The following is a 113506-nucleotide window of genomic DNA, read 5'->3' on the forward strand; positions in this document are numbered from 1 at the left end:
CCTCGCGAGGGGGTGGGAGAGTAGGACGCCGCCGGACACCCATTCACGAAAGGCCCACCCCACACCGGGGTGGGCCTTTCGCATACCCCCGAACACCCACGCGGCAGCCCGAGGATCTCCCACACCCTGACGGCCACGGGGTCTGACGGTCCGCCTCGCGGCGTGCCTACCGCGCCTCGACGGACCGGACGATGCCCGCTCCCGCGCCGACGGTGTTTCCGTGTCGGCCCTGGCGTGGGCCGGCGGCCTGCCCCGATGGTCGGGCGCCGGCGGCGGCGGCACCTTGAAGACCACCGACCCCACTACTCCGTGTCCGTCGCGTCCGCGCCTCACTGACCGCCTGCACGGCGCGCGGCGGCATCCGGGACGAGGTCTGCTGGTCGGGTCCGTGGCGGGTGAGGGTGTGGCGTGGTGGCATGGGATCGCGGGGAAGACCGCGCGGTGCGCGGGGATCGACAGGGCACGCGATCGCGCCTGGGCGGGTGCCCGAGGGGGTGCCGTGTCCGTGCCTGCCGTCACATCCGGTGAGGGCCGTGCACTCGCTCTTCGAGCAGCGTGGCGTGGGAGAATACCGGTCGTGTCGGCGTCGGAAAGGAAGATCGTGAGCGATTCAGAGCGGGACGGAAACAGGGGCGGTGCGGGGGGTCGCGCATCGTCGTCCCGTGACGGCTCACGCGATCGAGCTCGCGACGGTGGTCGCGGCTCGTCCTCGTCGTCAGGGGCGTCGGGCCGTGGCGATCGCCCGCAGCGCGCGGGTGGTCCGGGCGCGCGCCAGGGCGGGGCACGGCCGGCGGGTGGTGGCTCCTCCCGCGACGGGCAGGGGGCGCCCGGCGGTCGTGGACGCGAGTACCGGGAGAACCGCGCGGGTGGTGCGGAGCGCCGGGGGCGTGCCGACGGCCCCTCGCGCGGCGACCGGGAGCGCACCGGACGGCGGCCGGAGGACGGCCGTGGGTCGGGCGACGCCCGGGGCTCGCGCGACCGCCGTGACGGCGGTGCGCGGGAGTGGCGCGACGACCGCCCCGGCCGGGGCCGCGACCAGAGCCGCGACGGCTACGGCCGACGGGAGGACCGCGGCGGGACCGCGAACCGTACGGACAGGCGAGACTCTCGGGACCGGGACACCGCCCGCGAGGAGCGTCCCCGGACGGCGCGTCGGCCGGGCGGGCACGACGCTCGCGGTGCCGGTGAGGACCGGGCGCGCCAGGGGCGTCGGCCCGATGAGCGCGAGGCTCGCGACGCGCGTGGCTCGGGCGAGCGCACCGGACGCCGTTCGGACTCGGGGTACGGCCGCACCCGCGACACCCGCGACGACCGCCCTCGCGGCCCGCGTCGCGACCGTGACGACGACCGTCGCCCCGCGCGCGGGGACCGGGACGGCAGCGGACGTCCGGACTACCGCTCCGGCGGACGACCGGACGGTGGAGGGCGCGGCCGCTCGGACGGCCAGGGGCGCGCGGCGGGTCCGGGACGACCCGCACGGCCCGCGGCGGGTGCGGAGCGGCGCCCCCGCGTCGTGGAGCCGGAGATCGCCGACGACGCGTCGATGGGTCAGCTCAGCCGCGACGTCCGCGGCCGCCTGCGCGGGCTGACCAAGGAGAACGCCGAGCGCATCGGCCTGCACCTCGTGATGGCGGGGCGGCTCCTCGAGGTCGACCCCGAGCGCGCGTACGAGCACACGCAGGCAGCGGTGCGTCGCGGCGGCCGGGTGGACGTCGTCCGGGAGGCTGCGGGCATCGCGGCGTACCGGACCGGACGCTTCGCCGAGGCGCTGCGGGAACTTCGCACGGTGCGACGTCTCAACGGCTCCTCCGAGCACCTGCCGCTGATGGCGGACGCGGAGCGTGGCCTCGGGCGCCCCGAGCGCGCGCTCGCCCTCGCCTCGAGCGAGGAGGCGCGCACGCTCGACGCCGAAGGGCGCACCGAGCTCGCCATCGTCGCGAGCGGAGCACGCAGCGACCTCGGGGAGCACGACGCCGCGCTCGCCGTGCTCGACCGGATCCCCGCTGCCGAGCGGCGCGGCGACCTCGGGCTCCGGGTGCTCCAGGCCCGCGCGGCGGCTCTGGAAGCGGCCGGCCGCGAGGAGGAGGCGGCACGGCTCTTGGCGGGGGTCGACCCGGCCGAGCTCGCGCGCGCCTCCGGCGTGCCGGAGCAGTCCGACGACGTCGTCGTCTACGACACGTACGACGAGGATGCCGTCGACGCGGACGACGCGGACGACGCGGACGACGCGGTTGCCGTCGGTGTGGACGACGACGGCGAGAGGGCTGAGGCCGAGGACGCTGCGGGGTCCGACGTCGCCGGGTCCGACACCGACCGGACGGAGCAGGCGAAGGAGCCCGGGACGGACGCGGGCCAGGCATGACGGCGTCCCTGTCGGGCAGCACGGGGCCCCTCGCAGCGGCGCACGACCTGGCCCTGGTCGACCTCGACGGTGTCGCCTACAAGGGTCACCTGCCCATCCCGCACGCAGCCGAGAGCCTGACGGCGGCACGGGCCGCAGGGCTGCGGCTGGTCTTCGTGACGAACAACGCGTCGCGCGAGCCCGAGGAGGTGGCAGGCCAGCTCACCGGGCTGGACATCCCGACCGACGCGGACGAGGTCATGACGGCGGCCCAGGCGTGCGCGGCGCTGCTGCGCACGCGACTGGAGCCCGGCGCCCGCGTGCTCGTCGTCGGCGGGGCGGGTCTGAGGACGGCGGTCGCCGGAGCGGGCCTGACGGTCGTCGACTCCGCCGACGACGCCCCCGACGCCGTCGCCCAGGGCTACGCGACAGGTCTGGCCTGGAGCGACCTCGCCGAGGCGGCCTATGCGGTCGCCGGCGGTGCCTGGCACGTGGCGAGCAACCTCGACCTGTCGCTCCCGACGGCGCGGGGCTTCGCTCCCGGCAACGGGGCGCTCGTCGGGGCGGTCGTGGCCGCCACCGGGGTCGAGCCGGACAGCGCGGGCAAGCCGTCACCCACGATGTACCGCCTGGCGGTCGACCGGGCGGGCGCGGAACGCCCGCTGGTGATCGGGGACCGCCTCGACACCGACCTCGCGGGTGCCCGCGCCGGCGGCATTCCCGGCCTGCACGTGCTGACGGGTGTGTCCACGGCGCGCGACGCCGTGCTCGCGGAGCCCGGCCTGCGCCCGGACTTCGTCGGCGCCGACCTGCGCGCCCTGCTCGAGCCGCACCCCCTCCCGGAGCGATCCACCGACGGCTGGTGGACGTGCGAGGGCCGCGCGGCACGGGTGGTGGACGGGGCGTTGGAGCTCGATCGTCGGGGCCCGCAGGGGATCGACGTCGTCCGCGCGGCCTGCGCTGCCGCGTGGGACGCCGCGGACCGAGGCGCCCCGGCGGCGGCGTCGACCGTTCCGGAGCTGCGCGCCTGACCGCGCGGTCGCGGGGACCGGGGCACGCCCCGCCGTCGTGCCGCCGCCCGGTGGGCACGGCGGCGGAGGACATCTCGGGAACGGTCGCGACGGACCTGGTCGCGGGCTGTGCGTCGTGCGCTCGACGCCCGCGCCAGCAGGTAGCGTGGACCCGGACCTCGGACTGCGGCACAGCCCGCGCGACCAGCCGCCCCTCGGACCGACGGTCCGCGCGCACCCGCCCGGGTGCCGGCGACGAGACCACGACCGTGAGCGGCAGGGAGGGACCATGACGCAGGATCAGCCGACGACCGGAGCCGTGCCCGCCGACCCGACGGCCGACCGCGCCACCGCACCCGCTGCCGAAGGTCCCGCCGCGGCCCGGCCGACACCTCGGCCTCCCCGCGCCCCCGGCGCCGATACCGGCCCGCGGACCGGTGTCGACGAGCTCGAGGGCCTGGACGACCTCCCCGTCGCCGAGCACGTGGAGCGGTTCGCCGCGGTGCACGATGCGCTGCGCGCACGGCTCGACGGCGCACCGGACGCCGGGCAGGACGACGGCCCGGCGGCAGGGCCACGGCGTTGACGGCGGTGGCACGCACGGACGTCCGGATGGACGCGGAGCTCGTCCGCCGCGGCCTGGCCCGGTCGCGCCGGCAGGCGGTCGAGCTGATCGACGCGGGCCGGGTACGGCTGGGCGACCGCGTGGTCACGAAACCCTCCGCGCCCGTGCCCGACGGCGCGTCCGTCACGGTGCTCCCGGACCCCGAGGACCAGGCGTACGCGTCGCGCGCCGGCGGCAAGCTGGCCGGGGCGCTCGACGCGCTCGCGGACGACCCCGCCGGGCAGGAGCTGCTCCGGGCGGTCGACGGCGGATGGTGCCTGGACGTCGGCGCGTCGACCGGCGGTTTCACGGACGTGCTGCTGCGCCGGGGCGCGCGGCACGTGGTGGCCCTCGACGTCGGGCACGACCAGCTCGTGCCGTCGCTGCGGGCCGACCCCCGGGTCACGGTCGTCGAGGGGTTCAACCTGCGCGACCTCACGCCGTCCGATCTGGAGCGCGCCCCCGACGTCGTGGTGGGCGACCTGTCCTTCATCTCCCTCACGCTCGTGCTGGGCCCGCTCGCCGCCGTGCTCTCCCCGGAGGGGCACGCCCTGCTGCTGGTCAAGCCGCAGTTCGAGGTCGGCCGCGAGCGGCTCGGCAGCGGTGGCGTCGTCCGCGACCCGGCCCTGCACGCCGAGGCGGTGCTCGCCGTCGTGCGGGCCGCGGCGGGTCACGGCCTGCGCGCGTGCGCGGTGGTGCCGAGCCCGCTGCCGGGGCCCAGCGGCAACCGCGAGTACTTCTGCTGGTTCCGCCCCGACGGCCAGGCCGCGGCGGCGGCCGCCGACACGGCCGAGCACGCCGTGGCGGCCGCCGTCGCCTGGCAGCCGGGCGCCCCCGACGCGCCGTCGTCCGTCCCGCCCGTCCTGCCCATCGGAGGAGCACAGTGAGCCGCCGAGTCCTCATCGTCACCCACGGGGGCCGCCCGGAGGCCGTGGCGGCGCTGTCCGAGGCCGTGCGCGAGCTCACCGAGGCGGGCTTCGAGGTCGCCCTGCACGACGACGACCTAGCCGAGTCGTTCGGCGACCACATGGCCGCGGCGCGCGCCCGGGAGGGCGTCACGGACTCCGAGGCCGTCATGGTGCTCGGCGGCGACGGCACCATCCTGCGTGCCGCCGAGCTGACGCACGGCACCGGGGTCCCGCTCCTGGGGGTCAACCTGGGGCACGTCGGCTTCCTCGCCGAGAGCGAGCGCGACGACCTGCGCCACGCGGTGCGGCGGCTGGCCGCCCGCGACTACGAGGTCGAGGAGCGCGCCGTCGTCGACGTCGCCGTGCACCTGCCGGGGGAGGAGACCCCCCGGACCGGGTGGGCGCTCAACGAGGCGACCGTGGAGAAGGCGCGGCGCGAGCGCATGGTCGAGGTCGGCATCGCCGTCGACGGTCGCCCGCTCTCGTCGTTCGGCTGCGACGGCGTGGTGATGTCCACGGCGACCGGCTCGACGGCGCACGCGTTCTCGGCGGGCGGTCCGGTGATGTGGCCTGAGGTGGACGGCGTGCTGCTGGTCCCGCTGTCGGCGCACGCGCTGTTCGCGCGCCCCCTGGTGATCGGCCCCCGCTCGACGTACACGGTCAAGGTGCTCGAGCGCAGCCCGGTCCCGGCGGTGCTGACCTGCGACGGCCGGCGGCGCATCGACCTGCCGGTCGGGTCGTGGGTGGAGGTGCGGCGGGGCGCGCTGCCGCTGCGGTTCGCGCGGCTCTCGCCCGCGCCGTTCACCGACCGGCTGGTGTCCAAGTTCTCGCTGCCGGTCGTCGGATGGCGCGAGCTGGCGGCCCAGCGCCCGGACCATCGGGCGCCGGCGCCCGGGCCGGGCGACGACGAGAAGCTCGACGAGCACGACAAGGAGGCGTGAGGTGCTCGAGGAGATCGCGATCGAGAACCTGGGCGTGATCCGCGCCGCCCGGGTGCCCCTGGCCGACGGGCTGACCGTCATCACGGGCGAGACGGGCGCGGGCAAGACGATGGTGCTCACCGGGCTGGGCCTGCTCATGGGCGGCAAGGCCGACCCCGCCGCCGTCCGACCCGGCGCGGACGGCGCCGTCGTCGAGGGACGGCTCCGCGTCGCCGCGCACCCGGGCGTCGCCGCGCGGGTCGACGAGGCGGGCGGCGAGGTCGACGACGACGGGACCGTCGTGGTGCTCCGCACGGTCGCGGCGGCAGGCCGCTCCCGCGCCCACCTCGGCGGGCGTGGCGTGCCGCAGGCCGTGCTCGCCGAGATCGCGGACGAGCTCGTGACCGTGCACGGCCAGGCCGACCAGCTGCGGCTGCGCACGGCGGCCAAGCAGCGCGAGGCGCTGGACACCTTCGCCGGCCCCGACCACCAGGACGACCTCGACACCTACCGGGCGGCGTGGTCCGAGCGTGCCGGGCTCCTGGCGGAGATCGACGACCTCACCGCGCGGGCCGCCGAGCGCGCCCGGGAGGCGGAGCTGCTGCGGCTCGGCCTGGCCGAGGTGGAGCGCGTGGACCCGCAGCCGGGGGAGGACGCCGAGCTGACCGCACTCGTGGGGCGGCTGGGCAACGCGGAGCAGCTGCGCGTCGCGGCCCAGGAGGCGCACGACGCCGTCGCCGGCGACGACGTGGAGACGGCCGGCAGCGCGGTGGAGGCGGTCGAGCGGGCGCGGCGGGCGCTGGAGGCCGCGGCCCCGGACGACCCGACGCTCGGTGGCCACGCGACCCGGATCGCCGAGGCGGGGTACCTCCTCGCCGACGTCGCGACCGAGCTGTCGTCGTACGTGAACGACCTGCAGGCGGACCCGGCGGGCCTCGAGACCGCGCACGCGCGGCTCGCCGCGCTCACGACGCTCACCCGGAGCTACGGCGAGACCATCGACGACGTGCTGCGGTGGGCGAGCGACGCCGGGCTGCGCCTGCTCGACCTCGACGACGGCGGCGAGCGGCTCGCCGGGATGCGCGAGCGCACGGCCGAGCTGGACGCCGAGCTCGCCGGCGCGGCGGAGCGGCTGACGACGGGCCGCCGCAAGGCCGCGGAGGCGCTCTCGGACGCGGTGACGCAGGAGCTGTCCGGGCTGGCCATGAAGGGTGCGCGGCTCGTCGTCGACGTCGCGCCCGCCGACGAGCCCGGGCCCTGGGGCGCCGACCAGGTCGCGTTCCTGCTCGAGCCGCACCCCGGTGCGCCCGCCCGCCCGCTGGGCAAGGGCGCGTCCGGCGGCGAGCTGTCCCGGGTGATGCTGGCCGTCGAGGTGGCGCTCGCCACCGCACGCGTGGAGGCGGGTGCGGGATCGGGGCGGGCCACGACGCCCCTGCCGACGTTCGTCTTCGACGAGGTCGACGCCGGCGTCGGCGGTCGCGCGGCGGTCGAGGTGGGGCGGCGCCTGGCGGTGCTCGCGCGCAGCACGCAGGTCGTCGTCGTGACGCACCTCGCCCAGGTGGCCGCGTTCGCGGACTCGCACCTGGTGGTGACGAAGTCCACCCCCGAGGGCGGCGGGGCCGCGGCGGACGACGGCGCCGACCCGGAGGCGGGCATCACGGTGACGGGCGTGCGCGAGGTCACGGACGACGCCCGGGTCCGCGAGCTGGCGCGGATGCTTTCGGGGCAGGAGGAGTCCGCGACCGCCCGTCAGCACGCGGTCGAGCTCCTGGAGTCCTCCACCGTGGGACGATAGGGGCGATGAGAATGATCCTGCGCAAGTCCGAGCGTGCGCCCGACGCCGGCGACGAGAACACCGACGTGACAGGGCCGGCCCGGGTCGGATCGCGGACCAAGGACCTCACGAAGCGTCTGCACGCCGGTGACGTGGCCGTCATCGACCACGTGGACATCGACCGGGTCGCGGCGGACGCGCTGGTGGCGGTCAGCCCGGCGGCGGTGCTCAACGCCGCCCGCTCGACGTCGGGCCGGTACCCGAACGCGGGGCCGGGCATCCTCGTCGACGCCGGCATCACCCTGGTCGACGACCTGGGCCCCGCCGTGATGGCGCTGCCCGAGGGCGCCGCGGTGCGGATCGACGGCGGCACCGTGGTCGTCGACGGCACCACCGTGGCGGAGGGCGTGCGCCAGTCCCCGGAGACCGTCGCGGCCGACATGGTCGCGGCGCGCGAGGGGCTGTCGGAGGAGATCGAGAACTTCGCCGAGAACACGATGACGTACCTGCGTCGCGAGCGGGACCTCCTGCTCGACGGCGTCGGCGTGCCGGACGTGCGGACGAAGTTCGACGGCCGGCACGTGCTGATCGTCGTGCGCGGCTACCACTATCGCGAGGACCTGGCGATGCTGCGGTCCTACATCACGGAGAACCGGCCGGTGCTGGTCGGTGTCGACGGCGGTGCCGACGCGATCATCGACGCGGGCTGGAAGCCGGACATGATCGTCGGCGACATGGACTCGGTGTCCGACCGTGCGCTGTCGTCGGGGGCGGAGATCGTGGTGCACGCGTACCGCGACGGCAACTCGCCCGGGCTGGACCGCGTGCAGGCGCTCGGCGTCGAGCCCGTGGTGTTCCCCGCGACGGGGACCAGCGAGGACATCGCCATGCTCCTCGCCGACGACAAGGGGGCCGAGCTGATCGTCGCGGTCGGCACGCACGCGACGCTGGTCGAGTTCCTCGACAAGGGGCGGGCGGGCATGGCCAGCACCTTCCTCACCCGGCTGCGCGTGGGCGGCAAGCTCGTCGACGCCAAGGGTGTGTCCCGGCTGTACCGCACCCGGATCTCGAACCTGCAGCTCACGCTGCTGTCCCTGGCGGGCGTGGCCGCCGTCGTCGCGGCGCTGTGGTCCACCGCCGCGGGGCAGACGCTCTTCGGGCTGATCGGTGCCCGGATCGACGACCTCGTCTCCTGGGTGGGTAGCCTCTTCGGCGGGTGACGCTGCTGCGCGCCCCCCTGGCATCCCGCCCGACCTGACCCGACCGCCCCGACCTGACCGCCCCGACCTGACAAGGAACCTCTGCCGACCGTGATCGACTTCAGGTATCACCTCGTCTCGCTGATCTCCGTCTTCCTCGCCCTCGCGGTGGGCATCATCCTGGGTGCCGGCCCGCTCCAGGGCACGCTCGGGGACCAGCTCACCGAGCAGGTGGACGCGCTGCGCACCGAGCGCAACACGCTGCGCGAGGAGCTCGGGCAGGCGCAGACCACGGCGCAGGACCAGCGGCGCTTCATCGAGACCGCAGGCGACCAGCTGGTCGCCGGGTCGCTCGCGGGGATGAACGTCGCCGTCGTCGAGGTGGACGAGGTGAGCGACGCGAGCCGGAAGGCCGTGCTGGACCAGCTGGAGGCGGCGGACGGCACGGTCGTCGCGCAGGAGCGGCTGGCCGCGTCGTGGACGTCGGCCGACGAGCTGACCATGCGGGAGACGGTCGCGGACGGGCTGCGCGAGAAGCTGCCCGCCGAGGCGGTCGAGGGAGTGATCGACGAGGACTCCGGCCCGGCCGAGCTGCTCGCGGCGTCCCTCACCGTGGCGCTCACCGACGCCGCTCCGGCGGGCGCGGGCCCGTCCTCGTTCAGCGAGGCCGCCCTCGAGCAGCAGCACCTCCTGGAGCAGGTGGGCCTCGTGGAGCAGGTGGCCGAGCCGAGCGCGCCGGCGGACGCGATCCTGCTGCTGTCGGGCGGCGCCACGGTGGCCGACGAGGAGGAGCAGACGCAGGACGCCGACCCGGAGCAGACGGGGATGGGCGCGCTCGCCGCGCTCGCGGGGACGTCCGCGGAGATCGCGGGGACCTCGGTGGTCGCCGGGCCGACGACGCAGGACGGGGACCTGATCGCCACGATCCGCGCCGACGACCGGCTCAGGGATCTGGTGAGCACGGTCAGCGGGGTGGAGCAGACGACGGGGCAGATCGTCGTGCCGCTCGCGATCGCGGCCCAGGACGCCGGCGCCGTCGACCAGTACGGCTTCGAGGAGGGCGCGTCCGTCCTCCCGCCGGTGGTCGAGCAGGGTGAGACGCAGGGGAACGGCTGATGGCGGGCGGTACCGGCATCGGCGCGCTGCTGCGCGGCGCGGCGGTCGCGGCGGCGGGCACGGCGCTCGCCCGGCGCGCGCTCGACACCGACCCGCCCGGCGGCGCCGCGCGCTGGACCCGCACCAACCACCGCGGGGAACCGGTGAGCATGCTCGAGGGCCCGGCCGTCGCGGCCGGGCTCGTCGCGGGGACCCTCGCGGCGGGCGGCGGACGGGCGCGGACCGGGGCCGCGCTCGCGACCGCCGGTGCGGCCGCGTTCGGGCTCGTCGACGACCTCGCCGAGGACACCAGCACCCGCGTCAAGGGCCTCCGCGGCCACCTGGGCGCGCTCGCCGAGGGGCGCCTCACGACGGGCGGGCTCAAGGTGCTCGGCATCGGCGCGACGGCGCTCGCCGGCGCGGCGGTCGGCACCCGTCGTCGCCCCGGCGGGAGCGCGGCAGGTCACCTGCTGGACGTCGCGGTGAACGGCGCCCTGGTGGCCGGGACGGCCAACCTGCTCAACCTCCTCGACCTGCGTCCCGGCCGGGCGCTCAAGGCGTCCGCGGCCCTGAGCCTGCCCGTGGCGGGCGGCGCGGCCGGCGCGGGGACCGGCGTCGTCCTCGGGGCGGCCGCCGTCGCGGCGCCGGGTGACCTCGCCGAGCGCGACATGCTCGGCGACGGCGGCGCGAACGCGCTCGGCGCGCTGGTCGGTGCGCAGTGGGCGTTCGGCGCCCCGCGCGGGGTGCGCCTCGCTGCGCTGGCGTCGATCGTCGGGCTCACCCTCGCGTCCGAGCGCGTGAGCTTCTCCGCGGTCATCCAGCGCACGCCGTGGCTGCGCAGCGCCGACGGCTGGGGCCGTCGTCCCGCGGCGGACCCCACCACGACGCCCGCGGCGGCGACGCAGGACGCCCCGACGGAGGAGTGACGGCATGACGTCGCGCCCGGGCGGGCTGCGGGCGGCGACCCAGACGCTCGCCGGCGCCGCCGTCATGATCACCGTCGTGACGGTGGCGAGCCGGCTGGTCGGGTTCGCCCGGTCGTTGGTGCTGTCGTGGGCGGTGGGCACCGAAGGCGTCGGCCCGGCGTACAGCGCGGCCAACCTGCTGCCGAACGTGCTGTTCGAGGTCGCCGCGGGCGGCGCCCTCGCGGGCGCCGTCGTGCCGCTGCTCGCCGGGCCGATCGCGCGGCGCTCCGCACGGGAGACCTCCGGGGTGGCCTCGGCGCTGCTCGGGTGGACCCTCGCGGTCCTCGTGCCGCTCGGCGCCCTGCTCGCGATCCTGGCCGGGCCGATCGCGGCGCTGCTCATGGCGGCCAAGCACCCCGAGCTCGTCGACGTCACCGCCACGTTCGTGCGGACGTTCGCGCTCCAGGTGCCCCTGTACGGGCTCGCGGTGGTGCTCGGCGGCATCCTGCAGGCCCACAAGCGGTTCTTCTGGCAGGCGTTCGCCCCGCTGCTGTCCAGCGTCGCCGTCATCGTCGTGTACCTCGTGTTCGTCTCGATGGCGGGCGGGAACCGGGACGACATCGAGGCGATCTCCACCTCCGCGATCGGCTGGCTGGGCTGGGGCACGACGGCGGGCGTCGCCGTGCTCGCGCTGCCCCTCGTGCTGCCGGTGCGGCGGACGGGGACGCGGCTGCGCCCGACGCTGCGGTTTCCGGGCGGCGAGGGCACCCGCGCCCGCAACCTCGCGCTGGCGGGCGTCGGCGCCCTCGTGGCGCAGCAGCTGTCCGTGCTCGCCGTGATGGGCGCGGCCCTGCAGTTCGGGCCGTCGCAGACCTTCCCCACGTACACGTTCGCCCAGCAGGTGTACCTGCTGCCGTACGCCGTGCTGGCGTTCCCGCTGGCGACGAGCGCGTTCCCGCGGCTCGCCGAGCACGTGGCGCACGGTCGCCACGACCGGTTCCGGGGGCTGCTCGCCACGACCACCCGCACGCTGCTCGTGGTGTCCGGGCTGGGCGTGGGCGCGCTGGTCGCCGCGTCGCAGGCCGTGGAGGCGGTGTTCGCGCGCATCGCGAGCGGGTCGGTCGCGGGGCTCGGCGACGCCGTCGCGTGGATGGCGCCGGGGATCGTCGGGTTCGCGCTGATCCTGCACCTGTCGCGGGCGCTGTACGCGATCGACCACCAACGGGTGGCGGTGGTCGTCACGGCGGCCGGGTGGCTGGTCGTGGCCGTGGCGGCGTTCGCGCTGCCCGCCGCGACGGGCGTCCGGGACCAGGCGGGGGTGCTCGCCCAGCTCGGGCTGGCCACGGCGGTGGGCATGACCGTCGCCGGGGCGGGCCTGCTCGCGGCCGTGGGCCGGTACGCCGGGCGCGAGGCGCTGCGGGGCGTCCCGCGGACCCTCGTCGTGCTCGTCGTCGCGACCGGGCTCGGGGCGTGGGCGGGGTCGCTGGTGTCGGGCGCGCTGCTCCCGGCGGACGCCGCGATCCTCCCGGCGCTGGGCGTCGGGGTGCTCGCCGCCGTGGTCGGGGGCGTCGTCGTCGTGGGCGGCTTCCTCCTGGCCGACCGGTCCGCCGTGACGGGGATCGTGCGGCGCCGCGGCCCCGCGCCGTCGGACGAGCCGGCCGAACCGGCCGACCGACCCGCGGAGTGACCAGACACACCGCGGGGCCCGCGTGCCGCCGTCCGACCCGCTGTTAGGATGGAGTTCCGTGGCCGACACCGCGAACAGACTCCAGCCCCGCTCCTCCAGCCGTACGGGTGCCACGCACCAGACGCGGCACATCTTCGTGACGGGCGGTGTGGCCTCGTCTCTCGGCAAGGGACTCACCGCCTCCTCGCTCGGGCGCCTGCTGCGCTCGCGGGGCCTGCGGGTCACGATGCAGAAGCTCGACCCGTACCTCAACGTGGACCCGGGCACGATGAACCCGTTCCAGCACGGCGAGGTCTTCGTCACCGAGGACGGCGCCGAGACCGACCTCGACATCGGTCACTACGAGCGGTTCCTCGACGTGGAGCTGCCGGCCTCCTCGAACGTCACCACCGGTCAGGTCTACTCCCGCGTGATCGCCAAGGAGCGCCGCGGCGAGTACCTCGGCGACACGGTCCAGGTGATCCCGCACATCACGGACGAGATCAAGTCGCGCATGCGTGACCAGGCGGGCCCCGACGTCGACGTGATCATCACCGAGATCGGCGGCACCGTCGGCGACATCGAGTCCCAGCCGTTCCTCGAGGCCGCGCGCCAGGTGCGGCACGAGCTCGGCCGTGACGACTGCTTCTTCCTGCACGTCTCGCTCGTGCCGTACATCGGCCCGTCGGGCGAGCTGAAGACCAAGCCGACCCAGCACTCGGTGGCCGCCCTGCGCTCCATCGGCATCCAGCCCGACGCGATCGTGCTGCGGGCCGACCGCGTGGTCCCGGAGTCGATCAAGCGCAAGATCGCGCTCATGTGCGACGTCGACAACGAGGCCGTCGTCAACGCGGTCGACGCGCCGAGCATCTACGACATCCCGCGCGTGCTGCACGCCGAGGGCCTGGACGCCTACGTCGTGCGCCGCCTCGACCTGCCCTTCCACGACGTCGACTGGGACGGCTGGAGCCAGCTCCTGGAGCGCGTGCACGAGCCGGAGCACAACGTCGAGATCGCGCTCGTCGGCAAGTACATCGACCTTCCCGACGCGTACCTGTCGGTGACCGAGGCGCTGCGCGCCGGCGGCTTCGACAACGACGCGAAGGTGGGCGTCCGGTGGGTGGCCGCCGACGACTGCCAGACCCCCGAGGGCGCGCAGGAGGCGCTGGAGGGCGTCGACGCGGTGCTGGTGCCCGGCGGGTTCGGCGTGCGCGGCATCGACGGCAAGGTCGGTGCCCTGCGCTGGGCGCGCGAGAACCTCGTGCCGACGCTGGGCATCTGCCTGGGCCTGCAGTCGATGGTCATCGAGTACGCGCGCAACGTGCTCGGTCTCGAGGACGCCTCGTCGACCGAGTTCGACCCGAACAGCACGCACCCCGTCATCGCGACGATGGCCGAGCAGCTGGCGATCGTGGGCGGCGACGGCGACCTGGGCGGCACCATGCGCCTCGGGGCGTACGACGCCCACCTCGGAGCGGGTTCGGTCGTCGCCAAGGCGTACGGCAGCGAGCGGGTGTCGGAGCGCCACCGCCACCGGTACGAGGTCAACAACGCGTACCGCGCCCAGCTCGAGGAGGCCGGCCTGGTGTTCTCGGGCACGTCCCCCGACGCGCAGCTCGTGGAGTTCGTGGAGCTGCCCGCAGACGTGCACCCGTACTACGTGAGCACCCAGGCGCACCCGGAGTTCAAGTCGCGCCCGACCCGCTCGCACCCGCTCTTCTCCGGGCTGGTCGCGGCGGCGCTCGAGCGCCAGGGCGCGTGACGGCGCCCGACGGCGCACCGGGGGCCGGCCCGTCCGTCGTGGACGAGCCTTTCCCGCGGCCGGTGCTGCGGCACGAGGTGCTGCAGCACGGCCGCATCGTCGACCTGGTGCGCGACGACGTCGACCTCGGCGCCGCGGGCACGGTGACCCGGGAGTACGTGGTGCACCCGGGCGCGGTCGCGGTCGTCGCGCTCGACGACGCCGACCGGGTCCTGCTGCTGCGGCAGTACCGTCACCCGGTGCGGGCGCGGATGTGGGAGGTCCCGGCCGGGCTCCTCGACGTCGACGGCGAGCCCCCGGCGGAGGCGGCCGCCCGCGAGCTCGCGGAGGAGACCGACACCACCGCGGTGCGGTGGCACGTGCTCGCCGACTTCGCGTCGTCGCCCGGCAGCAGCGACGAGGCGGTGCGCGTCTTCCTCGCCCGCGGCCTCGGCCGGGTGCCCGACGCCGACCGGCACACGCGCACGGGCGAGGAGTCCGAGATCGAGCTCCGGTGGGTGCCGCTGGACGAGGCGGTCGCCCGGGTGCTCGACGGCAGCCTGCACAACCCGTCGGCCGTCGTGGGCGTCCTCGCCGCGGCGACGAGCCGTGCGGGCGGGTGGGCGTCGCTGCGGCCGGCGGACGCCCCCTGGCCCTCGCGGCGGGGCGCCTGAGCGGCCGGTAGGCTCCACAGGCGTGCGTGACGCCCTCGACCCCGATCCCGCTCCCGACGACCCGTCGGCGGGCGCGCCCGGGGTGCGGGTCCTCGGCCCGGTCCGGGTCGCGGGTCCGGACGGAGCCGAGCGCGCTCCCCGCGGGGCACGTGCCGCGGCGCTGGTCGCGCTCCTCGCCCTCGCCGGGCACCGGGGCGTCTCCTCCGGCGTCCTCGTCGACCGGCTGTGGCAGGAGTCGCTTCCCGGCGACCCGCGGGCCGCGCTCCAGAACCTCGTCTCGCGGCTGCGTGCGGTCGCCGGCCGCGGTGTCGTGCGCGCGACCGAGACCGGCTACGCCCTGGGCGTCACCTCCGACCTGGACCGGGTGCGCGACGGGCTGACCCGGGCGCGCCGCGAGGTCGTCTCGGGAGACCCGGCGGTCGCCCAGGCGACCGCGGAGGACGCCCTGCGCCTGTGGGCCGGCACGCCCGGCGGCGACCTCGAGGGCGGCGAGTTCGCCGACGTCGCGCGCGAGCTGGCGACCGTCGCGCAGCGCTGGCGCGACGAGCTCCGTCTGGTGCGTCGTGACGCGGCCGAGGCCGCGGGCCAGCACGCCGTCGTCGCCGAGGCCGCCGGGGCGGACGTCGCCGCGGACCCCATGGACGAGGACGCCGCCCGCGCGCTCATGGGGGCCCTGGGCGGGCTCGGCCGGCCGGCGGAGGCGCTGCGCGTCTTCACCCGCCTGCGGTCGGTCCTGGTGCGCGAGCTGGGCAGCGAGCCCGGCCCCGCCACCGTCGCGCTCTACGAACGCCTCGCCGCCGACGTCGCCGGGGACGGCACGCCGGCGGTGCCGTCCCCAGCCCCGTCCACGGCCGTGCCGACCGGCGCGGGGGGAGCGGCCGCGGCGCCCGCCCGTGCGCCCGCCGGGACGGCCCGCGGCCTCCGGCGCTACCCGACGCCCCTGCTGGGACGCGAGGCCGACGTCGCCGCCGTCCGTGACGCCCTCGGGGCGGCGCGGCTCGTCACGGTCCTGGGGCCGGGCGGGCTGGGCAAGACGCGGCTCGCGCAGGAGGTGGCGCGCCGCGCGGTCGACGACACGGGCCTCGTGGTCGTCGTCGAGCTGGTCGGCGTGCGCTCCGACGACGACGTCGTCCTGGCGCTCGCCGACGCGCTGGGCGTGGCGCCCGGCTCGAGCACCCTGCGCCTGGCCGACCGGCTCCAGGCCGGCGACCTGGCGAGCCAGGTCGCCGCGCGGCTGCGCGACGCCGACGCGCTCGTCGTCCTGGACAACTGCGAGCACGTCGTGGAGGGGGCCGCCCGGTGGGCCGGCACGCTGCTGGACGTCTCGTCGCGGCTGCGGGTGCTGGCCACCAGCCGGACGCCGCTGCTGCTGGAGGAGGAGTCGACGTACGCGCCCGCGCCGCTCGGTGCCGACCCGGACGGCGAGGACGGCGGCCCCGCGGTGCGGCTGTTCGTCGAGCGGGCCCGCGCGGTGCGCCCTGACGCGCTGCTGGACCGCGCGGCGGTCGCGCGCCTGTGCGACCGCCTGGACGGCCTTCCGCTGGCCATCGAGCTGGCGGCCGCGCGCGTGCGGACCCTCAGCGTCGCCGAGGTCGAGGCGCGGCTCGACGAGCGGTTCGCCCTGCTCCGGGTGCGCGACCGCTCGGTGCCCGACCGGCACCGCACGCTCGAAGCCGTGCTCGACTGGAGCTGGAACCTGCTCACGGCCGGGCAGCAGGCGCTGTGGCGGCGTGCCGCGACGCTCCCCGACGGCTTCTCCGCGGAGGCGGCGCGCGCCCTGCTGCCCGGCGTGCCCGGGTGGCAGGTGGACGACGACGTCACGGCGCTGGAGCTGCAGTCGCTGGTGCGCGTCGAGGAGGCCGACGGCGCCACCCGGTACCGGATGGTCGAGACCGTGCGGGAGTTCGGGCTGCTGCGGCTCGCCGCGGCGGGGGAGGAGGCGGCCGCCGACGCGGCCGTGCTCGCGTGGTCGCTGACGGTGTCCCGGCGGTGCGCCTCCCGGATGCTGAGCCCGCGCCAGCGCGACGCCGTCGCGGAGCTCGGCCGGGAGCAGGAGAACCTGCTGTTCGCGGTGCGGCGCGCGATGGAGCTGGGCCGGCCCGACGCCGTGGTGCACGGCTTCGTCGGCCTGCTCGGCACCTGGGCCGTGCGCGGCGCGGAGGAGCGCGTCATCGGTCTGGTGCCCGGGGTGCTGCACTCCCTCGAGGGGTGGGCGGTGCCCGAGGAGCATGCGGACGCCACGGCGATCGCGCTCGAGGCGATCGCGGCGGCGTCGGTCTTCGGCGTCCCCGGCGAGGCGGCGCGCCCGCTGGCGCGCCTGCGGCGGTTGCTGCGTACGAGCGGGTCGGTGGGGTCGCGCACGCGAGAGCTCGCGGACCTCGTCCTGGCCAGGACCCCCGAGGACGTGCAGGTCGTGCTCACCCGGCTCCAGGGGTCGGACGACGGGTACACCGCCCTGCTGGGGCACATGTTCGAGGCGCAGCAGCGGGAGAACGACGGCGAGATCGCGCGGGCCGTCGAGCTCGCGCGGGCGGCGCACGACGTCGCGCGCGGGATCGACGACGCCGCGGCGTCGGCCATGACGGCGATGGTCCTCGCGTCGTTCCTCGCGGAACGGGGCGAGTCGGCCGAGGCGGTCCGCTGGGTCGCCGCCGCGAAGCAGGGCGTGATCGCGATCGGGGCGGAGGAGATGCAGTGGCAGGTCCGCTGGATCGAGCTCGGCGCCGCGCTCACCCTCGGTGATCTCGGCACGGCCGAGGCCGTCGTCGCGTCGATGGTCCCCACCGTCGAGGGCGCGCACGGCGGGCGGGAGGCCCAGGCCCGCGGCGTCGTCGAGCTCGGTCGCGGCGAGCTGGCGTGGGCACGCGGCGACCGCACGTCGGCGCTCGCGCACCTCGCGCGGTCGCTGGAGACGTTCGGCGCGGGACAGCCGGAGGGGGACGCCGCGCCGTGGTTCCTCCTGCTGGCGTCGGCCACCCTGGTCCGGCGGGTGCAGGCGGGGGCCGACGAGGCCGGCCTCGCGCGCCGGATCGTCGGCGTGGGTCGGAAGGTGCGCGGCGGTGGGCGCGGCTTCGTCGACCGGCCCGTGCTGGCGACGTCGTCGGTCGGCGTCGCGTACTGGGCCTGCCTCGTCCCCGCGGGGTCGGGCGACCTGGACCCCGGGCGGGTGACGGAGGGCGTCGAGCTGCTGACGATCGCCGGCCTGCTGGGGGCGCGTCAGGACCTGCCCGCCCTGCGGCTCGACGCGCTGCGCGCGGAGGTGGTCGACGCCCTTGCCGCGCACGGCGCGGACGTCGTGCGCGCGGGGGAGCGGCGGGCCGAGGCCCTCGACCGCGGCGACCTGGTGGCGCGCGCGGACGAGCTCCTGGTCCGCCTCGTGGGGGAGGCGGACCAGGAGCTCGGGCACCACGGGCCGGATCAGGCCTTCTTCATGTAGCTCCGCACGGCGAGCGGGGCGAACACCGCCACGACGACCGCGCAGCTCAGCAGCGCGATGCCGACCTGGCCGGTCACGCTGCCGGTGCTGGCGAGGTCACGCACCGCCGTCACCAGGTGCGACACGGGGTTGACGTTGACGAAGCCCTGCAGCCAGCCGGGCATCGTGTCCACCGGGACGAACGCGTTGGACAGGAACGTCAGCGGGAAGAGCACCAGGAACGAGATGCCCTGGACGGACGACGCGGAGCGGCCGATGACGCCGAAGAAGGCGAAGATCCAGCTCAGGGACCACGCGCAGACGATGACCAGCAGGCCTGCGAGCAGCACGCCGCCGACGCCACCGCCCGGTCGCCAGCCCATCACGAGGCCCATGACGATGGTCAGCGTCGTGGCGATGAGGTAGCGGACGAGGTCCGCGACCAGGGCACCGGCGAGCGGGGCGATGCGGGCGATGGGCAAGGACTTGAACCGGTCGAACACGCCCTTGTCCATGTCCTCGCGCAGCTGGGTGCCGGTGACGGCGGAGGCCGTGATGACGGTCTGCACGAGGATGCCGGGGATGATGACGGGCAGGTAGGCCGCGATGCTGCCGGAGATCGCCCCGCCGAAGATGTACGTGAACATCAGGGTGAAGATGATCGGCTGCACCGTGACGTCGATGAGCTGCTCGGGCGTGCGGCGGATCTTGATGAGGCCGCGGCGCGCCATGGCGAGGGAGTCGGACACGGCCTGACCGACGGTGACGCGGTTGCGCAGGGTGCGGTCGGCGCCGGGGACGATGCGTCCGCCGCGGACCTGCGCCGGCGCGGTGGTGAGGGTGGTCATGCGGAGATCTCCTCGAGCTCGGGGGAGCCGGCGGCGGCGCTCGCGGACCGGTCCGTCGCGGACTGGTCGGTGGCGTCGTGGCCGGTCAGGGTCAGGAACACCTCGTCGAGGGTCGGCTTGTCCATCGACAGGCCGTCGAGGTCGATGCCGGCGCCGCGCAGGCGGACCAGCAGGTCGGTCACGCGGGCAGGGTCGGCGACGGGCACGGTGAGGCGTCGGGCCTCGGGGGAGACCGTCGCCGCGACGCCGAGCACCTCCTGCACCGCCACCTGGGCGGCGGGGGCGTCGTCGGGGCGCACGAGGGCGAGCTGGAGGGACTGCTGCCCGACCGACGACTTGAGCTCGTCGGCGGTGCCCTCGGCGACCACGCGGCCGCGGTCGATCACGGCGATGCGGTCGGCGAGCTGGTCCGCCTCGTCGAGGTACTGCGTGGTGAGCAGCACGGTCGAGCCCGTCGCGACGAGGCGGCGGATGGTGTCCCACATCTGGGCGCGGGTGCGCGGGTCGAGGCCCGTGGTGGGCTCGTCCAGGAAGAGCAGCGGGGGCTGCGCGATGAGGCTCGCGGCCAGGTCGAGGCGGCGCCGCATGCCGCCGGAGAAGTTCTTCAGCGGGCGCGCGGCGGCGTCGGTGAGGCTGAACTCCTCGAGCAGGTCGCGGGTGCGTCGCGTCGCGGCGGAGCCCTTGAGCCCGTTGAGCCGGCAGAACAGCAGGAGGTTCTCGGTGGCGCTGAGCGTCTCGTCGACGGACGCGTACTGCCCCGTGACGCCGATGAGCTGTCGCACGACGAACGGCTCGCGCGACACGTCGTGGCCGAAGACGGACGCCCGGCCGGCGTCGGGCCGCAGGAGCGTCGCGAGCATGCGGATCGTGGTGGTCTTCCCGGCGCCGTTCGGGCCGAGGACCCCGTAGACCGTGCCGGTGGCGACCTCGAGGTCGACCCCGTCCACGGCGCGGTTGTCGCCGAAGGTCTTGACGAGGCCCTCGGCCTCGATCGCGGTGGTGGTCATGGCACCACCGTGCGGGGTGCCGCTCCCAGCGTGCTGTCACGGCGCTGTCACGCGCTCGCACGCCTGCCGTCGGCGACCTACGGCACCTGCCAGGGCAGCGCGGCCACCCGGCGCCGGATCTCCTCCACGGGCCTCGTCGCGTCCGGGAGGTCCACCCCGTCGACCGAGGCGACGGCGACGATGCCGATCGAGTTGACGAGGAACGCCCCCGCGAAGCGGCCCAGGTCGTCGACGTGCACGGCGGCGGTCCGGGACGGCGTCGTCTCCTCGACCAGGGCGAGTCCGGTGCCGCGCAGGTGCGGGGCGTCGGGCCAGGTCACCTCGCCCGCCGGCCCGAGGAGGCCGACGTTGGCGATCGTCGACTCCGCGACGGCGCCGTCCGGGCCGACGAGCAGCGCGTCGTCGTAGCCCTCGCGCCCCACCTGCCGCGCCCACTGGGCCTGCGCGAAGCCGCCCAGGTGCTTGAGGTGCGCGAACGGGCGCAGGTACGGCACGGAGCGCAGGCGCTGGGGAAGGGTGGGCGGACGGCGGGGGCCGGCCACCTGCACGGCGACGTGGTCCGGGTCGCGCAGCACGACCCGCACGGAGGCGTCGGCCCGCCCCGCGAGCGCGTGCCGCACGAGGCGGCGGACCCGGTCGCCGTCGAGCCCCTGCCCGAAGATCTCGCGGTGCGCGGCGTCGAGCCGCGCGAGGTGGTGGCTCAGTCCCTGCACGCCGCCGCCGCGCACCTGCATGGCGGTGAAGTGGCCGTCGGTGGACACGACCTGCTCGGCCGTCGCGGGGCGGCCGTCGACCTCGATGTGCACGGCGCCACGGTAGCGCGGCGGCCCGGGGACGCCGGGCGTCAGGACCGGGTGCGCAGCCGCAGGACGGCGTTCGCTGTGGCCCAGGCGAGGCAGCCGGCGCCCACGAGGTGGAAGCCGACGAGCAGCTCGGGCAGGCCGGTGAAGTACTGCACGTAGCCGATGAGACCCTGCGCCAGGGTGACGGCGAGCAGCAGCCACGCGCCCTTGCGGGCCGCGGCGACGCGCGGGCCGGCGGCCGCGCGGTGCAGCAGCACCAGCAGCACGACGAGCGTGACGAGGAACAGCCACACGGACTCGGAGTGCGCCCGGGTCATGGTCAGCGGGTCGAGCGCCAGCCGGTACCCGACCGTGTCGTCGCCCGAGTGCGGACCGGAGCCCGTGACGAGCACGCCCAGCGTGACGACCGGGATGAGCAGCAGGCCGAGCAGGGAGCCGACCGTCGCGACGCCGCGGCCCGCGACGCGCTGCGGGGGGCCGTCGCCCTCGCCGTGCCGGTGCAGCAGGTACGCGCTGAACCACACGAGCGCCACGGAGACGCCGAAGTGCAGGGAGACCCAGCCCGGGTGCAGGTGCAGCAGCACCACGATGCCCCCGATGACCGCCTGGGTGAGCACGCCCGCCAGGGGCACGATGCCGAGGGCGCGGTAGGACTCCGACCGGCGGCGGTCCGTCCAGACCAGGAGCAGCACCATGACGCCGATGACGCTCAGCACGCCGGTCATGGTCCGGTTGCCGAACTCGACGAACGAGTGGATCGAGGACGCCTCGTGGAACACGGGGGTGAAGTGCCCCGGCTCGCACATGGGCCAGGTGGAGCAGCCGAGCCCGGAGTCGGTGAGACGCACCGCGCCGCCCGTGCCGATGACGAGGATCTGCCCGATGACGTTCGCCAGCAGCACGCCGCGGGTCCAGGGGCGGAACCGGGCGAGGCGGTCGGGGCGGTCGGTCCGGTCGGGCGTGGCGCCCGCGCCCGCCTCGGGGGCGGGCGCGGCGGGGCTCGGCGAGGTCACGGGTCCACGCTATCCCTCGGTCCGGGCCCCTCGGGCGGCGACGGCCGCCCCGCGATGTGACGTTGGCCCGGTCGGGTCAGCGTCCGGTCACTGCCACCGGAAGAAGCGGGCCGCGGCCCACCCGAGCAGCGCGGTCCAGGCGGCGAGCACCACGAGGGCGAGCGCGGGGACGCCGGTGCCGAGCAGGGCGCCGCGCATCGCCTCGCCGAGCGCCCCCGAGGGCAGGAACGTCGCGAGGTGCTCGAGCGCGCCGGGGAGCTGCTCCGGCGGCACGAGCAGCCCGCCGCCCACGACGAGGAGGACGAGGACGAGGTTGGCGAGCGCCAGCACGCCCTCCGCGCGCAGCGTGCCGGCCAGCAGGAGCGCCAGCGCGGTGAAGCACGCCGTACCGAGCAGCCCGACGCCCACGGCCGCCAGGATCCCGCCCGCCGCGGGCTGCCAGCCCAGCGCGAGCGCGACCGCGCCGATCACCACGACCTGCACCACCTCGACCGCCAGGACGCCGAGCAGCTTGCCGGCGAGGAGCCCGCCGCGGCCGAGGGGCGTCGTCGCCAGCAGCCGCAGCACGCCGTTACGACGGTCGAACGCGGTGGCGATGGCCTGCGAGGTGAACGTCGTCGAGACGCAGGCGAGCGCGAGGACGCCCGGCGTCACGAAGTCGATGCGGGCCAGGCCGCCGGTGTCGATCTCGACGACGCTGGTCCGCGTCAGGCCGAGGAGCACCATGACCGGGAGCACGATCGTGACGAGCAGCTGCTCCCCGTTGCGCAGCACGGCCCGGGTCTCGAAGCCTGCCTGCGAGAGCACGCGCCGCCAGGCGGGAGCCGCGACGGCGGGGGCAGGGCCGGTGGTGGTGGTCATCGCAGGTGCCGTCCCGTCAGGTCGAGGAAGACGTCCTCGAGCGTGCGCCGGCCCACGGTGAGCCGGCTCGCGAGGACGTCGTGGTCGGCGAGCCACGCGGTGAGGGCGGCCAGGGTGCGCGGCCCGACGGGACCGGCGACGACGTACGAGCCGGGCTGCGGCTCGGTCACCGCCCAGGGCCCCCGCTCGCCGACCGAGCCGGACGACGAGCCGGACGACGAGCCGGACGACGGGTCGAGCGTGGCGTCGAGGGCGCCCACGACGGCGGCCGGGTCCAGCCCCGCGACGGCGTCGAACCGGAGCGTGCGGTCGTCCTGCGCGTCGGGGGAGAGGAGCTCGGGCACGCTGCCGCTCGCGATGACGCGGCCGTGGTCGACGACGTGCACGCGGTCGGCGAGGTCCTCGGCCTCGTCCATGAGGTGCGTCGTGAGGACGACGGCGGTGCCCTCGTCGCGCAGCTCCCGTACGAGGTCCCAGACGGCGTGCCGGCTCTGGGGGTCCATGCCCGCGCTCGGCTCGTCGAGGAAGACCACCTCGGGCCGTCCGACGACCGCCGCCGCGAGGGACAGCCGCTGGCGCTGACCGCCGGACAGCCGACGCACCGTGGTCCGGGCGAACGAGCCGAGGCCGAGGCGCTCGCCGAGCTCTCCGAGGTCCCGCGGCGCCGCGTACATGGAGGCGACGTGGCGCAGGACCTCGCCGGCGCGGGCGCCGGTGGGCAGGCCGCCGTCCTGGAGCATGACGCCGACGCGGGGGCGCAGCGCGCGCGCGTCGGCCACCGGGTCGAGGCCGAGCACGCGCACGGAGCCGCCGTCGGGGGAGCGCAGCCCCTCGCAGCACTCGACGGTCGTGGTCTTGCCCGCGCCGTTCGGGCCGAGCACGGCCGTGACCGCTCCGGCGTCGGCGACGAGGTCCAGGCCTGCGACGACGTCGCGCCCGTCGTAGCGTTTGACCAGGCCCCGCACGCGGACGGCGGCCCCGGCGACGGGGTCGACGGAACCGGCGCGCAGGTCCTCGGCAGAGTGCGCGGACGGCGTGACGCCGTCCGCGCCCGATGGCGCGATCGAGGTGGGCACCGGAAGATTCTACGGACGTCGCCCGGCCGGGTGGCGCACGCTCGTACGACTCGAGGAGCAGGACGGACATGACCTTCTACGCGTTCACGCCGCCCCAGGACGTCGCCGCGCTGGCGCGGCGGCTCTGGTACTGGCCGGTGGTGCGGGGCGTGCTCGCGCTGCTGTTCGGCCTGCTGGCGATCTTCCTGCCGGACAAGACACCGACGGTGCTGGTCCAGGTCTTCGGGGTGTTCGTGCTGGTCGACGGCCTGGTGAGCATCGTGGACGGGATCCGCCGGCGCGGGACGTCCGCGGGCTCGGTCAACACGGGCATCGGGATCGTGGCGCTGGTCTTCGGCGCGCTCCTGCTGCTCCTGCCCAAGGTGTTCCTCGGCGTCGTGCTGATCCTCGTGGCCATCTGGGCCCTGATCTTCGGCCTCCTGCAGCTCTTCGTCGTGCCGGCCATGCGGCGGCGCGGCGGGGCGTCGTGGGTGTGGAACCTGCTCGCCGGCCTGCTGCTGGTGGCGCTCGCGGTGGTGTGCTTCGCCAACCCGCCGAAGGCGATCGTGGGCCTGTCGATCGTGATCGGTGTGTTCGCGGTGGTCATCGGGATCGTGATGGTCGCCCTCGGGATCAAGCTGCGCCAGCTCGGCCGGCAGGGGCCCGGCGGGGGCGCGGGCGGCCGCCCGGGCGAGGTCATCGAGGGGCACATCGTCACCGACGAGTGACGTTCGCGACACCGGGGCTCCTGGGGACCCCGGTGAGGCTTGCCTTGCTTGACATCCTGGATTACGCAACAAGGATGTTCCCTATATCGACGTCGTTCCCGGTGGTCGAGGTCTGCAGTGGGAGACCCGCCCCCGGGTGGTCCACGAGCCGGATGGGGGGATGAGCGCATGCCGACGAGCACGACCGCCCGCACGCCCGCGCGCCGTGCCCCCGTCGCCCCGGTGATCCTTGACGGCGTCCCCGAGACCGACGGCACCACCCGCCGTCGCGTCCTGGAGCTCGTCGCCGGCGAGGGCCCCGTGACGGCGGGAGAGCTCGCCGACCGTCTCGGCCTCACCTCGGCCGCCGTCCGCCGCCACCTCGCCTGTCTCGAGGAGGACGGCACGATCGCGGTGCACGCCGGACCGTCGTCGGGCCGCAGGGGCCGCCCCGCCCGCCGCTACGTCGTCAGCGCGCGCGGCCAGTCCGACCTCGCCGGCGGGTACTCCGAGCTCGCGGCGCAGGTCATGCGCTACCTGCGCGAGATTGGGGGCACGGACGCGGTCGCGCAGTTCGCCGCCGACCGGTACGACGCCGTCGTCGCGCGGTACGCGCCCCGCCTCACGGCCACCGACCCGCAGGAGCGTGCGGCCCAGCTCGCCGACCTGCTCTCGGCCGACGGCTACGCCGCCTCGGTCCGCCCGGTGAGCGGCCCGCTGCTGCCCACCGTCCAGCTGTGCCAGGGCCACTGCCCGGTGCAGCACGTCGCCGAGGAGTTCGGTGAGCTGTGCGAGGCCGAGGCCCGTGCGTTCTCGGAGCTGCTCGGCACGCACGTCCAGCGACTGGCCACGATCGCGGGCGGCGCGCACGCGTGCGTCACGAACGTGCCGATCGTCTCCACACCGACGTCCCCCCAGAACCTCCCCACCCCGGCCCACCGCACCCGCGGCACGCAGGAAGGAACACGATGAGCGCTCCCACCCAGGACGCCGCCCAGGCGGCTTTGGCACAGGGCACCGAGAAGCGGTCCGATGACGAGATCATCGACTCGATCGGCGCGTACCAGTTCGGCTGGCGCGACAGCGACGCCGCCGGCGAGGCCGCCACGCGCGGTCTGAACGAGGACGTCGTCAAGAACATCTCGGCGCTGAAGGACGAGCCCGAGTGGATGGCGAAGTTCCGTCTCAAGGCGCTGCGGCTGTTCGGGAAGAAGCCGATGCCCAACTGGGGCGCCGACCTCACGGGGATCGACTTCGACCGGATCAAGTACTTCGTGCGCTCCACGGAGAAGCAGGCCGCCAGCTGGGAGGACCTGCCCGAGGACATCAAGGAGACCTACGACAAGCTCGGCATCCCCGAGGCGGAGAAGCAGCGCCTCGTGGCCGGCGTCGCCGCGCAGTACGAGTCCGAGGTCGTCTACCACCAGATCAACGAGGAGCTCGAGAAGCAGGGTGTCATCTTCCTCGACACCGATACCGCGCTGCGCGAGCACCCCGAGCTGTTCCAGGAGTACTTCGGCACCGTCATCCCGGCGGGCGACAACAAGTTCGCCGCGCTGAACTCTGCCGTGTGGTCGGGCGGCTCGTTCGTCTACGTGCCGCCGGGCGTGCACGTCGAGATCCCGCTGCAGGCCTACTTCCGCATCAACACGGAGAACATGGGCCAGTTCGAGCGGACGCTGATCATCGCGGACGAGGGCTCCTACGTACACTACGTCGAGGGCTGCACCGCGCCGATCTACTCGAGCGACTCGCTGCACTCCGCGGTCGTCGAGATCGTCGTGAAGAAGAACGCCCGCGTCCGGTACACGACCATCCAGAACTGGTCGAACAACGTGTACAACCTGGTGACCAAGCGCGCCACGGCCGCCGAGGGCGCCACCATGGAGTGGGTCGACGGCAACATCGGCTCCAAGGTGACCATGAAGTACCCGGCGATCTACCTGCTGGGCGAGCACGCCCGCGGCGAGACCCTGTCGATCGCCTTCGCGGGCGAGGGCCAGCACCAGGACGCCGGCTGCAAGATGGTGCACGCGGCGCCCCGCACGTCGTCGTCGATCGTGTCGAAGTCCGTCGCCCGTGGCGGCGGCCGCACGTCGTACCGCGGCCTGGTGCAGGTGCTCGAGGGTGCCAAGCACTCCGCGTCGACCGTGCTGTGCGACGCGCTGCTCGTCGACCAGATCTCCCGGTCCGACACCTACCCGTACGTCGACGTCCGCGAGGACGACGTGTCCATGGGGCACGAGGCGACGGTCTCGCGGGTGAGCGAGGACCAGCTGTTCTACCTCATGTCCCGAGGCATGGAGGAGACCGAGGCGATGGCCATGATCGTGCGCGGGTTCGTCGAGCCCATCGCGCGCGAGCTGCCCATGGAGTACGCGCTCGAGCTCAACCGCCTCATCGAGCTGCAGATGGAAGGGTCCGTCGGCTGATGGCCATCACTACCGATCACTCCCGCGCCGTGGCCGACGGCGCCCACTCCCACGGGGTCGTCCCGGCGGGCTCGCGCGCCGAGCGCAAGACGTCGTTCGACCTCGCCGACATCCCCGTGCCCACCGGGCGCGAGGAGGAGTGGCGGTTCTCGCCGGTCGCGCGGCTCCAGCCGCTGTTCGGCGACGACCTCGGCGCCGGCGGCGTCCTCACGGGCGTCGTCGAGACGCCGGAGGCCAAGGTCGAGATCGTCGGCAAGGACGACCCGCGCCTGGGCACGGCCGGCAAGCCGGGCGACCGTACCGCCGTCACCGCGTGGAACGCCGCGACCGAGGCGACCGTCATCACCCTGCCCGCGGAGGCCGTCGCCACCGACGTCACCTCCGTGCGGGTCGAGGGCGCGACCAAGGACGCGACCGCGCAGCACCTGCTGGTGCACGCGGAGCACCACGCCGAGGGCGTCGTCGTCATCGACCACCGCGGCGAGGCCGTCCTCAACCAGACGGTCGAGATCGTCGTGGACGAGGGCGCTCACCTCACCGTCGTCAGCGTGCAGGACTGGGCCGACGGCGCCGTGCACGCCTCGAGCCACCGTGCCCGCATCGGCCGCGACGCGAAGCTCAAGCACGTCGTCGTCACGTTCGGCGGCGACGTCGTGCGCATCACGCCCGACGCAACGTTCACCGGCGAGGGCGGCGAGGTCGAGATGGTCGGCCTGTACTTCGCCGACGCCGAGCAGCACCAGGAGCACCGCCTCTTCGTGGACCACGCCGTGCCGCGCTGCAAGTCGCGCGTCACCTACAAGGGCGCCCTCCAGGGCGCCGGCGCCCACGTGGTGTGGGTCGGGGACGTGCTGATCCAGGCCGAGGCCGAGGGCACCGACACGTACGAGCTCAACCGCAACCTGGTCCTCACCGACGGCGCCCGCGCCGACTCGGTGCCCAACCTGGAGATCGAGACCGGCGAGATCGAGGGCGCGGGGCACGCGTCGGCGACCGGCCGGTTCGACGACGAGCAGCTCTTCTACCTCATGGCCCGTGGCATCCCCGAGGTCGACGCCCGTCGCCTCGTGGTGCGCGGCTTCTTCGCGGAGCTGATCGACCAGATCGGCGTCCCGTCGGTCGAGGAGCGCCTGCTCGCGTCGATCGAGGCCGAGCTGGAGAAGTCGATGAGCGCCATCACCGGCGTCGCGGCGACGCCGGCGACGGGCGAGTGACGTCCCGATGACCTCCCAGCTGGCCTGCATGGCCGACGACCTCGCCCCCGAGGAGGCCATGCTCGTGGAGCTCGACGGCGCGGACGGGGCCCCGGTCCCGGTCGCCGTCGTCCGCGACGCCGACGGCGACTGGCACGCTCTCTCCGACATCTGCTCGCACGGACAGGTCTCCCTGTCCGACGGGGAGGTCGAGGGCTGCCTGGTCGAGTGCTGGCTGCACGGCTCGCAGTTCGACCTGCGCACCGGCAAGCCGGTCCAGCTCCCCGCGACGCAGCCCGTGCCGGTGTATCCGGTGACCGTGGACGGCGACCGCATCCTCGTGGACGTCGACGAGCGGCTCGCCGTCGCGTCCTGACCTGCCTCAGACTTTCGCAACACAGACCTGGAGACACGAAGCATGCCCACCCTGGAGATCCGCGACCTGCACGTCAGCGTCGAGACCAAGGAAGGCGCCAAGCCGATCCTGCGCGGCGTCGACCTCACCATCAACTCGGGCGAGACGCACGCCATCATGGGGCCGAACGGCTCCGGCAAGTCGACCCTCGCCTCCGCCCTCGCCGGCCACCCGAAGTACACGGTGACCTCGGGCACGGTCACGCTCGACGGCGAGGACCTCCTCGCGATGACCGTCGACGAGCGCGCCCGCGCCGGCCTGTTCCTCGCCATGCAGTACCCGGTCGAGGTGCCGGGCGTGTCGGTGGCGAACTTCCTGCGCACCGCCAAGACCGCCATCGACGGCGAGGCGCCCGCCCTGCGCACGTGGGGCAAGGAGGTCAAGGGTGCGATGGAGAACCTCCGCATCGACTCGACCTTCGCCGAGCGCTCCGTCAACGAGGGCTTCTCCGGCGGTGAGAAGAAGCGCCACGAGATCCTGCAGATGGAGCTCTTCAAGCCGCACTTCGCGATCCTCGACGAGACCGACTCCGGCCTCGACGTCGACGCGCTGCGCGTCGTGTCGGAGGGCGTGAACCGCGCCAAGTCGAACACCGACGTCGGCGTCCTGCTCATCACGCACTACACGCGCATCCTGCGCTACATCAAGCCGGACTTCGTGCACGTCTTCGTCGACGGCAAGATCGCCGAGGAGGGCGGCCCCGAGCTCGCGGAGCAGCTCGAGGAGAACGGCTACGACAAGTACGTCGGCACCGGCGCGACGATGGCCTGACCTCCTCGTCGAGAGGATTCGACCAGGAGCCGTCACCAGGAGGACAGCATGACCACCACCGACACCGTGCGCCCGTCGCTCACCGCGGCGGAGCTCGCCGCCGTGCGCGCGGACTTCCCGCTGCTCGGGCGCACGGTGCGGGGTGGCCGGCCGCTCGTCTACCTGGACTCCGCCGCGACGTCGCAGAAGCCGAACGTCGTGCTCGAGGCCGAGGTCGACTTCTACGAGCAGCGCAACGCGGCCGTGCACCGGGGCGCGCACCAGCTCGCGGAGGAGGCGACCGAGGCGTTCGAGGACGCCCGGTCGGCCGTCGCCGCCTTTGTCGGTGCGGACACCGACGAGATCGTCTGGGCGTCCGGCGCGACGGCGGCGCTCAACCTCGTCGCCTACGCGTTCTCGAACGCGACGGCCGGGCGCGGGGGCGCCGCCGCCGAGCGGTTCCGGCTCGCCCCGGGCGACGAGATCGTCGTCACCGAGGCGGAGCACCACGCCAACCTCGTGCCGTGGCAGGAGCTGTGCGCCCGCACGGGCGCCGTCCTGCGCTGGTTCGGGGTCGACGACGACGGGCGGATCGACCTGTCCGACGTCGCGAGCGTGATCACCGGGCGCACCCGTGTGGTGGCGTTCGGCCACGTGTCGAACGTGACCGGCGCGATCGCCCCCGTGGCCGAGCTGGTCGCCGCCGCCAAGAAGGTCGGGGCGCTCACGGTGCTCGACGCGTGCCAGTCCGTGCCGCACCTGCCCGTGGACCTGCACGCCCTGGACGTGGACCTCGCGGCGTTCAGCGCGCACAAGATGCTCGGCCCCACCGGCGTCGGTGCGCTGTACGGGCGCCGGGAGCTGCTCGAGGCCATGCCCCCGGTGACCACCGGCGGGTCGATGGTCGAGGTCGTCACCATGGCCGAGACCACCTACGCCCCGCCGCCGCAGCGGTTCGAGGCGGGCACGCAGATGGTCGCCCAGGCCGTCGGCATGGGCGTGGCCGCGCAGTGGCTGGACGAGCTCGGCATGGACCGTGTCGCCGAGCACGAGCGCGAGCTCGCGGCCGAGCTGGTGCGCATCGGCGAGATCCCGGGCGTGCGGATCGTCGGGCCGGCCGACGCGCGCGACCGTCTCGCCGTCGTGTCGTTCGTCGTCGACAGCGTGCACGCGCACGACGTCGGGCAGGTGCTCGACGACAAGGGCATCGCCGTCCGCGTCGGGCACCACTGCGCGCAGCCGCTGCACCGCCGGTTCGGTGTGGCCGCGACGGCGCGCGCGTCGGCCTCCGTGTACACCACGGCCGAGGAGATCGCCGCGTTCCGGGAAGCATTGGCGGGCGTGCGCGCGTTCTTCGGTGTGGACTGACGTAGGCGGAGAGGACAGCAGTGAGCTCGCTCGAGCAGATGTACCAGCAGGTGATCCTGGACCACGCGAAGCGCCCGCACGGGCGGGGTCTCGTGGACGCGCCCGCCGACCACCGGTCGGGGCAGTCGCACCAGGTGAACCCGACCTGCGGCGACGAGATCACGCTGCGCGTGGACGTCGACGGCTCCACAGTGTCGGGCGTGTCCTGGGAGGGACAGGGCTGCTCCATCTCGCAGGCGTCCGCCTCCGTGATGACCGAGCTCGTCACCGGGCACGACCTGGCCGACGTCGCGCGCCTGGACGCCGTCTTCCACGACCTCATGGCCTCGCGGGGCAAGGGCCTGGACGACGAGGACGCGCTGGACGCCCTCGGCGACGCGAGCGCGTTCACCGGCGTCTCGCAGTACCCCGCCCGCATCAAGTGCGCGCTGCTCGGCTGGGCAGCGCTCAAGGATTCGCTGGCGCGCAGCGGCGCGCTGGGCTGAAGCCGACCTGAACCTGAGAGGACACGATGACCGAGAACACGACCGACGCGGCCGCCCCGCCCGTCGCCGAGCCGGCCGCGGCCCCCACGCCCACCACGGCGGCGGACGTCGAGGAGGCCCTGCGCGACGTCATCGACCCCGAGCTGGGCATCAACGTGGTCGACCTGGGGCTCGTCTACGGCATCCAGGTGGACCAGAACAACATGTCCACGATCGACATGACGCTCACGTCGGCGGCCTGCCCGCTCACGGACGTCATCGAGGACCAGGCCGGCACCGCGCTCGAGGGGCTGGTCGACGGCTTCCGCATCAACTGGGTCTGGATGCCGCCGTGGGGACCGGAGAAGATCACCGACGAGGGCCGCGAGCAGCTGCGGATGCTGGGCTTCAACGTCTGAGAGACAGTCGGCGACGTCGGATCGAAGGTCTCGTCTCTCTCGGGGCGAGGCCTTCGTCGTCCTCCCGGGGTCACGACATCGGCTCGACCGGTCGTGACGGGCGGCACCGCGGGCCGCGCTCGCCCGGGGTCAGACGGTGAAGCCGGCGGGGAAGGGGTCCGTCGGGTCGAGCACGAACCGCGCCGAGCCGGTCACCCACGCCCGGCCGGTGATGGCGGGCACGATCGCCGGGTAGCCGGCGACGGTCGTCTCCTCGACGACGCGGCCGGTGAACTCGGTGCCGATGAACGACTCGTTGACGAAGGCCTGGCCGCGCTGGAGCCGCCCGCGGGCGTGGTGCACGGCCATCAGGGCGCTCGTCCCGGTGCCGCCGGGGGACCGGTCGAGCCAGCCGGGGTGGTTGATCAGCGCGTGGCGGGCGCGCGCCGCGTCGGATCCCGGAGCCAGGAACACGGTGTGCTCGCAGCCGGAGTAGCCCGTCTCCGGGTGCACGGGCCGGGCCTGGTCGTTCACGGCGGCCATGACGGCGCGACCGGCGACGATCAGCTCGTCGACGCGGTCCCGCGCGAACGGGATGCCGAGCGACTCGGCGTCGACGAAGGCGTAGTAGTTGCCTCCGAACGCGATGTCGCACAGGACCTCGCCGTACCCCGGGACGTCGAGACGCCGGTCGAGCTCGTGGGCGTACGACGGCACGTTGACGATCGTGACGTCCTCGGCACGTCCGTCGCGCACCCGCACCTCGGCGGTGATCAGACCGATGGGGGCGTCCAGCCGGATCGTCGTGACAGGTTCGACGACGGGCACCATCCCGGTCTCGACGAGCACGGTCGCCACGGCGATCGTCCCCGCCCCGCACATCGGCAGCACTCCCGTGACCTCGATGAACAGCACGCCCCAGTCCGCGTCGGGGCGGGTGGGCGGCTGCAGGACCGCCCCGGACATCCAGCCGTGGCCGCGTGGTTCGCACATCAGGTAGGTGCGCAGCTCGTCCGAGTTCTCGATGAACCACCGACGCCGCTCGGCCATGTCAGCGCCCGGGAACGCCTCGACCCCACCGGTGACCACGCGCACCGGGAGACCCTCGGTGTGCGCCTCGACGGTCTCGATCGTCCGGTCGGTCCTCATCGTGCCCACTCCTCGAGCTCGTCACGTACCGCCGCGGGCAGCCGCACGGTGGCGGGCTCGGGCTTGCGTCGACCGAAGTCGGCGCCGTGCTCCGCCGCGAGCCGGCGGTGGTGCGCCTCGGCGCGCTCCACGAAACCAGGATCGAAGGCGGACGGGTCGAGCAGCAGGAGGAAGAGCCCGACCGCCGGCGAGACGCTGCCGCGGTCGAACGGCGCCGCATCGACGGAGAACGCGCCACCCGAGAGCGTCGCGAGCATCTCGACCATGACGGCGACGTTCGCGCCCTTGACCCCGCCGAACGGCAGGAGTGCGCCGGCCAGCGCGGCGGAGGCGTCGTCGGTCGGCGCGCCGTCCGGCCCGAGGGCCCACCCGGCGGGGATCGGGTCGCCGCGCTCGGCGGCCTGTCGCACCGAGACCCAGGCGGTCTCGCTCGCCGCCTGGTCGAACGCCCGAGGCCCGTCGGGGTGCGGCAGCGCGAACGCCAGCGGGTTGGTGCCCGTGATCGGCACGTGGGAGCCGTAGGCCGCCAGCAGCGCCGGCGAGTTCGTGGCGGCGAGGGCGACGAATCCCGCTCGCGCCGCCGCCAACGCGTAGTGGGCGAGCTCGCCCGTCGGGAAGCAGTTCCGGATGCTCAGGGCGGCGACACCGGCCTCGCGTGCCCCGTCGAGCACCGTGGGGAGCGCGCGGGCGAACGCGACCTGGGCCGCGCCGCGATCGGCGTCGGCCACGACGATCGACGTACGCCGCCGCTCGACCACGGGGCTCGGATCGCCGTGGAGGCGGCCGTCCGAGATCGCGCGGAGGAAGTCCAACAGGTGCGCGACGCCGACGGCCGGCCTGCCGCGGAACTCGGCGGCGACGACCGCCTCGGCGAGCGCACGCGCCGTGTCGGACGAACCACCCGCCCCGCGGACGGCCCTCTCGCACAGGTCGACGAGCGCGTCCCGCTCGATGCTCCGGTCAGCTGCGGCGGCCGTCGCGGATGCCGCGACAGGGATTTCGTCGTGATTCATACGCGGCCCACCGTATCCGGCACCGCGGCCTCACTGCGCCACGGTGCGCCATTTCAGCGCAGCACGAACCCGGGGGTCAGCGTGTCGTCCGGGTCGACCTCGAACACGGACGTGGCGACGTGGTGCGCGGTGCCGGTGACGACCGGGACGACGGCGTCGCGGCCCTCGTCGGTCACGCGCTCCAGGACCCGGGCGCGGAACCGGGTGCCGACGATCGAGTCGTGGACGAGCACCTGTCCGTCGCCCAGCCGTCCCGTGGCGGCGAGGACGGCGACCCGCGCCGCCGTGCCGGACCCGCAGGGGGAGCGGTCGACCTGGCCGTCGGCGAAGATCGTCACGTTCCGCTGGTGCGGGCCCCCGTCGGGCGACGTGCCGAGGTCGTCGACGACGATGGTCCCGTACAGGCCGCTCAGCCGCGGGTCGGTCGGGTGCTCGAGGCGGGCGTCGCCCGCGAGGGCGGCCTTGACCTCGCGGCCGAGGGCGATGAGCTCGCCCAGGTTCTCGGGCGTCACCGTGAGGCCGGCGCTCGCGGCGTCGACGCACGCGTACAGCGCGCCGCCCCAGGCGAGATCGGCGCGGATCTCGCCGCGGCTCGTCGTCACCGGCACCCCGGCGTCGACCAGCGCGCTCGGCACGTTCACGAAGTCGACCTCGCGCACCCGGCCGTCGTCACCGGTGCGCACGCGGGCGGTCACCCGCCCGGACGGCACGTCGATCACCACGTCGGTGACCCCGGACGGGTCGGCGGGCACCAGGCCGGAGCGCACGGCCCATGCCCCGAGCGCGATCGTGCCGTGACCGCACGCGGTGGAGAACCCGTCCTTGTGCCAGAACAGGACGCCGAGGTGCGCGCCGTCGTCGTCCGGCGGGGTGACGAAGCCTCCGTACATGTCGGCGTGACCGCGCGGCTCGAAGCACAGCAGGCGGCGCAGGCCGTCGACGTCCGGGTCGTCGATCGCACGCTCACGACGCTCGGCGACGGTCGCGCCGGGGATCGGTACGGGAGGCGCCGGCACGATGCGGAACGGCTCGCCCGCCGTGTGGTAGTCGATCGTCCGCACCGGCCCCAAGATCCGAGGCCGTCCGTCGGTGGCGGCGGCACCGCTCTGGTCGGTCATGCGCGCGACCCTACGGCAACCCGACGACGCGGGGCTCCCCGTCGAGACCGTGCGCGAACCTTCAGGTCAGAGCATGCGAGAGTGCTCGCCTCCGGAGGCGGCCGCGAGCGCGAGCCAGGTGTCGACGACGGTGTCGGGGTTGAGGGACACGGACCCGATGCCGCGCTCGACGAGCCACTGGGCGAAGTCGGCGTGGTCGGACGGCCCCTGCCCGCAGATGCCGATGTACTTGCCGTGGCGGCGGCAGGCGTCGATGGCGAGCCCGAGGAGTTTCCGGACGGCGGCGTCGCGCTCGTCGAACGTGTGGGCGACGAGCGCGGAGTCACGGTCGAGGCCGAGCGTGAGCTGGGTCAGGTCGTTGGACCCGATGGAGAAGCCGTCGACGTGCTCGAGGAACTCGTCGGCGAGCAGGGCGTTGGACGGCACCTCGCACATCATGACGACCTGGAGGTCGTTCTCGCCGCGCCGCAGCCCGTTCTCGGCGAGGAGGGCGACGACCCCCTCCGCCTCGTCGAGGGTGCGCACGAACGGGATCATGACCCGCACGTTGGTGAGCCCCATGTCGTCGCGCACGCGGCGCAGCGCCTCGCACTCCATGTCGAAGCACTCGCGGAAGTCGGGGGAGAGGTACCGGGACGCGCCCCGGTAGCCGATCATCGGGTTCTCCTCGTCGGGCTCGTACAGCGTGCCGCCGAGGAGGTTGGCGTACTCGTTCGACTTGAAGTCGCTGAGCCGCACGATGACGGGCTCGGGCGCGAAGGCGGCGGCGATCGTGGACACCCCCTCGGCGACGCGCTGCACGAAGTACTCGCGCGGGGTGGGGTACCCGGCGACGCGGTTCGCGACCTCGTCCCGCAGCTCGGCGGGCAGGTCGTCCGCGTCGAGGAGGGCGCGGGGGTGGATGCCGATCTGCCGGTTGATGATGAACTCGAGACGGGCCAGCCCGACGCCGTGGTTCGGCAGCCGGGCGAAGGAGAACGCCTGGTCGGGCGTGCCGACGTTCATCATGATCTTCACGGGCGGCTCGGGCATCCGGTCGAGCTCGGTCGCCTCGTCGTCGAACGCCAGCAGCCCGGCGTAGACGCGTCCCTCGTCGCCCTCCGCGCAGGAGACGGTCACCTCGTGCCCGTCGGGCAGGTCGTGCGTGGCGGAGCCGGTGCCCACGACGGCCGGGATGCCGAGCTCGCGCGCGATGATCGCGGCGTGGCAGGTGCGCCCGCCGCGGTTCGTCACGATCGCCGCGGCGCGCTTCATGATGGGTTCCCAGTCCGGGTCGGTCATGTCCGCGACGAGCACGTCGCCGGGGGCGAAGTCGTGCATCTGGTCGACCGAGGACAGCACCCGGACGCGGCCGGCGCCGATCTTCTGCCCGATGGCGCGCCCCTCGAGCAGGACCGTGCCCTGCTCGCGCAGCGTGAACCGGCGCATGACGTTCCCCGAGTCGCGCGAGACCACGGTCTCGGGGCGGGCCTGCAGGACGTAGAGCCTGCCGTCCACCCCGTCCTTGCCCCACTCGATGTCCATCGGGCGGCCGTAGTGCTCCTCGATGACGAGGGCGATGCGGCCCAGCTCGGTCACCTCGGCGTCGGTGAGGGAGAAGCGCGCGCGCTCGGCGGGGTCGACGTCGGCGAACACCGTGCTGCCGCCGACGTGCCGGCCGGCGGCGTAGCGCATGGCGACCGCCTTCTCGCCGACGGACCGCTTGAGGACCGCCGGCCGGCCGGCGCGCAGCGCGGGCTTGTAGAGGTAGAACTCGTCCGGGTTGACCGCGCCCTGCACCACGGCCTCCCCGAGCCCGTACGAGCTGGTGACGAAGACCGCCTGGTCGAACCCCGACTCGGTGTCGACCGTGAACATGACGCCGGAGGCGCCGACGTCCGAGCGCACCATCCGCTGCACCCCGGCCGAGAGCGCGACGTCGTGCTGGTCGAACCCGTGGTGCGCGCGGTAGGCGATGGCACGGTCGTTGTACAGGGAGGCGAAGACGGAACGCACGGCGTGGAGCACGTTGTCGATGCCCCCGATGTTGAGGAAGGTCTCCTGCTGCCCGGCGAACGACGCGTCGGGCAGGTCCTCGGCGGTGGCGCTCGAGCGCACCGCCCACGTCACCTGCTCCGGTTCGGGGTCCTCGGCGACCAGCCTCGCGAACGCCGCGCGGAGGTCCGCCTCGACGTCGGCCGGGAACGGCTGCGCCTCGACCCAGCCCCGCACGGCGGACCCCACCCGCGCGAGGGCGGTGACGTCGTCCGTGTCCAGGCCCTCGACGGCGGCGCGGATGCGTCCGGCGAGGTCGTCGTGCTCGAGGAACCGGCGGTAGGCCTCGGCCGTCGTGGCGAACCCGCGCGGCACGCGGACGTCGGCCGCCGCGAGCCGGGACACCATCTCCCCGAGGGAGGCGTTCTTGCCGCCTACCCGGGCCAGGTCGTCCATGCCGATCTCGTCGAACCAGAGGATATGGGCCATCGTCGGTCCCTTCGTGGGTGCGGATCGTGGGTGCGGATCGTGGGTGCGGGTCGTGGGTGCGGATCGTGCGGTGCCGTCAGCCGCGCAGCTTCATGGTCTGGAGGATGACGGCGGACATCTCCTCGACGCTCTTGGTGGAGGAGTTGAGGAACGGGACGCGCGTGCGGCGGTAGAGGTCCTCGGCCTGGCGCAGCTCGAGCCGGCACTGGCCGAGGCTCGCGTACCGCGAGTGCGGGCGGCGCTCGTGGCGCACCTGGCTCAGGCGCAGGGGCGTCGTGGTGAGGCCGAAGCACCGCGCGGCGTACGGGGCGACGGCGGGTGGCAGGCCGTCGGCCGGGAAGTCGTCCTCGGTGAGGGGGTAGTTCGCGACGAGCAGCCCGTGCTGCAGCGCGAGGTACATCGTGGTGGGGGTCTTGCCGCAGCGCGAGGGCGCGATGATCACGACGTCGGCGAGGTCGAGCGCGCGCCGGCTCTGCCCGTCGTCGTGCTCGATGGCGTACTCGACCGCGCGCATGCGGGCGAAGTACCGCTCCAGGTCGCCGACGCCGTGGGACGGGACGAGCTGTTCGCTGGACGTCGTGCCCAGGGCCTGCTCGAGCTCCACGAGATGCCCGCCGAGGAGGTCGATCAGGACACCCCGCGACCGGTCGAGCTCCTCGCGGACCGCCGGCGCCCGCACGGTGGTGAAGACGATCGGGGCCAGCCCGTCCGCCGCGGACCGGTCGATCTCGGCGGTGAGGTCGCGCGCGGCGCGGTCGGTGTCGACGAACGGCACGGTGTGGCGGCGGAACGTGATGGCAGGGAAGTTGACGAGGAGGGCGCTGCCCAGCGTCTCGGCCGTGATGCCCGTGCCGTCGGAGACGAAGTAGACCGCCCGTTCGCGCGGCGGCGGCGTGCCGGCGTCGTCGCCGGACGTCGCCCGGAGTGCTGTCATCCGCCGTCACCTCCGAGGTCCAGGATCTCGTCGTTCGAGCCGCCCGGCCCGCCGAGCGTGACGGGCGTCGTGCTGCGCACCCTACGCCCACCATGTGAATGACGGTTAACTTCTGGCGCGCCGGTGCGTGTCCCCGGCTCGGACGACGGATCGTGGAGCGTGACGCGAGCCCGCCCGACGGCGTCAGGGGGTGCGCGCTCCGGTGCGCGGCGCCGGACCGGTGCTCTCGCGCACCACGAGGCGCACGGGCACGGTCTCGTGCGTGCCGCTGAGGTCGACGTCGTCGCGCACCTGGCGCAGCAGCAGGTCGACGAGGCTGCTGCCGATGCGGGCGAAGTCCTGCTCCACGGTGGTGAGCGGCGGCCACAGGTGCTCGGCGAGGGTGATGCCGTCGAAGCCGACGACGGACACGTCGTCCGGCACGCGGCGCCCGGCCTCGTGCAGGGCGTGCAGCATGCCGGCGGCGGTCTCGTCGTTGGCGCAGAACACGGCGGTGACGTCCGGGTCGGCGGCGAGCTCGCGGCCGACGGCGTACCCGGTCCGCGCGGTCCAGTCGCCGTGCAGGGGCTCGGGGACGGTCCGGTCGGCCGCCTCGAGCGTGGCGCGCCAGGCGTCGGTGCGGCTGCGGGCGGGAAGCGAGTCGTCCGGGCCCGCGACGTGGTGCACGGTGCGGTGGCCCAGGTCCAGCAGGTGCTGCACGGCGAGACGGGCGCCCTCGGTCTGGTCGGCGCGCACGGCGGGGTGCGTCCCCACGAAGCGCGAGTCGGAGACGACGACGGGCAGCTGCGCCGGCAGGGCGAGCGTGTCCGGGGTCGCGGACTCGGCGCGCACGATGACGAGCCCGTCGATCGCCTGGTGGGAGAGGCGCGTGACGGCCGCGGAGACGTCGTCGGGGGAGGGGCTCTCGACGTCGACGATCGTGACGGTGTAGCCCTCCGCGCGGGCGGCCTCGACGACGGCCTCGACGGTGCGCGACTCGCCCGTACGGGCCAGCCGGTGGGCGATGACCCCGAGGGTGCGGAAGCTGCCGTACCGCAGCGCGCGGGCGGCGGTGTTGGGGGCGTAGCCCAGCTCGGCCATCGCGGCGAGCACGCGCTCGCGCGTCGCGGGCCTGACGTTGTCGAGCCCCATCGAGACGCGGGAGACGGTCTGAGAGGAGACGCCCGCGAGCGCCGCGACCTCGGCCATCGAGGGGGCCGTCCGGGGGCGTCCGCGCCCTCGGGACCGCACGCCGGGCGCGCCGTTCGTCTCCACCATCGCCGCCTCTCGTGCCGCCTCTCGTGACTCCGCCGGCGTCCGAGGGCTTGACATCCCTGGCGCCTCGCGACACTCTAGTCCGGCCATGATGTTTACGTAAACATTTGGCCCGCCCGTCCTCCTGGGAGTTGCTTCGTGACCGCTGACGCTCCGGCATCCTCGCCGCCCGCCCGCACCGCTGTGCCCGTCGTGCGCCGCAGTCGTCGGCGCTGGACGGGATGGATGTTCGTGGGCCCGTTCATGGTCGTGTTCGTGCTGGTGTTCCTGGCGCCGATCGCCTACTCGCTCTACCTGTCGGTGTTCCGCACGCAGATGGTGGGCGGCACCACGTTCGTCGGGCTCGAGAACTACGCGCAGGCGCTCGCCGACCCGCAGTTCTGGGCGGGGCTGGGACGCGTCAGCCTGTTCCTCGTGGTGCAGGTGCCGATCATGCTCGGCATCGCGCTGCTGGTCGCCCTCGCGATCGACAGCGGCCGCCTGTACGGCAAGAGCTTCTTCCGCATCTCGATCTTCATGCCCTACGCGGTGCCGGCCGTCGTCGCGGCCCTCATGTGGGGCTTCATGTACGGCACGCGGTTCGGCCTGGTGGGCAACCTCAACGACGCCTTCGGCATCAGCCTGCCGAACCCCCTGTCGCCGGACCTCGTCCTGGCCTCGATCGGCAACATCGTGACCTGGGAGTTCGTCGGCTACAACATGCTGATCTTCTACTCCGCGCTGCGCGTGGTGCCGCACTCGCTGTACGAGGCGGCGGAGATCGACGGCGCCGGCCAGTGGCGCGTCATCAGCGCCATCAAGCTGCCCGCCATCCGCGGCGCGCTCGTCATCGCCACGATCTTCTCGATCATCGGCAGCTTCCAGCTGTTCAACGAGCCCAGCATCCTGCAGTCGCTCGCCCCGAACGCCATCACGACGTCGTACACGCCCAACCTGTACGCCTACTCGCTGTCGTTCTCCGGCCAGCAGTACAACTACTCCGCGACCGTGGCCATCATCATGGGCCTGATCACCATGGTGATCGCCTACGTGGTGCAGCTGCGCGGCATGCGCAAGGAGCCGTGACCCGTGTCGACGCTGACCGCCCCCGCCCGTCCCGCCCCGCGGCTGCGCACCCCGCGCCACCACTCGGTGGCCCGGCCGCGCCGCAGCCCGCTGCTCACGGTGCTCACCGCCGTCGTGCTCGTGTACTCGCTGGTGCCGCTCGCCTGGCTGCTCATCAACGCGACCAAGACGCAGGAGGACCTGTTCTCCTCGTTCGGCCTCTGGTTCGGCGACTCGTTCTCGCTGTGGGACAACATCGTCACCACGCTCACCTACGACGACGGCGTCTTCGTGCGGTGGTTCGGCAACACCGTGCTGTACGTGGTGGTGGGCGCCGGCGGCGCGACGTTCCTCGCCATCCTGGGCGGCTACGCCCTCGCGAAGTTCGACTTCCCGGGCAAGCGCGGGGTGTTCGCCCTCGTCATCGGCGCCGTCGCGGTGCCGGGCACGGCGCTCGCCGTCCCGACGTTCCTCATGTTCAGCCAGCTGGGCCTGACGAACACGCCGTGGGCCGTGATCATCCCGTCCCTGATCTCGCCGTTCGGGCTGTACCTCATGTGGACCTTCGCGGCGGAGGCCATACCGGGCGAGCTGCTCGAGGCGGCCAGGATCGACGGGGCGGGCGAGTTCCGCACCTTCTTCCGCGTGAGCCTGCCGCTGCTCGCGCCCGGGATCGTCACGGTGCTGCTGTTCACGATGGTCGCCACCTGGAACAACTACTTCCTGCCGCTGATCATGCTGCGCGACTCGTCCTGGTACCCCCTGACGCTCGGGCTCAACGCCTGGAACGCGCAGGCCGCCACCGCCGGCGGCGAGGCGATCTTCAACCTGGTCATCACCGGCGCCCTGCTGACGATCCTGCCGCTGGTCGCCGCCTTCCTGCTGCTGCAGCGCTACTGGCAGTCCGGCCTGGCCGCCGGGTCCGTCAAGGAATGACCCCCGTACCTCCCCGCGTATCCCCGTCTGACGATGAAGTGAGGACCCCATGAACGCACGATCCCGCCACCTGGCGCGCGGTACCGCCCTCGCCGGCGTGCTCGCCCTCGGCCTGGCCGCCTGCGGCTCCGGAGACGACGCCGGCTCGGGCGGCGGCGAGGCCGCGCCCGTCGACACCGCCGCCGTCCTCGAGAAGGGCGGCGAGATCACCGTCTGGGCGTGGGAGCCCACGCTGGAGCAGGTCGTGACGGACTTCGAGAAGACGTACCCGAACGTCACGGTGAACCTCGAGAACGTCGGGACGGGCAACGACCAGTACACGGCCCTGCAGAACGCGATCTCGGCCGGCGACGGGGTGCCCGACGTCGCCCAGGTCGAGTACTACGCCGTGCCGCAGTTCGCCATCTCCGAGGCGCTGACGAACCTCGGCCCGCTCGGCGCGGACGAGCTGGACGGCACGTTCAGCACCGGCCCGTGGAACTCCGTGCACAGCGGCGACGGCGTCTACGGCCTGCCCATGGACTCCGGCCCCATGGCCCTCTTCTACAACGAGGAGGTCTTCGCCAAGTACGGCGTCGACGTGCCGACCACGTGGGACGAGTACCTCGAGGCCGCCCGGACCATCCACGAGAAGGACCCGAAGGCCTACATCGCCAACGACATCGGCGACGCCGGCTTCACCACCAGCATGATCTGGCAGGCGGGCGGCCACCCGTACCAGGTGGACGGCACGGACGTGACGATCGACTTCGCCGGCGACGAGGGCACCCAGAAGTTCGCCGAGGTGTGGCAGCAGCTGATCGACGAGGACCTGCTGGCCCCCGTCGGCTCGTGGAGCGACGAGTGGTACCAGGGCCTCGGCAACGGCACCATCGCCACCCTGACCATCGGCGCGTGGATGCCCGCCAACCTCGAGTCCGGCGTCCCGCAGGGCGAGGGCAAGTGGCGCGTCGCCGAGATGCCGCAGTGGGAGGCCGGGCAGCACGCCACGTCGGAGAACGGCGGCTCGTCGCTGACCGTCCCAGCCGCGAGCGAGAACGCCGAGCTCGCCTACGCCTTCGTCGACTACGCCACGAACGGCGACGGCGTGCAGGCCCGCCTCGACGGCGGCGCGTTCCCCGCCACCACGGCCGACCTCGAGTCGGACGAGTTCCGCGGCGCCGAGTCCGAGTACTTCGGCGGCCAGAAGATCAACGAGGTGCTCGCCGACTCCGCCGCGAACGTCGTGGAGGGCTGGCAGTACCTGCCGTTCCAGGTCTACGCGAACTCCATCTTCAACGACACGGTGGGCCAGGCGTACGTCTCCGGCACCCCGCTGACGGACGGCCTGGCGACGTGGCAGGAGCAGTCCGCCACGTACGGCAACGGCCAGGGCTTCACCGTCAACAAGTAGTCCCGGCGAGCGTTCCTGCGGTCGGGCTCCCGGGCCCCGGAGGCCTGACCGCAGGGACACCCGTGCCCGACCTTCGCCCCGCAGACCCGGAGAGGTGCCCCGCCCCATGCCCACGTTCGAGATCGGCGAGCGGGACTTCCTGCTCGACGGCCGCCCCTTCCAGGTGATCAGCGGGGCGCTGCACTACTTCCGCGTGCACCCCGACCGGTGGGCCGACCGGATCCGCAAGGCGCGGCTGATGGGGCTGAACACGATCGAGACGTACGTGCCGTGGAACTTCCACGCGCCGGAGCCGGGCGGGTTCGACCTCACCGGCCGGCGCGACCTGGGCCGGTTCCTGGACCTGGTCGCGGCGGAGGGGCTGCACGCGATCGTGCGCCCCGGGCCGTACATCTGCGCGGAGTGGGACGGCGGCGGGCTGCCGGCGTGGCTCTTCGCGGACGGGGGCACGGGGGTGCGCCGGCACGACCCGGCGTTCCTGGACGCGATCGGCACCTACTACGCGCACCTGCTGCCGCTGGTGGCCGAGCGGCAGGTGACGCGCGGCGGCCCGGTGCTCCTGGTGCAGGTGGAGAACGAGTACGGCGCCTACCCGGGCGTGCCCGTCGACGAGCGCGCGCGCTACCTGCGCGCGCTCGTCGACCTCACGCGGGCCCAGGGGATCGACGTGCCGCTGTTCACGTGCGACCAGGCCGACGACGAGCACCTCTCGCTCGGCGGCCTGCCGGAGCTGCACAAGACGGCGAACTTCGGCTCTCGGTCCCTCGAGCGCCTCGCCGTGCTGCGTCGTCACCAGCCCACCGGGCCGCTGATGTGCACGGAGTTCTGGGACGGCTGGTTCGACTCGTGGGGTCTGGAGCACCACGTCACCGCCCCGGAGACCACGGCGGCCGACCTGGACGACCTGCTCGGCGCGGGCGCGTCGGTCAACCTCTACATGTTCCACGGCGGCACCAACCTGGGCCTGACCAACGGGGCCAACGACAAGGGCACGTACCTGCCCATCACCACGTCGTACGACTACGACGCGCCGCTGTCCGAGCACGGCGCGCCCACCGCGAAGTTCCACGCCCTGCGCGCGGTGATCGCCAAGCACGCTCCGGTGCCCGACGAGGTGCCCGTCGAGCCGGCGCCGGCGCCGGCGCTCGACGTCGTCCTCGACCGGAGCGCGGCGCTCGACGCCGTGCTGGACCTGGTGTCCGGGCCGAGGTCGCGGACGTCGTCCGCCCAGCCGCCGACGATGGACGACCTGCGTCAGTGGTCCGGGTTCGTGCTGTACGGCACGCGGGTCACGGCCGAGGACGCGGTCCTCGTGGTGGACGAGGTGCGCGACCGGGCGCTCGTGGCGCTCGACGGCGACCCGGTCGGCGTGCTCGACCGCACCACCCACGCCTGGTCGCTGCCGCTGCCGCGCCGGGCGGGCACGCTGACCCTGCTCGTCGAGGACCGCGGCCGCGTCAACTACGGCCCCCGGATCGGCGAGCCCAAGGGGATCGTCGGGACGGTGCGCACCGCCACCCGCGCCCTCACCGACTGGGAGGCCGTGCCCCTGCGTCTCGACGACGCCCCGGCGCTCCTGGCCGACGCCGAGTGGGCGACGGCGGGCGGCGCCGACGCACCGGTCGGCGGGCCGTCGTTCCACCGCGGCGCGTTCGACTCCGTCGCGGGCGCCGACCACTTCCTGCGCCTGGACGGCTGGACGCGGGGGCTCGCCTGGGTCAACGGCGAGCTGCTCGGGCGGTACTCGAGCCAGGGCCCCACGGGCACGCTCGCCGTGCCGGGGCCGCTGGTGCGCGCCACCGGCAACGAGCTGCTGCTGCTGGAGCTGCACGGCGCGGCCGCACCGCGCGCCAGGTTCGTCGCCGCCCCCGACCTCGGCCCGACGGAGGCCTGACGGCGTCGCCGGGAGCGGGGGCCCGACCCCTGGCTCGTGCCCGCCAGGGGCGGGCATCACCTCGTGACCGCGGTCGTCGCGGCCGGGAACCGGCCCACCACGTCGAGGCCCGCCCCCACACCCCGACCCGCGCGGAGCGACGGCGACGTGGACCACTGACGCGACGGCGCCGGCGCGCGGTCGGCGTGGTCCTTTGGCATCGTGGTCGACGTGACGGGTGCAGGAGGGGCGGACGGCCGGCAGGACCGCCCGCGCGTGCTCGTCGTGGAGGACGACCCGGACGCCGCCGCGTACGTGCGCACCGTCCTGACGCGACTCGGCGGGATGGACGTCGCGGTCGCCGGCGACGGCGACACCGCGCTCGAGCGCCTGGACGAGCACCCCGAGCTGCTCGTCACCGACGTCGAGCTGCCGGGCCTGTCCGGCCTGGAGCTGATCCACGAGGCCCGCGAGCGCGTGCCGGGGATCCCCGTGATCGTCATGACCGCGCACGCCAGCGTCGAGTACGCCGTCGAGGCGCTGCGCGAGAGCGCCGACGAGTTCCTGGTCAAGCCGCTGGACTCCGCGCGGCTCGTCGAGCGGGCGCACGCCCTCGTGGACGCCGCGCGCCGGCGGGCGAGGCCCACCGACCGGGTGCTCGCCGTGGGCGCGCACCCCGACGACGTCGAGATCGGGGTGGGGGCGACTCTCGCGTCCCACCGGTCCGCCGGCGACGAGGTCACGGTCCTGGTCCTGTCGGGCGGTGCTGTGGGCGGTGTGGCCGCCGACCGGCGGCTGGAGGCGGCCGCCGCGACCGCCGAGATCGGGGCGGGGCTCGTCGTGCGCGACCTCGAGGACACCCGGATCGACCTGGCGACGGCGATCACCGCGATCGAGGAGGTGATCGCCGAGGTGCGGCCGACGATCGTCTACACGCACTCGGCGAACGACCGTCACCAGGACCACCGCACCGTGCACCGTGCCGTGGACGTGGCGGCGCGGCGCGTCTCCACCGTCGCCTGCTACCAGAGCCCGTCGGCGACCATCGAGTTCCGGCCCACGCGGTTCGTGCCCGTCGACGGGTTCGTCGAGACGAAGCTGCGCATGCTCGCGGCGTTCGTGTCGCAGTCCCACCGGGACTACATGCAGCCGGACCTGGTCCGGGCCACCGCGCGCTACTGGTCGCGGTACGGCGGAGGCGAGTACGTGGAGCCGCTCGAGATGCTGCGCGCCAGCCAGCTGCTCGGTCGACGACAGTCCGCGGGCGCGAACGAGGACGAGGACGAGGAGCACGGCGCCGCCGTCCCGGCGTCCCGCTCCGAGGGACGAGGGGGAGCCTGATGACGAGGGTGCTCGTGACGGGGGCCGGGGGACCGGCGGGGGTGGCGGTGATCCGTTCGCTGCTCGCGCGCGGGGACGTCGAGGTCTATGCCGCGGACATGGACCGCTGGGCCAGCGGCATCTACCTCGTGCCGGACGGGCGCCGCCGGCTGGTGCCCCCGGGGCTGGCGGACGACTTCGTCGAGCGCGTCGCGCTCCTGTGCGCCGAGGACGGCATCGAGGTGCTGTTCCCGACCGTCGACGTCGAGCTGCCTCGCCTGGCCGCCGCGCGCGACCGGCTCGCGCGGGCGGGCACCACGCTCGCGTCGCCGAGCCTCGCGACGCTCGAGACGGCCCTGGACAAGCTGGCGCTCGCCCGCGCCTGCGCGGGCCACGTCCGCGTGCCGCGCACCGAGCTGCTCGGGGAGTCCGGAGCGGACCAGGGCTGGGACTTCCCCGTGATCGTCAAGCCGCGCCGCGGTGCCGGTTCCCGCGGGGTGCGCCTCGTGACCGACCAGGCCGAGCTGGAGGCCGTGCGCGGCACCGAGGACCTGCTGGTCCAGGAGCTCCTGCCCGGCGACGAGTACTCCGTGGACGTGCTCGCCGACGCGTCCGGGCACGTGGTGGCGGCGGTCCCGAGGGCCCGCCTGCGCGTCGACTCGGGGGTGTCCGTCGCCGGCGTGACCCTGCACGACGACGCCCTCGTCGCGACCGCCGCCGAGGTGGCGCGGGTCATCGGCCTCACCACCGTGGCCAACGTCCAGCTCAAGCGGGACCGCGACGGCGTGCCGGCCCTGCTCGAGGTGAACCCCCGGTTCCCGGGTGCGATGCCGCTCACGATCGCCGCCGGGGTGGACATGCCGTCCCTCACGCTCGACGCGGTGCTGGGGCGGGAGGTCCCGCGGCACGTCGACTTCCGGGAGCTGGCCAACGTGCGCTTCCTCGAGGACCGCTTCCTCCCGGTGGGAGAGATCCTGCCCGAGCCCCGCGTCGGCCGGGCCGACGACGGGGCGCCCTCGTGACCACCCCCGCGGGCGCCCCCGCCCCCACCGGCCTCGACCTGGGCGGCGACCACCACGTGCACTCGACGTTCTCCGACGACGCGGTGAGCACGCTGGCGGAGAACCTGGACGCCGCCCGGGACCGTGGGCTGACGGTCGTGCGGATGGTGGAGCACGTGCGCCGCGGCGCGACGCACGTGCCCGACTTCCTGCGGGCGGCCGAGGCGCTCGACCCGCCGGAGGGGCTGACGGTCCTCACCGGTGTCGAGGCCAAGCTCCTCGACACCACCGGCTCCGTCGACGCGCCCCCGGAGGTGCTGGCCGCCGTCGGCGCGCCGCGGGGGCCGGGGCGCGTGCTGCTGGCCGACCACCAGCTGCCCGCCCCCGACGGGCCGTGGAGCCCGCGGGTGGCCCGGGAGCGCCTCGCGGCCGGCCTCCCGGCTGCGGACGCCGTGGGCTTCCTCGTCACGGCCTACGCCCGTGCGCTCGCCGCGAGCGGCCCGGCGCAGCTCGCCCACCCGTTCTCGATCCTGCCCAAGATCGGGCTGGCCGAGGACGAGGTCACGGTCGAGCACCTGGACGCCCTGGCGGACGCGCTGCGCGCCGCGGGCGGCGTCGTCGAGGTCAACGAGAAGTGGCGGTGCCCGGGCGCGCGGGTCGCCGGCGCCCTGCGGGCCGCGGGGGTCGACCTCGTCGCGTCGACGGACGCGCACGACGCCCGCGACGTCGGGCGCTACCGCTGGTTGGGCGGTGACGCATGACCCTCGAGCTCAGCGACGACCCGGTGACGAGGATCGTGACGATCGTCTGCATGGTCCTCGTCGTGTGCGGCGTGGTCCCCGTGGCGGCCGGCGTCTACCAGTACCTGCTGTTGCCGTTCCACGCCGTGAAGAACCACTGGAAGCGATCGGGACCGTACCTGCCGCGCGTGGTGGTCGTGGTCCCGGCGTGGAACGAGGGCGCCGTGCTCGCCGCCTCGCTCGAGCGCCTGATGCGGCTGGAGTACCCGCCCGACCGGCTGCGGGTGTTCGTCGTCGACGACGCGAGCACCGACGAGACCCCGGACGTCGCGCGGGCGATGGCCGAGGCCTACCCCGGCCGCATCGAGCACCTGCGGCGCGAACAGGGCGGGCAGGGCAAGGCGCACACCCTCAACCACGGGATCCGCGCGGCGCTCGCGGACGACTGGATGCAGGCCCTGCTCATCATGGACGCCGACGTCGTCTACCGGCCGGACTCCCTGCGGCGGATGACCCGCCACCTCGCGGACCCCGAGGTGGGTGCCGTCACGGGCTACATCACCGAGGGCAGCCAGCGGCCCGGGCCGGTGGCGCGGTTCATCGGCTACGAGTACGTCACCGCGCAGGCCGCCGCCCGCCGCGCCCAGAACGTGCTGGGCGTGCTCGCCTGCCTGGCCGGGGGCGCGCAGCTGCACTCGCGGGCCAACCTCGAGGACCTCGGCGGCGAGATCGACACGACGACGCTCGCGGAGGACACCTTCACCACCTTCCGCACGCAGCTGGCCGGGCGTCGCGTCGTCTTCGACCCGACGGCGATCGTGCGCGCCGAGGAGCCGGAGTCGGTCCGCGCCCTGTGGAAGCAACGCGTGCGCTGGGCGCGGGGGAACGTGCAGATCACGTCGCGGTTCCGCCGGGTGTGGTTCCGCCCGTCGCGCCGGCACCGCCTGGGGTCGCTGTCGTTCGGGCTCATCTGGTTCTCGGTCTACCTGCTGCCGGTCGCGGCCACGGCCGCGTCGGTCGGGCTGGTCGTGCTGCACGCGATCGACCAGGTGTCCGCGATCGCGGTCTTCCGGACGCTGTGGTGGGTGGCCGTGGTCGCCTACGTGTACGTCACCGTGCTCACGGTGCTCGTGGACCCGCGCACCGCGCGACGCACCTGGTTCGAGGCGCTCACCTTCCCCGGCATCGGGTCGCTGGTCGTCATGGTGGCCGCCTGGTACCCGGGGCTGTGGGACCAGCGCCTGCCGTCGCTGTTCGGGCTCGAGGTGTCCCCCACGGGGCGGTCGGTGCTCCTGTACCTCCTGTACGCGTGGCCGCTGGTGGCGATGCTGCTGGCGTGGCTCGTGCGGGCGGTGGACGGCGTGACGCGGCTGCACTGGCTCGCGAACCTGCTGCTGTACGTGGTCGGGTTCGGCCCGCTGCTGTGCGCGATCACCCTCGACGCGTACGTCAAGGAGGCCCGCGGGGCGTCGACGGCCTGGGACAAGACGATCAAGACAGGGAAGGTCGTGGGATGAGCACCTCGCCCGACGAGCGGCCGGCCGGCACGGCCGCGGAGCCCCGCACCCGCCGGGAGCGCCAGGAGTGGTGGGCGACGCTCGCCCCGGACGCGCTCGAGGACGAGACCCGGACGAACCGACGCCGGGAGCGCTGGCTCTTCCTGTCCGCGGGCGTGGCCCTCGCGGCGACCCTGGTCGTTCTGGCGCTGCACGCGGGGCCCCTGTTCTCGTGAGCGTCGACGCGCCGCTGGGACGGTTCGCCCCCGTGCGCGCGGCGTGGGCGCGGATCGACACCGTGCTCAAGCGCCAGGTCGTCTTCGGGGTCCTGTATGCCGTGTCGCTGGCGCTGGTCCCGCTCGCGGGGGTGCCCGTCGCGTCGGGCTGGTTCATCGTCGCGGGCGCCCTCGTGGAGCTGCTCGTGCTCGCCGCGGCCGCGTTCGCCCCGTGGCACCGGTGGCCGCCGGCGGCGCAGGACGTGCTCCCGATCGTCAGCGCGCTCGCGATCGTGCTCCTGGAGCGCGGCACGTCGTTCACGGCGATCTACTTCACGTCGCTCGTCCTCCTCCCGGTCGTGTCGCTGGCCTGGAACGGGGGGTGGCGGGGGATCGTGCTGGCGACGATCACGGCCTCCGCGGTGGTCGCGGCCCCGCGCCTGTGGCACGGCCACGTGGTGGACCAGCAGAGCTCGATCGTGCGAGCCGTCCTGATCCCGCTCATCAGCCTCGCCCTCGCGTCCTTCGTCGCGGCCGCGGCACAGAGCCAGCGCAGCCGGAACGCGCGGCTGCAGGAGCTGACCGGCCAGCTGCGCACGTCGCGCGACCTCATGGCCGGGCTGGTCGACGCCGCCACGGAGCAGGCGATCGTGGCCACGGACGTCCAGGGCCGGATCGAGGTGTTCAACCAGGGCGCCGAGCGACTCACCGGCTGGGCGGCCGGTGAGGCGGTGGGGCACTCGATCCTGGAGCTGCGCCTGCCCACGGAGCTCGACGTGGCTGCCGCGGAGGCCGGGCTGCGGCCGATGCCGGACGAGGACCCGGCGTCGGTGCGCCTGCAGGGCCTGCTCGGCGCCGCGATGGACGGCGGGGTCCAGGTGCGCGACTGGACGCTGCTGCGGCGCGGGGAGAGCGCCGGGACGGTGCGGGTCACCGTCACCCGCCGCCTGCCGCAGCCGTCCGTGCGCCACACCGGGTACCTCTTCGTCTCGACCGACATCACGGAGCAGCTCGAGGCGGAACGGGCCAAGGACCAGTTCCTCGGCTACGTGAGCCACGAGCTGCGCACCCCGATCAGCTCGCTCCTCGGCTACCTGGAGCTTCTGGGCCTCGACGACGGGAACCTCACCGACGAGCAGCGCGACTATCTCGCGGTCGTGGAGCGCAACGCGCGGCGCCTGCTGCGACTGGTGGAGGACCTGCTGCTCACGGCGCAGGTGGACGCCGGACGGTTCACGGTGGCGCCCGAGCCGACCGACCTGCGCACGATCACGGCCGGCGCCCTGCGTACCGCCGCGCCACAGGCCCGGGCCGCCGGCGTCGACCTCGTCGACGGGACCGAGGCCGAGGTGCCCTTGGACGGCGACGCCACCCGGCTCGGGCAGATGGTCGACAACCTGGTGTCGAACGCGCTGAAGTTCACGCCGCGCGGCGGGACGGTCACGGTCCGCGCCGCCCCCGGGACGGACGAGGACGGCGGACCGGCCGCAGTCCTGACCGTCCAGGACACGGGCGTCGGCATCCCCGGCGACGAGGTGCGGCGCCTCACCGACCGGTTCTTCCGCGCGTCCACCGCGACCGAGCGACGCATCCCCGGCGTCGGGCTGGGGCTGTCCATCTCGAAGGCGATCATCGACGCCCACGGCGGCACGCTGACGATCGCCAGCGTGGTGGGGGAAGGCACGACGTTCACCGTGCGCCTGCCCGGGTCGGCGTGAGGGGAGGGCGAGACCGCCGGCTGACGGGCGTCGACGCCGAGGAGCGCCCCGTCAGAGCGTGCGGGCGGACAGGGTGTCGCAGTCGGTGAGGGTGCCGCCCTCGTAACCGACGGTGAACCACCGCACCCGCTGCTCGGAGGTGCCGTGGGTGAAGCCCTCCGGGCTGACCTGGCCGGTGGCCTGCTGCTGGATGCGGTCGTCGCCGACGGCCGCGGCGGCGTCGAGAGCCTGCCGCAGCTCGGCGGGGGAGATCGGGTCGAGGAACGTCACCCCCGTGTCGGGGTCGACCTCCGTCGCCGCGGAGCCCGCCCACATGCCCGCGAGGCAGTCGGCCATGAGCTCGATCCGCACGGAGTCGGACTCGGGCCCGCTGCCGCGGCGGTCGGCGGCGTCCATGGCGCCGGTGAGCTGCTCGACGTGATGTCCCACCTCGTGCGCCACGACGTACTCCTCGGCGAGCGGCCCGCCCTCGGCGCCGAACTGGGAGCTCAGCTGGTCGAAGAACGAGACGTCGACGTACACGGTCTGGTCGGGCGGGCAGTAGAACGGCCCTGTCGCGCTGGTCGCGGAGCCGCACCCCGTCGTCGTCGACCCGGAGAAGCTCTCCACCGGGGGCAGCGCGTACTCCACCCCGGCCTGCTGCGGCAGCACGCGGTCCCAGTAGGCGTCGAGCGACTGCACCGTGGCGGACAGCCGGCACTCGCGATCGGTGTTCGCCTGCTCGGCGGTGCAGCCCTCGACGTACTGCTCCTGTCCGTCCCCCGCGGGCGCCCCGGCGTCCTGGACGGCGCCGCCCAGCGCGCCGGTGAGCTGGCCCAGGTCGCCGCCGCCGAGGAACACGGCCAGCAGCGCGACGACGATGGCGCCGATGCCGCCGCCGACGACCGCGCCGCGCCGTCCGCCCGCGCCCTTGCGGACCCGGCCGCCCTCGAACTCGCCGCCCTCGTTGAAGGTCACGAGCACCACGCTAGGCCCCAGCCGGAGCGATCGCGCGGGAAATGGGGAGCGCCGACGGGTGCCCGCTCCGTAGGCTCCGGCCATGCCCGCGACGATGCCCGCGACGATGCCCACGACGAGGCCCACGACGATGCCCACGAGAACGACCGGTACGGTGCTCGCCCTCGGCGGGGGCGGGTTCTCGATGTCGGACGACGGCTCCTCGGCGATCGACGACCACCTGCTCGACCTCACCGGCAAGGACACGCCGAAGGTGTGCTTCGTGCCGACCGCGAGCGGGGACGACAACGGGTACGCGCACCGCTTCGAGGAGGCGTTCGCCGGGCGGGCCCGGACGTCCGTGCTCTCGCTCTTCTGCCACGAGCCGTGGGGCTACGCCGACCCGGAGCTGCTGCTCGAGCAGGACGTCGTCTACGTGGGCGGCGGCTCGACGGCGAACCTGCTGGTCGTCTGGCGGCGGCACGGCCTGCCCGACCTGCTCGCCCGCGCCGCGGCGCAGGGGACGGTCCTCGCCGGCATCAGCGCCGGGATGAACTGCTGGTTCGAGTCCTCCTCGACCGACTCCTTCGGCCCCCTCGCACCCCTGGACGACGGCCTGGGTTTCGTCCCGGGCAGCGCGTGCCCGCACTACCTGGGCGAGGAGGACCGCCGCGACGCCTACCTGGGCTGGGTGGCGTCCGGGGCGCTCCCGGGCGGCTACGCGGTGGACGAGTACGCGGCCCTGCGCTTCGTCGACGGCGTGCCCGTCGACGCGGTGAGCGAGCGCCCGGACCGCCCCGTCCTGCGCGTCGAGCGCGACGGCGACGGCGTCCGGGAGGTCCCGCTCGACGTGCGCCGGCTCCCCGGCACCTGACGGCGGGGCGGTGCCGGGTCAGTACTCCGTCGGCGTCTCGACCGACTGCCAGTGCCACGGCTCGGGCAGCCGGCCGTCGGGCTCGGCCCAGCCCGGGTGGGTCCAGCCGTGCTCCTCGGCGTGCTCCTTGAGCCAGGCGTAGCGCGCGCTGTCGAACCCCTCGGGGCCCATGGCGATGTCGACGGCGGTGCCCAGGCCGTGGTTCGAGCACCCGGGCGGCGCGGCCAGCGGGTTGGGGTCGTCGGGGTTGTACACCGCGACCTGCTGGTCGTAGCTGCGGTAGGCGGAGTTCACCGTGAGGTGCTGACCGAACTCGGCCCGGTAGGCGGCGTCGAGCGCCACCAGCCCGTCCAGGACGTCCGCGCGCACCGAGTGCTGCGGCGCCCACGGGATCGGCGCGAGCCGCTTCGCCGAGATCTTCCCGGCCTCCGGGAACCACACCTGGTCCGGCTCGGGGCACACGACGGCGTCCTGCGCGGTCAGCAGGTCCACGGTCGTGCCCGCCAGGTCGTCGCGGAGCGCGGACAGGTCCGCCGCGGCGGACTCGAGGTCGGCGAGCGACGCCGTGGCGAGCCGGTCGTCCTGGGTCTCGGAGGTCAGCTCGTCGGCGGTCCCGAGGGCGTCGCGCGACGTGGCGCGCAGCGTCTCGCCGGCGTCCTTCCCGTCCTCGGCGAGCTCGTCGGTCGCGGCCAGCACGCGACCCGCGCGGCGCGCCACCGGGGCGAGCGCGTCGCGGGACTCGACGGCCTGCGCGCGGGCGAACGCGAGCCGTGCGGCCTGCACGGCCGCCACGTCGTCGTCGAGCCGCGCGCCGAGCGCCGGGGCGTCGCCGGGCAGCCGGTCGAGGACCGGCGTCGCGTCGATCAGCGCGCGGGCGTCGACGATCGTCGCGGCGAGGTCCTCGCGGACGTCGGGGTCGGTCACCTTGTCGGCGGAGCCGTCGAGCGCGTCCTGCGCGACGACGAGCCGCGCGGACAGGTCCTGGGTCTCGGAGCGCAGCACCCAGGCGAGGGCCCCGCCCGCCGCGGCGAGCGCGACGACGAGCCCGACGGGCACCACGCGCGACGCGCGCAGCCGCCGGGGCCCGCCCGCGGCGCGCACGTGCCGCAGCGAGAGGTCCACCCCGCGCGACCGGGGGCGGACCAGGGCGAGCAGCGCCGCGCCCACCACGGCCCCGGCGGCGTACCAGGCCAGGTCGGCAGGCGTGAACGCCGTGCCGAGCGCATACCGCGCGAGCGGGAAGCGCGCGACCACCTGGGCCGGGACGTCGGTCAGCCAGGCGGCCTCGATCCCGGCGCACACGACGAGCCCGACGACGCCGGCCACGACCGGGCGGGTGCGCGGGGCGACGAACGCCACGAGGAGCACCACGAGCGTCGCGAAGAGGGCGTCCCCGAGCGGCCCGCCGACCGCGGGAGCGAGCAGGGTGCGGCCGCCGAGGCCGGCGAGGACCACGACGACGGCGAGGCCGGCGGTCGCCGGGCGGGGGGCGCGTGTCACGCGGGGAACCTTATCGACAGCGGGGTGCGGCCGGACCCCCTGTGACCTAAGTCGTCGTCGGACGGGGCGCCGAGCACTAGACTCGACGCAGAACCCCGCCCGCTTTTCGAAGGACACCCCTGCCTTGATCACCGCCCACGGCGTCGAGCTGCGCTTCGGCGCCCGTACCCTCCTGCACGAGGCGACGTTCCGCATCGCCCCGGGCGACCGCATCGGGCTCGTCGGCCGCAACGGCGCGGGCAAGACGACGCTCACCAAGACGCTCGCGGGCGAGACGCTGCCCGCGGCAGGGCAGATCACGCGGGGTACCGACATCGGGTACCTGCCGCAGGACCCGCGCACGGGAGACCTCGACGTCATCGCGATGGACCGGGTGCTCAGCGCGCGCGGGCTGGACCGCATCGTCACGCAGATGCGCGAGACCGAGGGCCTGATGGCCTCGGCCGACGCCGACACGCAGGCCGCCGCCCTGGAGCGGTACCCGAAGCTCGAGGCGCGCTTCCTCGCCGCCGGCGGGTACGCCGCGGAGTCCGAGGCGCACCGCATCACCAGCAACCTGGGCCTCGACGACCGCGTGCTCGCCCAGCCCCTCCACACGCTGTCCGGCGGCCAGCGCCGTCGCATCGAGCTCGCGCGGATCCTCTTCTCCGGCGTCGACACGCTGCTGCTCGACGAGCCGACGAACCACCTGGACGCCGACTCGATCGTCTGGTTGCGCGACTACCTCAAGTCGTACAACGGCGGGTTCGTCGTGATCAGCCACGACGTCGACCTGCTGCGCGCCACCGTCAACAAGGTGTTCCACCTGGACGCGAACCGCGGCGAGCTCGACCAGTACAACCTGGGCTGGGACGCGTACCTGGAGCAGCGCGAGCAGGACGAGCGCCGCCGCCGGCGCGAGCGGGCGAACGCGGAGAAGAAGGCCGGCGTGCTGCTGGCCCAGGCCGACAAGATGCGTGCCAAGGCCACGAAGGCCACGGCCGCGCAGAACATGATGAAGCGCGCGGAGCGGATGCTCTCCGGGTTGGAGGGGGAGCGGCGCGCGGACAAGGTCGCGCACCTGCGCTTCCCGAAGCCCGCCCCCTGCGGTCGCACGCCGCTCACCGCCGAGGAGCTGTCGAAGAGCTACGGCTCGCAGGAGGTCTTCGCGGGCGTCGACCTCGCGATCGACCGCGGGTCCCGCGTGGTCATCCTCGGCCTCAACGGCGCGGGCAAGACGACGCTGCTGCGCATCCTCGGCGGCGTCGAGGAGCCCGACACGGGCCGCGTCGTGCCGGGGCACGGCCTGAAGATCGGCTACTACGCCCAGGAGCACGACACCCTGGACATGGACGCCACCGTCGTGGAGAACCTGCGGCACTCGGCCCCGGACCTCACCGACACCCAGGTGCGCTCCGTGCTCGGGTCGTTCCTCTTCAGCGGGGACGACGCGGAGAAGCCGGCGAACGTGCTGTCCGGCGGCGAGAAGACGCGCCTCGCGCTCGCCACGCTCGTCGTCTCCAGCGCGAACGTGCTGCTGCTCGACGAGCCGACGAACAACCTCGACCCGGCGTCGCGCGCCGAGATCCTCGGGGCGCTCGACACCTACGAGGGCGCCGTCGTGATGGTCACCCACGACGACGGCGCCGTCGACGCGCTCAACCCGGAGCGGGTGCTGCTGCTGCCGGACGGCGACGAGGACCTGTGGTCCGCGGACTACGCCGAGCTGGTGTCGCTGGCCTGAGGCCGCTCAGCGGCGTCCAGCAGCGCGTCCTCGTAGTCCTCGTCCACCCGCGGCCGCCGGGCGCGCTGCGGACGCACGGCGGCGCCCGGCCGGCCGGTCCCGTCCAGCGGGTCCGGGCCCTCGCCCGCCGCGAGGAGGTCGCCCGCCGTGACGTGCACCGGCCGGGTCTCGCGCCGCCACAGCACGACGTAGCCGCCCAGCGCGCCGAGCGCGAAGATGCACCACTGCACGGTGTAGCTGAGGTGGGAGCCGGGATCGGTGTCCGGCTCGGGGAGCGCGCCCGGCGTCGTCGCGGCCGCCGGGTCCTCGGAGCGCAGCTGCCCGTACCCGCCCACGGTGGCGCCGTCGGCCCACGCGGCGCCGTCCGCGCCCGCGGCGAGCACCTGGTCGGTGTGGATGGCCTGCACCTGGCCCGCGGGGGTGCCGCGGTCCGAGGCGGGCTCGTCGGGCCGCATCGTCATCGTCACCTCGACCTCGCCGGCCGGCGGGTCGGGCACGGAGGACGGCGCGCTCGCGTCCTCGCCCAGCGGCACGAACCCCCGGTCGACGACGATGACGACGGGCTCCCCGTCCGCCCCGGTGGTCTCGAGCGGCACCAGCACGTGGAAGCCGGGCTGGCCGCCGACGGGCCGGTTGCGCAGCAGCACCGTGTCCTCGGGGCGGTAGGTGCCGGTGGCCACCGCGGGTCGCCACTCGTCGTCCGGGTCGAGGACGGCGCCGGGCTCGGGCAGCACGTCGGCGAGGGGGACGGGCGCCGCCGCGTAGTTGGACTGCACCAGGTCGATCTGCGCCTCGCGCCAGGTGTAGCGGTGCCACTGCCACACGGCGGCCAGCACGCACACGGCGGCCAGGAGCACGGCACCCAGGCCGAGGGTGATCCACTGCCGGCGGGTGCGGGGGGCCGCCGGCGCATCGGGGGAGCGGTGGTCGCCCGGCGCCAGGGGGCTGCCGGTCGAGGGGTGGTCGGTCGTCACGCGCGATCGAGCTCCGCGACGGGGACGGTCTGCTTCCAGAACGAGCGTGCGCCGAGGAACTGCTCGAGGTGCTCGCGGTGGTCGTCGCACGCGAGCCACACCTTGCGGCGCTCCGGGGTGTGCAGCCGCGGGTTGTTCCACAGCAGGCCCCACGCGGCCTCGGCGCGGCAGCCCTTGGCGGAGCACACCAGCTCGCCCGCCACCGGGTCGGCGTTCGTCCCGAGCAGGTCCATCAGCGAGTTCCTCCTGAGTTCTCGTCCGTCGGGTCCACGTCCGTCGGGTCCACGTCCGTCGGGTCCACGTCCGTGGGGTTCTCGTCCGTCGGCTCGTCGTCCTGGTGCTCCACGACGCGGTGCGGGCCGTCGAAGGTCTCCGGCCCGGAGGTCTCCCGGCGGCGCGGCGCGGTGCCGTCCTGGGCGGACGTGGTGAGCTCGGCGGGCGCGACGTCGACCATCGGCGACGTGTCGTAGGTGACGCGGTCGCGGCCGGCGTTGGCGAAGAGCACGGCCGAGTAGGGCAGGACGACGGCGGCGGCCACCAGCACCAGGCGGATCCAGAGGACGTCCACGAGCACGGCGCCGACGAAGCACACGATCCGGATTCCCATCTGGATGAGGTAGCGCCGCGTGCGGCGCGCCTGGTCCTCCTCCAGCGGCTCGGGGGCGCTGGTGATCGAGGGGACCTCGGGCACCTGGTCCGCACCGTGGCGGCGGCCTCCGGAGGGGCGCGGACCGGGGGAGGTCGCGCGGGCGTTGCTCACCCGGCCAGTCTAAGGCGGCACGCGCAGGCCCAGGGACCCGACGGGACAGCACCTCGCCTTGTAGGGATCCGACAAAGCGCCGCGAGGACGTGTGACGCGCCGCGACCCTGCGGGGCCGCCCGGTCGGGGTAGCGTCACCAGGGCGTCGGCCGTGCCCGACCGCCCGCAGCACCGTCCCGACGACGTCGAGCATCCTGTCGACCGGCATGCCGAGCAGCATGACGCCGACACCGGTGCCGACGCACCGCCCCCGACCGCCGAGGAGAACCGTGACCGACGCCCCCGCCCCCCAGCCCGCCGCACCCACCGGCCGGGTCGTCGTCGTGACCGGCGCGGCGCGCGGCATCGGCCGCACCATCGCCGAGCGCTTCGTCGCCGCGGGCGACACGGTCGCCACGCTCTACCGTGGCGGTGACCTGCCGGCCGGGGTGCACGGCTACGTCGCCGACGTCACCGACAGCACGGCCGTGGACGCCGCGTTCTCGAGCATCGAGTCCGACCTCGGCCCCGTCGTGGTGCTCGTCGCCAACGCCGGCGTGACCCGCGACCAGCTCCTCATGCGCATGAGCGACGAGGAGTTCGAGACGGTGCTCGACGTCAACCTGACCGGCACGTTCCGCTGCGTGCGCCGCGCGTCCAAGGGCATGATCCGGGCGCGCAAGGGCCGCATCGTGCTCGTCGGCTCGGTCGTGGGCCTCTACGGCGGGCCCGGCCAGGTCAACTACTCGTCGTCCAAGGCGGCCCTCGTCGGCATGGCCCGGTCGATCACCCGGGAGCTCGGCGGCCGCGGCATCACCGCGAACGTCGTGGCGCCGGGCTTCGTCGAGACCGACATGACGGCGGCCCTGCCCGAGGCCACCCAGAAGCAGTACAAGGCGTCCATCCCCGCGGGCCGCTTCGCCTCGACCGACGAGGTCGCCGGCGTCGTCGAGTTCCTCGCGTCCGACGCCGCGGCGTACGTCTCCGGCGCCGTCGTCCCGGTCGACGGCGGCCTCGGCATGGGTCACTGACCGGCCCCGCCCCGCACCCCTCGCTTCCTCACCCCCGCACAACCGGAAGGTCATCATGGCTCTGCTCGACGGCAAGAAGCTCCTCGTCACCGGCGTCCTCACGGACAGCTCCATCGCGTTCCACGCCGCCCGCCTCGCCCAGGAGGAGGGCGCCGAGGTGGTGCTCACCTCGTTCGGCCGCCAGATGAAGCTCACGCAGGCGTTCGCGAAGCGGCTGCCGGTCACGGCGCCGGTGGTGGAGCTGGACGTCACCAGCGACGAGGACCTCGCGGCGCTCCCCGAGCGCGTCAAGGAGCACGTGGACGGCCTCGACGGCGTCGTGCACTCGATCGGCTTCGCGCCGCAGTCCGTCATGGGCGGCAACTTCCTGGGTGCCGAGTGGGGCGACGTCGCGACGGCCCTCCAGGTCTCCACGTTCTCGTACAAGTCGCTCATCGAGGCGGCCCGCCCGCTGATGTCCGGCGGCGCCTACGTCGGCCTCACGTTCGACGCGACGTTCGCCTGGCCGGTGTACGACTGGATGGGCGTCGCGAAGGCCGGTCTGGAGTCCGCCAACCGCTACCTGGCCCGTGACCTCGGGCCGCACGGCATCCGGTGTAACCTCGTCTCCGCCGGGCCCATCCGCACCACGGCCGCGAAGTCCATCCCGGGGTTCGCGACCATGGAGGACGCCTGGCCGCAGCGGGCCCCGCTGGGGTGGGACCAGACGACGGCGGAGCCGGCTGCGCGCGCCGTCGTGGCACTTCTCTCGGACTGGTTCCCCGCCACGACGGGGGAGATCGTCCACGTCGACGGCGGTGTGCACGCGATGGGTCAGTGACGGGTCGGGGCCCGGAGCGGCCCCCGGAACGACCTGTGAGACGGAGCCCATGAGAGCGGTAACGCAGGCCGAGGGCGAGGCGCCGACCTGGCGCCTCGTGCTGTTGCGCCATGCCAAGGCGGAGCCCGGCAAGGGCGTGATCCCCGACGACCGCCGCCCGCTGGCGCTGAACGGGCGCAAGCAGGCGAGCCGTGTCGGCATGGCGCTGACCGCCGCGGGGCTGCGCCCGCAGGTCGCGCTGGTGTCCTCCGCGCTGCGCACCCGGCAGACCTGGGACCTGGCCTCCTCGCACCTCGACGGCGCCGCCGACGCCTCGCTCGAGGTGCGCGACGAGCTCTACGAGGCGAGCGTGCGCGACGTCCTCGGCCTCCTGCGGGAGGTCGAGGCGTCGGCGCGCACGGTGCTCGTCGTCGGGCACGAGCCGACCATGGCGGCGACGGCGGCCTACCTCGCGGGCGACGGCTCGGACGCCGCGGCCGTCGCGCAGGTGCGCGTGGGCGTCCCGACCGCCACCTACGCGGTGCTGGAGTCGGCCGAGCCGTGGGCCGAGTGGGGCCGCGACGGCGCCCGCCTGGTGCACGTCGGCCGCCCGTCCTGAACGTCCGCCCGGGGCGTCAGACCGCGCCCAGCACCTCGTCGACGGTCGTGACCTCCACGAGCGGCGCGTAGAGCCGCATCGCGTCGAGCGCCCGCTCGTGATCGGCGGCGCTCGCCCCGGCGCAGGCGTCGGCCACCACGCGCACCCGCCGACCGGCGTCGGCCGCGGGCAGCACCGTCGACAGCACGCAGCAGTCGGTGGAGACGCCGGCCACCACCAGCTCGGAGGCGTGCCCCGCTGCCGCGTCGAGCTCGGGCCCCCACTTGCCGAACGTCGTCGCCGTGACGACGGGCGCTCCCGCGGGGTCCAGGCCGTCCGCGAATCCGTACAGGGCGTCGTCGGGCGGCACGAGGGCGAACGGCCACTGCGCGAAGTACTCCCGCCAGGCCCCCTGCGGTGCGCGGGGCGCCACGTAGCGCGTCCACACGGTGCGCCCGGCGAACGCGGGCAGCAGGCGACGCAGGGCGTCGGCGGCGGCGTCGAAGCCGGGGGAGGCCCACGGGCTGCCCGGTCGGCCGAAGACCACCTGCATGTCGACGACGACGAGGGCGGCGCCGCCGTCGCCGGGGGTCGGGGCGCTCATGCCGCCTCCTGCCGGCGCACGGCCCGCGCCGAGAGCACGAACGTGCCGAGCAGCCCGAGCGCGAGGGCGACCAGCACGCCGAGGTTGGCGCCCGCCCACTCCCCGTCCCGCCCGCCGAGGCCCAGCGGCCCCAGCAGGTAGCCCTGCCACGACAACCAGCCCGCGTAGGTGTTGGTGACGAGCCCCCAGCCGATCGCGGTGCCGGCCACGACGAGCAGCACGGCGGACCAGCGCACGCTGCCGTACCGCCCGCGGCGGTCGCCCAGCTCGTCGTCCGCGTAGTCCCGCCGCCGCAGCGCGATGTCGGCGAGCAGGACGCCGCACCAGGCGGCGATCGGCACGCCGAGCGTGATGAGGAAGCCCTGGAACGGGCCGAAGAAGTCGTCGGCGACGAAGACGACGTAGATCGCGCCGAGCACCATGAGGACGCCGTCGATCGCGGCGGCCACCCAGCGCGGCGCCGGCAGCCCCAGCGACAGCAGCGCGAGGCCGGAGGAGTAGATGTCGAGGGCCGCGCCGCCGATCAGCCCGGCCAGCGCCACGACCATGAAGGGGATCAGGAACCACTCCGGCAGCAGCACGGCCAGCGCGCCGATCGGGTCGGTGCCGATCGCGTCGGCGAGGGCGGGGTCCGACCCGGCCAGCAGGAGCCCGGCGACCAGGAGCAGGACGGGCGGCAGGGACGCGCCGAACGTCGTCCAGCCGACGACGCCCCGCCCGGACGCGGTGCGCGGCAGGTAGCGCGAGTAGTCGGCGGCCATGTTCACCCAGCCGAGGCCGAACCCGGTCATCATGAAGACGAGCCCGCCGATCACCTGGGGCGCCTTCCCCGGCGGGATCGCGGCGACCGTCGCCCAGTCGACGTGGCCCGCGACGAGCACCACGTACACCACGGTGAGCACCGCCGTCAGCACGGTGATCACCTGCTGCAGCCGCATGACGAGCTGGAACCCGAAGATCCCGGCGGCCACCACGACCAGCGCCACGACGGCGAGCGTCACGACCTGCGTCACGGTGCCGCCGCCCCACCCGAGGGTGCCGAGCACGGTGGCGGTGGCGAGCGTCGCGAGGGCGACGAGCACCGTCTCCCAGCCCACGGTGAGGATCCAGGACAGCAGCGACGGCAGCCGGTTGCCGTCCACGCCGAACGCCGCCCGGCTCAGCACCATCGTGGGCGCCGAGCCGCGCCGTCCTGCGAGCGAGATGAACCCGCAGGCCAGGAACGACGCCACGATGCCGACCGCACCCACGACCACGGCCTGCCAGAAGGACACGCCGAAGGCCAGCAGGTACGCGCCGTAGCCGAGGCCCAGCACGGACACGTTGGCCGCGAACCACGGCCAGAACAGGTCCCGGGGTCGCCCGTGCCGTTCGGACTCGTCGATGGTGTTGAGCGCGTTGGTCTCGACCGTCGTCGCCATGGCACCGATCCTGGCCCCTGCCAGGCGGTTCGCGCTACGGCTGCCGGTTCAGGGCTGCCGGTTCAGGGCTGCGCGGTGCCGGGCCCGCGGCCCGCGGCGGCGTCCACCGCGTCGATGACGCCGAGCACGTCGTCGAGCCGGGGTCCGTCCACGCTGAACGGCGCCTGCGCGCGCACCAGCGGCTTCGCGGCGAAGGCGATGCCGATGCCCGCGGCGTCGATCATGTCGAGGTCGTTGGCGCCGTCCCCGACGGCGACGGTGTCGACCATCTCGAGCCCGCACTCGGCGGCCCAGCGGCGCAGCGTGGCGGCCTTGTCGGCACGGTCGACGACCGGCCCGACGGTGCGGCCGGTGAGCACGCCGTCGGCCACCTCGAGGCGGTTGGCGCGCCAGCGGGCGATGCCGAGCGCGTCGGCGATCGGGCCGAGGATCTCGGCGAAGCCGCCCGAGACGAGGCCGAACTCCCAGCCGCGCCGGTGCACCTCGCTCACGAGGTCGGCGGCGCCGGGGGTCAGGACGACGGCCTCGCGCACCGCGGTGAGCGCCTCGACGGGGACGCCGCGCAGCGTGGCGACCCGCTCGCGCAGCGAGCCGGCGAAGTCGAGCTCGCCACGCATCGCGCGCTCGGTCACCTCGGCGACCTGGGCGCGGGTGCCGGCGTGGTCGGCGAGCAGCTCGATCACCTCGGCGGTGATGAACGTGGAGTCGACGTCGGTGACGACGAGCCGACGGCGGGGGGCCCCGGCGCCGCCGTTCTCGGTGCTGCGAGGGGCGGGGGCGGTTCGAGCGGGATCAAGCAACGACGGTGCCCTTCGGGACGACGGTGATCCCCGACTCCGAGACGGTGAACCCCCGGGCCCGGTCCTCGTCGTGGTCGACGCCGACCCGGGCCCGTTCGCTCACCACCACGTTCTTGTCGAGGATGGCGCGGTGGACCTGGGCGTGCCGCTCCACCTGGACGTTGTCCATCACGACGGCGTCCGTGACGGTGGCCCAGGAGTGCAGGTGCGCGCCCGGGGACAGGATGGACCCTGCGACGGTCGCGCCGGAGATGAGGACACCAGGCGAGACGATCGAGTCGGCGGCGTGGCCCAGGCGCCCCGGCCCGGCGTGCACGAACTTCGCCGGCGGCAGGCCCGTGTAGCCGGTGAGCAGGGGCCAGTCCTGGTTGTACAGGTTGAAGACCGGCTGCACGGCGATGAGGTCGGTGTTGGCCTCGAAGTAGGCGTCGATGGTGCCGACGTCGCGCCAGTAGTCGCGGTCGCGGTCGGTGGAGCCGGGGATCTCGTTGCGGATGAAGTCGTACACGCCGGCGGTGCCCTCGGCGACGAACGCGGGGATGATGTCGCCGCCCATGTCGTGCCGGGAGTCCGGGTCGGCCGAGTCCTTCGTGACGGCCTCGACGAGCGCGTCCGCGTCGAACACGTAGTTGCCCATCGAGGCGAGCACCTCGGTGGGGGAGTCGGGCAGCCCCACCGGGCTCTCGGGCTTCTCGAGGAACTCGCTGATCCGGGTCGGGTCCTCGCGGTCCACCTCGATGACGCCGAACTGGTCGGCCATCGCGATCGGCTGCCGGATCGCCGCGACCGTGGCGCGGGCGCCCGACGAGACGTGCGCCTCGACCATCTGGGAGAAGTCCATCCGGTACACGTGGTCGGCGCCCACGACCACGACGATGTCGGGCCGCTCGTCGTCGATGATGTTGAGGCACTGGTAGATGGCGTCCGCCGAGCCGAGGTACCAGTGCTTGCCGACCCGCTGCTGCGCGGGCACGGACGACACGTAGTTGCCGAGCAGCGACGACATCCGCCACGTCTTGGAGATGTGCCGGTCCAACGAGTGCGACTTGTACTGGGTCAGCACGATGACGTGCAGGTAGTGCGAGTTGATGATGTTGGACAGCGCGAAGTCGACGAGCCGGTAGATGCCCCCGAAGGGGACCGCCGGCTTGGCACGGTGCGCGGTGAGCGGCATGAGGCGCTTGCCCTCGCCCCCGGCGAGGACGATCGCGAGCACGCGGGGCTGGGTCGACGCCATGCCCCGACCCTAGGGCGTCGTGGGCCGCCGCGCCCGCGACCCGCCGACCCCGCTAGGTTGGCCGCGTGAGCACGTCGACGAGCAGCCCGTCCAGCAGCCCAGCGAGCCGCCCGTTCCGGGTCGACCTGCTGACCCGCGAGTACCCGCCGCACGTCTACGGCGGCGCCGGGGTGCACGTCGCCGAGCTGTCGGCGGTGCTGCGCCGCCACGTCGACGTGCGGGTGCGCTGCTTCGACGGGCCGCGCACCGGCGACGACGCCGGGGCGGACGTCATCGGGTACGGCGTGCCGGCCGAGCTCGCCTCCGCGAACCCGGCACTCGGCACGTTCGGCGTGGACCTGGCGATGGCGCAGGACGTCGGGGGGGCCGACGTCCTGCACTCGCACACCTGGTACGCCAACCTCGCCGGGCACGTCGGCGGCCTGCTGCACGGCGTGCCGCACGTCGTGACGGCGCACTCGCTCGAGCCGCTGCGGCCCTGGAAGGCGGAACAGCTCGGCGGCGGGTACGCCCTGTCCTCGTGGGCGGAGCGCACGGCCTACCTGGGCGCCGCGGGCGTGGTCGCCGTGTCCGCCGGGATGCGCTCCGACATCCTGCGGGTCTACCCGGAGCTGGACCCGGACCGGGTGCACGTCGTGCACAACGGGATCGACCTCGCCGGCTGGCGGCGTCCGCCGGCGGGCGACCCCGCGGCGGAGCGCGTCGTCCGCGACCTCGGCATCGACCCCGAGCGCCCGGCCGTGGTGTTCGTCGGGCGGATCACGCGCCAGAAGGGCCTGCCGTACCTGCTGCGCGCCGCGGCACGGCTGCCGCGCGAGGTGCAGGTCGTGCTGTGCGCGGGCGCCCCCGACACCGAGGAGCTCATGGCCGAGGTGCGCGGGCTCGTGGCCGAGCTGCGCCGGGCGCGGGGCGGCACGGGCGTCGCCGGGCCCGGCGGCACCGGCGCGGAGGCCGGGGTGGTCTGGATCGAGCAGATGCTGCCACGCCCGGACCTCGTCGCCGTGCTCGCGGCGAGCACCGTCTTCGTCTGCCCCTCGGTGTACGAGCCGCTCGGGATCGTCAACCTCGAGGCGATGGCGGTGGGCCTGCCCGTCGTCGGCACCGCGACCGGCGGCATCCCCGAGGTGGTCGACGACGGCGTCACGGGCGCGCTGGTGCCGATCGAGCAGGCCGACGACGGCACGGGCACGCCGCTGGACCCGGAGCGGTTCGTGGGGGACCTGGCGGCCGCCCTCGAGCGGGTGCTCGCCGACCCGGCGCGGGCCGCGGGGCTGGGGGAGGCCGGCCGGCGCCGGGCCGAGGAGCTGTTCTCCTGGGAGGCGGTGGCCGAGCGCACCCTCGACGTCTACCGGTCGGTCCTCGCGGGCTGACGGGACCTCAGCGGACCGAGGCGTACGTCGCGGCGCTGAGCGCGTGCCGCGCGGTGCGCTCCACCTCGCGCAGGGCGGTGGACCGCTGGTCCGACTGCCAGAGGTTCACGGCGCCGCCGTCGTCGACGGTCGCGAGGTCGACGATCGCGAGCAGCCGGGTCGCGAGCTGCAGCACGCGGGCCCGCCGGCCGTCCAGCGCGGGCACGGGCCAGGCGTCGGTGCTGCCGCCGCGCAGCCGCTCGATGGCGTCCGCGGCGTCGTCGCGCCACCGGGCGACGTCGAGGGAGTCGAGCGCGTCCGTCGCGGTGACGAGGCTGGTGCGCAGCTCCCGTTCGGCGTCGGCGAGCGAGCCGAGGGTCCCGGCGACGTGGGTCGACCAGGCGGGCACGGGCCGCACCTGCCACGCCACGAGGTGCCCGGGCTCGAGCGCGCTGCCGAACGCCGTGACCGCGGGGACCGCGGCCCACGACCCGGCCGGGGTGGTGATCATCACGCACTCCCCGGCGTCCGTGGCCTCGGCGCTCACCGCGGCGGGCGCGCCGCCCAGGTCGCCGGGCGCGGGCAGCAGGGCGCAGACCTCGCGGGGCCCGGCGAGCCACGCGGTGACGAGGTCGCGCAGGTCGGCGTCGTCCTCGTCGGCGCGGCCGGGCAGCCCGACGACGCCGTGCGGCTCGTCGTCGCCCTGCACGTTGCGCACCACCACGCCGGGCGCGGCGCCGGCGGTGGCGAGCCAGAGCGCGAGCACGACGCTGCGGGGCAGCGCGGTCGGGTCGGTCTCCACGGGCCTCAGGGTAGACGTCCCGGCACCGTCGTCGCAGGCCGGGACGCGGGCCGTCCCGGCGCACGGCTCGGGTAGGGTCGGGCCTCATGAGCGCGGTTCTCGACCTGCAGGGCGTCACCGTACGACGCGGCACCACCACCATCCTCGACGCCGTGGACTGGCAGGTGAACGAGGGCGAGCGCTGGGTCGTCCTCGGCCCCAACGGCGCCGGCAAGACGACCATGCTGCAGATCCTCGCCGCGCGCTCGCACCCCACGGCCGGCACCGCCGAGCTCCTGGGCGAGCGGCTGGGCCGCGTCGACGTCTTCGAGCTGCGCCCGCGGATCGGCTTCGCCTCCGCGGCCCTCGCCGACCGGATCCCGGGCAGCGAGACCGTGCGCGACGTCGTGCTCACGGCGGCGTACGGCGTGACCGGCCGCTGGCAGGAGACGTACGAGGAGTTCGACGAGCAGCGCGCCAAGGACCTGCTGGCGGCGTTCGACGTCGCCGACCTGGCGGACCGCTTCTACGGCACGCTGTCGGAGGGCGAGCGCAAGCGCGTGCAGATCGCCCGCGCCCTCATGACCGACCCGGAGATCCTGCTGCTCGACGAGCCCGCGGCGGGCCTGGACCTCGCCGGCCGCGAGGAACTCGTCGGGGCGCTCGCCGAGCTCGCGGCCGACCCGGCGTCGCCGGTCCTGGTGCTCGTGACGCACCACGTCGAGGAGATCCCGCCGGGGTTCACGCACCTCATGCTCATGAAGCGCGGCGGCATCCAGGCCGCGGGGCCGATCCACGAGGTGCTCACCGCGGACAACCTCTCGCAGGCGTTCGGCACCCCGCTGATGGTCGCCCACGGCGGAGGCCGCTGGCTGGCCCGCGCGGCGCGACCCGCCGGTCGCTGAAACGGCTTCCCGCGTCGGCTCAGGCTTGGTAAAGTCTGTGCAAAACATGGTGGCGGGGGCGTCGCTCTTCTGAGGGTCTCCCGGCACCGCACGCTCCCGCGAGGGACGACGAGGGGAGAGAACCGTGGACTCCTGGCTGTGGTGGGTCGGAGGCGCGCTGCTGCTCGCCGCGATCGAGATGCTCTCGTTGGACCTCGTGCTGATCATGCTCGCGGGGGGCGCGCTCGGCGGTGCGGTGACAGCCGCGGCCGGCGGCGAGCTCTGGCTCCAGATCGTCGTGGCGTGCATCGTGTCGGCGCTGCTGCTCTTCACGCTCCGCCCGTGGCTGCTGCGCCACCTGCGCCAGCGCACGCCTCTCGTGGAGACCAACGCCGCGGCACAGATCGGCCGGTCGGCCGTCGTGCTGGCCGAGGTCACGGAGACCGGCGGCCGCGTCAAGCTGCAGGGCGAGGTCTGGAGCGCCCGGCTCGAGGATGACGGCATCCCGAACTCCACCGGGCGCGTCCCGGTCGGAGCGGAGGTGCGCGTGCTGCGCATCGAGGGCGCCACCGCCGTGGTCGAGCCGGTCGCGACGACGCACGAGCAGCCCGAGCACACCGCCTGACGGTTGTGGCTCGGGTGGCCCTGACCGCACCGCGCAGGGACCCGTACGACCCGCCGGGTGCCCCGGCGGCACCGTCTGATGTCGACCAGGTCGACGGAAGGGACCGACGTGTCCGATACCGAACCAGGCACCATCGTGCTCTACGTGGTGCTCATCATCCTGGCGATCGTCCTGATCGTCGCGCTGGTCAAGGCCGTGCGCATCGTGCCGCAGGCGACGGCGCTGATCGTCGAGCGCCTGGGCCGCTACAACAAGACGTTCGAGCCGGGGCTGCACCTGCTGGTGCCGTTCGTCGACCGCATCCGCGCCGGCGTGGACCTGCGCGAGCAGGTCGTGTCCTTCCCGCCGCAGCCGGTGATCACGAGCGACAACCTCGTGGTGAGCATCGACACGGTCATCTACTTCCAGGTGACGGAGCCGAAGTCGGCGGTCTACGAGATCGCGAACTACATCACCGGTATCGAGCAGCTCACGGTCACCACGCTGCGCAACGTCGTCGGGTCCATGGACCTGGAGCAGACGCTCACCAGCCGCGACCAGATCAACGGCCAGCTGCGCGGGGTCCTCGACGAGGCCACCGGCCGCTGGGGCGTGCGGGTGAACCGCGTCGAGCTGAAGTCGATCGAGCCGCCCGCCTCGGTGCAGGGTGCGATGGAGCAGCAGATGCGCGCCGAGCGCGACCGCCGCGCCACGATCCTCACGGCCGAGGGCGTCAAGCAGTCCCAGATCCTGACGGCCGAGGGCGAGAAGCAGTCGCAGATCCTGCGCGCGGAGGGCAACGCCCAGTCGGCGATCCTCACGGCCGAGGGTGAGGCCCGCGCCATCCTGCAGGTCTTCGACGCGATCCACCAGGGTGACGCCGACCCCAAGCTGCTGGCCTACCAGTACCTGCAGATGCTGCCCCAGATCGCGAACGGCACCGCCTCGAAGCTGTGGGTCGTGCCGACCGAGTTCACCGCCGCCCTCGGGTCCATCGCCCAGGGCTTCGGTGGCGTGCCGGGCACGCCGGGGATCCCGACCCCGCCGTCGGGCGACGAGGGCGGGGCCGAGGCGCGGCCGCGACCGTCGTCGCTCCCCGCGCAGGCCCTCGAGGACCCGGGCGAGGCGCTCGCGGAGGCGCGGCGCCAGGCGGAGGCCGCCACGGCCGACGCGACGAGCGCGGGCACGCGCTCGGGCGCGCCGTTCGACCCGTCGGCCGAGCGCGGCCAGCGGCCGTCCGACGGCCCGACGGCGCCGCCGGCTCCCGGGGCGCAGCCGCGCTCGCTCGGCGGCGAGCCGGAGGAGCCGCAGCAGTAGGTCGCGCAGGGTTGCGATCGAGAGGGCCGTCACCCCGTGGGGTGGCGGCCCTCTCGTCGTGCCCGTCCTGGCCGTGCGGGCTGGGAGGTCCGCTCGTGACGTTGCGGAGTGAGCGCTCACTCATTTAGTGTGGCGCTCATGAGTCCCACGCCCACGCCGACCGGTCGCGCCGCGCCCATGGCGCCGGACGACCGCCGCTCGGCGATCATCGACGCCGTGCTCCCGCTCGTCGGCGAGTTCGGCCTCGACGTCACCAGCCGCGAGCTCGCCGACGCCGCGGGCATCGCCGAGGGCACCCTGTTCCGGGCGTTCGGCGACAAGCTCACCCTGATCGGCGCGGTGGCGGTCGAGGGCCTGCACCGGGCCTCCGGGCCGGTCGAGACGCGCGCCGAGCTCGCGGCGATCGACCGGGAGGCGCCCCTCGAGGAGCGGCTCGAGCGCGTCATCGAGCTCGGCCGCCGCCGGATGACCGACGTCATGCGCTGGATGGGCGTGCTGCGCGCGCTGCACCACCGCACCGGTGCGCGCGACCAGGTCGAGCCCGGGCACGTGCAGGACTTCCGCGCGCAGCTGGCGCAGCAGCGCGAGCAGCAGCGCGAGGCCACCGTCGCCGGGCTGATCGGGGTGCTGCAGCCCGACGAGCACCGGCTCCGGGTGCCGATCGAGGTCGCGGTGGCCCTCGTCGAGGCCAGCATCGCCGGCACGCACGCGCGGGTCGACCACCTGCTGCCCGCGCCCTCGCCCCGGGTCGTCGCCGATGCGCTCGTGCACGGCATCGCAAAGGATCGAGGAGAAAAACACGTGCCCGCGGCCACCACGACGACGAACACTGCCTCGAACGCTCCGTCCGAGAACCCCCCAGGGGCGGCGACGCCCCGGACCCCCCACCCCCAGGAGCCCTGATGCTCGTCTCCCTGGCGCGGACCTACCTGCGCCCGTACGCCGGCGCCGTCGGCCTGCTGCTGGTGCTCCAGCTGCTCGCGACGCTCGCCTCCCTGTACCTGCCGTCCCTCAACGCGGACATCGTCGACAACGGTGTGACGACCGGTGACACGGCCTACATCATGCGCGTGGGCGGCTGGATGCTCCTCGTGAGCCTCGTCCAGGTCCTGTGCGCGGTCGGCGCGGTGTTCCTGGGGGCCCGGGCCGCGACGGCGCTGGGCCGCGACGTGCGCCGCGACCTGTTCGACTCCGTGCAGGGCTTCTCCGCCCGCGAGCTCGGGCAGTTCGGCGCCCCGTCCCTCATCACCCGCACGACCAACGACGTGCAGCAGGTGATGATGGTCGTGCTCATGACGTTCACCATCATGGTGATGGCGCCGATCATGCTGGTCGGCGGCGTCATCATGGCGCTGCAGGAGGACGTCGAGCTGTCCGCGCTGCTGCTGGTCGTCGTGCCCGTCCTCGGTATCGCGATGGGCCTGCTGATGTGGCGGATGGTGCCGTACTTCAAGGCGATGCAGAAGCGGATCGACGCGATCAACGGCGTGCTGCGCGAGCAGATCACCGGCCTGCGGGTGGTGCGCGCGTTCGTCCGGGAGAACCGCGAGCTGGAGCGCTTCGGCGCCACCAACGAGGCGCTGTACGACACGTCGCTGAACGCCGGCAAGCTGATGGCGCTGGCGTTCCCCATGGTCATGCTCATCATGAACGCCTCCAGCGTCGCCGTGCTCTGGTTCGGCGCGCAGCGCATCGACAACGGCCAGATGGAGGTGGGGGCGCTCATGGCGTTCCTCAGCTACATCATGTACATCCTCATGGCCGTGATGATGTCGACGATGATGGTGATGATGGTGCCGCGCGCCTCGGTCGCCGCGGGCCGCATCAGCGAGGTGCTCGAGACCGAGACGTCGGTGACGGAGCCGGCGGCGCCGGTGAGCCTCTCCTCCCTGGCCGACGGCGAAGGGCCGCGCGGCGAGGTGCGCTTCGAGGGGGTCGGGTTCCGCTACCCGGGCGCCGACGAGCCGGTGCTGCACGACCTGGCGTTCACCGCGTCGCCCGGCCGGGTGACGGCGATCATCGGCTCGACCGGCGCGGGCAAGACGACGCTGCTCAACCTGGTGCCGCGGCTCTTCGACGTCACCGAGGGCCGCGTGCTCCTGGACGGCGTCGACGTGCGCGACCTGGCGACGGGTGACCTCGGGTCGCAGCTCGGCCTGGTGCCGCAGAAGGCGTTCCTGTTCAGCGGGACGGTCGCGGACAACCTCCGCTACGGCAAGGCCGACGCCACCGAGGAGGAGATGTGGGCCGCGCTGGAGATCGCGCAGGCGCGCGACTTCGTCGAGGCGCTCCCCGAAGGGCTCGAGGCGCCGGTGGCGCAGGGCGGCACCACGTTCTCCGGCGGTCAGCGGCAGCGGCTCGCGATCGCGCGCGCCGTCGTCCGGCGCCCGCGGGTGTACCTGTTCGACGACTCGTTCTCGGCGCTCGACTACAGCACGGACGCGCGGCTGCGCGCGGCGCTGCGGCCGCGCACGCAGGACGCGACCGTCCTCGTCGTCGCGCAGCGCGTGGCGACGATCCGCGACGCCGACCAGATCCTCGTGCTCGACCACGGCCGCATCGTCGGGCGCGGCACGCACGCCGGGCTGCTGGCCGACAACGAGACCTACCAGGAGATCGTCTCCTCCCAGATGTCCCTCGAGGAGGCGGCATGAGCACCGAACGCAAGGCCCCTGCCCGTCCCGCCGGCGGCCCGCGCGGCGGCGGCCCCATGGGTGGCATGGGCGGGGCCCCGGGCGCCAAGGCCATGGACTTCCGCGGGTCGCTCGTGCGGTTCGCCCGCGTGATGCGTCCCGAGCGGGCGCGCGTCGTCCTGCTCACCCTGTGCGGCATCGTCTCGGTGGCGCTCACCGTGGCGGGCCCGAAGATCCTCGGCGACGCGACCAACGTCATCTTCGCGGGGTTCGTCGGCAAGGCGCTCGCGGTGGCCGGGGTCCCCGCGGGCACGACCGGCGAGGAGGCCGCCGCCATGCTGCGCGCCTCCGGGGACAGCGCCCAGGCCGGCCTGATCTCCTCGCTGCCGGACGTGGTCGTGGGCCGGGGCGTGGACTTCACCCGCCTCGGCGAGATCCTCCTGTGGGTGCTCGCCATCTACCTGGGCGCGTTCCTCTTCGGGTGGCTGCAGGCGCGGATCATGACGATCGCCGTGCAGAACACGATGCGCCGGCTGCGCGACGACGTCGAGGCCAAGCTGCACCGCATCCCGCTGAGCTACGTGGACAAGCAGGCCAAGGGCGAGATCCTCTCGCGCGTCACCAACGACATCGACAACGTCGCGCAGACGACGACCCAGACGCTCGCGCAGCTCGTGACCTCCGTGCTCACGGTGATCGGCGTGCTCGGGATGATGTTCTGGATCTCGTGGGTGCTGGCGCTCGTGGCGCTGGTGACCGTGCCGCTGTCGGTGGTCCTGACCATGCAGATCGCCAAGCGGTCGCAGCCGCAGTTCGTGGCGCAGTGGGCGGCCACCGGGCGCCTCAACGCGCACGTCGAGGAGATGTTCACCGGCCACTCGCTGGTGAAGGTCTACGGGCGCCAGGAGGCGGCGGCGGAGAAGTTCGGGACCGAGAACGAGGCGCTCTACGACGCGTCGCGGAAGTCGCAGTTCATCTCCGGCACGATGCAGCCGTCGATGGGCTTCCTCGCGAACCTCAACTACGTGATCGTGGCCGTGATCGGCGGCCTGCGCGTGGCCTCGGGGCAGCTGTCCCTGGGCGACGTGCAGGCGTTCATCCAGTACTCGCGGCAGTTCACGCAGCCGCTCACGCAGATCGCGTCGATGATGAACCTGCTGCAGTCCGGCGTCGCGTCGGCCGAGCGGGTGTTCGAGCTGCTCGACGCCCCGGAGCAGGACCCGGATCCGGCGGACCCCCGCCGGCTCGGCGACGTCCGCGGGCGCGTGGCGTTCGAGGACGTCTCGTTCTCCTACGACCCCGAGACGCCGCTCATCGAGCACCTCGACCTCGTGGCGGAGCCCGGCCAGACGATCGCGATCGTCGGCCCCACGGGCGCCGGCAAGACGACGCTCGTCAACCTGCTCATGCGGTTCTACGAGGTGAACGAGGGCCGCATCACGCTGGACGGCGTGGACACGCGCGACCTGACGCGGGACGACCTGCGCTCGCGGATCGGCATGGTGCTGCAGGACACGTGGCTGTTCAAGGGCACCATCGAGGAGAACCTGCGCTACGGGGTGCGCGACGGCGACCAGGTGGGCGAGGCGGAGTTCCTCGCGGCCACCGAGGCCACGCACGTGGACCCGTTCGTGCGCACGCTGCCCGACGGGTACGCGACGCTGCTCGACGACGAGGCGACCTCGCTCTCGGCGGGCGAGAAGCAGCTGCTGACCATCGCCCGCGCGTTCCTCGCCGACCCGGAGATCCTCGTGCTCGACGAGGCGACGAGCTCGGTCGACACCCGTACCGAGGTGTTGGTGCAGCAGGCGATGAACGCGCTGCGGGCGAACCGCACGTCGTTCGTCATCGCGCACCGTCTGTCGACCATCCGCGACGCCGACACCATCGTCGTGATGGAGCACGGGCAGATCGTGGAGCAGGGCGACCACGACACGCTGCTCGCGGCGGGCGGTGCCTACGCGCGGCTGTACGAGTCGCAGTTCAGCGCCCCCGCGGTGGACGAGGAGGACGCGGTCGCCGGTCCCGCCGGCGTCTGACCCCGCCGCTCGCCCGATCTCCCCGCGGGCCAGGATCAGGGGAGGACGAGCATCCGGGCGGGCGGCGCCCCCTCGCGCTGCCAGTCGAACCGGGCCTCGCCGACCACGCGCCACCCGCGGTGCAGGTAGACGGCGTGCGCGACGCCGTCGCGGTCGTCGACGTCGAGCACCGGCGTGCGCCCCTGCGCGTGCAGGTGCGCGACGGCGACGTCGAGCAGCGCGCCGCCGACCCCGCGGCCCTGCGCGCCCGGGCCGACGAAGAGGACCGACACGCAGCCCAGCTCCTCGACGGGGCGGCCGGCGCCGACGGACCAGATGGCGCCGAACCGGTCGTCGGGCACGGAGGTCACGCTCACGTGCCCGACGACCGCGCCGTCGAGCTCGGCGACCCACGCGCGCTCCTCGTCCGGCCGCACCAGGAACTCCTCGGTCGGGAAGGGCAGCGGCCACCGGTGCGGGTAGCCCGACGCCGGCTGCTGGGCGGCGAGGACGTCGACGAGGGCGGGCAGGTCGGCCGCCGTGCGGTCGCGGAGCACGACGGCGGGAGTGCGGGCCGGGGCGTCGGAGGTCGCGTCGGAGGTCACCCCGCGATCGTGGCACGGGGCCCCGACAGGCTCGCGCCGGTCCGGGCCCCGCGGGATGGTGCGGGCGTCACGCGGAGACGCTGAGCGTGGCGCCGATGGTCCCCGCGTCGGCGAGGGCGCCGGCGTGCACGCGCGCGAGCTGCGTGCGCGACACCTTGAGCCCGCGCCGGGTGTCGTCGGTCGTGACGTGGGCGGGGTCGACGGCCGTGCCGTCGTCGGGGACGTCGGTGAGCGAGACGGGCCGCACGAGGGTCCAGTCGAGGCCGCTTCCGCGCACCACCTCCTCCTGCCGGCCCGAGTCGGTGAACTGGCGACCGATCACGAACCGGAACACCAGCTTCCACGTGAGGTCGAGGTGCGCCCACGAGTCGCCGAGGCCGTACGTGCTCTGCACGACCAGCCGGCGCACGCCGGTCTCGCGCATCGCCGCGACCACGGTCGCGGTGCCGCGCGAGCGCACGTCGGGCGGGGTGCTCGACCGGCGCAGCCACTGCACGGCGAGCGGGTTGTCCGAGATGCCGAGCGTGACGACGACGGCGTCCTGACCGGCGACGGCCTTGGCGACCGCCTCCGGGTCGAGGGCGTCGCCGTCGACGGGTCGCAGGGAGCCCCGCTGCGCGTCCAGACCTGAGACCGGTGCCGCGAACGCGGTGCTCGCCGTCCGGCCGAACGCGGTCACGCGGTGCCCCGCGGCCACCAGCTCGCGGGTGACGGCGAGGCCGCTGCCCCGCGTCGCTCCGACCACCAAGACGTCCATGAGAGTCCTCCTCGTCGTGCCGGGCCCCGTGCGGTCCCGGCGTCTGGCTCCAGACTTCCGCCCGATCACCGGACGAACCATGAGGTGTCATCCAGGAGTCTTGACCGTTCGTCCGGGACGGGCGGACGATGGCGGGATGAGCGACGCCGCCCTGCTCCCCGTCCCCGGTGCCGGAAAGCCGCAGGTCGACCCCTGGGTCGACGTGCTCGGGACCCTCGAGATGGACGCCGTCTTCTGCTCCACCGGCCGGTTCTCCGAGCCCTGGGGCATCGCGATGCCGGCGCTGCCGGGCGTCCTGATGTTCCACCTGCTGCTCGACGGCCGCGCCGTCGTCGACGTCGAGGGCGGGCGGCACGACCTCGGCCCGGGCGACCTCGTGCTGGTGCCGCACGGTGCCGGGCACGCGATCACCGGGACCGCCGACGACCCCGCCACCGGGCTCTGGGACGTCGACCGCACGGTGGTCGCCGACCGGTACGAGCAGCTCCGGATCGACGGGGGCGGGCGCCCGGCGGCCCTGGTCTGCGGGGCGGTGGGGTTCACCGACCCGGGGGTCGGCCGCCTGCTGGCGAGCCTGCCGGCGGTGCTGCGGGCGCCGGACGCCGCGAGCGGGCCGGGCGCGGGCGACGACGGGTCGGACGGCGACTGGGTGCGCGCCGTCGTCGCGGCGATCGACCACGAGGTGCGCCACCCGCGGCCGGGCACGGACGTCGTCACGGCCCGGCTCGCCGACGTGCTGCTGGTGCACGTGGTGCGCCGCTGGCTCGAGGCGGAGGAGCCGGCGTCGGGGTGGATCGCCGCGCTCCGCGACCCGGCGCTCGGGCCCGTGCTGCGCGCCGTGCACGCGGAACCCCAGCGGCCATGGACGCTGGAGTCGCTCGCCGCCGTCGCGCGCCTGTCCCGGTCCGCGTTCGCCGACCGGTTCGCCCGCACCGTGGGCGAGCCGCCGATGGCCTACGTGGCCGGGTGCCGGATGGACGCGGCCGCGCGGCTGCTGCGCGACCCGGACGCGAGCGTCGAGCGCGTGGCCCGGCAGGTCGGCTACGACTCGGTGCCGGGGTTCCATCGCGCCTTCGTGCGGCGGCACGGCGCGACGCCGGGCGCGTGGCGCTCCTCCGGCCCGGCGCGCACCCTTGCCGAGGTGCTCGCGCGCTGAGGGGCGGAGGGGCCGGACCGGTGGGGGGCGCGGGCGCGCGCGGGGGAGAATGCCCCGGTGAGCACCCCCGAGCCCGGCGTCGACGACGCCCGCACCACCCGCGTCACCGACCCCGCCGACCCGCGCCTGCACGACTACACCGACCTCAAGGACGTGAAGCTCCGCTCCGTGCGCGAGCCCGCCGAGGGGCTGTACATGGCCGAGTCGTCGTCCGTGATCCGGCGGGCCCTCGAGGCGGGCCACCGTCCCCGGTCGTTCCTCATGGGCGAGAAGTGGCTCGACTCCCTGGCCGACGTGCTCGCCGCCCATCCCGACGTCCCCGTGTACGTCGGCCCGGACGACGTGGTGCAGCGGATCACCGGCTTCCACCTGCACCGCGGGGCGCTCGCGGCCATGCACCGGCCGGTGCTGCCCTCCGTGCACGACCTGCTCGCCGGGGCGCGCGCCGGCGCGGGCGCGCGCCGCGTCGCCGTGCTGGAGGACATCGTCGACCACACGAACGTCGGGGCGATCTTCCGCTCCGCGGCGGCGCTCGGGGTGGACGCGGTGCTCGTCTCGCCGCGCTGCGCCGACCCGCTCTACCGCCGGTCGGTCCGGGTCTCGATGGGCACGGTGTTCCAGGTGCCGTGGACGCGGCTGGAGTCGTGGCCGGGCGGCCTGCACGCGCTGCAGGACGACGGCTTCACCGTCGCGGCGCTGGCCCTCGCCGACGACTCCGTGTCCCTCGACGACCTGGTGGCCGACCCGCCCGAGCGGCTCGCGATGGTGCTCGGCACCGAGGGCGACGGGCTCTCGCGAGGGGCGGTCGCGGCGGCGGACGTCGTCGTGCGGATCCCGATGGCCGGGGGAGTGGACTCGCTCAACGTCGCGGCCGCGTCGGCCGTGGCGTTCTGGGCGACCCGGGCCTGATCCCGGCGCGGACGAGGGGGCCGGCGCGTCGCACCGACCCCCGTCGTCCGCCCCCTGCGGGCGACCCGATCAGCCCTTCAGCTCGGCCGCCAGGTCGTCGAGGAAGACGTCGAGCACGCCGTCGCCCAGCTTCACCGGGGCGGCGCCCCAGCGGTTGTCCGGCGGGTCGACGATCACCTGGGCGGCCGCCTCGGCCGAGGCGGCGGCCCGGGCGAGGAGCTCGTCGCGTCGCGCCGTGTCACCGCGCAGGTCGGCCCGGGCGGCGTCGAGCGTGGCGAGGAACGCGTCGCCCCACAGGTCGTTCGCCTCCAGCCAGGGCGCGGCGTCCGAGGCGAAGGCCGGGTCCACACCGGACCGCCGGAGCGTCTCGGGGATGCCCGCGACCGTCCGGGCGTCGTCCCGCAGGCGGGCGATCGCCGCCGCCTGGTGGCCGGCCTCCCAGCGCGCCCAGAAGTCGCCGATCTCCGCCGCGAGGGCGGGCGCCTGCGGCTGCCACGGGTCGCCGAAGCTCGGCGCCAGGTGGTTGAGGTCCCCGAACGCCAGGAGCGCCTCCACCGCGTCGCGGTCGTCGTGGGCCAGGTAGCGCATCGCCTCGACCCAGCTCCGGTCGCGGTCGTACCCGTGGTCGTTCCACGCGAAGTCCGCGATGCCGAAGACGGCGACCTTGCTCGCCGCGGCCTGGTTCATCGGGTTGGAGACGATCCCGGCCAGGTGGTCCGACAGACCCGGCTCGCGCTTGTCGTACGGCGCGAGGAGGAGCCGTCCGCTGGTCTGCCCGTAGTCGTTGACCGGGTAGTTGTCCCACAGGAAGGTCGGGCCGCCGAAGACGGTGTCCGCCTCGACCGCCTGGTCCACCGAGATCGACTGCGGCACCACGTCGTTGCCCGTCCACATGACGACGACGTCCTCGTCCATGTCCCGCAGCGCGGCCTTGTAGGGCGACTCCGTGGTGTTGTAGTACTCCGTCGGCACCATCTGCAGCGGCCGGGCGCCGTCGTGCGTCTCGATCCAGCCCTGCTGCACGCGGGTGAGGAAGTCCGCCTGGGCCTTCCCGGCGTTCCCCGGCGACGGGTCGCCGTAGGCCTCCTGGTCGGAGTCGCAGGCCCAGCGCGAGTAGTCGATGTCGTCGAGCGGGACGCTGAACGCCCGGACGCCGACGTCGTACAGCGCCTGGAACTTCCGCTCCAGCGCCGCCATGTCCTCGTCGCCGGAGTAGCAGACGCTGTTGCCGGGGGAGAGCGCGAACGTGAAGCGCACGTGGTTCGCCGTCGCGGCCTCGACCAGCTCGGCGAGCTCCGCGAGCTTGTCGGCCGGGTAGTCCTCGCGCCACTTCTCGCGGTGGTACGGGTCGTCCTTCGGGGCGTAGACGTAGGTGTTGGCCTTCACGTCGCCGTAGAAGGCGAGCTGGTCCAGCCGCTCGGCGTGCGTCCACGGCTCGCCGTAGAAGCCCTCGATGGTGCCGCGCAGCGGCATGGCGGGGAAGTCGCGGACCGTGGCGCCGGCGAGCGTCGTGCCCCGGCGACCGTCGACCAGGAGCTGCTCGAGGGTCTGGACGGCGTAGAACTGGCCGGTCGCGTCCGCCCCGGCGAGCGCGACGGTGCCGCGGCCCCGGTGCCCGTCGACCTGCACCGCGTACGCCTCGTCGTGGTCGGGCACCGTGACGCGGCCCAGGGCGGCCCGGACGTCGGTGCGCGACGCGTCACCGAGGAGGAGCCGGACCTCCCCGCGGGCCGGGCGGCGGTCGTCCGCGTCGCGGACGACGGCGCGCACCCCGTGCTCCCGCAGCACGCCGGTGAGCGCGTCGCGTGCCGCGTCATCGGTGTCGGCGTCGACCACGACGTCCACGGACCGGGGGAGGCGGAGGTCGTCGTCGGAACGCCAGATCTCCTGCGGGGCGGGGCTGACGGTGGGAAGGTCGTCCCGGGTGGTGGGCGACGCGGACGCGGTCGTCGTCACGCCGGCGGCGAGGAGCATCGTGGCCGTGAGCGTGCCGGCGGCGAGTCGTCGTCTGACGGTGGTCATGGAAACCTCCATTGGTCTAGACCAGTTCGACCACCCTGACGAAGGTCGATGCTCCTGTCAACAGGAGGACGGGGTCGTCGCCGAGGGGTCCGCTGGTGACCCGCGCCACACTGAATTACGCAACGGGGGGATGACGAAACCCGGAGGTGAAGGTTAGCCTCACCTACGTGAGTCAGACCCTGGTGCCCTCGGCGCCCCCCGCGGTCGAGTCCCGTCCCGCCGTCGCGATGGCGGGGCGCGGCCTGCGGCTGTCGTACGACCGCCGCACCGTCGTCGACGGCGCGGAGATCGAGCTGCGGCCCGGCGCGGTGACCGCGCTGCTCGGGCCCAACGGCTCCGGCAAGTCGACGCTGCTGCGCTCGCTCGCGCGCCTGCACCGCCCGGACGCGGGCTCCGTCACGCTCGCCGACGGCGACGCCGCTGACGGGGAGGGCGCCACCGACGCGCTCGCCCTGCACCCCAAGGACTTCGCCCGCCGCGTCACGCTGCTGTCGCAGAGCCATCCGACGCCGAGCGGCGTGACCGTGCGCGACGTCGTCGCGTACGGCCGGCACCCGTACCGTGGGCGCTTCCGTTCCGCGGACGCGGACGGGCCGCGCGCGATCGCGCACGCCATGGACGTCACCGGCGTCGCCGAGATGGCGGAGCGGGGCGTCGACGAGCTCTCCGGCGGCGAGCTGCAGCGGGTGTGGCTCGCGACCTGCCTCGCGCAGGACACCGGCGTGCTGCTCCTCGACGAGCCCACGACCTACCTCGACCTGCGCTACCAGGTGGAGCTGCTCGACCTGGTGCGCGACCTCGCCACCGAGCACGGCGTCGCCGTCGGCGTGGTGCTGCACGACCTCAACCAGGCCGCCGCCGTCGCGGACCACGTCGTCGTGCTGCACCGCGGCGAGGTGCGGGCGTCCGGCCCCGCCGCCAGGGTGCTCACCAGCGAGCTGCTCACCGAGGTGTACGGCATCCGCGTCGAGGTCACCACGCACCCGGACACCGGCCGCACCCGCTGCGAGGCCGTCGGCCGGCACGACGCGCGCGGCGTCTGACCTCGCGCGACCGGACCACCGGACCACCACCACTCGCCGGCGCCCCCGCCCGGCACCGTCGCGCCCGCTCCCGCGGCGCACCGACTCGAAGGACACCGAGACACCCATGCGCATCCCCACCCGCCCCCTGCTCGTCGGCGCCACCGCCGCCGTGGCCGCGCTCGCCCTCGCCGCGTGCGGCACCACGGAGGACCCCGCCGAGGCGGCGGCGCCCGAGTCGTCGGCCGCGAGCGGCCCCGTCACCTACACGGACGAGCGTGGCGAGCACACGCTCGACGCCCCCGCCACCGAGGTCGTCTCTCTCGAGTGGGGCCTCACGGAGAACCTCGTGGCGCTCGGGGTCGAGCCGGCGGGCCAGGCGGACGTCGAGGGGTACAACACCTGGGACACGGTCGCGCCGATCGACGAGGGCACGCCCGACGTCGGCACGCGCGGGGAGCCGAGCCTGGACGCCATCTCGGCGCTCGAGCCGGACCTCGTGGTCACGACCACCGACATCCCCGAGAACGTCATCGCGCAGATCGAGGAGGTCGCGCCCGTCCTGACGCTGCGCGGCTCCGACGGCGAGGACCCGCTCGGCTACATGAAGGAGACGGTGACCACCCTCGGGGAGGTCACCGGCAAGCAGGACGAGGCGACCCAGGCGCTGGCGGACTTCGACGCCAAGGTCGCCGAGGGCAGGACCGCGCTCGAGGAGGCGGACCTCGGCGGCGCCGAGTTCGCGATGGCCGACGGCTGGATCGCCAACGGCACCGTCTCCGTGCGCATGTACACGCCGGGGTCCTTCTTCGGCGCGCTCGGCGAGGCCGTCGGCCTCGAGAACGCCTGGACCGAGGGCGGCGACCCCGACTACGGCCTCGCGCAGACCGACGTCGAGGGCCTGACGAAGCTCGGCGACGTGCAGTTCGTCTACGCGGCGAACGACGCCGAGGCCGACCCGTTCGCCGACGGGCTGAAGGGCAACAAGGTGTGGGAGCAGTTGCCGTTCGTGACGGCCGGCGACGTGCACCGCATCCCCGACGGCATCTGGATGTTCGGCGGCCCGCTGTCGGGCGCCGCGTACATCGACGCGCTCGTCGACTCGCTCGCCTGATCGCCCGCAGCACGTGTCCGTGACCGACTCGCCGCCGTCCGCCGCCCCCGCCACCGCGCCGGGGCGGCGGGCGGCACCCGTCCGTGTCGTGGCGGCGTTCGTCCTCGCCGTCGTCGCGGTGCTCGTCCTGGCCGCGGTGCACCTCACGCAGGGCACGGCGGACGTCGGGGTGCCCGACGTGCTGCGCGCCCTCGTCGGGTCCGACGCCGACGGCACGGTCGCCGTGCTCGTCTCGTCCCGGCTGCCACGCCTCCTGGCGGGGCTGCTCGTCGGCGTCGCGCTCGGCGTGGCCGGTGCGGTGCTGCAGTCCGTGGCACGCAACCCGCTCGCGTCCCCCGACACGCTGGCGGTCAACGCGGGCGCGTACGTCACGGTCGTCGCGGCGGCCGCCCTCGGCCTGTCCGTCCCGTTCTACCTGCAGGGCGGGCTCGCGTTCGTCGGCGGCCTGGCCGCCGCGGCGCTCGTGCTCGCCCTCGCGCGCGGCGGGGCCGACGGGCCCACCCGCCTGGTGCTGGCGGGCTCGGCCATCATGCTCGCGCTGCACTCCCTGACGATGGTGCTGCTCGTGCTCTTCGAGCAGGAGACCACCGGCCTGTTCGCGTGGGGCAGCGGCAGCATCGTGCAGTCCGGCACGCGCACGGTGAGCATGGCGGCCCCCGTCGTCCTGGTCGGCGTCGCCGCCGCCTTGGTGCTGGCCCGCCGGCTCGACCTCCTGGGCCTGGGGGACGACGCCGCACGCGTGCTCGGCATCGACGTGCGCCGCACGCGCGTGGTCGCCGTCCTGGCCGCCGTGCTGCTCGCCGCGATCGCGGTCACCGTGGCCGGACCCATCGGCTTCGTGGGCCTCGCGGCTCCCGTCATCGCCCGGCTCGTGGGGCGCAAGGTGCCCGGCCTCGGCCGGCACGTGCTGCTCCTGCCGTTCGCCGCCCTCGTGGGCGTCGTCGTGGTGCTCGGCGCGGACGTGCTGCTGCGCGCGATCCTGCCCGGTCAGGCGTCGGTCGTGGTGCCGACCGGCGTCGTGACCAGCGTGCTCGGTGCCGGCATCCTCGTGTGGATGGCGCGGCGCCTGCGCGACTCGGGTGCCGGGGCGCGCGGCGCCCGGGGTGCCCTCGGCCGGCCCCGTTCGCGCGCGCGGGTGGTCGCGGTCCTGGTGCTGCTCGGCGTCGCCCTCGTGGTGGCCGTGGTCGCCGGCCTGCTCCTCGGCGACCGGGTCGTGCTGCTGGGCGACGTGTCGAACTGGGTGCAGGGGGTGGCCGGGCGGCAGGTGAGCTTCGTGCTCGACCAGCGCGTGCCGCGCGTGCTCGCCGCCGTGCTGGCGGGAGCGGCGCTGGCGCTCGCGGGCACGATCGTGCAGGCCGTGTGCCGCAACCCGCTCGCCGAGCCGAGCCTGCTCGGCGTGACGTCGGGCGCGGGCCTCGGTGCCGTGCTGATGATCCTGCTCGTGCCCGGGGTCGGCATCTGGCAGATGTCCGCGGCGGCGGGCGCGTGCGCGCTCGGCGTGTTCGCCCTCGTGTACCTGCTGTCGTCGCGCGGCGGGCTGGGCTCCGAGCGCCTGGTGCTCGTCGGTATCGGCGCGCAGGCGGGCACGACGGCGCTCATCACTCTCGTCGTCCTCGTCATCGCGCCGTGGGACGTCAACCTCGCGCTCACGTGGCTGTCGGGCTCGACGTACGGGCGCAGCCTGGAACAGCTCCTTCCCGTCGCCCTCGCGCTGCTCGTCATGGTGCCGCTCGCCGCGACCTACCGCCGCGAGCTCGACGTGCTGTCGCTCGACGAGGACACCCCGCGCGTCCTCGGCCTCCCCGTGGACCGCTCGCGGCTGGTGCTGCTCGGGGCCGCCGCGCTGACCACGGCCGCCGCCGTGTGCGCCGTGGGCGTCATCGGTTTCGTCGGGCTCGTCGCCCCGCACGCGGCCCGCGCGCTGGTCGGCGCCCGGCACGCGCGGGTGCTGCCGGTGGCGATCCTCGTCGGCGCCGTGCTGGTGTCCGCGGCGGACACGCTCGGCCGCGTCGTCATCGCGCCGGGGCAGATCCCCGCGGGTCTCGGGACGGCGCTGCTGGGGGCGCCGTACTTCGTCTACCTGCTGTGGCGCTCACGGGGACGCGCGACCGCCTGACGGTCCCTCGAGCGGACCCACGCTTTCGAGCGGACCCACGCTTTCGAGCAGGGCCGCGGCGAGGGACGATGGCGGGGTGGACGAGCACGGGGCCGCTCCGGTGGTGATCGGTTACGACGCGTCGGACCCTGCCGACGTCGCCCTCGCCTGGGCGGCGCGGGAGGCGCGCACGCGCGGCGCCGTCCTGCGCGTCGTCTACGTGCGCGACGCCCACGACACGGGGGTGGCCGCGCGCCCGCACGGCGACGACCTGGGGGAGCGGGGGGACGGCGGGGCGTGGCCCGTCGTCGAGGAGGCGGCCGCCCGCGCCCGCGACATCGCCCCCGGCGCGACCGTCGAGACCTTCGTGGAGTACGCCTCCCCGTCCGCGGCGCTCGTGGGCATGTCGGCCGACGCCGGGGCCCTCGTGCTGGGCGCCACCCGGCACGGCGGCCTGTACGAGGCGATCCGGGGCACCGTGGTGCTGCAGGTGACGGCGCACGCCCACTGCCCCGTGGTGGTCGTGCCCGCCGAGGGCCCGCGGGCCGACCTGCCGCCGGACGCCCCGGTCGTCGTCGGCTACGACGGCTCCGAGCAGTCCGGCGTGGCCCTCGACGCCGCCGTCGACACCGCGTGGCGGCTGGGGCGCGCGCTCCGCGTCGTCGTGGTGTGGCGGCCCGGGGTGGCGGAGTGGGTGACGTCGCGCGGCCCCACCGAGCACGAGGCCCACGACATCACCGAGGCCGACGCCGGGCCGGTGCTGCAGCGCGGCCTGGCCCGGGTCGAGGAGCGGCTGCGGGAGCGCGGCGCGTCCGAGGGTGCGCTCGAGGTGCTCGGCGAGACGCGCGAGGGGCAGGTGGTGCGCGTGCTGCACCGCGAGGCGGAGGGTGCCGAGCGGCTGCTGCTGGGCACCCGGGGGCGCGGCGGCTTCACGTCGCTGCTGCTCGGTTCCGCGACGCACACCCTGGTGCGGACGTCCGCCTGCCCGGTCGTCGTCGTGCGTGCGTCCGGCGCGGTGGAGGCGGCGACGTAGCGTCGGACGCGGCCGTGTGACGACGGTCACCCGGGGTTGCGGACCCCTGGCGAGGTGAGGTTAGGCTTACCACCGTGACCGAGACCGCCGAGGCGACCGAGCGCGCCGACCAGACCGCCGTGCAGGACGTCGTCCCCGAGCAGCCGTACCGCATGTTCGACGTCACCGTCTCGCGCGTCACCCGGCTCTGCCCGTCGTTCATCCGCATCACGTTCACCGGCGAGGACCTCGACGGGTTCGCCGACAACGGCAAGGACCAGCGGATCAAGTTCCTGCTCCCCGCGCCCTGCGGCGGCTGGGAGTACCTTGACCGGCAGAACCCGGACTGGTTCACGTCGTGGCGCGCGCTGCCCGAGGAGCGTCGCAACCCGCTGCGCACCTACACCGTGCGCGCGGTCCGGCAGGACCTGCGCGAGGTCGACGTCGACATCGTGCTGCACGGCGACACCGGGCCCGCCTCCCGCTGGGCCAACGGCGCGAAGCCGGGCGCCCCGCTCGTCATCATGGGCCCCAACGCCGCGTACACGGACGGGCCGCACGGCGGGCTCGAGTTCAACCCGCCCGCCCGCAGCCACGCCCTGCTCCTCGCCGGCGACGAGACCGCCGTCCCGGCGATCGCCGCGATCTGCGAGTCCCTGCCGGCGGACGCCGTCGGCGAGGTCTTCCTCGAGGTGCCGCACCGCGAGGACCGCTGGACCCTGGCCGCGCCCGCCGGCGTGCGGATCTCGTGGCTGCCGCGCGAGGACCGGGAGCACGGCGACGTGCTCGTGCCCGCCGTGAAGGAGGCCGCGGACCGGCTGCTCGCCATGGGCGTGCGCCCGTCGGCGGACGCGCCGGCCGCTCCCGAGCTGCTGGCCGCGGAGGTCGATGGCCCGGCACTGACCGCCGCGGGCGTCGACCTGGACGGCGAGCTGCCCGACGTCGACATCGACGCGGACATCCTCTGGGAGGTGCCCGTCGACGCGACCGGCCAGCCGCTCGCGCAGGACACAGTGCTCTACGCGTGGCTCGCCGGCGAGGCCGGATCGATCAAGACGCTGCGCCGCTACCTCGTCTCCGAGAAGGGCGTCGACCGCAAGGCCGTCGCCTTCATGGGCTACTGGCGCCGCGGCCGCGCGGAGTGCTGATCCGGCACCTGCCGGCCGCGTTTCGGCGGGATGTCCGATAAGCGCGAAATTCTCAGTCCGCGAGACGTACTGTCTTGTCTCGCGAGGCGGACGATGTGCTGGGTCAATCGCGGTGGCGTGGTATCTAGAGGGTGCGATCCGGCTGGCATGCTCTGGCCGAGCCTGACGACCTCACCGAACTCCTCACGGTGGCGAGACGACGCCGCCGTCGAGCACGCCGTGCTCTGACCCGCACCGAGAGGCCCTCACGACATGACGACGACGACGCCTGTGCCGGAGAACACCCGGGCGCGCAGCCAAGGGAGCGCGGACCCGGCCGGCGCACCGGCGGGTCAGATCGCGCCTCCGCCGAAGATGCGTCGGCGCCCCGCGCTCATCGCGCTCTCCGTCGTGCTCGTGTGCGTGGGCGCCCTCGTGAGCGCGTTCGCCTTCCAGTCCATGTCGAACAGCCAGGAGGTGCTCACCGTCCGCGAGACGATCCACCGCGGGCAGGTCATCGACGCCGACGACCTTGTCACCGTGCGGATCGGGATGGACCCCGCGCTGCAGGCGGTGCCGGCGAGCAGCGCCGAGGCCGTCGTGGGCAAGCACGCGGCGCTCGACATCGTCGCCGGGGGCGTCGTCACCGCGGAGCAGGTGACCGACGCGGCCGTGCCGTCCGCGGGGAACTCGGTGGTGGGCGTGAGCGTCACGGCCGCCATGCTGCCCGCCGGCCAGGTGCGGTCGGGCGACGACGTACGGATCGTGTCCACCACCGCGGGCGGCGGCGACGCCGCGGAGCCCGCGGCCGTCGAGGGCGTCGTCGTCGGCGTCACGACCGACACCGTCACCGGCAACACGCTGGTCAACGTGCAGGTTTCCGCGGACGACGCGCCGCAGGTCGCGTCGGCGTCCGCCGAGGGCAGCGCCGCGATCGTCGTCGACAGCCAGGAGTGACGGGCCCATGGCACTGATCGTCCTGACGTCCGCCAACGGGTCGCCCGGGGTGACCACCAGCGCGCTGGCGCTGGCGCTGTCCTGGCCCCGCCCCGTCGTCCTCGTGGACGCCGACCCCACCGGCGCGCGCGCCGTGCCCGCCGGCTACTTCGGCGGCGCCCAGATGCCCACCGACGCGACCGTCGTGGACCTGGCGGTCTCGCATCGGCAGGGCACCCTCGCCGAGGACCTGCCGCGGGCGCTGATGAGCTTCCCCGACAGCCAGGTGCAGTACCTCGCCGGGGCCATGAACCACCTCCAGTCGCGCGCGCTCGACGAGCTCTGGGAGCCGCTGTCGGCGGTCTTCAGGTCGCTGGAGAGCAACGGCCAGGACGTGATCGTCGACGCCGGCCGCCTCGGCCTCGTCGGCTCCCCGGCGAAGCTGCTCACGCATGCGGACCTGGCCCTGCTCACGACGCACAGCTCGTTGCCCGCCCTCGTCGCCGCGAGCTCGTGGGCGCACAGCCTGCGCGACGCGTTCACCGGCGTCGGCGCGATCGAGAGCCTGGGCGCGCTCGTCGTCGGGCCCGGCAGGCCGTACGGCAGCGGAGAGGTCGCCAAGGTGCTGCAGGTGCCGGTCGTCGCGGGCCTCGACTGGGACCCGGCCTCGGCCGAGGTGTACTCGCTGGGGGCCAAGCGCCCCAAGAAGTTCTCGACCTCCGGCCTGAACAAGTCCGTGCGCGCCGCCGTGCAGAGCATCGGCTCGCGCGTGACCCGGTCGCGCCAGCAGCTCGACCTCGGTGCGGAGAGGAGCGCCCTGTGAGCACGCCGCCGCCGGACCCCAGCTCGCTGCCGATCTTCACCGCGTACCCGACGTCGGACGACCCGGAGCAGACCGTGGTGCGCCGCCCCGCGCACGCGCTGGCCGGGCCGATCGACGAGTCGACCACCCCTCGCGGGCCCGCCGCCGCCCCCGTCGTGCCGCACCCGCCGACCGCGCCCGTCGCCCCGCCCGTCGCCCCGCCCGCACCGGTCCCGTCCTCGTGGCCGGCCGGCGGGCACCCCGCCCCCGTCGCACCCCAGCGTGCGATGCCGGCGAACGGCACCGTGCCGCCCCAGATGCCGCCCCAGATGCCGCCCCAGACGCCGACCCAGGGGACGGCCCACGACGCGACCCGTGCGACCGGGCGGGCGGACTTCCTCGCCCAGCCCAGGGGCGTCGACTGGAAGCAGGTCGCGGAGTTCCGCGGGCTGGCCTCGACGCGGCTGGCCGAGCGGCTCGGCGAGGACCGCGGCAAGGACCTCGAGGCCGAGCGGGAGCTCGGGCGCGCGATCATCCAGGAGATCCTGGACGACGCCGCCGCGGACCTCCTGCACGACGGGCGGGCGGCGTGGAGCATCGAGCACCAGCGCGTGCTCGCCAAGGCGATCCACGACTCGCTGTTCGGGCTCGGGCGGCTGCAGCCGCTGGTCGACGCGGACGACGTCGAGAACATCATCATCAGCCCGCACGACAACGCCTGGGTCGAGAAGACCACCGGCGAGCTCGTGAAGGTCGAGCCCGTCGCGGACTCCGACCAGGAGCTGCGCGAGAACCTCGCGTTCATCGCGACCCGCTCCGACTCCAACGCGCGCAGCTTCTCCCCGGCCAGCCCGCACCTGCACATGCGGCTCGACGACGGCTCCCGTCTGGCGGCCGCGTCGTGGGTCACGGCGAACACGTCGGTCGTGATCCGCCGGCACCGGATGCGCAAGGTCGGGCTCGACCGGCTGGTGGAGCTCGGGATGATGTCGGCCGTGCAGGCGTCGTTCCTGCGTGCCGCCGTCCGGGCGAAGAAGTCGATCGTCGTCGCGGGGCCGCAGGGCGCCGGCAAGACGACGATCGTGCGCGCGCTGTGCGCGGAGATCCCGCGGTACGAGCAGATCGGCACGTTCGAGACCGAGTTCGAGCTCCACCTGCACGAGCTGCCCGAGGTGCACGACGTGGTCCACGCCTGGGAGGCACGCCCCGGCTCCGGCGAGATCGGCGCCGACGGGCGCCAGGCGGGCGAGTTCACGCTCGACGAGGCCATCTACAACTCGTTCCGGTTCAACCTGTCGCGGCAGATCGTCGGTGAGGTCCGCGGCAAGGAGGTCTGGGCGATGATCAAGGCGATGGAGTCGGGCGCCGGATCCATCTCCACGACCCACGCCGCGAACGGCTCGGGCGCGATCCGCAAGCTCGTCACCTGTGCCATGGAGGCCGGCCCGCACGTCACACGCGAGCTGGCGACGTCGAAGCTCGCCGAGACCGTCGACCTCGTCGTCCAGGTCGGGCTGCAGACCCGCCCCCTCGACGCGACCGGGACCCGCTGGCAGCGCGACCGGTGGGTGTCGGAGATCGTGCACATCGCCCCGGGCGAGGAGGCGGTCGGGTACGCGACGACGCACGTCTTCACGCCGAACCCGCAGGGCGGGCCCGCCGTCCCGGGCACGATGCCGGAGGAGCTGCGCGACCTCGAGCGATTCGGCTTCGACCTCACGTCCTACCTGGTCGAGGGCGCCCAGCAGGGTGGCCTGCGATGACGGCCCTGCTGCCCGCCCTCGGCGGCGCGCTCCTCGTCGCCGGTGTGATCGGCGTCGTGGTGGGCGTGCGTCGCGTGCCGGTCGACGACGCCGCCCCGCGTCGTCAACGCCTGGCCGGCAGGCTCGCCGCGGTGGACCGGCAGACGAAGATCCTCGCGGCGGCGGGCCTGGTCGGCGGCATCGTGGTCTACGCGATCACGGGGTGGATCGTGGCCGTCGTGCTCGGCCCGGTCGCCGGCATCGGGCTGCCGGTGCTGCTCAGCGCCGGCAGCTCGGGCCAGACCATCCGCCGGCTCGAGGCGCTCGAGGAGTGGACCCGCAGCCTGGCCGGCGTGCTCACCGTGGGCGTCGGCCTCGAGGAGGCCATCCGCATGTCGCTGCGGTCGGCGCCCGAGGAGATCCGGCCCGAGGTGACCAACCTCGTGGCCCGCCTGCGCGCCCGCTGGGGCACCGTCGCGGCGGTGCGGGCGTTCGGCGACGAGCTCGACGACGCGACGGGCGACGTCGTGGCGGCCACCCTCATCCTCGGCGCGGGCCGCCGCGGCGCCGGTCTGGCGTCCGTGCTGGAGTCGTTGGCGCAGTCGGTGGCCGACGACGTGCGCGCGCGCCGCGAGATCGAGGCGGAGCGTGCCAAGCCCCGCGCCACCGCGCGCTGGGTCACCATCATCACCGCCGGCGTGCTCCTCGTGCTGGCCTTCACGGGCGACTACATCGCCCCGTACTCCTCGCCGCTGGGGCAGGTCCTCATCACGGCCTACCTCGCCGCGTACGTCGGCCTGCTCGTCATGATGCGGCGGATGTCCAAGGGCGAGGCGCTGCCGCGGTTCATGGGCGAGCGCGCCCGTGAGGGGGCGCGGTCATGACCACCGGGCTGCAGATCGCGCTGCTGGGCGGCGCGCTGGTGGGCCTCGGGATCGGGCTGCTCGTGTGGCGCCTGGCCCCGAGCCGCCCGGACGTCACCGACGTCGTGCGCCGCTATTCGCAGGAGGCGGCGAAGGAACGCGCCACCCTGCAGACGGACCTCGTGGCGGGCGACCGCTACGAGCGCGTCGGCGTGTGGGCGATCAAGCGGTTCCCCGCCGCGGCCTGGGGCAGGACGCCGACCAAGGAGCTCGCGCTCCTGCGCATCCCGGTGCACCGCTACTACGGCAAGAAGGTGCTGTACGGCGTCGTCGGCCTCGTCATCCCGCCCGTGCTGACACTCATGCTGGCCGTCGCGGGCGGGCCCGCCCTGCCGTTCACGATCCCGGCCGTCGCGTCGCTCGGGCTCGGCGTCGTGCTGTTCGTGTCGCCGGACATCGACGTGCGGACCGAGGCGAAGCACGCCCGCACGGACTTCGCGCGCGCCCTGAGCGCCTACATCGACCTGGTCGCGCTCGAGCGGCTCTCCGGCGCCGGCTCCCGGCAGTCGATGGAGAGCGCCGCCGAGATCGGCGACTCGTGGGTGTTCCGCCGCATCGGCGAGGAGCTCCAGCGCTCCCGCTGGAACGGCGTCGCCCCGTGGGACGCCCTGCAGAACCTGGCGGACGAGCTCGGCCTGCCCGAGCTGGACGACCTGGCCGACGTGATGCGGATGAGCGGCGAGGGCTCGCAGGTGTACGACAACCTGCGTGCCCGGTCCGCCGCCATGCGGGCGGCCATGCTCAACGCGGAGCGCGGCAAGGCGAACGCCGTGAGCGAGCGGATCAACATGCCCATGTCGCTGCTGGGCGTGGTATTCATGGTGATCCTCGTGACCCCGGCGCTCCTCAACGTGATGGGAGGCATCTGACGCCCTCTCGTCGACGTGCTCTCGACCACCTCCCTCCCCGGATAGGAACACCCATGCTCCAGCTCATCGCCACCCTGCACACCTTCGGCGTCAACGTCGCCGACCGCGCCCGCACCAAGCTCGCCACCGAGCCCGAGACCGGCTCGGAGACCATCGAGAAGGTCCTGTGGGCCGTGGCCGTCATCGGGATCGTCGCCATCGTCGTCGGCGTCATCACCAACTACGTCACCAGCGAGTCGGCCAAGATCAAGTGACCCGTCGGCCCAGGCACGTGCAGGGACCCCGCGGGCCTCGTGCCCGCGGGGCGCGCGAGCGTGGGTCCTCGACCATCGAGATGGTCTTCCTCCTGCCCGCCCTGTTCACCCTGATGTTCGCGGGGATCCAGGCGGGGCTGTGGTACCAGGCCCGCACGGTCGCGTACGCGGCCGCGCAGGAGGGCGTGCGCGCGGCGGCGGCGGAGAACGGCACCGCGGGCGCGGGCGAGGCGGCGGCGTCGGACTACCTGGCGGACGTCGGCGGCGGACTGACGGGCAGGGGGATCACCGTCCGGCCGGAGCCCACCGAGGTGACGGTCACCGTGCGCGTGAGCGCCCAGTCGATCGTCCCCCTGTGGAACCCGGAGATCTCGCAGTCCGCGAGCCTGCCCGTCGAGAGGCTCACCGGATGACCCGGCTGGCGCGCGCCCTGCGCCGTCGGATGCAGGACGGCGAGCGCGGGTCCGCGGCCATCGAGGCCGCGGTCGGCGTCCCCGCCTTCCTGCTGATCATGGGCCTGGTGTTCGCGGGCGGCCGCGTGGCGCTCGCCGGCCAGTCCGTCGAGGCGGCCGCCACCGAGGCCGCCCGGTCCGCGTCGATCGCGCGGACCCAGGCGGAGGCGGAGGCCGGCGCCGTCGCGGCCGCGCGGCGCAGCCTCGACGAGAAGGGGCTGCACTGCGCCCCGCAGGTCGCGGTGAACACGAACGGCTTCGGGAACGCCGTCGGCGTCGCCTCGAGCGTCTCGGCGACCGTGACCTGCGACGTCGGCGTCGGCGACCTCGCCGTCCCCGGCCTCCCGGGGACGATCCGGATCGCCAAGACCATGGACAGCCCGATCGACACCTACCGGGAGCGCTGAAGCATGCCCGCCAGGACCGTCCCCCGGCGCCTGCGCGCGCGACGCACGAGCCGCACCGCCGAGCGTGGCTCGGTCTCCATCTGGCTCGCGCTCGGCGCGTTCGTCATGATCGTCGTCGTCGGGATGGCCGTCGACCTCTCGGGCCAGGTGCTCGCCCAGCAGCACGCGCGCGACGTCGCGCAGCAGGCGGCGCGGGCGGGCGGGCAGGCGGTGGTGGCGTCGGACGCGCTGCGCGGCACGGGGGTCTCGATCGACCCTGCCGCGGCGGGGGCGGCCGCGCGCTCGTACGCCAGCACGACCGGGGTCGTGGTCACCAACGTCGCCGTAGCCGGTGACCTGGTGGTCGTGAACACCACCGACTCCTACCAGCCCAAGTTCCTGGGCATCATCGGGATCCGCGCGATGCCGGTGTCCGGCGAGGGCGAGGCGCGCGTGGTCCGGGCCTTCGAGGGGGTGGAGCAGTGATGCGCCGCCTCAAGGGGCTCCTGGCCCTGCTGCTCCTCGTCGGCGTCACCGTGGGGGTGCCGTACCTGCTCCTGGCGGTCGGGGCGAACCCCCTCGAAGACGGGCTGCTCTCGCCCGACACCCTCCTGTCGATGCTCACGTCGCCGGACGACGGCTCCCTGCTCATGCTGCTGCTCCAGGCGGCGGCGTGGGTGGCGTGGGTGTTCCTCGCGGTGAGCATCGTCGTCGAGCTCGTGGCGCAGCTCCGCGGGGTGCGCGCCCCGCGGCTCGTGGGCCTGCGGCTGCCGCAGAACGCGGCCCGCGGGCTCGTGGCGGCCGCCCTGCTGCTCTTCACCACGGTGCCGGTGGCGACGACGGCGACGGCCCTGGAGGGCGGCTCGGCCGGGGCGCCGCAGGACGTCGTCGCGGTCGTCTCCGTACAGCAGGCCGTGCCCGGCCAGAGCGCCGGGGTGGGGGAGCTGGCCCTCGACGCCGCGCTGGCGTCGCAGTCCGCCGGGCAGGGGGCCGGGGCGGCCCCGATCTCGTCCGACCTCATCCGCGAGGCGCGGGCCCAGGTCGCCGCCGAGCAGGCACCGGTCGACCAGGCCGCGCACCACGAGGAGGCCGCGCGGACCGTCCAGCACACCGTCGAGCACGGCGACTCGCTGTGGTCCCTGGCCGAGCACTACCTGGGCGACGGTCAGCGGTTCCGCGAGATCGTCGCGCTCAACGCCGGCACGCTCGCCGACCGCCCCGACTTCCTCACCCCCGGCTGGGTGCTGACCGTCCCCGCGCCGCAGGCGCAGGACGGCGCGCCGGAGTCGGCGCAGGACGGGAAGGCCGGCACGGTGGTCGTCGAGGCCGGCGACAACCTCTCGCAGATCGCGGCGCAGGAGCTGGGTGACGCGGACCGGTACCCGGAGATCTTCGAGGCGTCGCGCGACGTCGCGCAGCCGGGAGGCGCGCGCCTGACCGACCCCGACCTGATCCTGCCGGGCTGGACCCTCCAGGTGCCGGGGGCCGGGGAGTCCGCCACGACGGCGCCGGCCGTCGAGGAGCGGGCCGCGGAGGCGGTCGAGCCGGCCGCCGCGCCCGCCGTCGACGCCGTCCACGAGGCCGCTCCCGAGGCCGCTCCCGACACGGCCCCGACGATTGCGGCGCAGGAGGCGGCCACCCCCGCGCCGGACGCGGACCTGGGCGTCCAGGCGCCGTGGCGCGTCGCGGGCGGGGCGGGCCTGGGCGCGCTGCTCGCCGCCGGCGTCGTCGCGCTGGTCGCGCGCCGTCGCCGGGAGCAGCAGCGGCGGCGGCTGCCCGGACAGCGCACGCCGCTGCCGTCGGGGGAGGCCGCGGCGTTCGAGCAGGACTCGCGCTCGCTCGCCGACCCGCTGTCGGTCGCGCGGGTCGACCTCGCCCTGCGGGCCCTGGCCCGCCAGTGCGCGGACGCCCGGCGCCCGCTGCCCGTGCTGCGGGCCGTCCGGCTCGGCGAGGCGGCGGTCGACCTCTACCTCGCCGCCCCCGCCGAGCTCGCCGCCCCGTGGTCGGCGGACCCGACGGGCACGGTGTGGTCCCTCGACCGCGCGGGCGTGCGTCGCCTCGAGGAGACGTACGGCGGTGGTCTCGCCGCCGTCCCCGCGCCCTACCCGGCGCTCGTGACCCTCGGCCACGACGAGGGCCCGTGCCACGTGCTGCTCAACCTCGAGACGGTGGGGACCCTCGCCGTGACGGGGGCCGCGCAGGACGCCGGCGAGGTCGTGGCGGCGCTCGTCGTCGAGCTGGCCACCTCCGCCTGGGCCGACGACCTGCAGGTCAACCTCGTCGGCGCGCCGGGCGACCGACTCGCGGACGCCCTCGTCGAGCTGGAGGGGACGCTGCGCACCGGTCGTGTCCGCCGGCACGACCACGTCGGCGCCCTGCGGCAGGAGCTGAGCCGGCGCGCGGAGGCGGACCGCCGGGCCCTGGCGCTGTCCGGCGTGACGAGCGTCGGCGCGGCCCGCGCCGCCGGGCTCGCCCCCGACACCTGGAGCCCGGAGGTCGTCGTGCTCGGCGCGTCGGTGCCCGAGCCCGAGCGTGCCCGCCTCGCGGCCCTGGTCGACGACGGCCCTCGGATCGCTGTGGCGAGCATCGTGCACGGGGCCGCGCCGTCGGCCCTCGGCGGCGAGCCCGGCTGGAGCCTCCAGGTCGGGCCGGGGGCGGCGCGGGCGCAGCTCGCGCCCGCCGGCATGGAGCTCCGGCCCCAGCGGCTCGCCGCGGGGCGGTTCGCGCCGCTGCGGGAGCTCGTCGCGGTGGCGAGCGCCGAGCCCGCCGGCGACCCGACGCACGTGCGGGAACCGTCGCTCGCCGAGGTGGAGGCGATCGTCCCGGTCGACGACGTCGTGGTGGACGGCGACCTCGACGGCACCGACGGCGACGTGACGCACGTCGCGGCGCGCGAGCCGGCCGGGGCGTCTCCGCGGGTCCGCGTGCTCGGCGCCGTGTCCCTGGAGGGCGCGGACGGCCCCGTCGACCCGGCGGAGCGGCCGCGTCTGCAGGAGCTCGCGGCCTTCCTGGCCCTGCGCCCCGGAGCGACCGCCGCGGAGGCGGGTGCCGCGCTCTGGCCGGGCCTGGCCGAGGCGGCGCGCGCGGGCGCGCTGTCCACCGCCGTCGCGCGGCTGCGACGGTGGCTCGGGCCGGCGTCCGACGGCGGGGAACGGCTGCCCCGCGATGCGTCGGGCGGCCGCCTCACGCTGCACGACGTGGGCTCCGACCTCCGGTCGTGGGAGACCCTCGTGGGCGACGACGTGACCTCCGCGGCGACCGAGGACCTGGAGCGGGCGCTGGAGCTGGTGCGCGGCGCCCCGTTCGCGGGTGCTCGGCCCGGCCGGTACGCCTGGGCGGAGCCGGACCGCCAGCGGCTGTCGGCGCGCGTCGTGGACGTCGCCTGCGAGGCGGCCCGCCGGCGGGTGCTCGAAGGGCGTTGGCGCGCCGCGGAGCAGGCGGTGGGCGTCGGGCTGCGTGCGGAGCCCACGCACGAGGCGCTGTGGCGCCTGCGGGTGCTCGCCGCCCACGAGAGCCGTGACGCGGCGTCCGAGACCGCCGCGGTGCAGGGCCTGCTGACCGCGACCGAGTCGCTCGGCGGCGACCTGACGCCGCGGACGGCGCAGCTCCTCGCAGCGCTCCGGCATCCCGGCTCCGAGTTCGACGGCCTCATGGCCGGCGCGCTCTGAGCGCCCTGACGGACGTGCCCCTGGTCGCGCCCGCACCGGCCGGGGTCCTCGTGGGGGCGGCCGTCGGGCTGCTCGCCGGCGTCGTGCTGTGGCGGTGGCTGCGGACGGGGACGTACCGGTACGACACCGACGAGCCGCGCTCCCGTCTCGAGCGCACGTGGGCGGTGGTGCCGATGGCGGCCGCGGGCGGCGCGGTCGCGGGCTTCGAGCCGTGGCCGCTCACGGCCGCTGCCGGGGTGTACCTGGTCGGCGGGGCCGTGCTCGTGTGGATCGACCTGGACGTGCACCGCGTCCCGGACGCCGTGACCCGCGTGTGGGGACCGGCGGTCGCGCTCGCGGTCGCCGTGCCCGCCGTGGTCGCCGGCGACTGGGGCGTCCTCGGCCGGGCGCTCGGCGGCGCGCTCGTGCTCGGGATCCTGTTCGCGGTGATGGCGTTCTTCAGCATGGGGCTGGGGGACGTCAAGCTCGCGGTCGTCACCGGCCTGGTCGTCGGCCCGCTCGGCGTGTCGGGCGTGGTGACGGCCCTGGTCGCCACCTGCGTGGTGGCGGCGCTCATGGCGGTGGCGCTCCTGGCGCGCGGGGCGGGACGCAAGGCCCACCTCGCGTACGGCCCCGCGCTCGTCGCGGGCGTCGCGGTGGCGCTCCTCGTCCCCGCCTGACGGCGACGGCGAGCTGGGAGGCGCCTCAGCCCAGGCGGTCGAACGACGCCTCGTAGGTGCCCCCGTGCTGCGTCATGGTGGCGTCGTCGCACTCGTACTCGACGTCGGCGCCCGGCACGGACACGGGCCGGCTGCTCTGCGCCGTCCCGGCCACCTCGTCCTTGACGGTGACGTCGGAGTAGTCCACGTCCTCGACGTGCAGGACGCCGTCCGTCGTCGTGACGTGGAACGTCGCGGTGCCGCTCCAGGTCTGGACGATCTCGCCCAGGGTGGAGTGGGTGCCGCGCAGCGGGTCGGCGTCGTCGAACCGGGCGATCTCCGTGCCGTCCGCGCGGAACTCGAGCACGCGCCCGTCCCACCCGGTGACATCGACGGGCTCCCCGAGCTCGGGCTGCTCCCAGGTGTCGCTCATGGACGTCTGCGTCCACCGCCCGACGAGGCAGGTGTCGATCGCGGCCTCGGACGCCGTCGCGCGGGGGGACTCGGGGGGCGACACCTCGTCGTCCCGCAGGAGCAGGGCGGCCCCGGTGGCGGCCCCGGCCAGCACGACGGCGGCGACGACGGCGAGGACGAGGCCGCGGCGGCGGGCGGGCGGGGCGGCCGGGGGCTCCTCCGGCGGCTGCGGGGCGGCTCCGCCGGGGACGAACGTGTCCGCCGTGCTGGACCACTCGTCGACGACCGGAGCCGGTGCCGCGAGGGGGACGTCGGCCACGGCAGGCACGGCAGGCACGGCAGGCACGGCAGGCACCGCAGACGCCGCGGTCTCGGCGGGCCCGGGGAGCGCGGGCGGTGCGGCGGGGGCGACGGTCCCCTGGTCGGCGGCCGCCGCGGCCGACGTCGGCGGCGCGGCCGGCCCGGGCAGGTCGGGCTGGGCGTCGAGGATCTCGCGCACGCGGGGCCGTCGGTCCGGGTCCTTGTCGAGGCAGGCCCGGACGAACGGCAGGAGCTCCTCCGGGCACCCCTCCAGCTGCGGGTCCTCGTGGACGACCCGGTAGTACATGAGGTCCGGCCGCCCCTGACCGAACGGGCGGCGCCCCGTGGCGGCGAAGAGGGCCACCCCGCCGAGCGCCCACACGTCGGTCGCGGGGGAGACGTCCTCGCCGCGGGCCTGCTCGGGCGCCATGAAGACGGGGGTGCCGAGCGGCGACCCCGCGCGCGTGAGCGCCGTCGCGTCGGCCGTCTGGGCGATGCCGAGGTCGATGACGCACGGGCCGTCCGGGCCGAGGAGGACGTTGTCCGGCTTGACGTCGCGGTGCACCAGACCGGCGCGGTGCACGGCGTACAGGGCCTCGGCCACGTGGCCCACGAGCGCGCGGACCTCGGCCACCGGCAGCGGGCCGCCCTGCGTCACGCGGTGCGCGAGCGTCGGGCCGGGGACGTACTCGGTGGCGAGCCACGGCGTCGCCGACGTGAGGTCGGCGTCGATGAGGGCCGCGAGGAACGGGCCGCGCACGCGGAGCGCCGCCGTGATCTCGCGCTCGAACCGGGCGCGGAACTCGGGGTCCTCGGCATACTCGTCGCGGATCACCTTGATCGCCAGGCGCCGGCCGCTGCGCATCGTGGCGAGGTAGACCATGCCCATGCCGCCGCGCCCGATCCGGCCCAGGAGACGGTGCCCGCCGAGCTCCTGGGGATCGTCCGCGGTCAGCGGCCGGACGCCGTCCGGCAGGGCCGCGTCGTCCGTCCGGTGCTGCGACAAGGGAGCTCTCCAGGAGTGTGGTCGAGGGCGTTCCGGTGCGGCCCGGGGCAGCTGGCGATCCTACCAACGAGGCATCCGACGCACCGGCATCTGAGACGCCGTCAGCGGGCGGTCACCGGGAGACGCCGAGCCCGTCGACGACCTCGACGCCCGGCATCGCGCAGAGGAGCTCGCCGGGCATGAGCAGCTTGGACCGCCGCACCCCGGAGCCCATGAGCGCGAGCGCACCCGGCGCGGCGAAACGGGAGTCGACGAGCACCCGCCACCCGGCGGGCAGGCCCACCGGGGTGATGCCGCCGTACTCCATCCCGGACTCGCTGGTCGCGCGGTCCGTGGGCAGGAACGACGCCTTGCGGGCGTCGAGCAGCTTGCGCACGCGCGTGTTGACGTCGGCGAACGTGGCCGCGGTGACGACGCACGCGGCGACCCGCTCGACGTCGCCGCGCCGGCCCGCGACGACGACGCAGTTGGCGGAGGCCTCGGGCGGCAGGCCGTGCTGGTCGTTCAGCGTGGCCGTGTCCGCGTGGTCGGGGTCGATCTCGGTGACGGCGACCGACCCGCCGACGCGGTCGTCCCGCGCGGCCCAGGCGCGCAGCGCGTCGGCGACGGGCGGCGCGAGCAGGTCGGGGCGGTCGAGCGCGGGCGCCCACGTCAGGTCGCCGAGCGTCGGGAGTCCCGGTCGCGGCCCGGGCGTCGTCGCGCCGCTCACCGGCGGAAGGTCGTCGTGAGCGTGGCGCGCGCGATGACGTGGAAGTAGACGTTGAACGCGACGTGCACCGCGCTGTTCGCCTCGGACAGGCCGAGCGACGGGACGTCGAGCGCGTGCACCGCGAAGACGTAGCGGTGCGGGTGGTCGCCGGGCGGCGGGCCGGCGCCCTCGAAGCCGAGCCGCCCGCCGTCGCTCGGCACGTGGAACGCCCCGGCGGGGAGGGCTGCCCCGCCCACGGCGCCCGCGCCGCGCTCCAGCGAGGTCACGTCCGCGGGGACGTCGACGGCGGTCCAGTGCCAGTAGCCCGACGGCGTGGGGGCGTCCGGGTCGAAGCAGCTCACCACGAACGACCGCGTCGCGGCCGGCGCGCCCGACCACGCGAGGTGGGGCGACTCGTCGGCGCCGTCGACGCTGAAGTCGACGGCGAGCGGCTCGCCGTCGGTGACGTCGGCGCTCTTGAGCGTGAACGTCGCCGGGACGGGGAGCAGCGAGTACGGGTCCGGGGGCAGCGGTCGATCGAAGTCCTGGCCAGTCATGGGGGTCATGCTGCCCGACCGCCCGCGGTGCTGGCCAGGACGCAACGCGGGCGCGCCGTGGTACGGTGCTCGCGCAAACCGACTGGACGGTACGTTCGGTCGTCGACGGAGGTCGCGAGGAGGCGATGGTGGGTTCGGTCGACAGCTCCACGGGCAGCTCCACGGGCAGGTTCACCGGCAGGGTCGCGCTGGTCACCGGTGGCAGCCGGGGCATCGGGCTGGCCGTCGCCCGGCGCCTCGTGGACGAGGGCTGCGCGGTCGTCGTCACCGGGCGCAAGCAGGAGGCGCTCGACGAGGCCGTCGCGGCCCTCGGGCCCGAGCGCGCCTCGGGGGTGGCGGGCCGCGTGGACGACCCCGAACACCGCGGGGCCGTCCTCGCCCACGTCGCCGCGCGTCACGGGCGCCTGGACCACCTCGTCAACAACGCGGGCATCAACCCGGCGTGGGGGCCCGCGCTCGAGGTGGACCCGGGCGTCGCGCGCAAGATCCTCGAGGTCAACGTCGTGTCCGCGCTCGAGTGGACCCGCGACGCCGTCGCCGGCGGGCCGATCCGGTCGGTCGTGAACGTCGCGTCGATCTCCGGGACGTCGTCCAGCCCGAACATCGCCTTCTACGGCGCGTCCAAGGCCGCCCTCATCAACCTCACGCAGCAGCTCGCCCAGGAGCTGGCGCCCGCGATCCGGGTCAACGCCGTCGCGCCGGCCGTCGTGAGGACGCGGTTCTCCCGCGCGCTCTACGAGGGGCACGAGGAGCGCGTGGTCGAGCGCTACCCCCTCGCGCGGCTCGGCGAGCCCGACGACGTCGCCGGCCCGGTCGCCTTCCTGCTCTCGGACGACGCGGCGTGGGTGACCGGCCAGACGCTCCGGATCGACGGCGGCGCGAGCATCGCGCCCGTCGGGTGAAGGATGGGGACATGAAGAGCACGAACGTCGCCGACCGGGTCACCGCGGCCGCCCTGGACCTGTTCGCCACGCAGGGGTACGCCACCACCAGCGTGCAGCAGATCGTCGAGGCCGCGGGCGTCACCAAGGGCGCCATGTACCACTACTTCCAGTCCAAGGACGACCTGCTGTTCGCCGTCTACGACCGCATGCTGGCGCTGCAGAAGGCCCACCTCGACGAGATCGTCGCCGCGGGCGGGCCGGTCGAGGACGTCGTCCGGGCCGTGTGCGTCGACGTCGTCGAGACGTCGATCGACTTCCTCCCGGAGGGCACCGTCTTCTTCCGCAGCATGCACATGCTCACCGAGCCGCGGCTCAAGGAGGTCACGCAGCGGCGGCGCGAGTACCACGACGAGTTCGCGGGGCTCCTGCGGCGCGGCCAGGACGAGGGAGTCTTCCGCACCGACGTGCCGCGGCCGCTGCTGGTGGCGCACTTCTTCAGCGACGTGCACTACCTGTCGCACTGGTACTCGCCCGAGGGCCCCGAGACCAAGTCCGAGGTGGCCCACCAGCTCACCGAGCTCTTCCTGCGCGGGATCCGGACCCCCGCGGCCTGACCACGCCTGCCGCGGCGCCGACGACCGGGCGGGCACGACACCGACGAGACGAGAGCGACGATGACGACGCTGCCCGGCACGACCCCCGCCCGTTCCCGCACGAAGGCCACCGGGCCAGGACTCCGCGAGGCGGCGCCGACGATGCGCGCCTGGCGGGTGACCGGCCCCGGCGAGCCCACGGACGTGCTGCGGCTCGACGAGGTGCCCGCGCCCGTGCCCGGGTCGGGGGAGGTGCTCGTCCGGGTGCGCGCCGTGGCGGTGAACTTCCCCGACGTCCTGCTGGCCCGCGGCGAGTACCAGGTCCGGCCCGAGCCGCCGTTCGTGCCCGGGATCGAGCTGTGCGGCGACGTCGTGGCGCTCGGCGAGGGGGTCGCGGCCGGCGACCGCGGCCTGGCGCCGGGCGTGCGGGTCGTGGGCTCCGCCATCGGTGTGCTGTCCGAGCTGGCGGTGCTGCCCGCCGCCGCGGTGCGCCCGGCACCCGAGGGGCTGGGCGACCCCGAGGCGGCCGCGCTGACGATCGCCTACCAGACGGCGTGGTTCGCGCTGCACCGCAAGGCCCGGATCCGGCCGGGGGAGCACCTGCTGGTGCACGCCGCGGCCGGCGGTGTCGGGACCGCGGCGGTGCAGCTCGGGGTCGCGGCGGGTGCCCGGGTGATCGCCGTCGTGGGCAGCCCGGCGAAGGCGGCCGTCGCGACGGCCGCCGGCGCGCACCACGTCCTCGTGCGCGGCGCCGACCTCGCCGCCCAGGTCAAGGAGCTCACCGGTGGCGCGGGCGCCGACGTGGTCGTCGACCCGGTCGGGGGCACGGCGTTCGAGCAGTCGACGCGGTGCATCGCCTTCGAGGGGCGGATCGTCGTCGTCGGCTTCGCGAGCGGGGACGTCCCCCGGGTGCGCGCCAACCACGCCCTCGTGAAGAACTACGACGTGCTCGGCCTGCACTGGGCGCTCTACCAGCAGCGCCGCCCCGAGCTGGTCGACGCGGCGCACGACGCCCTCGCGCGCCTCGCCGCCGAGGGCGCCGTGCGGCCCGTCGTCGCCGACGTCGTGCCCTTCGAGGACGCCCCCGCCGCCGTGCAACGCCTCGCCGGCGGCACCACGACCGGCCGTCTCGTCGTCCGCGTCGCCGACTGACGGAACCCCCACCCCGAGGCCTTCCAGCACGCGACCCGTCGCGGCAACCGACCGGATGCCGCCACGGATCGCGGGCCGGAAGGCCGCTCTCCCTCGCACCCGACCCGGAGGAACCCCATGTCCGCTCGTGCCGTCCCGACCGCCCCCGACCGCCCGCTCGAGGGGCGGGTCGCGCTCGTCACGGGCGGCGCCCGCGGCCTCGGCGCGGCGTACGTCCGCGCCCTGCACGCGGCGGGCGCCGCCGTGGTCGTCGCGGACGTGCTCGACGACGAGGGCGTGGCCCTCGCGACCGGGCTCGGCGACCGGGCGCGGTACGTCCGCCTCGACGTGACGGACGAGGCGGGCTGGGCGGAGGCGGTCGCGGCCACGGTCGAGGCGTTCGGGGGCGTGGACGTGCTGGTGAACAACGCCGGCATCGCCAACTCCGCCCCCATCGAGCACTACTCCACGGCCAAGTGGGACGCCGTGATCGCGGTGAACCTCACCGGGACGTTCCTGGGCTGCCGCACGGTCGTCCCGGTGATGAAGGCGGCCGGCGGCGGGTCGATCGTGAACGTGTCGTCGGTCGAGGGGCTGCGGGGCGGGGAGCGGCTGCACGGCTACGTGGCCTCCAAGTTCGGCGTGCGCGGGCTGACCAAGTCGCTCGCGGTCGAGCTGGGGCGCGACGGGATCCGGGTGAACTCCGTGCACCCGGGCCTCGTGCGCACGGAGATGACCACGCGCATCGACACGGACGCGGTGCCGATCCCGATCGGCCGTGCGGCCGTGCCGGACGACGTCGCGGGCGCCGTGGTGTTCCTCGCGAGCGACGCGTCGGCGTATCTCACGGGCACGGAGCTCGTCGTGGACGGGGGGCTCACCGCGGGCGTCTGAGCGTCCTGGCGCCTTTTCGGGGCGCCGGACGTCACGGCCTTGCAACATTCTGAAGAATGTCTCGGCAGGGCATACCGGCCAGTCGGTTTATCGGCTAGCGTGGCACCACCCGACACGAAGAGGTGCCGATGTCCCGCCGTATCCCCGCGTCCGATCCCAGCCCGGGAGCTCCCGGCCTCGGCGCTCACAGCCCTGGAGCTCCCGGCCCCGCACCCACCACCCCCGCGGCCCACCCGCGCCTGGAGGTGTCCGGCCTCACCGTGACCTTCGGCGGCCTGACCGCCCTCGACGGCGTCGACCTCACGGTGGGCGACCCGTCCGCCCGTGCCGACGGGGAGGCCGGTCAGGGCGCCGAGACCGTCGCCCTGATCGGTCCGAACGGCGCGGGCAAGACCACCGTCTTCAACGCGGTGTGCGGCCTGGTGCGGCCCTCCGCGGGTGACATCCGCCTCGACGGGCGCCCCGCGCCCGCGTCCCCGTCCCGGCTGCTCGAGCGCGGGCTCGCACGCACGCTCCAGGGCCTCGGCCTCTTCGCGGGGCTCACGGTGCTCGAGAACGTCCTGGTACCGGTGGCCGGAGCCGCCGACGCCGCCGACGCCGCGTCGGCCGCGCTCGCCCGGCTCGACCTCACCGGTGCCGCCGGCACCCCGGTCGACGCCCTGCCCTACCCCGTGCGCAAACGGGTGGCGCTCGCCCGCGCGCTCGTGGCGCGCCCGCGCCTCCTGCTGCTCGACGAGCCCGCCGGCGGCCTCGGGGCGGACGACGTGGACGCCCTCGCCGACGTCGTGCGCGACGTCGTGGCGGACGGCTGTGCGGTGCTCCTGGTCGAGCACCACGTCGACTTCGTCATGGCCGTGGCCGACCGGGTGGTCGTGCTCGACTTCGGGCGAGTCGTCGCGAGCGGGACGCCCGACGAGGTGCGCGCCGACCCCGCCGTCGAGGCGGCCTACCTCGGGCTGGAGGCCGCGTGACCGCCGCCCTGGCCGTCGAGGGCCTGACCGTGGGCTATGCCGGCGCGCCCGTGCTGGACGGCCTCGCGCTCGCCGTCGCCCCGGGCGAGGTCGTCGCCCTGCTCGGGGCGAACGGCGCCGGCAAGACGACCCTGCTGCGGTCGCTCTCGGGCCTCACGGCGCCGCGGGCGGGGCGGGTCCTGCTCGACGGCGCCGACCTCACCGCCCTGAGCGTCGAGGACCGCGCCCGCCGCGGGCTGGCCCAGGTCCCCGAGGGGCGCAGCGTCGTGACCGAGCTGACCGTGGACGAGAACCTCCACCTCGGCGCCCTGTGGTGCCACCCGGGGCGTGCCGCACGCCGCGCCGCGGTCGCCCGCACCTACGACCTGTTCGAGCCGCTCGCGCGCCGCCGGGCGAGCCTCGGGCACCAGCTCTCCGGGGGCGAGCGTCAGATGCTGGCGCTCGGCCGCGCCCTGCTCGCCCGGCCGCGCGTGCTGCTCCTCGACGAGCCGTCGCTCGGCCTCGCGCCGCGCGTCGTCGCGCAGCTCATGGGCGTGCTGCGCGCCACGGCGCGGGAGACCGGCCTGACGGTGCTGCTCGCCGAGCAGAACGTCACGAGCGCCCTGTCGATCGCCGACCGCGGCGTCGTGCTCAGCCTCGGGGCGGTGGTGGCCGACGCCCCTGCCGCCGAGCTCGCCGGGGACCCCGCCCTCCGCCACGCCTACCTGGGCTTCTGACCGGCACCGACCGGCACTGACCGGCACCGACCGGCACCCGTCCTGCGTCTTCCGAGAGAGGCTCCCCATGGACCGACTCGTCTTCCTCCTCGCCACCGGGCTCGCCCGGGGGCTCGTCATCGCGCTCTTCGCGCTGTCCCTCGTGATCGTCTGGCGCGCCGCCCGCCTCGTGAACTTCGCCCAGGCCGCCGTCGCCACCGTCGCCGTCTTCGCCGCGTTCGCCGTCACCGGCGCGACGGGGTCCTTCTGGGCGGGGCTGGCCGCCGCGCTCCTCGCCGGGGCCGCGCTGAACGCGGCGGTGGAGCGCGGCCTGATGCGGCGCGTGCCGCAGGGCAGCCCGCTGCCCGGGATGATCGTCGCGATCGGGCTCGTCATGGTGCTGCAGTCGGCGCTCGGGATCGCCTTCGGCCCCCGGCACCGGCCGATGGCCGCGCCGTTCGACGAGCGCCCGTTCGTCGTGGGCGGCGTCCCCCTGCTCTCGCCGTACGACCTGTTCGTGCTGACCGTGGCGCTGGCGGTGGTCGGGCTGCTGGCGTGGCTGTTCAACGGCACGTCGCTGGGCCTGCAGCTGCGGGCGTCGGCAGCGGCGCCCGAGGTCTCCCGGCTGCTGGGCGTGCGCGTGCCGCGCATGGTCACCCTCGGCTGGGCGCTGTCGGGCGCGGTCGCGGCCCTCGCGGCCCTGCTGCTCGTGCCCACCGAGCTCGGCCTCAACGCCCACTCCGCCGACCTGCTCTTCGTCCACGCGTTCACCGTCGCCGTCCTGGGCGGGCTCGACTCGCCGACCGGGGCCCTGGTCGGCGGGGTCCTGGTGGGGGTGCTCGTCAGCCTCGTCACCGGGTACCTCGGTGCCGGCGTCGCCCCGCTCGCCGTCCTCGCCCTGCTCACGCTGGTGCTGCTGGTGCGGCCCGGCGGGATCTTCGCGACCGCCCAGGTGCGTGCCGCATGACCGCCACGAGACCCGCCGAGACCGAGGAGGCCGCCGTGCGCGACGCACGCCGCACCGTCCCGCGCCCCGCCCCTGAGGCTCCCCGGAGACTCACCCGCACCCAGCGGATCCTGGTGCGTGCGGCCGTGCTGACCCTGCTGGCGGTCGCCGTCACGTTCCTGCTCGACCCGTACCGCAACTACCAGCTCGCCGTCGTCGCCGCGACCTTCTGCGCGACGGCGGGCCTCACGCTCCTCGTGGGACTCACCGGCCAGCTCTCCCTCGGTCACGCCGTGCTCATGGCGGCGGGCGGCTACGGCTACGCCCTCACCGTGAACGCGGTCGCCGGCGCCGGTCTCGACGGCGACGGCACGGCCGGCGCGGCGCGCGTCGTCCTGGGGCTGGTCGGCGCGCTGCTCGCGTCGGGCGCGGTGGGCGGGTTGCTCGGCCTGGCCGGCGCGCGCCTGCGCGGGCCCTACCTGGCCGGGCTGACGCTGGCCATGGTCGTCGCGCTGCCCGCCCTCACGGCGCAGGTGCCGGCGCTCGGCGGCGACCAGGGCCTGGCGGTCCCGTTCGAGGGCGTGCCCGAGGTGCTGTCCCGCCTCGTCGTCGTGGAGCAGTGGCACGCCTGGGTGGCGATCGTCGTGGCCGCGCTCGCCGTCACGCCGCTGGCCGTGCTGCGCTCCGGCCACGCGGGCCTGCGCATGCGGGCGGTGCACGGCGACGAGACCGCGGCCCGGCTCTCCGGAGTGTCGCCCGCGCGCGTCAAGGTGGGCGCGTTCGTCGCGAGCTCGCTCGCCGCCGGGCTCGGCGGCGCCGTCCTGTGCCTCGTCACGCAGTCGGTCGGCCCCGGTCGCTACGACCTCGCGTTCTCGCTGCTGCTCGTCGTGGCCGCGGTCGTGGGCGGGCTCGGCAGCCTCGGCGGTGCGGCCGCCGGCGCCGCGCTCGTCGTGCTGCTGCCGTGGCTCGTCGACACCGTCACCGGCGCCGTCGGCGTCCCCGCGGACCTCGAGCAGCGGCTGTCCGGCAACCTCGCCGTGCTGGTCTTCGGCGCCCTGCTGATCGTCGTGACGCTGGCCTGGCCGGGCGGCCTCGCCCGCGCCGCGGCCCGCCGCCGACCCCACGTCCTCCCCTCGCGACGTCGCGGCCGCACCGATGCGCCCGCGACCCTGCCACAACCCACAGAGAGGTGACCCCCATGCGGAATCCCCGCACCGCCACCGCCGGTACCACCGCCGGCGTCGCCGCGGCGTCCGTCGTCGCGTGCCTGGCCCTCGCCGGCTGCAGCACGCCGGCCGCCGCGGCCCCCGGCATCAGCGACGACACCGTCACGGTCGGCACGCACCAGCCGCTGACGGGCCCGGCCGCCGCCGGGTACGCGTCGATCTCGGCGGCCACGAAGGCCTACTTCGAGTACGTCAACGACCACGGCGGCGTCCACGGCCGCTCGATCGAGTACGTGGTCAAGGACGACGGCTACAACCCCGCGAACACCCAGACCGTGGTCCGTGAGCTCGTGCAGGAGGACCAGGTGTTCGCCCTGCTCGGCGGGCTCGGCACGCCGACGCACGCGTCCGTGCTCGACTACCTCGACCAGAACGACGTGCCCGACCTCTTCGTCGCCTCCGGCAGCACCCTGTGGGACGACCCCGAGGGGCACCCGAACACGTTCGGCTTCAACGCCGACTACGTGGTCGAGGGTGCCGCGCTCGCGCAGTACACCGCCGACGAGCACGCCGGCAGCAAGGTCTGCGTCTTCGGGCAGGACGACGACTTCGGCGAGGAGTTCCTCGAGGGTGTGGAGCTCGCCCTCGGCGCGGACGGCGTCACCGCCCACGAGTCGTACTCGACGTCGAACCAGGACGTCACCGCGCAGATCGGCGCCCTGCAGGCCGCCGGGTGCGAGAGCGTCCTGCTCGCGACGGTCAACGGCTTCACGGCGCTCGCGGTCGGCACGGCCGCGAAGATGGGCTGGAGCCCGCGCTGGCTGGCGTCGTCGTCGGGCGGCGACTACCCCACGCTCGTCGAGCTGCTGGGCGAGGACGTGGCGCCCGCCCTGCTGCAGGGCTTCGTCAGCGCGAACTACCTGCCCTTCGGCCCGGACGGCGAGTGGGTCGAGCTGTTCCGGCAGATCAACGACGAGTACAACGACGGCGCGCGGTTCGACGGCAACACCGTGTACGGCATGAGCGTCGGCTACCTGTTCGCCGAGGCGCTGGCCCGCGCGGGCGAGGAGCCCACGCGCGAGGGCCTGGTCGAGGCCGTCGAGTCGGGCGGGCTCGAGGGCAACGGCATCCTGCCGCTCATGTTCGGTCCGGAGGACCACTCCGCGTTCGACGGCGTCGGCATCACGACCGTGGCCGACGGCGTGCAGGACTACGTCGGCGCGACCTACGCCGTCGGGAGCGGGAAGGTGACCGAGGTCGAGCCGCAGCCGGTGCCGCTGCGCAACGACGGGATCCCCGCCTCGTAGGTGTGGTGAGCGCGAGAACGGGGACTGTTCGTCGACGAACAGTCCCCGTCTCGCGCTCACCACCTGTCAGGGGACGGGGGCGAAGCGGCCGGGCAGCTCGCGCTTGAGGATCTTGCCGCTGGGGCCGAGGGGGAGCTCGTCCACCACGTGCACGACGCGCGGGTACTTGAACGCGGCCACGCGGTCGCGGACCCAGGCGGCGAGGGCGTCGGCGTCGACGGCACTGCCGTCCGCCGGCACGACGGCCGCGTGGATCTCCTGCCCGTGCACCGGGTCGGCGACGCCGAAGACGGCGGCCATCGCGACGTCGGGGTGCGACACCAGCGTCGCCTCCACCTCGGTGGGATACACGTTGTACCCGTTGCGGATGATCATGTCCTTCTTGCGGTCGACGATCGTGAGGATCCCGTCGGCGTCGAGGGTGCCGAGGTCGCCGGTGCGGAACCAGCCGTCGACGACGGCCGCGGCGTCCGCGTCCGGCCGGCCCAGGTAGCCCTTGAGCAGGTTGTGCCCGCGCACCACGACCTCGCCGAGCGCGCCCGGCTCGGGCAGCAGGTGCACCTCGTGGTCGATGACGGCGTCAGCGATCGCCACGTCCACGCCCCACATCGGCCGGCCCACCGTGCCGGGCCGGATCGGCTCGAAGACGGTGTTGAACGAGACGCTCGGCGAGGTCTCCGTGAGGCCGTACCCCTCGTGCACCTCGGCGCCGTACGCGGCGGCGAACTCCTCGAGCACGCTCACCGGCAGCGCCGCGCCGCCCGAGACGGCGTACCGCAGCGGCGGGCGGGCGTCGCTGCGGCGGGCCGCCTCCAGCATCCCGACGAACATCGTCGGCACGGCCGTGAACACCGTGGCCCGGTGCGCCACGAGCAGCTCGAGCGCCTGGTCCGGGTCGAACCGGGGCAGCAGCACCACCGACGCCCCGACGCGGAACGCGCAGTTCATCACCGCCATCTGGCCGAACGCGTGGAACAGCGGGAGCCCGCCGAAGACGACGTCGTCGTGCCGCAGGTCGAAGGAGTCGATGAGCGAGCAGTGCACCTGCTCCACGGCGGCGAGGTGCGAGCCGACGGCTCCCTTGGGCAGCCCGGTCGTCCCGCTCGTGTAGAGGATCGTCGCGGCCGACGTCGGGTGCACCGCCGTGTGCCGCTCGACCGGGGTCGCCGCGGCCGCCTCGTCCTCGAGCCGGGGGAGGGCGGGCCCGCCCTGCTCCGTGGCCGGGGCGAGCACGGTGACGAGGGGGACCCCCGCGCGCTCGGCGGCGGGCACCGCCTCCGCGAGCAGCGGCGCGGCCGCGACCACCAGGTCGGCCCGGCTGTCGCGCAGCACGAACTCGATCTCGCCCGACCGGAACAGCAGGTGGATCGGGACGACGACGGCGCCGAGCGCGAGCGCGGCGTAGTACACGCGCGCGAAGTCGGGCACGTTGGGCACCACCATGGCGACCCGGGAACCGCGGGTGATCCCGCGCGCCGCGAGAGCGCCCGCGTAGGCGCGCGTCTGGTCCCAGAGGTCGCCGTACGTGGTCGTGGTGCCGGCGAAGTGCAGCGCGGGGTAGTCGGGGTGCCGCCGGGCCGTCTCCGCGAGCAGCGACGCCGCGGAGAGCGTGCCGAAGCCGGGGCCCTCGACGGCGTCGTCGGGGCGGGGCGGTCCGGGCGGCGCCGCGCTCGCCGGCTCCGCGCCGGGGGGAGGGTTAGGGGTCATGTCCGGTCCTTTCGTCGTCGTTGATCGTGGGACGGAGGTCGTTCAGGTCTCGGGCGGTTCAGGGCCGCAGCTCGGCCCGACCGAGGGAGCCGAGGTGCACCTCGTCGGGGCCGTCGGCGAGCCGCAGGGCGCGGGCCGCGGCGAACATCTCGGCGAGCGGCTGGTCGCCGGACAGCCCGGCGGCGCCGAAGAGCTGCATCGCGCGGTCGAGGACCGCCTGGACCGCGCGCGGCACGGCGATCTTGATGGCCTGGATCTCGCGCATGGCCTGCCGGTTGCCGACGGTGTCCATGAGCCAGGCGGTCTTGAGCACGAGCAGGCGCAGCGCCTCGATCTCCACCCGAGAGGTGGCGACCCACTCCCGGACCACCCCCTGCTCGGCGAGCGGGCGGCCGAACGTGGAGCGCTCGCGCGCCCGTTGCCCGGCGAGCGCCAGCGCCCGCTCGGCCATGCCGAGGGCGCGCATGCAGTGGTGGATGCGGCCGGGCCCGAGGCGTGCCTGCGCCATCGCGAACCCGTCGCCCTCGCCGCCCAGCAGGTTCGCGGCGGGCACACGGACGTCGTCGAAGGCGATCTCGGCGTGGCCGCCGTGGTCGCGGTCGTCGTAGCCGAACACGGTCAGGGGCCGCACGATCCGCACGCCGGGCGCGTCGCGCGGCACGAGCACCATCGACTGCTGCCGGTGCCGGGGCGCGTCCGGGTCCGTCTTGCCCATGACGACGAGCAGCGCGGCGCCCGGGTTCATCGCGCCCGTGGACCACCACTTGCGGCCGCTGACCACGAGCTCGTCGCCGTCGCGGCGGATGCGGGTGCCGATCTGCGACGCGTCGCTCGAGGCCACCCCCGGCTCGGTCATGCAGAAGGCCGACCGGAGGCGTGCGTCGAGCAGCGGGTCGAGCCACTCGCGCTGCTGGTCGGGCGTGCCGAAGTGGGCGAGCAGCTCCATGTTGCCGGTGTCGGGCGCGGCGCAGTTGAACGCGGCCGGGGCCAGCCGGGGGCTCCAGCCGGTGAGCTCGGCGAGGGGCGCGTACTGCAGGTTCGTGAGACCCGCGCCGCGTTCCCCCGCGGGCCCGTCCCCGGGAAGGAACAGGTTCCACAGGCCCTGCTCGCGCGCGGCGGCCCGCAGCTCACGCACCACCGGCGGCGGCGACCAGTCGTCCGGGGCGGCCGCGAGCTGCGCGTCGAGCACCGGTTCCGCGGGCAGCACCCGCTCGTCGAGGAACGCGCGGACCCGGTCGGTGAGCTCGGCGGTGCGGGCGTCGGGGGCGAAGTCCATGTCAGGCCCTCCTCGCCGGCGTGGCCGGTGCGGGCGCCGGTGTCGTGGGCGCGTGCGCCAGCCCGTCCAGGGCCAGCGGGTCCACGAGGGCGCCGATCTGGTCGAAGCCCTCGCCGACGGTCTCGCCCGCCCGGTAGCGGTAGTGGATGCCCTCGAGGATCACCGCGAGCTTGTACGCGGCGAACGCGCGGTACCAGGACAGGTCCGGCGGCGCGGTGCCCGACCGCGCGGCGTAGGCGTCGACGAGCGCGGCGAACTCCGGGTAGCCGGCGCCGGGGACGACGGCGCTCAGCGCGCCGTCGTCCGACCCTCCGTCGTCCGACCCTCCGTCGGACCCGTCGCGCGCGGTGAGGCCGCGGATGTCCCAGTACAGGCCGAGCATGCCCAGGTCGACGAGGGGATCGCCGAGCGTGGCCATCTCCCAGTCGAGGACGGCGGCGACGCGGGGGGCGTCGGGCGGCCCGGCGACGATCGCGTTGTCGAGGCGGTAGTCGCCGTGCACGATGCCGGCCCGCCCGCCGGAGTCGGGGACGCTCGCCGCGAGCCGGTCCTGCAGGGCGTCCAGCCGGGGCTGGGGGCGGCTGCGGGAGGCGTCGTACTGGCGCCGCCAGGTGGCGAGCTGCCGGCCGAGGTAGCCGTCGGGCCTGCCGAAGTCCGCGAGCCCGACGGCGGCCGGGTCCACGGCGTGCAGGTCGGCGAGCACCTCGGCGAGCTCGAGCCCGAGCGCGTGCAGGCCGCCCGCCGTGAACGCGGAGTTCTGCCCCGGCCGGGACAGCACCGTGCCGGCCACGTGCTCCATGACGAAGAAGACCGTGCCGGTGACCTCACCCCGGGCGGTGTCGTCCACGACGTCCACGGTGCGCGGCACCGGGACGGGGCCGTCCGCGAGCGCGGTGACGACCCGGTGCTCGCGGCGCATGTCGTGCGCGGTGGACAGCACGTGCCCCAGCGGCGGGCGCCGCACGACGAGCGGCAGGCGGGCCCCGTCGACCCGGTACGTGAGGTTGCTGCGGCCGCCGGCGATCACGCTCGCGGTGAGCTCTCCGCCGGCGAGCTCGGTGTGCTCCCGCTCCAGCCACGCCCGCAGCCCTGCGGTGTCCAGTCCGGGCACGTCGGTCATCGATGACCACCTTCCGTCGACCCGGATCGTCCCGGGGCTCGAGCGAGCATACCGCGCAGTCGGTATGTGGTGCGACCAGGTCGTCCCGGGTGCGCGCGGGGGCTGTTCCGGTCGGTCGCCGGTCAGTCCTGGAGCATGGCGACCGCCCGCCGGACGCCGTCCGGCACGGGCACCGGCCGCCGGGACGGCTCGTCGACGAACACGTGCGTGAACCGGCCGACGGCGATCGGTTCGTCGCCGCCGGCCCGGAGCACGTGCAGGTCCCACGTGAGGCTGGTGCGCCCCAGGCGCTCCACGCCGATCCCGACCTCCAGCTCCTCGGGGTACGACGCCGGGGCGCGGAACTCGCACGACGACGCGACGCACAGGCCGATCACGTCGCCGCGCGGGTCCAGCCCGCCGTGGGCGATCATCCACGCGTTCACGGCGGTGTCCATCGCGGCGTAGTAGACGGTGTTGTTGACGTGGCCGTACTGGTCGTTGTCGTTCCACCGCAGCGGGAACGGGTGGCGGGCGCGGGGCATCGGTGCTCCTGAGGTCGCAGGGGACAGGTTCGGCGGGAGGGTCAGGCGGGGGTCGACGGCACCCGCAGCAGGTGCCGGAACGCGACGGCGGCGCGGCCCGCCTCGGGCGTCTCGCCCGTGATGAGGTCGGCATAGGTGAACGACTCGGAGACCCGGACCAGCAGGTAGGCGAGCGACGCCGGGTCGATGCCGCTCCCGCCCCCGCCGTCGCCGTCGAACGGCGAGTCGCCGAGATGGGTGCGCACCAGCCACTCGCAGGTCGCGAGGAAACGGTGCTGGATGGGGCTGGCCTTGGTGGTGAGCAGCCGCAGGGCGCGCGCGGGCTCGCGGGCGAGGAAGTCCCGGAAGTAGGGGGCGGCGATGAGGTCGCCCGCGAAGTGCGTGAGGAGGTCGGCGACCCGCTCCGCCCCGCGCTCGGACGCCGTCGCGCGGTCGGCCTGGACCAGCGTCGGGACGGCGAGGGACCACAGCACCTCGGTGAGCAGCGCGTCGCGGTTGCCGACCCACCGGAACACGGACGTCCGGTCGACGCCGAGGCTCGTGGACAGGGGGCCCATGTCGAGGCGCCGGCCCGCGACGAACGTCTCGCGCGCGAGGTCGAACGCGCGCCGTGCGTCGGCGTGGGCGCCGGGCGCCAGGCGCAGGGACAGCGGCGTGGGCGCGGCCTCGAGGCCGACGGTCGCGATCGGCGCGCCGTCGTGCCCGTCGTCGTGACCGTCGTCGTGAATGGCGGTCGGGGTGCTCGTGGCGCTGTCCGGCATGACCGCAGCCTAGTGTCGCGGC

104 protein-coding genes are annotated in these 113506 nt (G+C 74.7%); 71 read left to right on the top strand and 33 right to left on the bottom strand.

The window, feature by feature from the left end; genetic code table 11:
* Positions 1-1543 precede the first annotated feature (1543 nt).
* The 13 genes from ACFQ8E_RS16800 (at position 1544) to ACFQ8E_RS16860 (ending at position 18273) form a co-directional block, all read left to right on the top strand.
* Complete coding sequence (locus tag ACFQ8E_RS16800; protein WP_430551712.1) at positions 1544-2362, top strand: hypothetical protein; 819 nt, start codon at positions 1544-1546, stop codon at positions 2360-2362.
* On the top strand, positions 2359-3372 hold the full coding sequence (locus ACFQ8E_RS16805; RefSeq protein ID WP_430551713.1) for an HAD-IIA family hydrolase: 1014 nt from the start codon (positions 2359-2361) through the stop codon (positions 3370-3372). Before ACFQ8E_RS16800 ends, ACFQ8E_RS16805 begins: the two co-directional genes overlap by 4 nt.
* Positions 3373-3640: 268 nt before the next feature.
* A complete protein-coding gene (locus ACFQ8E_RS16810; protein WP_430551714.1) occupies positions 3641-3937 on the top strand; it encodes a hypothetical protein in 297 nt (98 codons plus the stop codon).
* A gap of 5 nt (positions 3938-3942) precedes the next feature.
* Complete coding sequence (locus tag ACFQ8E_RS16815) at positions 3943-4842, top strand: TlyA family RNA methyltransferase (RefSeq protein ID WP_430551715.1); 900 nt, start codon at positions 3943-3945, stop codon at positions 4840-4842.
* Positions 4839-5804, top strand: coding sequence for an NAD kinase (locus ACFQ8E_RS16820; protein WP_430551716.1), 966 nt, complete (start codon positions 4839-4841; stop codon positions 5802-5804). The genes ACFQ8E_RS16815 and ACFQ8E_RS16820 overlap by 4 nt, the downstream gene beginning before the upstream one ends.
* 1 nt (position 5805) lies before the next feature.
* Positions 5806-7578, top strand: a complete 1773-nt coding sequence (recN, locus tag ACFQ8E_RS16825) for a DNA repair protein RecN (protein ID WP_430551717.1) — start codon at positions 5806-5808, stop codon at positions 7576-7578.
* A 5-nt stretch (positions 7579-7583) separates the two neighbouring features.
* Positions 7584-8777 (top strand): putative cytokinetic ring protein SteA, encoded by a 1194-nt coding sequence (gene steA / locus ACFQ8E_RS16830; protein WP_430551718.1) that lies wholly within the window; start codon positions 7584-7586, stop codon positions 8775-8777.
* A 90-nt stretch (positions 8778-8867) separates the two neighbouring features.
* Entirely contained in the window at positions 8868-9872 is a 1005-nt protein-coding gene (locus tag ACFQ8E_RS16835; protein ID WP_430551719.1) for a copper transporter, read from the top strand.
* On the top strand, positions 9872-10777 hold the full coding sequence (locus ACFQ8E_RS16840) for a hypothetical protein (RefSeq protein ID WP_430551720.1): 906 nt from the start codon (positions 9872-9874) through the stop codon (positions 10775-10777). The genes ACFQ8E_RS16835 and ACFQ8E_RS16840 overlap by 1 nt, the downstream gene beginning before the upstream one ends.
* Before the next feature lie 4 nt (positions 10778-10781).
* Positions 10782-12443 carry a murein biosynthesis integral membrane protein MurJ gene (gene murJ, locus ACFQ8E_RS16845; RefSeq protein WP_430551721.1) on the top strand — a complete coding sequence of 554 codons (1662 nt, stop codon included), beginning with the start codon at positions 10782-10784 and terminating at the stop codon, positions 12441-12443.
* 58 nt (positions 12444-12501) lie between these two features.
* Entirely contained in the window at positions 12502-14184 is a 1683-nt protein-coding gene (locus ACFQ8E_RS16850; protein ID WP_430551722.1) for a CTP synthase, read from the top strand.
* On the top strand, positions 14181-14837 hold the full coding sequence (locus tag ACFQ8E_RS16855; RefSeq protein ID WP_430551723.1) for an NUDIX domain-containing protein: 657 nt from the start codon (positions 14181-14183) through the stop codon (positions 14835-14837). Before ACFQ8E_RS16850 ends, ACFQ8E_RS16855 begins: the two co-directional genes overlap by 4 nt.
* Before the next feature lie 22 nt (positions 14838-14859).
* Positions 14860-18273, top strand: a complete 3414-nt coding sequence (locus tag ACFQ8E_RS16860) for an ATP-binding protein (protein ID WP_430551724.1) — start codon at positions 14860-14862, stop codon at positions 18271-18273.
* Here ACFQ8E_RS16860 and ACFQ8E_RS16865 read toward each other — a convergent pair.
* From ACFQ8E_RS16865 to ACFQ8E_RS16890, 6 genes are all read right to left on the bottom strand, one after another.
* Positions 18255-19100, bottom strand: coding sequence for an ABC transporter permease (locus ACFQ8E_RS16865; RefSeq protein ID WP_430551725.1), 846 nt, complete (start codon positions 19098-19100; stop codon positions 18255-18257). The two genes, ACFQ8E_RS16860 and ACFQ8E_RS16865, sit on opposite strands and share 19 nt — an antisense overlap.
* Positions 19097-20107 (bottom strand): ATP-binding cassette domain-containing protein, encoded by a 1011-nt coding sequence (locus tag ACFQ8E_RS16870; RefSeq protein WP_430551726.1) that lies wholly within the window; start codon positions 20105-20107, stop codon positions 19097-19099. The genes ACFQ8E_RS16865 and ACFQ8E_RS16870 overlap by 4 nt, the downstream gene beginning before the upstream one ends.
* Before the next feature lie 77 nt (positions 20108-20184).
* The gene (locus ACFQ8E_RS16875; RefSeq protein WP_430551727.1) at positions 20185-20913 is read right to left on the bottom strand and encodes an aminotransferase class IV; all 729 of its coding nucleotides are present in this window, start codon (positions 20911-20913) and stop codon (positions 20185-20187) included.
* Positions 20914-20951: 38 nt separating this feature from the next.
* A complete protein-coding gene (locus ACFQ8E_RS16880; protein WP_430551728.1) occupies positions 20952-21923 on the bottom strand; it encodes a heme A synthase in 972 nt (323 codons plus the stop codon).
* 87 nt (positions 21924-22010) lie between these two features.
* Positions 22011-22784, bottom strand: coding sequence for an ABC transporter permease (locus ACFQ8E_RS16885; protein WP_430551729.1), 774 nt, complete (start codon positions 22782-22784; stop codon positions 22011-22013).
* Positions 22781-23794, bottom strand: coding sequence for an ABC transporter ATP-binding protein (locus ACFQ8E_RS16890; protein ID WP_430551863.1), 1014 nt, complete (start codon positions 23792-23794; stop codon positions 22781-22783). Before ACFQ8E_RS16890 ends, ACFQ8E_RS16885 begins: the two co-directional genes overlap by 4 nt.
* A gap of 134 nt (positions 23795-23928) precedes the next feature.
* On the opposite strand from ACFQ8E_RS16890, the gene ACFQ8E_RS16895 reads away from it, so the two are divergent.
* From ACFQ8E_RS16895 to ACFQ8E_RS16935, 9 genes are all read left to right on the top strand, one after another.
* A complete protein-coding gene (locus tag ACFQ8E_RS16895; RefSeq protein ID WP_430551730.1) occupies positions 23929-24567 on the top strand; it encodes an HdeD family acid-resistance protein in 639 nt (212 codons plus the stop codon).
* A gap of 168 nt (positions 24568-24735) precedes the next feature.
* Positions 24736-25518 carry a helix-turn-helix transcriptional regulator gene (locus ACFQ8E_RS16900; protein WP_430551731.1) on the top strand — a complete coding sequence of 261 codons (783 nt, stop codon included), beginning with the start codon at positions 24736-24738 and terminating at the stop codon, positions 25516-25518.
* Complete coding sequence (gene sufB / locus ACFQ8E_RS16905) at positions 25515-26978, top strand: Fe-S cluster assembly protein SufB (protein ID WP_416343677.1); 1464 nt, start codon at positions 25515-25517, stop codon at positions 26976-26978. Before ACFQ8E_RS16900 ends, sufB begins: the two co-directional genes overlap by 4 nt.
* Positions 26978-28192, top strand: coding sequence for a Fe-S cluster assembly protein SufD (gene sufD / locus ACFQ8E_RS16910; RefSeq protein ID WP_430551732.1), 1215 nt, complete (start codon positions 26978-26980; stop codon positions 28190-28192). Before sufB ends, sufD begins: the two co-directional genes overlap by 1 nt.
* Before the next feature lie 7 nt (positions 28193-28199).
* Positions 28200-28547 carry a non-heme iron oxygenase ferredoxin subunit gene (locus ACFQ8E_RS16915; protein WP_430551733.1) on the top strand — a complete coding sequence of 116 codons (348 nt, stop codon included), beginning with the start codon at positions 28200-28202 and terminating at the stop codon, positions 28545-28547.
* Positions 28548-28589: 42 nt separating this feature from the next.
* Entirely contained in the window at positions 28590-29357 is a 768-nt protein-coding gene (gene sufC, locus ACFQ8E_RS16920) for a Fe-S cluster assembly ATPase SufC (RefSeq protein WP_429767169.1), read from the top strand.
* 48 nt (positions 29358-29405) lie between these two features.
* Positions 29406-30704, top strand: coding sequence for a cysteine desulfurase (locus ACFQ8E_RS16925; RefSeq protein WP_430551734.1), 1299 nt, complete (start codon positions 29406-29408; stop codon positions 30702-30704).
* 20 nt (positions 30705-30724) lie between these two features.
* The gene (sufU, locus tag ACFQ8E_RS16930) at positions 30725-31189 is read left to right on the top strand and encodes a Fe-S cluster assembly sulfur transfer protein SufU (protein WP_430551735.1); all 465 of its coding nucleotides are present in this window, start codon (positions 30725-30727) and stop codon (positions 31187-31189) included.
* Positions 31190-31215: 26 nt separating this feature from the next.
* A complete protein-coding gene (locus ACFQ8E_RS16935; protein WP_430551736.1) occupies positions 31216-31587 on the top strand; it encodes a metal-sulfur cluster assembly factor in 372 nt (123 codons plus the stop codon).
* 129 nt (positions 31588-31716) lie between these two features.
* On the opposite strand, the gene ACFQ8E_RS16940 is transcribed toward ACFQ8E_RS16935, so the two are convergent.
* The 6 genes from ACFQ8E_RS16940 to ACFQ8E_RS16965 all read right to left on the bottom strand — a co-directional run bounded on the left by ACFQ8E_RS16940 (position 31717) and on the right by ACFQ8E_RS16965 (position 39500).
* Complete coding sequence (locus tag ACFQ8E_RS16940; RefSeq protein WP_430551737.1) at positions 31717-32715, bottom strand: proline racemase family protein; 999 nt, start codon at positions 32713-32715, stop codon at positions 31717-31719.
* Positions 32712-33728, bottom strand: coding sequence for an Ldh family oxidoreductase (locus tag ACFQ8E_RS16945; RefSeq protein ID WP_430551738.1), 1017 nt, complete (start codon positions 33726-33728; stop codon positions 32712-32714). The genes ACFQ8E_RS16940 and ACFQ8E_RS16945 overlap by 4 nt, the downstream gene beginning before the upstream one ends.
* Before the next feature lie 53 nt (positions 33729-33781).
* Positions 33782-34846, bottom strand: coding sequence for a proline racemase family protein (locus ACFQ8E_RS16950; RefSeq protein WP_430551739.1), 1065 nt, complete (start codon positions 34844-34846; stop codon positions 33782-33784).
* A gap of 66 nt (positions 34847-34912) precedes the next feature.
* Positions 34913-37309 (bottom strand): phosphoenolpyruvate synthase, encoded by a 2397-nt coding sequence (gene ppsA, locus ACFQ8E_RS16955; protein ID WP_430551740.1) that lies wholly within the window; start codon positions 37307-37309, stop codon positions 34913-34915.
* A gap of 76 nt (positions 37310-37385) precedes the next feature.
* Positions 37386-38243, bottom strand: coding sequence for a pyruvate, water dikinase regulatory protein (locus ACFQ8E_RS16960; protein ID WP_430551741.1), 858 nt, complete (start codon positions 38241-38243; stop codon positions 37386-37388).
* Between the two features lie 183 nt (positions 38244-38426).
* A complete protein-coding gene (locus ACFQ8E_RS16965) occupies positions 38427-39500 on the bottom strand; it encodes a LacI family DNA-binding transcriptional regulator (RefSeq protein ID WP_430551742.1) in 1074 nt (357 codons plus the stop codon).
* Positions 39501-39722: 222 nt separating this feature from the next.
* On the opposite strand from ACFQ8E_RS16965, the gene ACFQ8E_RS16970 reads away from it, so the two are divergent.
* The 10 genes from ACFQ8E_RS16970 to ACFQ8E_RS17015 all read left to right on the top strand — a co-directional run bounded on the left by ACFQ8E_RS16970 (position 39723) and on the right by ACFQ8E_RS17015 (position 51233).
* The gene (locus tag ACFQ8E_RS16970) at positions 39723-40562 is read left to right on the top strand and encodes a carbohydrate ABC transporter permease (protein WP_430551864.1); all 840 of its coding nucleotides are present in this window, start codon (positions 39723-39725) and stop codon (positions 40560-40562) included.
* A gap of 3 nt (positions 40563-40565) precedes the next feature.
* Positions 40566-41477, top strand: a complete 912-nt coding sequence (locus tag ACFQ8E_RS16975) for a carbohydrate ABC transporter permease (protein ID WP_429763272.1) — start codon at positions 40566-40568, stop codon at positions 41475-41477.
* Between the two features lie 49 nt (positions 41478-41526).
* Positions 41527-42870, top strand: a complete 1344-nt coding sequence (locus tag ACFQ8E_RS16980; RefSeq protein WP_430551743.1) for an ABC transporter substrate-binding protein — start codon at positions 41527-41529, stop codon at positions 42868-42870.
* A gap of 106 nt (positions 42871-42976) precedes the next feature.
* On the top strand, positions 42977-44764 hold the full coding sequence (locus tag ACFQ8E_RS16985) for a beta-galactosidase family protein (protein ID WP_430551744.1): 1788 nt from the start codon (positions 42977-42979) through the stop codon (positions 44762-44764).
* A gap of 210 nt (positions 44765-44974) precedes the next feature.
* Positions 44975-46084 (top strand): response regulator, encoded by a 1110-nt coding sequence (locus tag ACFQ8E_RS16990; RefSeq protein WP_430551745.1) that lies wholly within the window; start codon positions 44975-44977, stop codon positions 46082-46084.
* Positions 46084-47085 carry an ATP-grasp domain-containing protein gene (locus ACFQ8E_RS16995; protein ID WP_430551746.1) on the top strand — a complete coding sequence of 334 codons (1002 nt, stop codon included), beginning with the start codon at positions 46084-46086 and terminating at the stop codon, positions 47083-47085. Before ACFQ8E_RS16990 ends, ACFQ8E_RS16995 begins: the two co-directional genes overlap by 1 nt.
* Positions 47082-47825 (top strand): PHP domain-containing protein, encoded by a 744-nt coding sequence (locus tag ACFQ8E_RS17000; protein WP_430551747.1) that lies wholly within the window; start codon positions 47082-47084, stop codon positions 47823-47825. The genes ACFQ8E_RS16995 and ACFQ8E_RS17000 overlap by 4 nt, the downstream gene beginning before the upstream one ends.
* Positions 47822-49321: a glycosyltransferase gene (locus ACFQ8E_RS17005; protein WP_430551748.1), complete on the top strand. Its 1500-nt coding sequence runs from the start codon at positions 47822-47824 to the stop codon at positions 49319-49321. The genes ACFQ8E_RS17000 and ACFQ8E_RS17005 overlap by 4 nt, the downstream gene beginning before the upstream one ends.
* The gene (locus ACFQ8E_RS17010) at positions 49318-49536 is read left to right on the top strand and encodes a hypothetical protein (RefSeq protein WP_430551749.1); all 219 of its coding nucleotides are present in this window, start codon (positions 49318-49320) and stop codon (positions 49534-49536) included. The genes ACFQ8E_RS17005 and ACFQ8E_RS17010 overlap by 4 nt, the downstream gene beginning before the upstream one ends.
* On the top strand, positions 49533-51233 hold the full coding sequence (locus ACFQ8E_RS17015) for an ATP-binding protein (protein ID WP_430551750.1): 1701 nt from the start codon (positions 49533-49535) through the stop codon (positions 51231-51233). The genes ACFQ8E_RS17010 and ACFQ8E_RS17015 overlap by 4 nt, the downstream gene beginning before the upstream one ends.
* Before the next feature lie 51 nt (positions 51234-51284).
* Here the strand turns inward: ACFQ8E_RS17015 and ACFQ8E_RS17020 are convergent, their stop codons facing one another.
* Positions 51285-52190 carry a neutral zinc metallopeptidase gene (locus tag ACFQ8E_RS17020; protein WP_430551751.1) on the bottom strand — a complete coding sequence of 302 codons (906 nt, stop codon included), beginning with the start codon at positions 52188-52190 and terminating at the stop codon, positions 51285-51287.
* An 82-nt stretch (positions 52191-52272) separates the two neighbouring features.
* On the opposite strand from ACFQ8E_RS17020, the gene ACFQ8E_RS17025 reads away from it, so the two are divergent.
* A complete protein-coding gene (locus ACFQ8E_RS17025; protein ID WP_430551752.1) occupies positions 52273-53043 on the top strand; it encodes a Type 1 glutamine amidotransferase-like domain-containing protein in 771 nt (256 codons plus the stop codon).
* A gap of 18 nt (positions 53044-53061) precedes the next feature.
* Here the strand turns inward: ACFQ8E_RS17025 and ACFQ8E_RS17030 are convergent, their stop codons facing one another.
* Positions 53062-54543 carry a DUF2809 domain-containing protein gene (locus tag ACFQ8E_RS17030; RefSeq protein ID WP_430551753.1) on the bottom strand — a complete coding sequence of 494 codons (1482 nt, stop codon included), beginning with the start codon at positions 54541-54543 and terminating at the stop codon, positions 53062-53064.
* Positions 54544-54667: 124 nt separating this feature from the next.
* Here ACFQ8E_RS17030 and ACFQ8E_RS17035 point away from each other — a divergent pair, with 124 nt between their 5' ends.
* Entirely contained in the window at positions 54668-56266 is a 1599-nt protein-coding gene (locus tag ACFQ8E_RS17035; protein WP_430551754.1) for an ABC-F family ATP-binding cassette domain-containing protein, read from the top strand.
* Here ACFQ8E_RS17035 and ACFQ8E_RS17040 read toward each other — a convergent pair.
* The 3 genes from ACFQ8E_RS17040 to ACFQ8E_RS17050 are packed head-to-tail and all read right to left on the bottom strand — an operon-like array spanning position 56239 to position 58000.
* Positions 56239-57240 carry an SURF1 family protein gene (locus tag ACFQ8E_RS17040; protein ID WP_430551755.1) on the bottom strand — a complete coding sequence of 334 codons (1002 nt, stop codon included), beginning with the start codon at positions 57238-57240 and terminating at the stop codon, positions 56239-56241. The two genes, ACFQ8E_RS17035 and ACFQ8E_RS17040, sit on opposite strands and share 28 nt — an antisense overlap.
* Positions 57237-57473 carry a hypothetical protein gene (locus ACFQ8E_RS17045; protein ID WP_430551756.1) on the bottom strand — a complete coding sequence of 79 codons (237 nt, stop codon included), beginning with the start codon at positions 57471-57473 and terminating at the stop codon, positions 57237-57239. The genes ACFQ8E_RS17040 and ACFQ8E_RS17045 overlap by 4 nt, the downstream gene beginning before the upstream one ends.
* Entirely contained in the window at positions 57473-58000 is a 528-nt protein-coding gene (locus tag ACFQ8E_RS17050; RefSeq protein WP_430551757.1) for a DUF3099 domain-containing protein, read from the bottom strand. Before ACFQ8E_RS17050 ends, ACFQ8E_RS17045 begins: the two co-directional genes overlap by 1 nt.
* Positions 58001-58218: 218 nt before the next feature.
* Here ACFQ8E_RS17050 and fabG point away from each other — a divergent pair, with 218 nt between their 5' ends.
* From fabG to ACFQ8E_RS17065, 3 genes are read left to right on the top strand one after another with little or no spacing between them, the layout of a single operon-like run.
* A complete protein-coding gene (gene fabG, locus ACFQ8E_RS17055) occupies positions 58219-59010 on the top strand; it encodes a 3-oxoacyl-ACP reductase FabG (protein ID WP_430551865.1) in 792 nt (263 codons plus the stop codon).
* Between the two features lie 55 nt (positions 59011-59065).
* Positions 59066-59830, top strand: coding sequence for an enoyl-ACP reductase FabI (gene fabI, locus ACFQ8E_RS17060; RefSeq protein WP_429728911.1), 765 nt, complete (start codon positions 59066-59068; stop codon positions 59828-59830).
* A 49-nt stretch (positions 59831-59879) separates the two neighbouring features.
* Positions 59880-60428: a SixA phosphatase family protein gene (locus ACFQ8E_RS17065; protein ID WP_430551758.1), complete on the top strand. Its 549-nt coding sequence runs from the start codon at positions 59880-59882 to the stop codon at positions 60426-60428.
* 16 nt (positions 60429-60444) lie between these two features.
* On the opposite strand, the gene ACFQ8E_RS17070 is transcribed toward ACFQ8E_RS17065, so the two are convergent.
* The 4 genes from ACFQ8E_RS17070 to glgC all read right to left on the bottom strand — a co-directional run bounded on the left by ACFQ8E_RS17070 (position 60445) and on the right by glgC (position 64469).
* A complete protein-coding gene (locus ACFQ8E_RS17070) occupies positions 60445-61011 on the bottom strand; it encodes a cysteine hydrolase family protein (protein ID WP_430551759.1) in 567 nt (188 codons plus the stop codon).
* Positions 61008-62432, bottom strand: coding sequence for a purine-cytosine permease family protein (locus tag ACFQ8E_RS17075; protein WP_430551760.1), 1425 nt, complete (start codon positions 62430-62432; stop codon positions 61008-61010). The genes ACFQ8E_RS17070 and ACFQ8E_RS17075 overlap by 4 nt, the downstream gene beginning before the upstream one ends.
* A gap of 62 nt (positions 62433-62494) precedes the next feature.
* A complete protein-coding gene (gene serB, locus ACFQ8E_RS17080) occupies positions 62495-63232 on the bottom strand; it encodes a phosphoserine phosphatase SerB (RefSeq protein WP_430551761.1) in 738 nt (245 codons plus the stop codon).
* Positions 63225-64469: a glucose-1-phosphate adenylyltransferase gene (glgC, locus tag ACFQ8E_RS17085; protein ID WP_430551762.1), complete on the bottom strand. Its 1245-nt coding sequence runs from the start codon at positions 64467-64469 to the stop codon at positions 63225-63227. Before glgC ends, serB begins: the two co-directional genes overlap by 8 nt.
* Before the next feature lie 65 nt (positions 64470-64534).
* Between glgC and glgA the strand changes: the two genes are divergently transcribed.
* Entirely contained in the window at positions 64535-65839 is a 1305-nt protein-coding gene (glgA, locus tag ACFQ8E_RS17090) for a glycogen synthase (RefSeq protein ID WP_430551763.1), read from the top strand.
* A 7-nt stretch (positions 65840-65846) separates the two neighbouring features.
* On the opposite strand, the gene ACFQ8E_RS17095 is transcribed toward glgA, so the two are convergent.
* The gene (locus ACFQ8E_RS17095; protein WP_430551764.1) at positions 65847-66620 is read right to left on the bottom strand and encodes a hypothetical protein; all 774 of its coding nucleotides are present in this window, start codon (positions 66618-66620) and stop codon (positions 65847-65849) included.
* Between the two features lie 86 nt (positions 66621-66706).
* On the opposite strand from ACFQ8E_RS17095, the gene ACFQ8E_RS17100 reads away from it, so the two are divergent.
* The 6 genes from ACFQ8E_RS17100 (at position 66707) to ACFQ8E_RS17125 (ending at position 74076) form a co-directional block, all read left to right on the top strand.
* Positions 66707-67504, top strand: coding sequence for an ABC transporter ATP-binding protein (locus ACFQ8E_RS17100; RefSeq protein WP_430551765.1), 798 nt, complete (start codon positions 66707-66709; stop codon positions 67502-67504).
* Positions 67505-67628: 124 nt separating this feature from the next.
* Positions 67629-68108 (top strand): NfeD family protein, encoded by a 480-nt coding sequence (locus tag ACFQ8E_RS17105; RefSeq protein WP_430551766.1) that lies wholly within the window; start codon positions 67629-67631, stop codon positions 68106-68108.
* Positions 68109-68216: 108 nt separating this feature from the next.
* Positions 68217-69404 (top strand): SPFH domain-containing protein, encoded by a 1188-nt coding sequence (locus tag ACFQ8E_RS17110; protein ID WP_430551767.1) that lies wholly within the window; start codon positions 68217-68219, stop codon positions 69402-69404.
* A gap of 138 nt (positions 69405-69542) precedes the next feature.
* Complete coding sequence (locus tag ACFQ8E_RS17115; protein WP_430551768.1) at positions 69543-70307, top strand: TetR/AcrR family transcriptional regulator; 765 nt, start codon at positions 69543-69545, stop codon at positions 70305-70307.
* Positions 70307-72058 (top strand): ABC transporter ATP-binding protein, encoded by a 1752-nt coding sequence (locus tag ACFQ8E_RS17120; RefSeq protein WP_430551769.1) that lies wholly within the window; start codon positions 70307-70309, stop codon positions 72056-72058. Before ACFQ8E_RS17115 ends, ACFQ8E_RS17120 begins: the two co-directional genes overlap by 1 nt.
* On the top strand, positions 72055-74076 hold the full coding sequence (locus ACFQ8E_RS17125) for an ABC transporter ATP-binding protein (RefSeq protein ID WP_430551770.1): 2022 nt from the start codon (positions 72055-72057) through the stop codon (positions 74074-74076). The genes ACFQ8E_RS17120 and ACFQ8E_RS17125 overlap by 4 nt, the downstream gene beginning before the upstream one ends.
* A 35-nt stretch (positions 74077-74111) precedes the next feature.
* On the opposite strand, the gene ACFQ8E_RS17130 is transcribed toward ACFQ8E_RS17125, so the two are convergent.
* Together ACFQ8E_RS17130 and ACFQ8E_RS17135 are read right to left on the bottom strand one after the other, a co-directional pair.
* Positions 74112-74660: a GNAT family N-acetyltransferase gene (locus ACFQ8E_RS17130; protein ID WP_430551771.1), complete on the bottom strand. Its 549-nt coding sequence runs from the start codon at positions 74658-74660 to the stop codon at positions 74112-74114.
* Positions 74661-74727: 67 nt separating this feature from the next.
* Positions 74728-75417 carry an NAD(P)-dependent oxidoreductase gene (locus ACFQ8E_RS17135; RefSeq protein ID WP_430551772.1) on the bottom strand — a complete coding sequence of 230 codons (690 nt, stop codon included), beginning with the start codon at positions 75415-75417 and terminating at the stop codon, positions 74728-74730.
* A 136-nt stretch (positions 75418-75553) separates the two neighbouring features.
* Here ACFQ8E_RS17135 and ACFQ8E_RS17140 point away from each other — a divergent pair, with 136 nt between their 5' ends.
* Positions 75554-76573 (top strand): AraC family transcriptional regulator, encoded by a 1020-nt coding sequence (locus ACFQ8E_RS17140; RefSeq protein WP_430551773.1) that lies wholly within the window; start codon positions 75554-75556, stop codon positions 76571-76573.
* Between the two features lie 57 nt (positions 76574-76630).
* The gene (locus tag ACFQ8E_RS17145; protein ID WP_430551774.1) at positions 76631-77482 is read left to right on the top strand and encodes a TrmH family RNA methyltransferase; all 852 of its coding nucleotides are present in this window, start codon (positions 76631-76633) and stop codon (positions 77480-77482) included.
* Between the two features lie 69 nt (positions 77483-77551).
* Here the strand turns inward: ACFQ8E_RS17145 and ACFQ8E_RS17150 are convergent, their stop codons facing one another.
* A complete protein-coding gene (locus ACFQ8E_RS17150; protein ID WP_430551775.1) occupies positions 77552-79504 on the bottom strand; it encodes a beta-N-acetylglucosaminidase domain-containing protein in 1953 nt (650 codons plus the stop codon).
* A gap of 227 nt (positions 79505-79731) precedes the next feature.
* On the opposite strand from ACFQ8E_RS17150, the gene ACFQ8E_RS17155 reads away from it, so the two are divergent.
* The 16 genes from ACFQ8E_RS17155 (at position 79732) to ACFQ8E_RS17230 (ending at position 96565) form a co-directional block, all read left to right on the top strand.
* Complete coding sequence (locus ACFQ8E_RS17155; RefSeq protein ID WP_430551866.1) at positions 79732-80547, top strand: ABC transporter ATP-binding protein; 816 nt, start codon at positions 79732-79734, stop codon at positions 80545-80547.
* Positions 80548-80653: 106 nt separating this feature from the next.
* Positions 80654-81640 carry an ABC transporter substrate-binding protein gene (locus tag ACFQ8E_RS17160; RefSeq protein ID WP_430551776.1) on the top strand — a complete coding sequence of 329 codons (987 nt, stop codon included), beginning with the start codon at positions 80654-80656 and terminating at the stop codon, positions 81638-81640.
* A 19-nt stretch (positions 81641-81659) separates the two neighbouring features.
* On the top strand, positions 81660-83756 hold the full coding sequence (locus tag ACFQ8E_RS17165; protein WP_430551777.1) for an iron ABC transporter permease: 2097 nt from the start codon (positions 81660-81662) through the stop codon (positions 83754-83756).
* A gap of 76 nt (positions 83757-83832) precedes the next feature.
* Entirely contained in the window at positions 83833-84768 is a 936-nt protein-coding gene (locus tag ACFQ8E_RS17170; protein WP_430551778.1) for a universal stress protein, read from the top strand.
* 74 nt (positions 84769-84842) lie between these two features.
* The gene (locus ACFQ8E_RS17175; RefSeq protein ID WP_430551779.1) at positions 84843-85895 is read left to right on the top strand and encodes a siderophore-interacting protein; all 1053 of its coding nucleotides are present in this window, start codon (positions 84843-84845) and stop codon (positions 85893-85895) included.
* Between the two features lie 252 nt (positions 85896-86147).
* A complete protein-coding gene (locus tag ACFQ8E_RS17180; protein WP_430551780.1) occupies positions 86148-86831 on the top strand; it encodes an SAF domain-containing protein in 684 nt (227 codons plus the stop codon).
* 7 nt (positions 86832-86838) lie between these two features.
* Positions 86839-87633 (top strand): hypothetical protein, encoded by a 795-nt coding sequence (locus tag ACFQ8E_RS17185; RefSeq protein ID WP_430551781.1) that lies wholly within the window; start codon positions 86839-86841, stop codon positions 87631-87633.
* Positions 87630-89375 carry a CpaF family protein gene (locus ACFQ8E_RS17190; RefSeq protein WP_430551782.1) on the top strand — a complete coding sequence of 582 codons (1746 nt, stop codon included), beginning with the start codon at positions 87630-87632 and terminating at the stop codon, positions 89373-89375. Before ACFQ8E_RS17185 ends, ACFQ8E_RS17190 begins: the two co-directional genes overlap by 4 nt.
* Positions 89372-90238, top strand: coding sequence for a type II secretion system F family protein (locus ACFQ8E_RS17195; protein WP_430551783.1), 867 nt, complete (start codon positions 89372-89374; stop codon positions 90236-90238). The genes ACFQ8E_RS17190 and ACFQ8E_RS17195 overlap by 4 nt, the downstream gene beginning before the upstream one ends.
* Positions 90235-91146 carry a hypothetical protein gene (locus ACFQ8E_RS17200; RefSeq protein WP_430551784.1) on the top strand — a complete coding sequence of 304 codons (912 nt, stop codon included), beginning with the start codon at positions 90235-90237 and terminating at the stop codon, positions 91144-91146. The genes ACFQ8E_RS17195 and ACFQ8E_RS17200 overlap by 4 nt, the downstream gene beginning before the upstream one ends.
* Before the next feature lie 53 nt (positions 91147-91199).
* Positions 91200-91400, top strand: a complete 201-nt coding sequence (locus tag ACFQ8E_RS17205; protein ID WP_430551785.1) for a hypothetical protein — start codon at positions 91200-91202, stop codon at positions 91398-91400.
* A 17-nt stretch (positions 91401-91417) separates the two neighbouring features.
* The gene (locus ACFQ8E_RS17210) at positions 91418-91813 is read left to right on the top strand and encodes a TadE/TadG family type IV pilus assembly protein (RefSeq protein WP_430551786.1); all 396 of its coding nucleotides are present in this window, start codon (positions 91418-91420) and stop codon (positions 91811-91813) included.
* Positions 91810-92259 carry a TadE/TadG family type IV pilus assembly protein gene (locus tag ACFQ8E_RS17215; RefSeq protein ID WP_430551787.1) on the top strand — a complete coding sequence of 150 codons (450 nt, stop codon included), beginning with the start codon at positions 91810-91812 and terminating at the stop codon, positions 92257-92259. Before ACFQ8E_RS17210 ends, ACFQ8E_RS17215 begins: the two co-directional genes overlap by 4 nt.
* Positions 92260-92262: 3 nt before the next feature.
* A complete protein-coding gene (locus tag ACFQ8E_RS17220) occupies positions 92263-92724 on the top strand; it encodes a TadE/TadG family type IV pilus assembly protein (RefSeq protein WP_430551788.1) in 462 nt (153 codons plus the stop codon).
* A complete protein-coding gene (locus ACFQ8E_RS17225; RefSeq protein ID WP_430551789.1) occupies positions 92724-95906 on the top strand; it encodes a LysM peptidoglycan-binding domain-containing protein in 3183 nt (1060 codons plus the stop codon). The genes ACFQ8E_RS17220 and ACFQ8E_RS17225 overlap by 1 nt, the downstream gene beginning before the upstream one ends.
* Positions 95907-95920: 14 nt before the next feature.
* On the top strand, positions 95921-96565 hold the full coding sequence (locus tag ACFQ8E_RS17230; RefSeq protein WP_430551790.1) for a prepilin peptidase: 645 nt from the start codon (positions 95921-95923) through the stop codon (positions 96563-96565).
* Between the two features lie 25 nt (positions 96566-96590).
* Here ACFQ8E_RS17230 and ACFQ8E_RS17235 read toward each other — a convergent pair whose 3' ends face one another.
* From ACFQ8E_RS17235 to ACFQ8E_RS17245, 3 genes are all read right to left on the bottom strand, one after another.
* On the bottom strand, positions 96591-98264 hold the full coding sequence (locus ACFQ8E_RS17235; RefSeq protein ID WP_430551791.1) for a protein kinase: 1674 nt from the start codon (positions 98262-98264) through the stop codon (positions 96591-96593).
* A 112-nt stretch (positions 98265-98376) separates the two neighbouring features.
* Positions 98377-98973, bottom strand: a complete 597-nt coding sequence (locus ACFQ8E_RS17240) for a YbaK/EbsC family protein (RefSeq protein ID WP_430551792.1) — start codon at positions 98971-98973, stop codon at positions 98377-98379.
* Positions 98970-99509 carry a YbhB/YbcL family Raf kinase inhibitor-like protein gene (locus ACFQ8E_RS17245; RefSeq protein WP_430551793.1) on the bottom strand — a complete coding sequence of 180 codons (540 nt, stop codon included), beginning with the start codon at positions 99507-99509 and terminating at the stop codon, positions 98970-98972. The genes ACFQ8E_RS17240 and ACFQ8E_RS17245 overlap by 4 nt, the downstream gene beginning before the upstream one ends.
* A 128-nt stretch (positions 99510-99637) precedes the next feature.
* Between ACFQ8E_RS17245 and ACFQ8E_RS17250 the strand changes: the two genes are divergently transcribed.
* The 9 genes from ACFQ8E_RS17250 to ACFQ8E_RS17290 all read left to right on the top strand — a co-directional run bounded on the left by ACFQ8E_RS17250 (position 99638) and on the right by ACFQ8E_RS17290 (position 108096).
* Entirely contained in the window at positions 99638-100411 is a 774-nt protein-coding gene (locus ACFQ8E_RS17250; RefSeq protein WP_430551794.1) for an SDR family oxidoreductase, read from the top strand.
* A gap of 11 nt (positions 100412-100422) precedes the next feature.
* A complete protein-coding gene (locus ACFQ8E_RS17255; protein ID WP_430551795.1) occupies positions 100423-101007 on the top strand; it encodes a TetR/AcrR family transcriptional regulator in 585 nt (194 codons plus the stop codon).
* 60 nt (positions 101008-101067) lie between these two features.
* Complete coding sequence (locus tag ACFQ8E_RS17260; RefSeq protein ID WP_430551796.1) at positions 101068-102138, top strand: NADPH:quinone oxidoreductase family protein; 1071 nt, start codon at positions 101068-101070, stop codon at positions 102136-102138.
* 117 nt (positions 102139-102255) lie between these two features.
* Positions 102256-103011: a glucose 1-dehydrogenase gene (locus tag ACFQ8E_RS17265; RefSeq protein ID WP_430551797.1), complete on the top strand. Its 756-nt coding sequence runs from the start codon at positions 102256-102258 to the stop codon at positions 103009-103011.
* A 128-nt stretch (positions 103012-103139) separates the two neighbouring features.
* Positions 103140-103982 carry an ABC transporter ATP-binding protein gene (locus ACFQ8E_RS17270; protein ID WP_430551798.1) on the top strand — a complete coding sequence of 281 codons (843 nt, stop codon included), beginning with the start codon at positions 103140-103142 and terminating at the stop codon, positions 103980-103982.
* Positions 103979-104698 (top strand): ABC transporter ATP-binding protein, encoded by a 720-nt coding sequence (locus tag ACFQ8E_RS17275; RefSeq protein ID WP_430551799.1) that lies wholly within the window; start codon positions 103979-103981, stop codon positions 104696-104698. Before ACFQ8E_RS17270 ends, ACFQ8E_RS17275 begins: the two co-directional genes overlap by 4 nt.
* Before the next feature lie 67 nt (positions 104699-104765).
* Positions 104766-105644: a branched-chain amino acid ABC transporter permease gene (locus tag ACFQ8E_RS17280; protein WP_430551800.1), complete on the top strand. Its 879-nt coding sequence runs from the start codon at positions 104766-104768 to the stop codon at positions 105642-105644.
* A complete protein-coding gene (locus tag ACFQ8E_RS17285; RefSeq protein WP_430551801.1) occupies positions 105641-106816 on the top strand; it encodes a branched-chain amino acid ABC transporter permease in 1176 nt (391 codons plus the stop codon). Before ACFQ8E_RS17280 ends, ACFQ8E_RS17285 begins: the two co-directional genes overlap by 4 nt.
* A gap of 5 nt (positions 106817-106821) precedes the next feature.
* On the top strand, positions 106822-108096 hold the full coding sequence (locus ACFQ8E_RS17290; protein WP_430551802.1) for an ABC transporter substrate-binding protein: 1275 nt from the start codon (positions 106822-106824) through the stop codon (positions 108094-108096).
* A 66-nt stretch (positions 108097-108162) separates the two neighbouring features.
* On the opposite strand, the gene ACFQ8E_RS17295 is transcribed toward ACFQ8E_RS17290, so the two are convergent.
* The 5 genes from ACFQ8E_RS17295 to ACFQ8E_RS17315 form a co-directional block, all read right to left on the bottom strand.
* Positions 108163-109803, bottom strand: coding sequence for an AMP-binding protein (locus ACFQ8E_RS17295; RefSeq protein WP_430551803.1), 1641 nt, complete (start codon positions 109801-109803; stop codon positions 108163-108165).
* Positions 109804-109861: 58 nt separating this feature from the next.
* Positions 109862-111079, bottom strand: coding sequence for an acyl-CoA dehydrogenase family protein (locus tag ACFQ8E_RS17300; protein WP_430551804.1), 1218 nt, complete (start codon positions 111077-111079; stop codon positions 109862-109864).
* Position 111080: 1 nt separating this feature from the next.
* Positions 111081-112199: a phosphotransferase family protein gene (locus ACFQ8E_RS17305; RefSeq protein ID WP_430551805.1), complete on the bottom strand. Its 1119-nt coding sequence runs from the start codon at positions 112197-112199 to the stop codon at positions 111081-111083.
* 122 nt (positions 112200-112321) lie between these two features.
* The gene (locus tag ACFQ8E_RS17310; RefSeq protein WP_430551806.1) at positions 112322-112723 is read right to left on the bottom strand and encodes an acyl-CoA thioesterase; all 402 of its coding nucleotides are present in this window, start codon (positions 112721-112723) and stop codon (positions 112322-112324) included.
* 41 nt (positions 112724-112764) lie between these two features.
* Positions 112765-113484, bottom strand: a complete 720-nt coding sequence (locus tag ACFQ8E_RS17315) for a QsdR family transcriptional regulator (RefSeq protein ID WP_430551807.1) — start codon at positions 113482-113484, stop codon at positions 112765-112767.
* Positions 113485-113506 lie beyond the last annotated feature (22 nt).

It is taken from the genome of Isoptericola sp. NPDC056573, from assembly GCF_042793335.1.
GTDB lineage: Bacteria > Actinomycetota > Actinomycetes > Actinomycetales > Cellulomonadaceae > Isoptericola.

Excerpts from the sequence above, each read along its gene's own strand:
- ACFQ8E_RS16940 (WP_430551737.1), bottom strand. The coding sequence starts at position 32,715 with ATGAGGACCGACCGGACGATCGAGACCGTCGAGGCGCACACCGAGGGT.
- ACFQ8E_RS16805 (WP_430551713.1), top strand. The coding sequence starts at position 2,359 with ATGACGGCGTCCCTGTCGGGCAGCACGGGGCCCCTCGCAGCGGCGCAC.
- fabI (WP_429728911.1), top strand. The coding sequence starts at position 59,066 with ATGGCTCTGCTCGACGGCAAGAAGCTCCTCGTCACCGGCGTCCTCACG.
- ACFQ8E_RS17255 (WP_430551795.1), top strand. The coding sequence starts at position 100,423 with ATGAAGAGCACGAACGTCGCCGACCGGGTCACCGCGGCCGCCCTGGAC.
- ACFQ8E_RS16980 (WP_430551743.1), top strand. The coding sequence starts at position 41,527 with ATGAACGCACGATCCCGCCACCTGGCGCGCGGTACCGCCCTCGCCGGC.
- ACFQ8E_RS17100 (WP_430551765.1), top strand. The coding sequence starts at position 66,707 with ATGAGCGCGGTTCTCGACCTGCAGGGCGTCACCGTACGACGCGGCACC.
- ACFQ8E_RS16800 (WP_430551712.1), top strand. The coding sequence starts at position 1,544 with ATGGGTCAGCTCAGCCGCGACGTCCGCGGCCGCCTGCGCGGGCTGACC.
- ACFQ8E_RS17225 (WP_430551789.1), top strand. The coding sequence starts at position 92,724 with ATGCGCCGCCTCAAGGGGCTCCTGGCCCTGCTGCTCCTCGTCGGCGTC.
- steA (WP_430551718.1), top strand. The coding sequence starts at position 7,584 with ATGAGAATGATCCTGCGCAAGTCCGAGCGTGCGCCCGACGCCGGCGAC.
- ACFQ8E_RS16935 (WP_430551736.1), top strand. The coding sequence starts at position 31,216 with ATGACCGAGAACACGACCGACGCGGCCGCCCCGCCCGTCGCCGAGCCG.
- ACFQ8E_RS17205 (WP_430551785.1), top strand. The coding sequence starts at position 91,200 with ATGCTCCAGCTCATCGCCACCCTGCACACCTTCGGCGTCAACGTCGCC.
- ACFQ8E_RS17245 (WP_430551793.1), bottom strand. The coding sequence starts at position 99,509 with ATGACTGGCCAGGACTTCGATCGACCGCTGCCCCCGGACCCGTACTCG.
- ACFQ8E_RS17270 (WP_430551798.1), top strand. The coding sequence starts at position 103,140 with ATGTCCCGCCGTATCCCCGCGTCCGATCCCAGCCCGGGAGCTCCCGGC.
- ACFQ8E_RS16985 (WP_430551744.1), top strand. The coding sequence starts at position 42,977 with ATGCCCACGTTCGAGATCGGCGAGCGGGACTTCCTGCTCGACGGCCGC.
- ACFQ8E_RS16870 (WP_430551726.1), bottom strand. The coding sequence starts at position 20,107 with ATGACCACCACCGCGATCGAGGCCGAGGGCCTCGTCAAGACCTTCGGC.
- ACFQ8E_RS17185 (WP_430551781.1), top strand. The coding sequence starts at position 86,839 with ATGGCACTGATCGTCCTGACGTCCGCCAACGGGTCGCCCGGGGTGACC.
- ACFQ8E_RS16965 (WP_430551742.1), bottom strand. The coding sequence starts at position 39,500 with ATGGTGGAGACGAACGGCGCGCCCGGCGTGCGGTCCCGAGGGCGCGGA.
- ACFQ8E_RS17220 (WP_430551788.1), top strand. The coding sequence starts at position 92,263 with ATGCCCGCCAGGACCGTCCCCCGGCGCCTGCGCGCGCGACGCACGAGC.
- ACFQ8E_RS16810 (WP_430551714.1), top strand. The coding sequence starts at position 3,641 with ATGACGCAGGATCAGCCGACGACCGGAGCCGTGCCCGCCGACCCGACG.
- ACFQ8E_RS16960 (WP_430551741.1), bottom strand. The coding sequence starts at position 38,243 with ATGACAGCACTCCGGGCGACGTCCGGCGACGACGCCGGCACGCCGCCG.
- ACFQ8E_RS17315 (WP_430551807.1), bottom strand. The coding sequence starts at position 113,484 with ATGCCGGACAGCGCCACGAGCACCCCGACCGCCATTCACGACGACGGT.
- glgC (WP_430551762.1), bottom strand. The coding sequence starts at position 64,469 with ATGGCGTCGACCCAGCCCCGCGTGCTCGCGATCGTCCTCGCCGGGGGC.
- ppsA (WP_430551740.1), bottom strand. The coding sequence starts at position 37,309 with ATGGCCCATATCCTCTGGTTCGACGAGATCGGCATGGACGACCTGGCC.
- ACFQ8E_RS17290 (WP_430551802.1), top strand. The coding sequence starts at position 106,822 with ATGCGGAATCCCCGCACCGCCACCGCCGGTACCACCGCCGGCGTCGCC.
- ACFQ8E_RS17070 (WP_430551759.1), bottom strand. The coding sequence starts at position 61,011 with ATGAGCGCCCCGACCCCCGGCGACGGCGGCGCCGCCCTCGTCGTCGTC.
- ACFQ8E_RS16970 (WP_430551864.1), top strand. The coding sequence starts at position 39,723 with ATGTTCGTGGGCCCGTTCATGGTCGTGTTCGTGCTGGTGTTCCTGGCG.
- ACFQ8E_RS17195 (WP_430551783.1), top strand. The coding sequence starts at position 89,372 with ATGACGGCCCTGCTGCCCGCCCTCGGCGGCGCGCTCCTCGTCGCCGGT.
- ACFQ8E_RS16925 (WP_430551734.1), top strand. The coding sequence starts at position 29,406 with ATGACCACCACCGACACCGTGCGCCCGTCGCTCACCGCGGCGGAGCTC.
- ACFQ8E_RS17310 (WP_430551806.1), bottom strand. The coding sequence starts at position 112,723 with ATGCCCCGCGCCCGCCACCCGTTCCCGCTGCGGTGGAACGACAACGAC.
- sufD (WP_430551732.1), top strand. The coding sequence starts at position 26,978 with ATGGCCATCACTACCGATCACTCCCGCGCCGTGGCCGACGGCGCCCAC.
- ACFQ8E_RS17280 (WP_430551800.1), top strand. The coding sequence starts at position 104,766 with ATGGACCGACTCGTCTTCCTCCTCGCCACCGGGCTCGCCCGGGGGCTC.
- ACFQ8E_RS17265 (WP_430551797.1), top strand. The coding sequence starts at position 102,256 with ATGTCCGCTCGTGCCGTCCCGACCGCCCCCGACCGCCCGCTCGAGGGG.
- ACFQ8E_RS16895 (WP_430551730.1), top strand. The coding sequence starts at position 23,929 with ATGACCTTCTACGCGTTCACGCCGCCCCAGGACGTCGCCGCGCTGGCG.
- ACFQ8E_RS17155 (WP_430551866.1), top strand. The coding sequence starts at position 79,732 with ATGGCGGGGCGCGGCCTGCGGCTGTCGTACGACCGCCGCACCGTCGTC.
- ACFQ8E_RS17300 (WP_430551804.1), bottom strand. The coding sequence starts at position 111,079 with ATGGACTTCGCCCCCGACGCCCGCACCGCCGAGCTCACCGACCGGGTC.
- murJ (WP_430551721.1), top strand. The coding sequence starts at position 10,782 with ATGACGTCGCGCCCGGGCGGGCTGCGGGCGGCGACCCAGACGCTCGCC.
- ACFQ8E_RS17115 (WP_430551768.1), top strand. The coding sequence starts at position 69,543 with ATGAGTCCCACGCCCACGCCGACCGGTCGCGCCGCGCCCATGGCGCCG.
- ACFQ8E_RS16865 (WP_430551725.1), bottom strand. The coding sequence starts at position 19,100 with ATGACCACCCTCACCACCGCGCCGGCGCAGGTCCGCGGCGGACGCATC.
- ACFQ8E_RS17010 (WP_430551749.1), top strand. The coding sequence starts at position 49,318 with ATGAGCACCTCGCCCGACGAGCGGCCGGCCGGCACGGCCGCGGAGCCC.
- ACFQ8E_RS17075 (WP_430551760.1), bottom strand. The coding sequence starts at position 62,432 with ATGGCGACGACGGTCGAGACCAACGCGCTCAACACCATCGACGAGTCC.
- ACFQ8E_RS17120 (WP_430551769.1), top strand. The coding sequence starts at position 70,307 with ATGCTCGTCTCCCTGGCGCGGACCTACCTGCGCCCGTACGCCGGCGCC.
- ACFQ8E_RS17305 (WP_430551805.1), bottom strand. The coding sequence starts at position 112,199 with ATGACCGACGTGCCCGGACTGGACACCGCAGGGCTGCGGGCGTGGCTG.
- ACFQ8E_RS17135 (WP_430551772.1), bottom strand. The coding sequence starts at position 75,417 with ATGGACGTCTTGGTGGTCGGAGCGACGCGGGGCAGCGGCCTCGCCGTC.
- sufB (WP_416343677.1), top strand. The coding sequence starts at position 25,515 with ATGAGCGCTCCCACCCAGGACGCCGCCCAGGCGGCTTTGGCACAGGGC.
- fabG (WP_430551865.1), top strand. The coding sequence starts at position 58,219 with ATGACGCCGACACCGGTGCCGACGCACCGCCCCCGACCGCCGAGGAGA.
- ACFQ8E_RS17065 (WP_430551758.1), top strand. The coding sequence starts at position 59,880 with ATGAGAGCGGTAACGCAGGCCGAGGGCGAGGCGCCGACCTGGCGCCTC.
- sufC (WP_429767169.1), top strand. The coding sequence starts at position 28,590 with ATGCCCACCCTGGAGATCCGCGACCTGCACGTCAGCGTCGAGACCAAG.
- ACFQ8E_RS16950 (WP_430551739.1), bottom strand. The coding sequence starts at position 34,846 with ATGACCGACCAGAGCGGTGCCGCCGCCACCGACGGACGGCCTCGGATC.
- ACFQ8E_RS17025 (WP_430551752.1), top strand. The coding sequence starts at position 52,273 with ATGCCCGCGACGATGCCCGCGACGATGCCCACGACGAGGCCCACGACG.
- ACFQ8E_RS17260 (WP_430551796.1), top strand. The coding sequence starts at position 101,068 with ATGACGACGCTGCCCGGCACGACCCCCGCCCGTTCCCGCACGAAGGCC.
- ACFQ8E_RS17045 (WP_430551756.1), bottom strand. The coding sequence starts at position 57,473 with ATGGACCTGCTCGGGACGAACGCCGACCCGGTGGCGGGCGAGCTGGTG.
- ACFQ8E_RS17200 (WP_430551784.1), top strand. The coding sequence starts at position 90,235 with ATGACCACCGGGCTGCAGATCGCGCTGCTGGGCGGCGCGCTGGTGGGC.
- ACFQ8E_RS16915 (WP_430551733.1), top strand. The coding sequence starts at position 28,200 with ATGACCTCCCAGCTGGCCTGCATGGCCGACGACCTCGCCCCCGAGGAG.
- ACFQ8E_RS16900 (WP_430551731.1), top strand. The coding sequence starts at position 24,736 with ATGCCGACGAGCACGACCGCCCGCACGCCCGCGCGCCGTGCCCCCGTC.
- ACFQ8E_RS17140 (WP_430551773.1), top strand. The coding sequence starts at position 75,554 with ATGAGCGACGCCGCCCTGCTCCCCGTCCCCGGTGCCGGAAAGCCGCAG.
- ACFQ8E_RS17215 (WP_430551787.1), top strand. The coding sequence starts at position 91,810 with ATGACCCGGCTGGCGCGCGCCCTGCGCCGTCGGATGCAGGACGGCGAG.
- ACFQ8E_RS17285 (WP_430551801.1), top strand. The coding sequence starts at position 105,641 with ATGACCGCCACGAGACCCGCCGAGACCGAGGAGGCCGCCGTGCGCGAC.
- ACFQ8E_RS16840 (WP_430551720.1), top strand. The coding sequence starts at position 9,872 with ATGGCGGGCGGTACCGGCATCGGCGCGCTGCTGCGCGGCGCGGCGGTC.
- ACFQ8E_RS17005 (WP_430551748.1), top strand. The coding sequence starts at position 47,822 with ATGACCCTCGAGCTCAGCGACGACCCGGTGACGAGGATCGTGACGATC.
- ACFQ8E_RS16945 (WP_430551738.1), bottom strand. The coding sequence starts at position 33,728 with ATGAATCACGACGAAATCCCTGTCGCGGCATCCGCGACGGCCGCCGCA.
- ACFQ8E_RS16995 (WP_430551746.1), top strand. The coding sequence starts at position 46,084 with ATGACGAGGGTGCTCGTGACGGGGGCCGGGGGACCGGCGGGGGTGGCG.
- ACFQ8E_RS17295 (WP_430551803.1), bottom strand. The coding sequence starts at position 109,803 with ATGACCCCTAACCCTCCCCCCGGCGCGGAGCCGGCGAGCGCGGCGCCG.
- ACFQ8E_RS17125 (WP_430551770.1), top strand. The coding sequence starts at position 72,055 with ATGAGCACCGAACGCAAGGCCCCTGCCCGTCCCGCCGGCGGCCCGCGC.
- ACFQ8E_RS17160 (WP_430551776.1), top strand. The coding sequence starts at position 80,654 with ATGCGCATCCCCACCCGCCCCCTGCTCGTCGGCGCCACCGCCGCCGTG.
- ACFQ8E_RS17150 (WP_430551775.1), bottom strand. The coding sequence starts at position 79,504 with ATGACCACCGTCAGACGACGACTCGCCGCCGGCACGCTCACGGCCACG.
- ACFQ8E_RS16885 (WP_430551729.1), bottom strand. The coding sequence starts at position 22,784 with ATGACCACCACCACCGGCCCTGCCCCCGCCGTCGCGGCTCCCGCCTGG.
- ACFQ8E_RS17180 (WP_430551780.1), top strand. The coding sequence starts at position 86,148 with ATGACGACGACGACGCCTGTGCCGGAGAACACCCGGGCGCGCAGCCAA.